This window comes from Methylosinus sp. H3A (genome assembly GCF_015709455.1).
GTDB lineage: Bacteria > Pseudomonadota > Alphaproteobacteria > Rhizobiales > Beijerinckiaceae > Methylosinus.
This window is the reverse complement of sequence record NZ_JADNQW010000005.1, coordinates 3,120,001-3,235,343: the sequence shown is the minus strand read 5'-3', so window position 1 is coordinate 3,235,343 and position 115,343 is coordinate 3,120,001. Positions and strand designations below refer to the sequence as shown.

Genomic DNA, 115,343 nt, shown 5'->3' with positions numbered 1-115,343 from the left:
TCAGCTTGCGGATATCGCGCGGCCGCTCGAACCCGAGCCGTTCCGCAATGTCGAGATCGCGGGCGCGCGCCTCGCCTTCCATTTCCATCATGGCGATATCGGCGATAGCCACCATCGAATGCTCAATCGGCTTCCATCTGGTTGAATGCGTCGATGTATTTCAGTTTCCAGCGGAGCGCCTTCTCGCTGGTGAAGCCCATGGTGGAACGGGGAGGTCGCGCCAGGGGCGGACGTTCTTGAATGGGTGGTCGAAGACTGAAATAGGCCGATGGCTGACATTCTCATCCGCTTTTCCCACCGTCGAGCAAGCGCTAAGAGCGGCAATTTGATTTTCGACCCAGACGCTATGCCAGTGTCATTCGTCCGTCACGTCACGCGTGGCTTCACGAACTTCGGGAAGTGGGTCGCGAGCGGCGAGTTCGCGCCACGCATGGACCGGCTCGGTTGTCACTCCTTTTCGTTCAAGCGCTCGTGCAAGTCGGACGCACTCGGCGCGGGCGAGAGGTAAGGAAACGGCCCTGTCGGACTGAATATGGCCGTCGCCATCGGGCGGACCGTAGTCTGTCGCCTCGCGGAGTTCATCGAGCATTTCGGTGATGCGATCGAGTTCAGCACTGCCGCAGCGGTCCGCCTCGATCAGGCGACGCGCGAGATAGATGAGACTACCCAGTCCGCCAATCCGCCCACGCTCAAAGGCCCGCAGCGCCCTGTCGCGCAGGACATCAGGCAGGGGGGGTGCTTGATCGATTTCGGATAGACGCAGCCAGCGGTCAAGTGCGTCGACAGCAGCGGGCGTGGCCCTGCGGTCGCCGATCGCTAGTGGCCGTACAAATGCCGCCTCGATCCGGCGATTAATGTTCGCGTCCACACCGTAGAACACAGGCAACGAGGAGAGCGCTTCCGGCAAGCCGGTCTCGTGCAGAAAGGTCAGTGCGGCCTCGGCCTGCTCAACTGAACGATCATGCTTGCCAAGCGCGGGCGCAGCAACGATGCCGAGGATGAAGGCCATCAGCCGGCTGTTTTCCTGTCGGGCCACATGAACGAGGGCGTTGCGTAAGACGTCGGAAACCGGCTTTTCTGGACGCCAACCAGCCACTTTGCGGAACAATCGGACCGCGTCCGATTCGGTTGGCTGCATGTAAGGCTTTCGGCCCGAGGCCGCGGCCACAAGGTGGATAGGGTCCGCTCCGTCGCCGGGTCCGTAAAAGTGCGAGTAGACGCGCGCGCGGGCGTCGATGGTCGGCGGCGCGGGCGCAATGAGGAACGCATGCGAGAGCAGATTTAAGCCCTTGGGCAGATCATTACTGCCCGGTGGGATGTCTTTCCAGAGGGCGTCGGCGAACGAGGAAACCTGATCACTCTTCAGCTGCTCTCTTTCGTGCAGGTAAAGCAGGCGCACGGCCGCCTCTGTCCGAGAGGGTCCGCCATCAACTAGATGGCGAAGGAACGCGGCCACGCGAGCGTCGAAGATGGCTTCATTCCCGCTTCGGCGAACGAAGCGGTAGGCGTCCTCACCGGGGTCGTACCACGAACCCGGCGGAATGCTGGTGTCTCGCTCCACAGCCAGAGGGAAGCGCAACAGTTCGGATGACAATTCACCCCGCTCATCGGTGGGCACGGCATCAACCGCGCGCTTTAGCAGGTGGCCAATTGGTTCGTTCATCCGCCAATGCTTCAGTCCGCCGTCTGTCGCCAATTCTACCGCAAGGCGTACGTGCGCTTTGGCGTTGTCGGCGTCGTCGCGCGCCGCCACTCGGGACAACGCCTCGACGTAGAGGCGTAGTACGTCAACGTCTTTGTAGTCGTTGCCTTTGCTGCGTAGGCGGGCGCACCAATAGGTGATCGCGTGTTCTAGCCGTTTCCGAAGCTCCGCGACCGCTTTCTCATCAAGACGGGCGACGGCTATGCGACCGAGATGAATATCGATCGGCCCCTTGGAGTAATCCGGCTGCGTCGAGAGAAACGCAGCATGCCACGCCGCAGTCGGCTCGAAAACGAGCCGCAACGCGTCCGCAAGGCGGGTACCGAGTACGTTCACATGCTGTGTGTGGATTGGCAGTCCTGCTCGCTCGGCTACATGGCGCAACTCGCCAAGCGTCGTGACCTCCGAGTCAGCGAAGGTGACGGAGTTGCCGTTATCCCTGTAAGTGCCCGCCTCGAAACCAGGCTCAATCTGTCTCGCTTCCATGCGCTTGCGGAGTTGCTCATCGCTCTCTGCGTCGAGGGCGTGCAATTGCTTCCACGGGTCGTATTCGCGCAGCGCCAACCGATCCAGACCGTCCAATTCGGCAAGTAGCCCCCCGTCGTCCTCCCAGCGCACCACGCTAACCAACATCACTGCCCAAGCTAAACGCGAACGGAGCGCGACGCTGTCGGGATCACGCAGAACTCGCGCTCGTAACTCCCGGGCCGCCGCACCGACAGTCCGTTGGGCCGCCTCCATCTCCCCGACCCAATAAAGCATTGCTGCACGCCGTAGACTCCAAAGGGGATCGTCGCCGTCAATCTTGCTCGTGTTTTCCGCCACGAAGGCGAAATCGAGCCGGTCGCGCGCGAAGAGGCACCGCTCGTGAGCGACGAGGGCGGGCAAATCGCTCGGCGCGGCAAGCGATTCGAAGCGCGCTGCGCGGGTCTCGAATACAGCCTCGTCATTGCTCGCACGCGCTGCGCCCAGCACAGCTCGGGCGAGTGCGCCCACGAGCTCCGGATCGGCGTCGGCCAGCGCCGCGGGCGTCGAAATCGCATCCATGCGCTCAGCCAACCACGGTGGGACTGGCTGCGCCCCGCGGTCGTAGCGCCAGGCCAATTCCAACACGGCATCCCGACGCTCGCTCTCGGGCAAGGTGTCTAGGGCGAGAACCGGATTATCGACGGTAATTGTGCTATTCCTGATAGATTGACGCACGTCGTTCAGGCAGACGAGCCACCTTGGGCACGTTTGCCGGTCCTCTCGCCAGATCGCGAGCACCCCGCGAAACGCTTCAACGACCTTTTCTGGATTTCGAAAGTCGCGGGACCACGCATCAGGATCGCCGATACGTAAACTCGGATAATTATGATACGACGTTGGCTTCCAATCGTCTGGTTCTGTGGGTCGAGCTGCCTTGAGGTGCGCGAGAAACAAACCGATCGCAGCGGCATGGCGCCGATCGGCCCGCTCGCCCGCAACCGCAGGGGCAAGATCGATCGGAGCGACTCCACGCGTCTCCAGCAAGCGCCGCTTGACCGGCGGCAGGTCGAGTGCGCCGACAAGATAAATCCGCCGAGCCCGGCCGCTCAATTGATCGCGCACCCACCCGGCCCATTGCAGGAAGTTAGGGTCGTCGCCCGAGAAGCCGAGCAGGCAGAGTTCGTTCTCGATGAATACCTGCCGGGCCGTGTTGACGAACGCCGCTCTGCGCTGCGGGTAAGTTCGGTAGTCCTCCTCTGAGATCACGACATCCGCGCCATCCCGCAGCGAGCCGTGCAACTTGACAATTCGCGGGCCTCCGGCGTGGGGAAGATCGTGCTCGGTAAGAACGAGATCGTAGCCGCGCCGAGCGTCCTGCGCCGCTCTTTCGAGCAGCGTGTCATAGTTCGTCGTCAACACGTCGGCCCAAGGCAGATCGAGTAAGTCGCGATGGATTGGTCCTGGTTCGAAGGTATCATCGCGGATGCGGCGACGCAGGAAATCCGTGAGTGCCGCGTCGCCGAGCCCAGCGCGGAACTCCTCTGCGAGCCGCAGTGGATCCCTTGGAGCATTGGCGCTTTTCGCTCCGTAGAGTTCTTGCGCCATCTCGCCCGCCAATTCGAACCATAACGGCGGAGGTGATGCGTCGTTGGAGAGAAGTCGTGCCCCTCCGCGGCTCACGCCAGCACCGACGAGAACCGCCGCCCCACGCAAACTTCCGCGCGACCATAGCGCCCGACTAAGCTGCTCCAACGCCGGGCGGTCGGGCAGATCGACCAAGGTTGCGGATGAAGGCATGTAAGCTTTCGAGGTGGGCAAGGAAACGTTCAGTTCGAAAAACGCTATTCTGTGAAGGCGCGTAGATGCGATCATTTACTAAGTAGCGATATCGCGACAAGCTAGCAAGAGACAGAGCGCCCGGTTCCGGTCAGGAGCAGCGTTGACCGTGGTGACGAGGATTGTCCACTTTCCACCCATATGAGCCATTGCGGTCGAGATGGAGGAAAGACCGCTTAGGGTCATGTCCGGCCAATTGGGCCGAGCCTATTCGGCGACGCGGGCCGATCTCCGACGATCTCCGCAGAGCGCCGCCGCCGAGCGCCAATCCCGCCAGATCGCCGCCTGCGCCTCGGCGAGCGTGACGAGCCCGGCGCAAACTGCCCTTCGGAGGCAATGCTCCGTCCGATCCTTCTCCCGCGCTTCCTCGGCCTCTTCGAGCTGGAAATTGCGGGCGTCGTCGAGGAAGCCGCCGAGTTCGAGCGGAATCACATGGTCGAGGATTGCGCTCTCGAATGCTTCATCAGGCAGGCCGTCGCCTCGGAACAGCGCCCGCTTTATCGGCCCCGTCGTCGACTGCGGCGGGCGCTGCGTCTTCGTCCAGCCGGAAACGCAAATGGTCTCGTCGATCGTCAATTGCGTCACGGCGGGGTTGAGCGGCGGCTCGTCTCCGGCGAGCGCCGAGGTCGAGGAGAGCGCCAGTGCAGCGCCGAGCGCCCGGCGAAGCGTCTTCACGCGAGGTTTCCTTTGCGCTGACGACGGCTGAGGCCCCGGACATTGCGCGAACGGAAAAGAGTTGCCCGTGTTCCGGCACTCTTTTCCGGGAGGAACATCCTGCACAGAATCGGGCGATCAGGCCGGATCGAACCGCCGCATAGGCAGGGCGTCGATAGACCGGGCGAGCGCCGCCGCCGTGCGGGAGAGGATCAGCCGCTCGCGCTCGTCGAAGGCTGTATTCACGCACGCCCCGAGAAATGCAGTTCTGACGTCAGACAGCGGGAGGTCGGGGAAGGCGCCGCACAGCGCGGCGAGCACGTCGGCCTCAGTCGCGCACGTCATCACCTCGGCGATGGCGGCGCGGGCGATGTGCTCCCGCTCGGGAGGGAGTGCTCGCCGGGAGAGTGACGGGGCCGCCATTTATCGCGCGCTTCCGTGCGGTTGCAGCTCGAATTTACTGCCTATTTTGTCGCGGCCAGAGATCATCGCGTCGATTTCGTCAGCCCACCATTGCATGAGGCGCGCTCGCTCGGAAAACATGTCGCCACGCTGATAGATACCGCGAACTGATGAGTCGACATGGGCGAGCGCCATTTCGATGGTCTCGGAACGCCATAACCCGCTCTCATTGGCGATCGTCGAGAATGACGATCGGAAGCCGTGCGCCGTCGCGACGTCGGCGCCGACGCCCATGGACCGGAGCGCGCAGTTGAAGGCGTTCTCAGAGATAGGCTGTCCAAGTCGTGGGGAGGGGCAGACGAAGCGCGTCCGGAGCGCGCGGCTGTGCGCCTGCATTCGTTTCAGAATGGCGACCGCCTGCTTGGAGAGCGGGACGCGGTGAGCCCTCCGCATCTTCGTCCGTGCCTGCGGGATGGTCCATACGCCGTCGTCCAGGTCGATTTCCCCGGTCCATTCCGCGAGCCGGAGCTCGCCCGACCGGGCCGCCGTGAGGGCCAAGAGCATGAGCGCATTGCCGACGCATGAGCGCGCCTCATAGGCGGCCATCGCCCGTAGCAGCTCGGCGAACCCCTTCCGATCGGTCACGGCCGAGCGCGGTCGAGCCGGCGGCGAGGCGATCATCCCGACAAGATGGGAGGCCGGATCGGTCGCGGCATGGTCGAGTGCGATCGCAAATCGAAAGACCCGCGAGATCATCGCCCGGAGCCGCTTTGCCGTCTCGAATGTGCCCCGAGCCTCGAGCCGTTGGAGGATGTCGAATATTTCGGAAGCCTTGATTTCGGCAATCGGCCGAGTGTCCAACTCTGCGCCGATTTTGGCAAGCCGGTCATAACGGGCGAGCGTGTCGGCCGAGCGAGCGTTGCGGCCCTCCTTCGCCTGCCACCTGGCGCGGATTTCGCTGTAGGTTGGCGTCGCCGAACCAGCACGGCCCGCTGGCGCATTTTTCCGGGGACCGGGGTCGGTCCCGCCTCTCACGGCGCGGCGCGCATCCTCGGCCGCGATTCGCGCCGCGCGCAGGCTCATTTCGGGATAGGGGCCGAGCGTCATGGATCGCTGGTTCCCGTGCCACTGATAGACGAGCCGCCACGATTTTGCCCCCGTCGGGTAGAGCCAGAATTGCAGGCCATGCCCGTCCGACAATTTCACCAGTTTGTCGCCGGCTTTCGCCGATCTGAGCCTTGCGTCCGTGAGCGCCATGTTGGTTCTTTTGGTTTTGGTTTCGCCTAAGCCGCTACAAACAAGGAAAAAACCGGGATGCGCAACCTATGGAAAGTGAGGGATTTCAATCCGTCAGAGGAAAAATCCGTTACTAAAAGGGGAAATCCGTTGCAGGATCGTCGAAGCCTCTAAGCGGAAGGCGCCGGATTAGTTGGGCTTTGATTTCCACAGGGAAAAAGCAGTTGGTGCCCCTGGCCGAAGCGACCCCTTCCTGCATTTCGTGAAGAGCTTCTTCAGTTGAGCGCGGGGGCGTCGAGCAGATGCTCGGCGGCGCTGGCGTGCGCCGCGATCTCGTCGGCCAGGGCGTCAAGCGCGCATCGGTCTCTTTCGTCGGAGAAATCAACGTCGGAGCGCGTAAGCAGAAACAGGGCGTGCGCCAGATGCGACGCGCGGCGGACATGCGTTTCCATATCGGCGATTTTCATTGCCGGAGCGTGGAGCTCGACGGCGGGGACTGTCAGCATCGCAGTTATCCTTTCACGTTCTCGCGGGCGCTTCACTCGCCGGCCCGCTTTCGGCGATCGGTCAGCCCGCCAGCGCGCGGGCGACAAATTGCGAAGTTCGGAACCGGGCGGGAGAGCGCGCGGCGTCCGCGAAGCAGCTGCGCAGGGGAAAACCCACGTTTTGCGAAAGGCGAGCCGCGGCGGCGGCCCGGAATTGCTTGGCGCGAGCCCATTCGAATTTGAGCGCAGCCGACAGGTGCTCCCGATAGGTGCCGCGAGCGCCGGAAGCGACGCGGACATGAGCCGTCCAATGCGCATTCTTCAGGATACTGCGGCGATCGAAGGGCTTGGCGGTCATTGTGGCAGCTCTTGTAGCGAAACCTGAGGTATGAAATTATCTACGCCCGGCCCGCCCACCTCGTCAATACCTAAGGTATGGAATAATGCGAATAACAAGCGAACAGATACGCGCGGCGCGAATGCTGTTGCGATGGGAACAGCGCCAATTGGCCGAGGCCTCGGGAGTTCCGTTACAGACGATCAAAGGTTTGGAGGTGAAGGCGGGGCCGATCTCGGCTCAAACGCGGACGCTCAATGCGCTTCAAGATGCCCTCGAGGCGGCTGGCGTCCAGTTCATCCCCGAGAACGGCGGCGGCGTCGGGGTGAGAATGCGCGAGCGCGCGGAGAGAGAGCCCCCAAAGCCGCGCAAGCCCCGCACGCCTCGCAAGGCCGCCGCCGGTGACGAGGGCGCGCCTGCCGCGCCAGAGCCGCCCGCCCCTGCCGCGCCAGCGGAGAAGCCTTTCCCGGTCGGCGGCGCGCGGAGCGGCAAGGGCAATGACAGAAAGGGTTGAGGCGATCGTGAGAAAAGTTCGCAATCTCCCGGCGACGCGCGCCAAGGCGGCCAGCGGTGACGTGGTGACGTTCAATTACGATCAGCTTGGCGAGCGGGCCAAGGCGACGAAACAGGTGATCGCCTATGTCAAGCGCCGCTCGTTAGACACCGTGAAGGCGATCGTCGACGTTGGGGAAGCCCTCGCGAAGATCAAGCGCACGCTGCGCCGTGGCGAATGGCTCCCGTTGCTTGAGGCCGAACTCGGGATGAGCGATCGGAACGCGCGACGGCTTATGCGAATTGCCGAACTCGCGAAGGGCAAAACAGGCGACACGCCTGTTTTATCGCAAAGCTTATTCATTGAGATATTTGGCGAAAGCACGCCGGAGGCCGCGAGAGAGCAAATCCTCGGCCGCGTGGTCGAGGGCGAGCGCGTGACGGTTCGCGACGCCCGAGCGGTGATCTCGGCGGAGAAGGCGAAGGCCGGCGCTCCGGCGGTGACGAAGGCGACGACGAGGGCGTTGTCCGCGCCGATCGCCGCGCCCGCCCTGCCGCCGCCGATCGCGCCCGAGTCCGTCCAGGCCGAGGAACGGCAACAGCCCGACGTCGAAACGCTTACCGCCGCGCTCTACCATGCGCTTGTCGCCAAGAGCCGGCGCCAGGACGAGGAAGATGAGGCGTCGCCGGAATTCATCGAGCGCGTCTACAGCCGCATACAGGAAAGGAACCTCGCGCCGATCCTGATAGCGCTGAAGAACGCCGTTGAGCGCGAGGTTATTGCCGCCATCGGCGAAGTGTCCGAACGGCGCGCCGATCCTGTGCCGCCGCCGATCGCACCTGCCGCGCCGCTGGAAAAAGCCGGCGAGAACGGCGATATGGAGCGAGAGACGCGCATCGCCGTCGACAAGGCGCGGCTCGCGCGTGCTGCCGCTGCTATGGCGAGCGCGGGAGGAAAGCCGATTGCGCCAGGCGTGATCGTCGGCTGGCCGGCGCCGAGCGACGAGGAAGAGCCCTTCGTGGAGACGGTTCGGCGCGTGCCGCTCGGTGGCGAGTTTGATTGACTGAACGAGGCAAGAGTCGATGAACAGACTTGTGATTTCCGTGACTTGTGCAGCCGTTATGTTGGCGTCCACGCCCGCGCTCGCGGATGAAACGGATAGCGCGCGCGCGGCCGCGACAGCTCTTGCCGGCGGCGAGTTGCCCGACAAGCTGACGGAAATGTTTGGCGTGACCTCGCGGCTCATAGCCCGCGGGACGATCGCGGAGACGAAGTGCGGACGGAAGAATCAGGTTCGTGTTTCCATGTGGGTGATGAAACGCATCGGGTCGCAAATCATGGAAGATGATCCTTGGCGTGCATCGCTCAAACTGGCGACGCTCTTCGCCGTGGACGACTTCAACACGCTCGGAAAAAGCGCGTGGTGCGCGGACTATGAGGCCAGAGCCATGGCCGCGAACGCACTCTTCAAACGATCTGGCGGAAAGTGAGCTGGTGAAACCGATGAAGGATGTTGAGATTTTCGCCCTCGTCGAGGGCCTTTGCATCGGCTGTAGCGCCAATGGGGAGCGCCGCTATCTCGACGCCGCCACCATGGCGCGGGAACTCGCGGCCGCGGCTCGTCGGCAGGATCGGGAGAAGGTCGCGCCGCGGGTGAAGCGCAGGAAGGCCGCTTGATCGGCCTCTACTCGGCGGCGCGAGGAAGGGGCGCGGGCTCTTCCCGCTCCGGTTCTATCAGCCCAAGATGACGCGCCAGCGCCTCGAGCCCTCGTCGCAGGGCGTGCATGGAAACGGCCCGCGCCGGGGCTGGCGCTGCATATCCGCTGATTTCGCGCCCGACGTCTTCCGGGGGCCGATCTTCAAGCACAATGGCCTCAACGGCCTTCTGGTGGTCGCGGTCGCCAATGGCGGCGCGCATCTTCGTGAATTTGAGCAGCGATTGCGCGGCGCTCTCGCTCCCGAATAGCCCCGGCGATCGGCCGCCCTGGACGCGCTCGTTCCACGAAGGGCCACGAATAGCGCCCCCCTGCGACGCCTGCCGCCATACCTCGCGATAGCGAATTCCTGCCGTGCAGAGCTGCAAATTGCGCCCCGGCTTCTTGTGGACGTGGCCGCCGTTGCAAAGCTTGGTGAATGGATCATCCGCCACGACTACGCGCACGGCCTCGATTTCGACCTCGGCCGCCCGGCTTCCGTTGACGACGACGGCCGTATCCGCGAACCGCTCCACCTTCGCCGCGCCGCCGGCGCGCATCAATCGTTCAGGTGTCGGCGCTTCCGATCGGCGAGAGCCGAGCGCCTCGAATTTCTTGATGGCCAATTCCGCGACGGCGCGTTGTCCGCCGACTGGCGCGAGAGAGACAGGACGCGGTTTGCGAGGCGACATTGGCGGCGATCTCCGGCGCGACGCGGATTGATAGCACATGCGCGCGAGCAAAAAAAAAAGCCGCGCCAGCCGTGAGGCCAGCGCGGCGGGAAGATCGATGATGTTTCAGGCGGCGGGGCAGCGGCTTCTCAACGGCGGCCTATCCACTCGCTCCATGCGCGAACGTCGCCGAACGCGAGGCGCGCCTCGAAAAGCACGGCGTCTTGATGCGTCATCCCCTGCCGCCGCTCGCGGGCTCGGTTCCATCGCTCGCGCTCCTCTTCGTCAAGGTCCGAGGGCTCAACGTCCGATACGGGGATGGCGCGCGGCAGTTCCGGGCCGCGCGGCTTGGGAGCGACGATCTTCGCGACCTCGAGGAGCTGGCGCTTGCCGCCGATGCTGACGTAGATCGGCGGCGGTTCCGGCTCGGTCGCGATCTTCGCGGGCTCGGGCGGCGGTTCGGCGGCGGCCTGCGGTTCCGCAGGCGGCGGAGCGGCGGCCTCGCACAAAGCCTCGACGATTTCGGCCTTGTGCGAGCGCACGAGCGAGAGAAGATCGGCCGAAGGCGCCAGTGCTCCCTCGTCGAAGTCCAAGAGAATATCTTCACCGGTGTCGTCAAGCGTGAGGCGCGCGCCTTCATCGGCGAGAGCGGTGACGAGCATTTTGAGCGCGTCAGACATGGGCGGAACTCCGGTTTAGATTCTGATGATGCGTCGCTTTGGCGCGGGCGCAATGATTTCGCCGTCGATCGGTTTGGGGCTTGCCGGTTCCGGCGCCGGCGTCGATGCGGACGGCGTGCCGGCGTTCTTGCGGCGATGCGCGGCAAGCGAGGCCTCGACGATTTGATTGAGGGGCGGAGAGCCGCCCCTCTCGGCTATAAAGGCGAGCGCCCGCATGATGGAGGTATCGCCGACGGTCGGCGGCTCGGGCTCGGGAGCGATCGGCGAGAGGACAACATCGTGGAGCATCTCGTCGGTAATCTCGCTATCGTCGACCGAGAGGCGAAGAGTAAGGGCTCGCTGGACGATTCCAATTTCCTCTTCGGTCGCCTCTGGATCGGGCGTCACGTCCTTGATGGTGTCTTCGTCGTGAAGCTCCCCGAGCGCCGGCGATCGTGGCGCGAGCCATTCCTCGCCGGCGCGTGTCCGCAGCGCGAAGAGCGTCGCGATTGCCTGTCCAGGGCGAGCGCCATATCGGGCGATGTTCGCGAGGTTGCGTTCATAGAACGTGACTTGTGCCGCTCGGGCGAGGGCGAGGGCCTGTGCGAAGCTCGGGAAGTGCCGAGCCCAATTGCGGAGCGTGTCCCTGTGGACGCCGATCGCGCCGGCAATCCCCGTCGACGAGAGACCCGCGGCTCCAAGTTCGATCGCAAGGGCGTCGAATTCGGGGCGATATTCGAAGGGCCGGCCTCCCCAATTCCGGCGGATATTATCGCAGGCGCCGAATAACCGAGCCTCGGGGCTCTTGGGCGCGTTTTTCCTCCCTGCCGCCGCCCCTGTAGCGGAGTGGTTTGGTTTTCTCGCCTGTGGGGCGTTTCCCGGGGAACTTCGGGCGGCCTTTTTGGTCGAGGTCGCTTTCGGCGTCTTCGGCATTGTGGATCCTATTTGGTCCCGGGGCTCTCCGACATGGCGTCGGCAGGGCGAGATAGGGAGGGCGCGAATTCGCCGAACAGGCGGCGCTCTGCCTCGACGCGGGCGGCCTTGGCCTCGTCGAGCGTGGCGAAGCCGCCGAGGCTATGCGTTTTCCCGTCGACATGAATGCTGGCGGCATAACGGCCGGTTCGCTTGACGAAGAAAACGCCTCTCGCGCCGGTGGCGTTATCCTTGCGCAGCTTGGCGTTGCGGATGTTCTCCGCATGGCTCGCCGGGCGAAGATTCGAATAGGCGTCGTCGGCGCTATCGCCGTTGCGATGATCGATGCGAGCCTCGCCCGGGTCGCGGCCGCTGCATAGGGCGAAAATCACGCGATAGGCCCAGAAGCGGCAGCCGTCGACGTTGACGCGCCGCCGCCCGCTATCTGAGCGCCCCGCGATCTTGCCGGCGTGGCGCGTCGCGAAGGCCTTGGCGGCGGCGACAGCGGAGAGACGCGGGACGGGTTTGAAATCGGCCGGCGTGCGAGGGCGGAATGTGAGCGTCCCGCGCGCGCAATCGCAATCGAACAGCGTGCGCAAGCGGGAGAGCGGCAGGAGGGATTGTGCTTTCGGCATGGGGGAGGCCTCAAAACGGAAAAGCCCCCGGCGCGCGAGGCGTCGAGAGCCAGAACGACGAAGCCCGGCGCTGTGGCCGGGTTTCATAATGGGGATACGAGGGATGCGCTTACGTGCTGGGGCGGCTTTTTCCGCGAGGCGTCTCTATCTTGATCTCGGTGAAATATTGCCGACGCTTCACCGCCCGCGAAGCGTATCGTCCGTATAGGCGTAGACGCCCGGCGCATTAAGCAGCTCGATCTTCACGGACTGAGATAGGAACCCGCTACGTTGTGTGATCCGAACTTTCCGGCCGGGCTTGATGAAAAAGCATTTCGCCTCCGCGACGAGAGCGTCTACGTCACGGTATTTGTGCTGCCCAAGAAGCCCAACGGCGACGTTGAAATCATCGACCGAGAAGCACGCAATATTCGTCTGCGAAGCCTCGCAAATATCGCCAGTCGTGCAAAAATGATCCGCTGGCCCGGCCACGGCCGGAGGAACTTCGTGACGACGGAAGTTGAATATTCCGTGAATAACGAAGACGTTGCGACGTTCAAAACGAAGCTGACCCTCAAGCCCGCCGTGAAGTCTTCAAGCGGCGGGCGTGGTGACAGCGAGGCCAAGGGCGCAGCAAAGGCGCAGGCCTTGGGGATTGCTTTCTCGCCGTCGACGTATCCAAGCCCTTGGGCGCTGTTGAAGCTGATTTTCGGCGACTGACGCGCGTTTCTCTCAATCGAACAGAAACATCCCCGATCCGGTTTTTCCGGTTGACGAGCGGCTCGATTTCCAGAAACTTCCATTGCTGTCGGCGTCAAACGCTAAAAGCTTTTTACGGAGAGTTGAAGTGAAACGAATTTTTGCCGCTATCGTCACCGCCTGCATTCTCGCGCCGACCGTCTCGGAAGCGCGCGCTTCGCTCTGGTCGCAGCATAGCGCGCACCATCGCGCCGCTTTCTGGCGGCAGAGCTACAAGAACCATTTCCATCATCGCCCGTTTTTCCGGCGGCACCACTGAGGCGGCCATGAAGAGCGCATCCGATATAGCAACCATCGCTGTTCTCGCCGCAATGGGGGCGTTTCTTTTGGTGGCCGGCATTGGCGCGCGCCAAGCTGTCGTTGAAGATTCCCTCGGACGGAATTTCGACGTAGTGCTTTACGCCGATATCCCACGGCGCGCCGCCGCTTTGCGTCACGCCGAAAACATCGACCGTGATCTCTTTCGACGCTTCCTGCCGCTCTCGAAACTCTGCCTGCGCGCGGGCTTTCAGGCGCTCGTCGGTCGCGTCGCCGGTCAATTGCAGGACGTAGGGCCGAAAGACGGCCGGCGTCGAACCCTCGAGCGTCGCGGTGATGCTGCGCTTTATCGCATCCGTCCCATGCTGCGCCGCGCCCGTGCGCTGGCCCTTCACGGTGACGGAGCTGTTCGACGTGTCTTCGCTCTGCGACGCCTCGAAACTCAAAATGTTTCGGCCTAAGACGAGATCGGCGCCGCGCGGTTCCGAGCCGGGCTTGATGATCTGCAAAGAGCCGTCGCGCGTCTCATGACAGAGCAGATTATGCTCACGCGTGAAGCGAGTGATTTCGGAGAGGATCGAAGCGCCGTCGCGGAAGCGCGCCTTCTCGAGTTTGATCGTGTCCAAGGCGTTGTCGATCAATTTGAGGCCATGCGGCGCGATGAGCTTGCGAACGATGTCCGCCGACGTCACCTGTTTCATCGTGCCGGTCGGGTGCGAATGGCTCGAGTCGATAAGGCTCTTCGCCTTCCCTCTCGCCGTGATTTCGATCGAATAGGAATCCTTCCCGATCGAAGTCGAGACGTTCAACTCGCCGCCCTCGCTCTTCTTCGCCCGGCCCTTCGCCTTCCTCGCGTCGACGCTTCCCGTGAAGGCGACGGCGCCGGCGACTTTCACGACGATCTCGGCCCCGGCCTTGACGGCGCGTAGGGTCGGCGCGCTCGGCGTTGAAGGGTAGAAGAGCGAAAAATTGAGCGAGCCGGTCAGGGCCTCCCTCTTTCGACTGAGTTTCGCCTCGGTCCAGCCAGTCACCTTTTGCCCGGCGACGAGGATTTCGAAGGGGTCAGCCACGGCGCGGCCTCCTATGCGGGAATTGAAGGGAGACGCGCGACGCTGCGTTGCGCCGCGCACGTTCATCATTGTCGAACGGGGCCGACGTTGCCGATATTCGGACCGGCCGATTGCTGGACGTTCACGGTGACTGGGGTTTGCAAAGCGGAGCGGATTTGCGTCGCGATCGAAGCGCCGCCGGCCGTGAGATCGGATTTCCAGCCGCCCGAAAGGTCGCCCGCCTTGGCCTTGAGATCGTCGGCGCCCGAAGAGATATCGGCATGGACGGCTCGCCCGGCGGCTTCGAATTCCGCCGTTGACGTATGCAAGCCGGATATGGTCGATTGAAACGCCGTCGAGAATTGCTTCAGCGTCTCCTCGAATGTCCCGGCCGAGAATGCGTGCTGCGGAATGGTGGAGTTCCACCCCGCAGTTCCCACCGGCGCGCCAGCACCGGCCGCTCCATAGGGGAGCTGTCCATTCGCCGCGCGCGCCGGAGCGCCGAAGTTCCGAATAGCGGCCCGGTTGGCGGCCGACATTGCAGAGATAATTCGATCTATGCGCCCGATAATGTTGCCGGTCTCGTCATTCGAGAGGGAGCCGCGGAAATCGTGCAAACGCTTCTTCAGGTTCTCAACCTCGTCTGCCGCCTTTTTCGTCTGCTCCGTCTCGCGTCGCTTGCCTCGAAACCACTCGTCATTTGGTCTATCCTGCCGGCCGCTTCCGCCAGGATGTGCCTTCGTCCATGCCGCTGTTCCCTGCTTTTTGGTCGCGTCGATCACGCCGGCCCGCACAAGGCCATATGTGACGCCGCCGACTGCGGCGGCGCCGAGCGCGCTGGCGACTGCGGCTGCGGTGACGGGGACGGCCGCTGCGGCGACTGTGGCCGCAACGGTTTTTGTTCCCGCGGTCGCCGCAGCGCCGGCCGCGCCCGCGCCAGTCCCGACGACGCCAACGCCAGCGGCGCGCATGAGAGCGGCCGCCGATGCGTCCAGCGCCGTCGCCGAGCTGGTGAGCGCAGTTGCCGCGCCGGTGAGCGGGTTGAAGAGCCCGAGCAGCTTTGCGCCGCCCCAGGCGGCCAGCGCGCCGCCGGCCGCCGTGCCAACGCCCGCCTTGACGAGGCCGCGTCTGTCTGCGTCGGTCGCGTCAGGCGAAAGAGCCTTAGTGATGTCGGTAAATAAACTCCGCGTCGTCGTGAGGCCGGGGATGACGAGGCCTTTGATTTTGTCGCCGATCTCGCCGAAGGCCGACTCCGCTTGCTTCGTCATCGCGACGAAGGCGGCATTGTAATCTCGGTTTACGACGCCCCTTGCCGTCTCTTCATCTTGTCGCACATTCTCCGCAGCCGCCGACTTATTGGCGTTTTCCATCGCCTGCGTGAACCACTTCATGAGGATGTCTTGTTGCGTCGTGCGGCCCGTAATCGTGCGGAGGAACTTCGCCAACTCGACCGGGCTTTGTTTCGCATCAATCCCCTTTTGCTCGAGGATCGGGCCTATCATTTTCGAGAGCCACCCTCCGAAGTCACTGCGGAGAAGTTGCTCGTCTTTAAGCTCATAGTTTGAGACTTTCCCCTTAGCGTCGATGTTGCCCGTCGCCAATCCATTACGGATCAAATTGGCGAGCACTTCCTTCGGGGATCGCCCGGTGAAACCATTTATGACGCTCGTCAAGCTGTTGCCGGCGGTAGAACCGCTCATTTCTGCGCCGAGGAAGAGGACGTTCCGAAGGTTGTCGACCGATTGCGTGAGCGCGTTTTCCTTCAGATACTTCGTCGCCATTTGGATTTGGTTGGCGTTGATGTTGCGGCCTTCGATCGACTCGACGCCTTGGATCATTTCCATCATGGCCGATGTCTTCGCAGCGTTGAACTGGCCGTGTGAATCGACGAGCGCGCCGGCCATTTCGAGCGTCTTGACGAGGCGCGCATTCGAGTCGCGGACCTGCTTGGCGTCCTGGCCCTGGCCGACGGCGAGCTGTTGGCGCTTGGCGAGCAGTTCCATGAGCTGCGATTGCCCACCGCGATCGTGAACTGCGGCGCCGATATCGTTCAATGTCTCAAGGTTGTCGGCGATCGACGTCGTCGTGTATTTCGCCGAGACCCGCGCAGCCTCGCTCTGCGCCCACCTGATATCGCCCGGCGACATGCCGCGCTGGAATAGCCGCTCGCCGGCGGTCGACCGTTCCTTCGCGCCCTCGAGCGCAACATGGCTCGCATGGACGATGACGCTCCCGAGGGCGGAGATCGTCAGGGCTTGGGCCAGCGTGAGGTCATGGCCGAACGCGCCACTGAGCGCCGCGTTGCCGATCGAATGCGCGGGGTTGGTGTAGAGGTGCGCGCTGTAGCCGCCATTTCGTCCGCCATGGCCGCCGCGCGAGCCGCCACGGCCGCCGCCCGGGCCGCCAAGCGCGAGCGTGTTTTGGAGGTGCCCGGCATGGCGCGCACTCGCGCTGAGACGGCGAACCTGCGAATTGGCGCGCGCCGCTGCGGAGCCGAGTCGATCGGCTTGGGCCGCTGCCGAGCCGAAGGAAGCAGCGAGCGTGCCCATGCTCTTCGCCGTCGCGCGCGCCTCGGTCGACTGCCTCCGGAGCATGGCGTCCATGCTGCTCGAGCCCCGCGCTTTCATCGCCGGCATGGCGAGCTTGTCGAGATCGCCCTGAACCTTTCGCGCCGTCGCGCCCAGCCGGCGCAGTTCGCTATTGATCCTCTTCAGCGGTCCCGTGCTGCGGTCGAGCACAACCAATTCCGCGCTCTCAACGAAGCGAGCCATGGCGGTTTCCTTCTGGGTGTGAGGCGATCAAGCGGCGCCAGCGGCGGGCGTGGCGCTGAGCTGCGCAAGAACGTCCATCTGACGATTGAAGGCGGCCACGACAACGCTTTCGAGTTCGTCGCCGTCTATGCCGGATGACGGATCGAAGGTGGCGCGCAATGCGCCGACGAGCCGGCCCACGGCTCGCCCACGAAGGAAGCCCGCGGCGACGCGCTTATCGACGCCCGGCAAGGCCTCGGCGCGCTCGACGAGTTGCAACTCGTCGAAACATTCCTGCGCGCGGTCCTTGATCGCGAGTTCCAGACTGCGATGCGCTTCCTGATTTGCGTCCATCGCGCGCGCGATCTCCGTCGGGTCGGAGTCGAATTCACGCTCGGCCTCGCCATAGGCCGCGGTCCAAATGTCTTCGATAATCCTGCGCACGATTGCGGCGGCCGGATTGTCTCGAAACTGTTCGCGCAGGCGCTCGGTCTCGGCGCCGATGTGCTCGCCGAACTGGCGCGCCCGCACAAGGTCGCGACTCTCGGGAGGGATTTTCAGGAGAAGCGCGAAGGTCTCGGCCGCACTGGCTCGCGTGCGCTCTGCGATCTCGCCGCGCTCCACAAGATCGGCGAGGGCGGCGCGCTGCTCTGCGGCGCGGTCGGGGCAAGCGTTCTCGTTCGCGCCTTGGGGCGCGTGGTGAAGTTCGGACATGATGTGGAGCTCTCGTGATGCGCGGCCGAGGCGGCGCGAGAATCAGGCGATTAGAAGGTCTCCACCAATCAGGTGGCCCGCGCCGCGCCTCGTTTCGTCGTCGCGCTTTTTGAAAGCGCTTGGCGGCATGCTTTCAACAGTGAGTTACTACACCATTTGCGACGGAGAACGATCCGCTCGGCGGCCCTGAGCACGAGACGCCGACAGCCGCCGACATATTACCGTAGGGGTCTGTCGTGAGAACGCCGGGGCCATAGGCGGAAAATTGCATTGGCCCCATAAACGTAACCGCGCGGTCGGAACCGACACGTTGATATTCGGTCAGCGACGCGGGCTCGCCGCCCGTTCCGGCGTTAGAGCCGACATAGCGGGAGAAATACGGCACCGTCGTGAAGTAGTTCGTCATTTCAGCCATGCCGTGACCGAGATACTTCGAATTTGAAGCATCGATGTTTGCCCCGATCAACCCGCCAGCGTTCGCCATAAATGAATACGAGTTCAGCCACCCAAAGAAGGAGACCGCTCCGCTCTCATACACTCGCTGATATTCCGTCAGGGCCGCAGTCTCGCCGCCGGTGCCCGCGTTGAACCCGACATAGCGGGAGAAATACGGCACGATCGAAAAGTAGACCGCCTCTTCGGCTATTCCATGTCCGAGGTATTTTGTATAATTCGCGTCCAGGTTTGCCCCAATGACGCCGCCGGAATTCGTGATGAAGGAATACGAATTCAACCATCCGCGCAGCGAATTGATCCGCCCGTCGCCCATCCACACGCCTGGAACACCAAATATCGGCTCGCTTCCGTTGGCATTGGAAACATGAGAGACGAGGTTGTGTTGGTTCACCGATGCGGGCGAACCCGTGGATATGACCGGCGCATCTGCCCAGGGTGAAAAATCTGAGCTTTCAATTGAACGTGCGCAATTTGCTCGACGAGACCTATTATACGGGCGCGACCAGTCGCAACGCCATCATACCCGGCGCGCCTCGGACGTTCATTTCCTCGATGCGGGCGGAGTTCTAGAAATACGAGAGGAAGAGATGCGGCAAATCACGACCGGGCTACAGCCCCTTTCTTCCGGCGCGGTCGACGCGCCGGCCACTTCGGCGCGAAGCGCCGCCGACACACGGACGCGCGCCGACGCGCGTCGCCGCTTCGTTTGGCTCCACCGCTGGGTCGGCCTCGTCACGGCGGCTTCCTGATCCTGGTCGGGCTGACCGGGGCGCTGCTCGCCTTCTATGGGGAACTGAGCCATTGGATCGCCCCGGAGGCCTATCCGGGGCCGCATGGCGAGACGCTCCCGCCCGCCGCCCTCGCGCGCCACGCCGAGAGCCTCGTTCCGCAGGGGCGCGCGGTCGCCGTCTATCTCGGCGGCGAATCCGGCGCGGCCCGCGTCACGATGCAGGCCGCGACAGGCGCCGAGCCGCTCGGCTTCGGCGCTGTGACGCTCGACGCCGTGACAGGCGAGGATCTCGGCCGCCGCGGCAGTCCCGGCGCGCTGCCCAGCCGCGCCGCCGACATCATGCCTTTCGTCTACAGCCTGCACTACCAATTGGCGACGGGCTCCACCGGCGCCTGGATTCTCGGAATCGTCGCGCTCTTATGGACGATCGATTGCTTCGTCGCCTTCTATCTGACGCTGCCGCGCGCGAGCCCCGGCAATTCGCGCAGCTATCTCACGCGCTGGAAGCCGGCTTTTCTCGTCAAGCTCTCCGGCTCCTTCTATCGCATCAATTTCGATCTGCATCGCGCCGGCGGATTGTGGCTGTGGGCGATGCTGCTCGTGTTCGCCTGGTCCAGCGTCTTCTTCAATCTGAACAGCGTCTATGCCGGTGTGACCAAGCTCGTCTTCGACTACTCGCCCCCGCCCTGGGAATGGCCCGCGCAGCCGCCGCGCACGGACGCGCGCAAAATGCTGGAATGGGAGGAGGCGCAGGCCGTCGGCCAGCGGCTGATGGCCGATGAGGCGCGCGAGCGCGGCTTTTCCATCGAGCGCGCCGATGCGCTCTACTACAAGCCGGCCAAGGGCCTCATCCAATATCGCGTACGGTCGAGCCGGGATATCGGCGAGCGTACTGCGACGACTTCCGTTCTCTTCGACGCCTATACGGGCGAGCTGGTGACGCTGAGCCTGCCGTCGGGGCTGCGCAGCGGCGACACCGTCACCAATTGGCTCACCGCCCTGCATATGGCGCGCGTCTTCGGCCTACCCTATCGCATCTTCGTCTGCATCCTGGGGCTGGTCATCGCCATGCTCTCCGTGACGGGAGTGTATATCTGGTGGAAGAAGAGAGCGGCCAAATCGGCGCCTTCCGGCCGGCGCAAGCCCTGCCCGGGCAAGCCGTAGCGGCGGGCGCTCGACCTCCGATCGCGCGCCCCCGACGCCGCTGCGCGCTAACCAGTATCGCCTTGAAAGCGTCGAAGAATAATCGCAACGCCGCCTGCACCTGAACGTCGGGATCGAGCCGAGCTGCCGAGCACGATCGTTATAAGCCCACGCCGAATGTTCAAGACCAAGGCGCCGGCCGGACTTAGTCTTTCAAGCAGGCGACCAGGAAAGCATCGCCAGAACGGCTCGTGCATTTCTCTGAATGAGACGCACGATGAGCCGCAATGCGCCTCCGATCACGGCAGCCGAGGAGCCGAGAGCATGAGCTACTTCACCGCATCCGACGGCGTGGAAATATTTTACAAGAGCTTCGGCGAAGGCCAGCCGATCGTGTTCTCGCATGGCTGGCCGCTGACGGCCGACGCATGGGAAGGGCAAATGCTGTTCTTCGGCATGCGCGGCTATCGCGTCGTTGCGCATGACCGCCGCAGCCATGGCCGATCTCAGCAGGTCTGGGACGGCAATACGATGGACCGCTACGCGGACGATCTCGCCGAGCTGCTCGAGCTCCTCGATCTGCGCGATACCGTTCTCGTCGGGCATTCGACCGGCGGCGGCGAGGTCGCACGCTACGTCGGACGCCATGGCGTCGGTCGCGTCGCAAAAGCCGTGCTCGTCGGCGCCGTGCCGCCGATCATGCTCGCCTCGTCCTCCAATCCAGAAGGTCTGCCGATGGACGTGTTCGACAGCACGCGCGCCGGTGTCGCGAGCAATCGATCGCAATTTTTCAAGGATCTCGCCGTTCCTTTCTATGGCCATAACCGAGATGACGCGAAGCGAAGCGCGGGGCTAGAGGACGCCTTCTGGCTGCAAGGAATGGAGGGCGGGCTGAAGGGGCTTTACGATTGCATCCGCGAGTTTTCTGAACTCGACTATTCGCCCGATCTCGCGAAGATGACGATCCCCACATTGTTCATCCACGGCGATGATGATCAGATCGTTCCCCTCGCGGCCTCGGCACGGAAGGCCGTTCGGCTGACGCCGCAGGGCGAGCTTCTGGTCTATCCCGGCGGATCGCACGGTCTCGCCCAAACCGACCCCGAGAAATTCAATCACGACGTGCTCGCGTTCATCAAGCGCTGACGCGCGAGACGCCGCCCAAATCCGCAATCCACAATTGGAGAACGACATGACCGCTAAGCTCGAATTGCTGACGCCGCAGAACAGCCAGCTGATCTTCATCGACCACCAGCCGCAAATGGCCTTTGGGGTTCAGTCGATCGATCGGCAGGCGCTCAAGAACAATGCGGTAGCCCTCGCCAAATCGGCGAAGGTGTTCGCGATTCCGACGACGATCACCACCGTCGAGACGGAAAGCTTCTCCGGCCACACCTACCCAGAGCTGCTCGCCGTATTCCCTGAGGCGCCGCTCCTCGAGCGCACCTCGATGAACTCCTGGGACGATAAGAAGGTCCGCGACGCGCTGGCCGCGAATGGACGCAAGAAAGTCGTTGTCTCGGGCCTGTGGACCGAGGTCTGCAACAATTCTTTCGCCCTCTGCGCCATGCTGGAAGGCGGCTATGAAATCTACATGGTCGCCGACGCCTCCGGAGGCACATCGAAGGAAGCGCATGACTATGCCATGCAGCGCATGATTCAGGCGGGCGTCGTACCCGTGACCTGGCAGCAGGTCCTGCTCGAATGGCAGCGCGACTGGGCGCGGCGCGAAACCTATGACGCCGTTATGTCGATCGTGAAGGAGCATTCCGGCGCGTATGGCATGGGCGTCGATTACGCCTATACGATGGTGCACAAGGCGCCGGAGCGTGTCTCGCACGGCCTCACTCTCGCGCCCGTCCCGGAGATCTAGCGCATCGTCCAACTTTCGGGCGCGGAAAGCTCGTGCGTCGCCGACGCCGATTCTCCGTGCCCGAATCCGGGAAGAGAATTGATCATGAGCTCCTATCTCCTATCCCTCGGCGCCGGACTTTTGATCGGCGTCGTCTACAGTCTTCTCGGCGTACGTTCTCCTGCGCCGCCGGTCGTCGCGCTCGTCGGGCTCGCCGGAATATTGCTCGGCGAGCAGATCGTTCCGATCGCCAAACGGATCGCCGATCGAGCCGAGCTCGTCCGCTTCATTCGCCATGATTGCTCGCAACATGTTCTGGGGCCGCTCCCCGCGAATAAGGACCGCGACGGCTGACGCGGACGCGTCGATATCCATCAATGACAGGCTCGCGCCACCGGAGGCTCGAAATGAAAGTCAAGGACCTGATTATCGTCAACGCCGAGGTGACGACGCTCGATCGCGCCAATCCCATCGCCCGCGCCGTCGCGATCCGTGACGACAAGTTTCTCGCCGTCGGCTCCGAGGCGGAGATACGCGCGGCGGCGCCCGATGCGGATGTGATCGACGCTGGCGGCAGGCGGCTCGTGCCCGGCCTCATCGACAGCCATATTCACGTGATCCGCGGCGGGCTCAATTATAATATGGAGCTGCGCTGGGACGGCGTGCCGACTCTCGCCGATGCGATGGCGATGCTGAAGAAGCAGGCGGAAAACACGCCGCCGCCGCAATGGGTGCGCGTCGTCGGCGGATTCACCGAACATCAGTTCGCCGAGAAGCGCCTGCCGACTCTGGACGAGATCAACGCCGCGGCGCCCGAGACGCCAGTGTTCATTCTGCATCTCTATGACCGAGCCCTGCTGAACGCGGCGGCGCTACGCGTCGTCGGCTACGGCAAGGACACGCCCGATCCGCCGGGCGGCGAGATCGTTCGCGACGCCGCCGGCAATCCGACCGGCCTGCTGCTCGCCCAGCCCAACGCAACGATCCTCTATTCGACGCTGGCCAAGGGTCCGAAGCTGCCGCAAGAATTTCAGCTGAATTCCACTCGGCATTTCATGCGCGAGCTGAATTCGCTCGGCGTCACCAGCGTCATCGACGCCGGCGGCGGATTCCAGAATTATCCCGACGACTATCAGATCATCGAGAAGCTGCATCAGGACGGCGAGCTGACGCTGCGCATCGCCTATAATCTCTTCACGCAAAAGCCGACGGAAGAACTCGCCGACTTTGCGAATTGGGCGACGAAGGTGAAGCCGGGCGACGGCGACGATCTCTATCGCCACAATGGCGCCGGCGAGATGCTGGTCTATTCCGCCGCCGATTTCGAGGATTTCCGCGTCGAACGTCCCGACATGCCGGCAAGCATGGAAGGCGATCTCGAGCCGGTCGTGCGCTTGCTCGCCGAACGCAAATGGCCTTGGCGGCTCCATGCGACCTATGACGAGACGATCGGCCGCGCGCTCGATGTATTCGAGAAGGTCGACAAAGATATTCCGCTCACGGGCTTGAATTGGTTTTTCGACCATGCCGAGACCATCAGCGAGCGCAACATCGATCGCATAGCGACGTTGGGCGGCGGCGTCGCCGTGCAGCATCGCATGGCGTTTCAGGGCGAATATTTCGTCGAGCGCTATGGCGCCAAAGCCGCGGAGGCGACGCCGCCGATTGCACGCATGATGGCGGCCGGCCTGAAGGTCGGCGCGGGCACCGATGCGACGCGCGTCGCCAGCTATAATCCATGGGTCTCGCTCTCCTGGCTCGTCACCGGCAGGACGCTCGGCGGCCTCACGCTCTATCCCGCGCGCAACCGTCTCGATCGCGAGACGGCGCTGCGCCTCTGGACCGAAGCCAATACTTGGTTCTCGAACGAAGAAGGCAAGAAGGGCGAAATCAAAGTGGGGCAGCTCGCCGATCTCGCGCTGCTGTCCGATGATTATTTCAAAGTCGCTGAAAGCGAGATCGTCCACATACGTTCCGTGCTGACGCTGCTCGGCGGCAAGATCGTTCACGGCGAAGGCGACTACGCCACGCTCGCGCCGGCGCTGCCGAAAGCCATGCCCGATTGGTCGCCCGTCGCCTCCTTCGGCGGCTATCGCCGCGCGCCCGACTCCACGCGGAGGCTGGCCTCCGCCTGCGGCTGCGTTTCCGCCTGCGCCGTGCATGGGCACGACCATGCGGCCGCGCTCGCCGCGCAAGTTCCGACAGCCGATGCTCGGAGCTTTTGGGGCGCTTTCGGCTGCGGCTGCTGGGCGGTTTGAATGTCGATCTGAAATTGGAGACGAATATGCGCCGAACCAAATTCCTCGTCGCGGCCGCCGCATTCGGCCTCGGCGCCGCCATCACCACAGCGGCTCCCGCCGCCTCCAAGCCGCGCGCCGCGACCGACTTCTCCGTGGGGCCGCAATATGACACAACCCACGTCTATGTCGCGGCGGCGGACTTCGACAAATTCGTCGCGAGCTTCGTCGCGACATTCGGCGGCGAGACCAGCAAGCAGGGCCAATTCCAGGTCACGCCGACATCCAGCCTCACCAAATCGCAGCTCGTGCTGACGCCTGCGGGGACGATCTCCGTATTTGGCTTTCTCACGCCCGTTCCCTATCCTTTCGGGGCCGAGCGCACCGGCTATCTCGTCACCGACATCGACGCCGCGGTGAAGGCGGCGCGACGCAATGGGGCGATACGGCTGATCGAAACCTTCCCCGACCCCATCGGCCGCGATGTCGTCGTGCAATGGCCAGGCGGCGTGAACATGCAGCTCTATTGGCATACAGCCAAGCCGAATTATGCGCCGCTGACGAGCGTCCCCGAAAACCGCGTCTATCTCACCGCCGACGCCGCCGATGAGTTCATCCGTCACTGGACCGGCTTCGCGCATGGACGCATCCTCTCCGATGAGAAGTCGGCGCCCGGAAGCGAAGCGGGCCAGCCGGACAAGACCATCCGCCGCGTCCGCATCACCTCCGGTTATGGCAAGCTCACGCTTCTGGTCTCGAACGGACAATTGCCCTGGCCCTGGGGCCGCGACCTCACCGGCTATGAGGTGAACGACCTTCGAGCGACGCTCGCCAAGGCGGAGGCCGCCGGGGCGAAAGTCGTCGTGCAACCTTATGACGCCGGCGATCGACACGCGGCGCTCATCGAATTTCCAGGCGGCTATATCGCCGAAATCCATCAGGCGCGCGCGCGATGAGCGCGACCGCCAGGCCCATCGCGGCGATTCTCTCGTCGCGATGGACGAGCTTCCTCATTCGCCTGCTGCTCGTCGCGGCCTATCTGCTCGGTGGCGTGAGCAAGCTTTTGGATTGGCAAGGCGCCGTGGCGGAACAGGCGCATTTCGGACTGCATCCGCCCACCCTCTTCGCCGCGCTGACGATAGCGGTCGAGCTCATCGGTCCGGCGCTCATTCTTCTCGATCGATTGGCGTGGCTCGGAGCTGCGGCTCTCGGGATTTTCACCTTGCTTGCCGCTTTCATCGCGAACCCCTTCTGGACGATGCCGGGGCCGGAGCGCATAGCTGCGGCGAACGCCTTTTTCGAGCATCTCGGGCTCGTCGCGGGTTTCGCTCTCATCGCCATGCTCGACCTCGGCAAGCGCGACCGAAAGCCGCTCATGGGCGATCCCTCGCAGTCTCCGCTGCCATGGCTGCTCTTGTTGCTCTCGGTCACGACCGGCCTCGTCGATGCGATCAGCGTGCTCGGCCTCGGCAAGGTCTTCACCGCGAATATGACCGGCAATATCGTCTTCCTCGGCCTAGCCGCGACAGGGGCGCCGGGCTTCGAGGTGACGCCTTATCTCGTCGCGCTCTCCGCCTTTCTGCTAGGCGCGCTCGGCGCCGGGCGCATCGGTCATGCGCATGTCGGCCTGCCGCTGCGTCGCTGGCTGACGGCGGCCGCGATCATCGAGGCGTTATTGATCTGGACGAGCGCGGTCATAGCCTTCGGCGTCGAAGCCACGAGCCCGCGCTCGGCGATGACGATCTACGCGATCATAGCCTTCACCGCCGTCGCCATGGGCTTTCGCAACGCGACCATTCGGCAGCTGAAGATTCCCGATCTGACCACGACCGTTCTGACCTTGACGCTGACCGGCCTCGCCGCGGATTCGCCGCTCGCCGGCGGCGCCAACGCCAATTGGCCGCGGCGCCTGGGCAGCGTCGCGGCAATCTTTCTCGGCGCGGGAATCGGCGCGTTTCTCGTCGTCCATAGCGGTCTCGCGGCGCCGCTGTTCCTGGCCGGAGCGCTGATCCTGCTTGGAACCATCCTCTGCGCGCTTCATCCCTCATCGAGCGAGCCGGCAAAGGGTTGACGAGGTTTTCTCGAGAATGAGATCCCGATCAAACGTCGCTCAGCCCTTCGACCGGCGAAGCGGCCGCGCCCAGCGCAACAAAGCGATCGACCAGCCAGGAGGCGGCCGGCCCCGGCGGAGCCTCGCGCCGCCAAATGCACGAGAAGCGATAAATTCCGCCCCGATGATCCGACATGGCCAGCCGCACGAGCGCGCCCGACGCCAGATCGTCCGCGACCATTTGCAGAGGCATGTTGCCCCAGCCGACGCCCTCGCGCAGCAGGGCGTGCTTCGCGCCGAGATCGGCGAGCCGCCAGCTGCGCGGGCTCACCACCGAGAAATCGCGCCCCTCGGTGAAGCGCGAGCGATCCGTGAGCACGAGCTGCGTATGCTCGCGCGCGGCGCCGGGCGGGATGCGCGCCATGCGCCCCAGAGGATGATCGGGAGCCGCCACCGGGATCAGCGCGACCGATCCGGCCGCTATGCTCTCTATCCCCTCGACTCCGAGCGAGAGCGGACCGGACACGCCGATCATCGCCGCCCCGCCCTGCACCATCGCCGTTACCGCGCCGAGCGCCTCCATATGCAGCCGCAGCTGCACGGTCGGGAATCGCCCCGCGAATTCCCGCAGCACGGCGCCCACCCGCTCCGTCGGCAGCATCACATCGACGGCGAGATCGACCTCCGCCTCCAGCCCCTCGAGCAGGCCCTTGACCTTGGCGCGCAAATCCTCGACGCCGCGCGAGATCGCCCGCGCCTCCGCCAGCAGCGCGCGCCCCGCCACAGTGAGCCGCGGCTTGCGCGTTCCCTCGCGCTCGAACAGCTCTATGCCGAGCTGCGCCTCGAGATTGGCGATCCCATAGCTGATCACCGACACGGCGCGATTCAGCCGCCGCGCCGCGCCGGCGAAGCTGCCGGCGTCGACGATGGCCAGGAAGATGGTCAGCTGGTCGAGGCTGGGCGCGCCCGGATTGCTCACTTTTCAACTTTCTCGAATAGTTCGACCAAAATTATCCGACTGAACAGAAGAGCCTACAACCCTTAAATCCGTCTCCATCGACAGCGACCGATCACGCGACAGGAGATTGCAGATGATCGAACTGAGACCTTTCGACAGCCTCGGCGGCGCCGATCACGGCTGGCTCGACGCCAAGCATCATTTCTCATTCGCCGACTATCACGATCCCGAGCGGATGCATTGGGGCAATCTGCGCGTCTGGAACGACGACACGATCGCGCCTCACACGGGCTTTCCCACGCATCCGCATCGCGACATGGAGATCGTCACCTATGTCCGCGAGGGCGCGATCACGCATCAGGACAGCCGCGGCAACAAGGGCCGCACCGAGGCAGGCGACGTGCAGGTGATGAGCGCAGGCTCCGGCATCGCGCATTCCGAATATAATCTCGAGAATGGCCCGACCCGGATCTTTCAGATCTGGATCCTGCCGACGACGCGCGGCGGCGCCCCCTCCTGGGGCTCCCGCCCCTTCCCCAAGGGAGATCGTTCGGGCCGCTTCGTCACCCTCGCGTCCGGCTTCGACAATGACGGCGACGCGCTGCCGATCCGCACAGCCGCGCGCGTCGTCGGCGCGACGCTGCGGGCCGGCGAGACGGCGGAATATGCGCTCGGCCGCGCGCGCAAAGCCTATCTCGTGCCGGCTGTCGGCGCCGTGCGGATCGACGATGTGCGCGTGAACGCCCGCGACGGCGCGGCGATCAGCGACGTCGACATCCTGCGCGTCACCGCGCTGGAGGACAGCGAGATCGTTCTCGTCGACGCAGCGTGACCATTGGCCGGCGCCGACGCGCCGGCCGCCTTCGCAAACATGACAAAAGGATCGAGACAATGACCAATGTTCGCAATGCGGATTACGCCGCTCTGCTGCTGCGTGTGAGCCTCGGCGCGCTGTTTCTCGCGCATGGGCTGCTCAAAGTTTTCGTATTCACCCTGCCTGGAACAGCGAAATTCTTCGAGCAGCTCGGCTATCCCTCGCTGCTCGCCTATGTGGTCGTGGCCGCGGAGATCGGCGGCGGCCTCGCATTGATCTTCGGCGCGCTCACGCGCATCGTGTCCGTCGCGCTCATTCCCGTGATGATCGGCGCGCTGCTCGTGCATCTTCCCAATGGCTGGCTGTTCTCCAACGCCAATGGCGGATGGGAGTTTCCGGCGCTGTGGACGGCGCTCTTGATCGTGCAGGCCCTGCTCGGCCCCGGCGCCTTCGCCGTCAGGCTCCCGCATTCAGAAGGACAGGCGCTCGGGACCGCAGCGCGAGGCTGAAGCAAGCAATCAGCGTCCCACGACAGTGATTGCGCAGGGTGAATAGAGCGCTCATCGAAGTTCGATTCACCCTGCGCGAACACGGACCTCCGCCAAACCGCTCTGAACGAATCTGCCGGGAAACGACCGATGATCGATCTCAAATCTCATGAGCCGAACGATCTATCCGCCAGCCAATCCTTTTGGTCCGCGTTCCGCCATCGTACTTTCGCAATCATATGGACCGCGACGGTCGTCTCGAACATCGGAACCTGGATGTACAACGCCGCATCCGGCTGGCTGATGACCGGCCTGGACGCTAGCCCGATGACAGTATCGCTGATCCAGGTCGCGTCGAGCCTGCCCATGTTTCTCTTCGCGCTGCCGGCTGGCGTGCTCGCCGACATCGTCGACAGACGCCGTTTCCTCATCTACGCGGAAATTTCTGTCACAATCGTCGCCGCAGCGAGCGCCGTGCTCGTCAGGCTCGATATCATCACTCCTTTCCTCTTGCTGCTCTGCACCTTCCTCCTGAGCATCGGAGCAGCCCTCACCGCACCCGCCTGGCAATCGATCGTTCCGCAGTTGGTCCCTCGCCGCGATCTCCCCGCAGCGGTCGCGGGCAATGGCGTCGGCATCAACATCAGCCGCGCCATCGGTCCAGCCCTCGCGGGCGTCGTCATCGGCGTATTCGGAAACGCGGCTCCATTCTGGCTCAACGCCGCGAGCAATTTCGCCGTAATCGGCGCGCTGCTCTGGTGGCGTCCGCCGGCGAAAACGGAGCATGCTTTGCCGGCCGAGCGGCTGATGAGCGCATTGATCATCGGATTTCGCCATGCCCGCTATAATCGGCCATTGCGGGCCGCTCTGATGAGAGCGGCTTTCTTCTTCTTTTTCGCGAGCGCCTATTGGGCTCTCCTTCCACTGATCGCCAAGCAGCCAGATCGACAGCGGCCCTGCCGTCTATGGACTTCTTCTCGGCGCCATCGGCCTCGGCGCCGTCGTCGGCGCCTTCGCGCTGCCGCGCCTGAGGCGCGTGCTCGACGCGGACCGGCTCGTCATTCTGGGCTCCTGCGGCACAGCGGCCACGTTGGCGACGCTCGGGCTCGCGCGCTCGCCGACGCCTGCCTTAGCCGCATGCGTTCTCGCCGGCTTCTCCTGGATCCTCGTGATCGCGACGCTCAATGTTTCGGCGCAGATTTCGTTGCCGGACTGGGTGCGGGGACGCGGACTCGCCATGTTCGTGACCGCTTTCTTCGGCGCGATGACCCTCGGCAGCGCCGTCTGGGGGCAAATGGCCACGATGCTCGATCTTTCGACGACGAATTACGTCGCAGCGGCAGGACTTCTGTTCGGCATTCTGCCGAGCCGCCGATGGAAGCTCTCCGCAGGCGCCGGCCCCGATCTCACTCCGTCCATGCATTGGCCGAACCCGGTGATCTCGATCGATGCGGAGGCGGATCGCGGCCCCGTCATGATCAGCGTCGAATATTCCGTCGACTCCCGGCATCGCGACGCGTTTCTACGAGCTGTCCGCCAGCTCGGCGAAGGACGACGCCGCGACGGAGCCTATGCCTGGGATATTTTCGAAGACGTCGCCCAAGAGGGACGCTTCGTCGAAATCTTCTACGTCGCTTCTTGGCTCGAGCATTTGCGGCAGCATCGTCGCGTGACGAACGCCGATCGCATCCTTCAGGAAATGGTTCGCCAATTCGGGGCCGACCAGGAGCCTAAAGTCACCCATCTCATTGCCGCATCCTCGAGCGCCTCCGGCGCCGAGCGCGTCGCCTCATAGGTTCGTTCACCACAGAAATTTGACTTCCGCGCCGAGATAATTGGCGTCATGTCCGCCGGCGCGACGAATTGTGTCACCCGCCGCGAAATGCACGCATTCGAGCGCGGCGGAAAGATTGGCCGTTACAGACCAATCCACGCGCAATTGCTCATAGGCGCCTGTCCAACGGCCGGGCGATCCTGCGGTGCCGGCGACGGCGATATTCGGAAACACATAGATCGCATCCGCTGTGGTTTCGCGCCATTGCAGGCCGATGCCCGCGAGCACAGTCACCTTGTCGCTCGCCGCGAGAGTGAGGGACGGTTTGAGGTGAATGAGATTCGCATAGCCGGTGAATCCCGCCAGCGTGAAGTAATAGCCATTGGGAAATAGCGGATCGAAGGTCTCGATCCGTCCATCTCCCCTGCGCCGGTCCCCTGAGGCTGCATCCGCTTGAATGCCTATGCGCGGCCTCAGCGGCAGCATCGAGAAGCGATAGCCTGCGCGCGCCCCCACAGCCCATGCGCGAATGCTCTTGGCGCCGACGTTTCCCGACTGCGCCATTCCCTCGACATCCCAATCAAATCCGTCTTTCTCTCCGGCGAAGCGAATATCGAAAATATGTCGCCGCTCGTTTCCCGAAGCATCCAGATAGGAAGCATTCCTATTGCCGAAAAAGGAATAATAAGCGGAGAGCTCGTTCTGGCCGAAGACATGCCGCTCCATGCGCAGGGTATGGAATTGAATATCTCTCGTCGATCTATCGTCGAAAGCCTGTTCCCGATAATATTGAACCGGGCGGCTTACGAAGCCGAGAATGCGCCAAGGCTCCGCCTCGAAATCGAGCCACGCCGCGTCGAAGGCTTGCCTGACGTTCGGACCGTCTCGATTCGAGACGAAGCGCTGGAGATCGAAAGCGAACTCCTGGCGACCGATGCGCGCCTTCAGCACGCCATCGGGGAACGCATGGCCATATTCCAAAAAGGCCAAACGAAGATCGGGAGGATTCTGATCGGCCTTTCCCAGATTTTTTTTGTCGAAGGCGCGCGCATCCTCGATCTGCGCAAAGAGTCGCCAATCCTCACTCAAATGCAAATCGGCGTGCAGCTGAATGCGCTGAAGCAGATAGCTGTCGTTCCGATTGGTTTTGCCGACGCCGAAGGACGGCGCATTGGCAAGCTCGAAGCGCTCACGCAGAGTCGCGCCGAAGGAGAGATAGAAATTCGGATCGCTCGGCGACAGCGGGATAAATTTGAGCTCGTCTCCGGGCTCTGTGCGGAGGCCGGGATCGGCGAGCGCGGACCAATTCTCCTGCCAACGATTGGACATGAGTCGCGGTCGGCTCGGCGCGACGCTCGCGGCTTCATCCGCATGCGCGCCGCAAGCCGAGACGATCACGATCAACGCCAATGCGTTTCCGCCGCCTCGCCACGACATGATGCTCACCCTCTACGCCGAACGCTCCCTGCGCGATCTCGAGCCATCGTCCGAGACGGCCGGAGAATGCTCTCGCGTCCGAGTTTCGCTCAGTCGCGCTTCAACGCCGCGCGCACTCCCGAACCATAGCCCGGATCGACGGCGTCGAAATGCGCCAATTGGCGCTCGACGATCTCCGCTGGAACGCCAGCCATCGCAGCCGCGATATTCGAAAAGAGCCGCGCTCTCTCGCCCTCGTCGAATAATGCGAAGAGCGCGCGTGGCTGGCTGTAATAATCATCGTCGCCGCGCTGGTCCCATTGTGCGCCGTCCCCCTCGATCGGCATCGGCGGCTCGCGAAACTCCGGGCTCTCGGCCGGGCCGCCGAAGCTGTTCGGCTCATAATAGGCGTCGACCACTCCGGTCTGCTGACCGACGAAGTTCATCGCACCGTCCTTATGGTAGACTCTCACAGGCGATCGAGGTCGATTCACCGGCAGCGACTCGTAATGCGTCCCGAGCCGATATCTATGCGCATCGGCGTAGCTGAAAATTCGCGCCTGGAGCATTTTGTCGGGGCTCGCGCCTATTCCCGGCACGAAATTGGATGGGCTGAACGCCGCCTGTTCGATCTCGGCGAAATAATTATCGGCGTTGCGGTTCAGCTCCATCTCGCCGACTTCGATCAGAGGGAAGTCGGCGTGCGGCCAGACTTTCGTCACATCGAAGGGGTTGAAAGCGCAGGCGCGCGCTTGCGCTTCGCTCATGATCTGGATGAACAGAGTCCAGCGTGGGAACGCCCCCGCCTCGATCGCGCCGAACAGAGCCTCCTGATAGGTCTCACGGCTCTGACCGACGATGTGTGACGCCTCATCATTGGTGAAATGCTTGTGTCCTTGCCGGGTCTTGAAATGGAACTTCACCCAGCAGCATTCGTTGGCGGCGTTCCAAAACCGATAGGTGTGGCTGCCATAACCATTCATATGCATAGGCGTCTGCGGCAAGCCGCGATCCGACATCAATATCGTGACCTGATGCAGGCTTTCCGGCGTCAGGCTCCAAAAGTCCCACATCGCCGTCGCGGAACGGAGATTGGTCCGCGGGTGCCGCTTCTGCGTTCGGATAAAATCAGGAAATTTGAGCGGGTCTCGCACGAAAAACACCGGCGTGTTATTGCCGACCAAATCCCAGTTTCCCTCATCCGTGTAGAATTTCAAGGCAAATCCGCGAACGTCGCGCTCGGCGTCGGCGGCGCCGAGCTCGCCGGCGACCGTCGAAAAGCGTGCGATCAGCGGCGTGGTCTTGCCAACGCCGGAGAACAGCGAAGCGCATGTATAGCCGCTGATGTCATGCGTTACTGTGAATTGACCATGCGCGCCCCAGCCTTTGGCGTGAACGACGCGCTCTGGAATGCGTTCGCGATTTTGATGCGCCAGCTTTTCGAGCAGACGCCAATCCTGCAACAGCAACGGCCCGCGCGGCCCGGCCGAGAGGCTATTCTGATTGTCGGCGACAGGCGCGCCGGCCGTGGTCGTCAATCTGGACCAAGTCATCATCGATCCTCACGATTTTTCATGACGATCGGATACGCCGGCTGCTGCGAAACGTCTTGCATGTTCGTATGCGCTATTTCACAATCGTCCCGTGACGGCTGCGCGTCCTACTATCGCACGCGCTGCCGCCAAACCTTCGGCGTCACTCCGACATCCCGGCTGAAAATTCGCGTGAAATGACTTTGGTCGGAAAAGCCGCAGTGAAGCGCGATTTCCGACAAGGGGAGGTTCGTCGTGCGCAACAAGCGCTGCGCATTGTCGATCCGCTGCTTCAGCAGCCATTGATAGGGGCTGATACCCGTCGACTCGCGAAAAGCCCTGAAAAAGTGACTGCGAGACATATTCAAGGCCTCAGCGATCGCGGCGATCGACGTCCCATCCTCCTCGTCGGTGGAGACGAGCATCTCCTTCGCCTTCCGAACCATCACGGAACCCAGTCCGCGATCGAAGCCCGTCGCTTCGCTTCGCCGATCGCCATGACGCTTCAACAGATGCGCGCCGATCGTAGTCGCCATCTGCTCGACCAGCATCGAATCGAGGAGCTCCGGATCCTCGAGGAGTGGGAGAACGGCGTTTGCGAGGTGATATAAGGTTATGTCTCGCTTCGCGAGCTGGCGGGCCAGTCCGACATCCGGTGAAACGCCTGCGACTTTTTCTGCATCCCGCCAAAACTCCGGCATCAACTCGATGAGAAAGAAATCGAAGCTTCCATCCAACTCGGCTTTGTAGTTCTCTTCGAAGTCTCGGAGATAGATGTCGCCATGATCGAATAGGCAATCATGCGCGGCTCGCCCTTCTCGAAGGCTGCGCCGGTGCCCGTCGGCCAGGGAAATCCCGATCAGAACGCCGCGATCCTGCGCCGGCGTGGCGACTTGCGCACGATGCCGCCCACTGGCGGCCTTGCGGCGAAAAACCATATGGCCCGCGTCCAATGCCTGGTCCTTGCTCAGCTCGGTCAGCGAGCAGCCGAGAGAGTCCTTTATGGCGCCCGCTTTCGGGCTCGCGCCTTTTGCCGCTGCATCCATTTTCATTTTCCTTCAGCATGTTACGAAAAGGATTCTGCGCCGTATCCGCCTCGGTAGGCCCGCGCGCTCGACGGTCGGGAGACAATTCGCCCGTCCCGGACAGAGACAATTATGTGTATTTAATTCACGTTACAAATCTGATTTTGTTAGTTTATGTTAGCCGGGAACGACGCGGCGCGGATCGTCGCAGAAGAGCCCGGCTCGGGGGATGTTATGGAGGGCGTCTACACCTTTGGGGATTTCCGGCTGGAAACGCGCTCCCGTCGCCTATCCCGCGGCGATCAGACCGTGCCGATCGGGGATCGAGCGCTCGACATCCTGCTTCTCTTGATCCGGACACCGGGCGAGACGGTCAAGCGAGCCGACATCGTCGCGGAGGTCTGGGGAGCATCGCAGATTTCGGATGGAGCTTTGAGATTTCAGATCAATGAATTGAGAAGCGCGCTGAAATCGGATGGGGCTCGGCTGATCGGGACCGTCGCTCGAACCGGCTATTATTTCAGCGGAACGGTGAGCTTTCGCTCAGAGCCTCGGTTTGTCGAAAGTGCGATCGAGAGACCAACGCAGAGCGCGGAACGCCGAAAGCGCTTCGAAACCGGCGCGATCGTCGGTCGGGACGACACGATACGCGAAGCCATCGATTCTCTCGGGCCGAATGTGTCCCTCACCATCACTGGACCGGGCGGCATCGGCAAGACCACCGTTGCAAAATGCGTCGCGCGCGCGCTCCTTGCGGAGGCGCCTCCTGATCCGATCTGGCTCGACCTGTCGAATGGATCGGAAGACGAAGATATTTGGCCCGCGCTCGCGCGCGAGCTCGACGTCGGCGCGGGCGCGCAAAACATCGCTCAGGCGGCGCTGTCCGCCCTGCCGAAGAACACGCCGCTGTTCGTTCTCGATTGCTGCGAGCATGTTCTCGACAGCGTCAGGCGCTTCATTCGCGACATCCGAAGCATGGGTCTTGCGACGCCGATCCTCGCGACCTCGCGCGAGACTTTGCGTGTTCGCGACGAGCGGATCATTCGGCTCGCGCCGCTCGGCTTGCCCAGCGCGAACGAGCATCTCGATTTTGCGAGCGCCGGCGCCTATGGCGCTCTCGAGCTGTTCATTCGACGCGCGCGAGACATGGCGGGCGAATATACGCTCGCCGAGACCGATGTGGATGCCATCCGAAATATCGTTCGGCGGCTCGACGGCATTCCTCTCGCCATCGAGCTCGCGGTCGCGCATCTTTCCAGCTTCAGCCCGCAAGATCTCGATCGGCTCCTGCAAAAGGATTTCGATCTCGTCGGTCTTCTGCCGCGCGACACGCCGGATCGGCATCAGACGCTCCGTAACATGATCGACTGGAGCTATGATCGGTTGGACGCACGCGATAAGACCGTGCTCGACCAATTGTCGATTTTCGTCGGCGGCGCAGACCTCGACGCCTGTCTGCATGTGATCTCCGGAGAGGGCGTTTCCCAAAATGGATTGATCGAGGCGCTGGCGCGATTGGTCGAGAAATCGCTCGTGATACGAGAATGCGCAAGCGGGCGCGCGCTCTATCGGTTGTTGGACACGACGCGAGCGCATTGTCTGGCGAAGCTCCGCTTGCGCGGCGAGGAGGATCGCGTTCTTTCGCGTCTGACGCGCTATCTGGCGGCGGTCATCCGCGATCAGACGAGCGTCGAAGGGCATAAGCAGACGGTCGACCGATGGTTCGGTCCCGCCTGTCCCAATCTGTCCAATCTGCGCCTCGCAAAGGCTTGGGCCTTCGGCGCCGGCGGCGATCCGGCGCTCGCCGTCGAATTGGCGCAATATGCGGCGCCGCTGCTGATGCAGCTCTCCTTGTTGTCCGAATGCGAGAGCATGGCGCGCGACGCTCTCACCGATCGCGAAAAGGTCGATGCTCCGTCCGAGGTTTGGCAAGCGCTGAGCGCGTTTTTGGGGGCTGCGACTCTGGCGACAAAGGGGCCGACCGACGACGCGAAAGCCGCGCTCGAAGCCGGCTCGAGCCGAGCGGCGACCCCATCGAGCGCCCGGATCGCAGCCTTGGCCGCGTCAGGTCTCTATTGGCTCTGGATGTATCGCGGCGAGCCGCTGCGCGCGCTCGCTTGCGCGGAGGCTTTACGGCCGCAGGGCGACGCCGACCTAGGCGAGGACGACGATCTCGTGGCGGATAATTACGCCGCCATGGCGCATCAGGCGATGGGCCGCACGGCCGCGGCTGAACGAGAGCTCAGAGACGTGGTCGATCGCCAAGCCCGCGTCAGCCTTGGCCGCTTCATGCGCATCGGGAGCGATCCCGGTCTCATGTCGCAGATTTTTTTGATGAAGACACTCTGGCTGCAAGGACGCTTTCGAAGCGCTATCGACCTCTACGAACACATCCGCCCCGGCTTGCGCGCGCCGGAGCATGGGCTCTATCGCGCCTGGGCGCTGAACGAGGCGCTCGTTCCTCTCTATTGCGCCATGGGGGATTATGACGCTGCGCGCGCTGTGATCGACGAGCTTGCCGTGTCGGCGCAAAGTCAGTCGATGCAGATCAGATGCGTCGCGGGGCTCGCGGCCGAAGCCGCTCTGGAAACCAAAGTCTCAGGCCGTGTGCGATCGGACTTGCCGCGCTTGCTGGGAACATTGCGCCGCAATCATTTCCATCTTCTTTTGCCGTGGCTCGAAGGCATTCACGCCGAGGCCCGTCTCGCGGAAGGCGACCACAATGCCTGTCGCGCCATTTTGATGGATGCGATCTCTTTCTGTGAAGCCAACCAGAATGGATGGTGGTTGCCGGAGCTCTTGTCGCTTATGGGGCAATTGGAGACACGCTCGGCGAACGATGCGATGGCGGCGGCTTGGTTCGAGAAGAGCCATTGCTTATCCACGTCGCAAGGCTCGCTCGCGCTCGCGATCAAAAACCTCCACCGCGTCAAGATTTGGAGCGATGCGCCGCTGTCTCTACGAAAGAAGGCAGATATTTGGGGCCACTGGCTGTCGGAGCATTATCGCGACGACGGCGATCCAATGTTTTGGGTTCCGAAAGACTGAACGCGAAAGGCCAGAGCCCAGAGGCGGCCGACACTCACCTTTTGGGTTTCGATCGTAGCTCTCACGAACCTCCGTCTTTCATTTACGGCGCAAGCAAGTCGCTCGAGACAAACGCAGACGATTATCGTCGGAAATCGTGGAACAGCCAAAAGGCGGAGTTCCCGCGCGCCCGCTACTTCGCGCCATCCGACGGAACGAAGAGCTTTTCCGAATTTACGAAGGGGCCAACAGGAATGATCTTCCATTCGCTGAGCGCGGCTTTCACCAGCGGAAAGTTGCGCGAAGACCTCCGGCACTTTTCCGCCGGATGCGCATTCTGCGAGCCTATCATCATCGCCGTCATGTCGGTCGCCGCCGGGCGCTCGAGGAAAGACACGCCTCCCAGCCTATCTCTCTAAAGAGGAGCCTTTCAAAAGGCTCTTAAGCGCTTCTGGATCGAATTTACGGGAATGCACAACTCTACCAAGGTCGCGTGGATGCGCCGTCGGAAGCTCAACGTGCGGCATTCGACGTTGACCGCGCGGCGGCCGAGCGTAATGTTGGGTTGCTGTCGTATCTAGCTTATGCCCCATGACCGCGGCGACCTCGTCGGGAGCGAATACCGCCTTTGCGGCCGCCGCGAACATGTGCCGCGTCGTATAGAGCGCGGGGTGCTTTTTTCTATTCCAGATTCGGCGGCTGACATAATAGAGCCGATCGCCGAGGGCATTGTAAAATTTTTCCCATATGGCGGCACGGTCACTGCCCACAGTTCCTGCAAGGCTGCTGTCGACAATCGCGAGCCATCGACGAATGGCCATTAGGGATGCGCCGCAGGTTTCATGCGCGAAGACCAGCCGCCGAAAGTCGCCATGGGCGCGAACCTCGTCTTCCTTGGCGTTCTTGACAACCAAAACCGATACGGCGGCCCCCGGAAACGTCACGAGACGAACCCGAGCCCATTCGCACGGCCGCAAACCGCTTGCTCGCCCGGCTTCCAAATAAGCGAGCAGCGGCGCGTCATAAGCCGAGTTTCCCGCAAGCCCACGCTTCAGGCTATCGAGCAATTTGTCCCAGTCCGAATCGAGAAGTCGCTTGAGGACGTGCGACGACGTCGCGGGCGGCAAGGCTTTACGGGCGGCAATAGTCTCGGGATCTGATTCATCATAGAGCGACTTCAATAGCTCTTTGCGCGTCCCTTCATCGAGTTCGAGAACGGTCTTACAATGATGATCGATAGCACAACGATACTGCCGCCATGAGGCGCTCCGCAGCATCGCACGGCGATCGGAGAGCCATCGAACAAGCGCGGCCAGGGAGATAGGCGAGTCGACGTCCTGCATCACCTCTCTGGCAGCCATGCGGCTGAGCAAGCGGAACCGTTCAGCATAGCGGACGCTGGTTTCGGGCTTCCTCATGCGCGGCGCCCTCCCGCCAATTTGGATACATTGCCGCTACAAGGGTCCGAAGACGCCGCATGAGAACGAAAAAGGGCCGGGACTTTCCGGAGCGCCGAGTCACTTCGAGACAAAAAGAGTTGAGTCGAGCCAACTCGGGCAACCCCTATTCCTTGGCAACTTTGATACGTAATTTCAAGCACATATGCGCGACAGAGGAGCCGATCGCGGGTCATAGCGCGACCTCCAGCTCCCAGTGCCCAGCTTCATCCTGTCCGGCGCGCCATTCGCAACACTGTCCGGTCTGAGGACATAGGTGACAGTCTGTTCCTAAGACATGGGTGACAACCTCGGGCCGAACGGGTTGTCGAGGGGTTGCAAAGTCTTCTGCTCCAGATCGATGAAGCCGAGATCGTAGCTCATGAAGCTGACGAGCCAAATGCCGTCGTCGACCTCCTTGATTCCCAAGCGCTGACCGGCGAGCACGGTCGAGATGTTGACGCGCTTTCGATACATGCAGATGCGCCCGCAGGCGGTGACCAGCACATCACGGTCGTGCAAGGGATAGGCGAGCTCGGGCAATTTCCCGTCATAGGGCTTGGCGGAAGGGCGATAGACATCGGCCGGGCGCTTCATGGCTAGCGCCTTATGCGGCCTTTCCTCGTTGAATTCTTTGACGAACTCGTCGAAGCGGGCCTGTTGCTGCAAGCTGTTCGTTCCGGGCGGACGGGTCGCCTCCTTCTTCAAGGTCAGATGCATGCGCTCATGGCGGCCGTTCTGCTAGGGATGGCCGGGCTTGATGCGCTCGATCTCGACGCCGACGGAAGGCGTCTATGAGGGGCGCGACCGCAAGAGCGGCGAACTCAAATGGACGGCGAGCGCCGTCGATCTGATCTTCGGCTCCAATTCCGAGCTGCGGGCGGTCGCGGAAGTCTACGCCTCGGACGACGCAAAGGAGAAATTCGTGCGAGACTTCATCGCCGCATGGGTCAAGGTGACGAATCTCGACCGCTTCGATTTGTAACGAGCGCGATCGTTAATTTACTCAAGGCCGTGGGTCGCACCCACGGCCTTTTTGTTGCTATATCTCGGCAGCTTCTGCAGAGTCTGCTCCGGGAGCTCGGCGAGTTGCTCGGAAAGTCGACGAGAGCGTGAGGTAGCCCGCGATCGTTCCGTAGGGCAGCACCAGAACGCGGTTCGATTCCCTCTCAACGCCGCGAGCGGGAATCGACGAAATCGCTCGCTCTCCTCGCGCTCGTAGCGCCCGAGCTTTTCATCTCGGAAAATGGGCGCGTCCGAAGGATCGTGAGGCCATTCGGTTCAATGTCGTCCATTCCCACGTAAGGCAGCGCCGTTTCCTGCGTGGGATCGACCTTTTCGCCTCGCAAGCGAGCCATATCCTTGATCTGCGCCTATTCCCAATTTGCTGGTATCGCCCACGGCCCATCCACGCGCGCCACATCGTCGCCCGCGCCCCTCGCCTCGACGAGCGTCATGCCGCCCAATCCGTCACCAGCAGCCCCGGCACGCGCTCGAACTCGCGGCGGTTGAGCGTCACCAGCGCAGCGCCGCGCCGCCGCGCCTGCGCCGCGACGAGATAGTCGAAAGGGTCGATCGGCGTCCCCTGCCGTTCGAGGAACGCCCTTATGTCCGCCGCTTCGCGCGCATCCTCGGCGTCGAACGCCGGCTGGCCGATCCCGGCCGATAAAAAGCCCTCGAGGAGGGCGCGCGCCTGTTCCGCTCGGTCGCTCTTGGCGATTCCATAATCGAGCTCGAACAGCACGATCGCGGGGACGATCAGCGCCGTTCCCGCCCTCAGCTCATTCTCGAGCCTCGTGGCGATCCAGGGCCTCCGCTTGTTCAAAGCGAAGATGACGATGTTCGTGTCGAGACAAAACATCGTCCGCGTCAATCGAATGAGATCGCGTCGTCGGGCTCGAGCGGCGGATCATCAGGCAGACCATCGGGCAAGAAGTCCCGCGCGCCCAAGGCGTCGAGTCGCGCGCGCCATGCCTCCACGTCGAACGGCTCCTTTTTCAAGGGCTCCAAGATCACCTTGTCACCCATCCGGCTGACGCGCACCTCTTTCCCCTCGAACCGGAACTCCTTTGGCAGGCGCACGGCCTGGCTGCGGCCGTGCATGAACAGCTTGGCGGTCGCTTTTCGTTCGGTGGGTTTGCCGGCGCTCGCGGTCATCTCGCGTCTCGGTAGAGTGACGTCTATCTTTGATAGATATCATGCGGCCAGCGCATCGGTCAATTTGTCGAGAAGCGCAGGTCGCAAAGGCGTCGCCGTCCCGCCGGCCGGCGGCGATCTCATCGACATGCTTGTCGAAAGAGAGAAGCGTCTCGTTGACGGATTTCCCCTTGCGTCGAGCTCGAGCGCGCCAGGAGCCGGATTTGAGCCTCGTGCAGGTCGTCCATCGCCGCCCGGGCGCGTCCAAGCGGCCGCCACGATTTTAGTCGCCCGAAGCGCATCCTTGTTACGCGCTGCGCATCAGCAGCCTCTGGCCCACTGCCGAAATAGAGTTCCGCTGCTGCGAGCCGACACCGTCTTGCCCATCAGATCGCCTATTTTCATTTTTCAATGATGCTCATGCTGATCATGGCCGGACGGTTGCGCTTTCGGGCTCTTCGTTTTCGTCACTCCATCATGCCGCGGCGCGTCTTTAGGGCGACCCTCGACCTCATGAGCGACGGTCCCCTCCGGGAACTCATATGGACCCGGGTCTTTATAGTCGTCGCGCGCCAGGCCCTCTCGGATCTTCATGAGCGTGAACATGCCGCCCATTTCGATAGGTCCAAATTGGCCTGTTCCCGTCATCATGGGAAGCGCATTGTTCGGCCCAGGCATGTGCATCGACGCCATTTCGCCCATCCCGGACGAACCCATGGGCATGTAATCCGGAACCAATTTGGTGATGGCTTCGACAATGCGGGGGCTCTGCTTCACTCCGATGAAAGTTCTCAAATCATGGCCCATCGCGTTCATCGTGTGATGCGACTTGTGGCAGTGTAAAGCCCAATCACCCGGGTTGTTCGCGACGAGCTCGAAGGCGCGAATCGTTCCGACAGGGACGTCTACGGTCGATTCGGGCATTTGAGCAGATCGAGGAATCCAGCCCCCATCCGTGCCCGTGACTACAAAATGGTGGCCATGCAGGTGAATCGGATGATTTGTCATGCTGAGATTCGCTATCCGCACGCGCACGCGATCGTTCAAGCGTACAACGAGCGGGGCGATGCCGGGAAAGACCCGGTTGTTGAATGTCCACATATTGAAGTTCGTCATCTCCACGACCTTGGGCACATAGGTTCCGGGATCGACGTCATAGGTGGCCAACATGAACGCGAAATCGCGATCGACCCTATGCTGCTCGGGATCGCGCGGATGAACGACGATCATTCCCATCAAGCCCATCGCCATCTGCACCATTTCGTCCGAATGCGTGTGGTACATGAACGTCCCGCTCGTCTTCAGCTCGAATTCGTAGACGAAGGTCTTGCCCGGCGGAATATGAGGCTGCGTGACGCCGGCCACGCCATCCATGCCATTCGGCAACAAGATTCCATGCCAGTGGATCGAGGTGGGTTCCGGCAGCTTATTCGTCGCGAAAATGCGGATCTTATCGCCTTCGACCGCCTCTATGGTCGGACCCGGCGATTGGCCGTTGTAGCCCCAAAGATGCACTTTCATCCCGGGCGCGAACTCACGCTCGACGGCTTCCGCGACGAGATGAAACTCTTTGACGCCCTCGTTCATGCGCCAGGGCAAGCTCCACCCGTTCAACGTCACGACGGGTCGGTATTCGGGACCATTCGAGGGGGACAACGGAGGCTGTGTCGCCGCGCTCGTCGCATAATGAGCTTCCGGTATGCTCGCCGCTTGCACGCGGCCGCTGAGAGCGGCGACGCTTACAAGTCCAGCCGCGGCGCCGATGAAGCCCCTTCGAGACATCATTGTTTGTCCCCCTCATTCGTCACTGTCCGATCGCATCCGTCCGTGATCCGGGACGTCTCCTCGACTCGCGCTTCGGCTCCGCCGATGACCGCAGCTCGAAAGTCTGTGCTAGCGAGCCAGAAATCGCGCTTGGCTTCGATCGCCGCAATTCTCGCCAATATCCTCTGGCGCACCTCGGCGAGCAGTGGGAAGACGTCGATCAGCATCGCATTGTAGCGCCGTAGGCTTTCATCCACGATGATCTTGCGCAGCGGCAAGATCTCGCGCCGATAATGATTTGCTATGTCCCACGTCGAGCGATAGGTGCGATACGCCAATCGTGCTTCTGAACGAACGTCGACCGCTTTTGCCGCCAAGCGGTTGAACGCCTGCATGTAGTTCTGCTCCGCTTCGCGCGTGCGCGCCTCGCCGAGATCGAAAATCGGAATCTCAATCGTGGCGCCTGGGCCAACAACCTTGAATCGAACATTCTCGGTGTCGATCGTCCCGTCGCTCGAAACACTGGTGACGGTTTCTCGCGTGTCCTTGTAGATGCCGGACAACTGGAAGACATTGACGAAGCGGGTCGCTCCGACGAGCCCATACGACTTTGCGAGCTCGTCGAGTTCTATGCCTGCGATGAAAAGATCGGGGCGGCGCGCCACCGCTTCCTGCTCGACCATGGGCATGTTTTGTGGACGAGAGGGCGGCACCGGCAAGGCCGCGGGAAGCTTGAAAACGAGATCATCGCCCCACAGGCCCAGAGAGCGGATCAGCTGCTCGCGCTCGGCGATCGCGCGCTGGCGAGCCTTCGCGAGCTGAGCAGTGAGATCGGCGTAGAACACTTGCTCGCGCGCCTGATCGAGCTTGTTCATCGCGCCGGTTTCGCCCAATGCTCTGGCAAGCTGCGCCGCCGCTTCGGCCGTCGAATTCGCCTTGGCGAGAAAATCGACGAGCTCCCGCGCAGCGACAGCGCGATAGTAGACCCTCCGCGCGCGGGCTGCGAGCCGGAGTGTCTCCTCGGCCGCGCGCAGCTGCGCCTGATGGAACCGGTCCGAGGCGATCTCCGTCCGCGCCGGCAAAGTCGCCAATGCGAGAATATCGGCGGCGATGATCGCCTCGAGCTCTAATTTCAGCGGTCCGGCAATCCGCGAAATGGAAAAGCTCGGGTTTGGCGGAAGGATTGCTCTCACCATCGCCGCTTCCGCGGAGCCCAAGGCGTTATATGCCGCTTGGAGTCTGCGATTGCCGAGCAGAGCGATTTGCACCGCGGAGTCGGCGGTCAGCGCTCGCGAGAGCAGAAGCTCGACGCGAGCTCGAGCCGACGCAGCGTCCTCCGGGGTGCGGATCGCCAGCACGTCCTTTTCGAGCGGGTTGCCGGCGAAGCTCGCGACAATGCTCATGCCGCCGTCGTCCGAAAAACCGACGCAAGCGGAGAGCGTAATGGCAGAGAGCAATGCTGCGCCAGCTCGAATCCTCGAGCCGAGCCGACGTCGTCGCGACGTCGACGGAAAGCATCGGAGCCGACTCAATGCGCATGCTCCGAGCCGCTGTCACGCCCGTGATCCGATGATCGGATCACCCGAGCATTTTGCTCTCTCCAGGAACCTGGTCGGACCGGCCGTTGGCTGACGTAAGAGCCGATCGTAGATTGATAACGTGTAGCGGGCGCGGGTGCGCCGGCGTCAAATGGCTCAGGGGCGACAAAGGGCAGCGGAGTTGGCGCGCAGCCATGAACTGTTCCGACGATCAATGAAACAGTGCCGAGCTTCTCGAGGATATAGATAAAAGATAAAAATAGTGGCCGCAGCTCAGCGACGGACGTATGTGGTCGCCACGACATAGCGAAGCCTCGGTCGCAGGGGATTCATACGCTGGCCACCGAATCACTTCGTGATCGACGTTAGCTCGCTCATTCCGGGAAGGCTATTGGATAGGCGCCATAGGCCCGGCCACCAGCTCCGCTCGAGGAAGCGACCAGCGTCGGGATGCGACCTCGGGAATGGTGGTCGAACGCGGCGATTTCCGCCTCTATATTCCCATCTCTGGTTTTCCGATCGATGACCGGCCGTTCCGAATGAGGCGATCCGCGCCCCATTGTCTCTGAAGGGTTCTCCCATGGCCCATGAGCACGCCCATCACCACTCGCGAGAGGAGCGTGCGCCTGCTCCGGTGGGGACCACGCTCGAAGAAAGCGCTCGGCGAAGCTCTCGCCCGGGCGCGATCTACACATGTCCGATGCATCCGCAGATCCGCCGGCCACAGCCTGGCAATTGTCCAATCTGCGGAATGGCGCTCGAGCCTGTCCTCGCGAGCGCGGAGAGCGGACCGAGCCCGGAGCTCGTCGATATGACACAGCGGTTCTGGATCGGCCTCGCTCTCGCCGTTCCGGGCGTCGTTCTGGAAATGGGCGGGCATTTCTTCGGCCTTCATCATCTCATTCCGCCGCAGACCTCCAACTGGATTCAATTCGCTCTAGCGACTCCGGTGGTGCTGTGGGCCGGCGCGCCCTTCTTCGTGCGGGCGGCGCGGTCGCTCGTCACGCGCAATCTCAACATGTTCACGCTCATCGCCATGGGCACGGGAGTGGCCTTCGCCTATAGCGCGCTCGCGACTCTCGCGCCGTCGCTGATTCCCGCGGCCTTCCACAATGCGGATGGCTCGGTCGCGATCTATTTCGAGGCCGCCGCCGTCATCACCGTTCTCGTGCTGCTCGGCCAGGTGCTGGAGCTGCGCGCGCGAGAGCAGACCGGCGGCGCGATTCGCGCCTTGCTCGATCTCGCGCCGAAATCCGCGCGCCGCGTCGCTGCCGATGGCTCGGACGAGGATATTCCGCTCGAGGATGTCGCGGTCGGCGATCGGCTTCGCGTGCGCCCCGGGGAAAAGGTGCCCGTCGACGGCGAGTTGCTCGACGGCCGCAGCTCGGTCGACGAATCTCTGGTCACGGGCGAGTCTCTGCCGGTGACCAAGGCGGCCGGCGACAAGGTCATCGGCGGCGCGCTCAACCAGAGCGGCGGCTTCGTCATGCGCGCCGATAAGGTCGGCCGCGACACGATGCTCGCGCGCATCGTCGACATGGTCGCCGCAGCGCAGCGCAGCCGAGCGCCGATCCAGCGCCTCGCCGATCAGGTCTCCGGCTGGTTCGTGCCGGCCGTCATCGGCGTCGCCATTCTCGCCTTCATCGCCTGGACCCTCTGGGGACCGGAGCCGCGCATGGCCTATGGCCTCGTCGCCGCGGTCTCCGTCCTCATCATCGCCTGCCCCTGCGCGCTCGGCCTCGCGACGCCCATGTCGATCATGGTCGGCGTCGGACGCGGCGCGCAGAGCGGCGTGCTCATCAAGAACGCCGAGGCGCTCGAGCGCTTCGAGAAGGTCGACACGCTGGTCGTCGACAAGACCGGCACCCTCACCGAGGGCAAGCCGCAGGTCATCGCCATCCGCCCGACAGCGGGGCTCGCCGAGAATGATCTCCTGCGCCTGGCCGCGAGCCTCGAACGCGCGAGCGAGCACCCGCTGGCGCAGGCGATCGTTCAATCGGCGCTGGCGCGCGGGCTCGAGCTCGCCGAGGCGAAGGATTTCGATTCGCCGGCCGGCAAGGGCGTGACGGGCGTGGTCGAAGACCTATTGCTCGCCATCGGCAATCGCCGTTTCCTGGACGAGATCGGAATTGACGCCGGCGCTGCTGACGCCGAGGCGGAGGGGCTCAGGGCAGACGGCGCCACGGCGATTTTCGTCGCCATCGATAGCGCTATGGCCGGCGTGATCGGCATCGCCGATCCGGTCAAGGAATCGACGCCGGCCGCCCTGCAGGCGCTGCGGAAAGACGGCGTCCGCGTCGTCATGCTGACGGGCGACAATTGGACGACCGCTCGGGCGGTGGCGAAGCGGCTCGGCATAGACGAGGTCGAAGCCGAGATACTCCCGGAGGACAAGAGCAAGGTGGTGAGCCGGCTGAGAGAGTCCGGCCGCGTCGTCGCCATGGCGGGCGACGGCGTCAACGACGCGCCGGCCCTCGCCGCCGCCGATGTGGGAATCGCCATGGGGACGGGAACCGATGTCGCGATCGAGAGCGCAGGCGTCACCTTGTTGAAAGGCGATTTGCGGGGCATCGTCCGCGGCCGGCGCCTTTCGGCCGCGACGATGCGCAACATCCGCGAGAATCTTTTCTTCGCCTTTTTCTACAACGCCGCCGGCGTGCCCATCGCCGCCGGCGCGCTCTATCCTGCTTTCGGCCTGCTGCTGTCGCCGACGATCGCCGCCGCGGCCATGGCGCTCTCGTCGGTGAGCGTGATCGCCAATTCGCTGCGGCTGCGCCGATCGCAAATCGAAGAGCCGGCAGCGGCCGCCGGCGCCCTGCGTCGCCCGGAAAGATCGAGACGTCTGGCGTTGGCGGGGGCGACGGCCGCCGCGCTGGCGCTCGCGGCGGGGCTGACGTGGCTCGACTGGCGGCCGCGCTTCCCTATCGCCGAGACGCCGCCATCTCCGCCAGCACGACGCGAGCCGGCGCCCTCGGTCACGGAGCGATCGGCCGAAGCGCCCAAGACGGATGCGCGATCCAGCGTCGCTGCGAGCGAAGGAGTGGAGTCGAAGCTGCGCGCCTACTTAGAGCGCGAAACGCCGCCAGCGCGAAAGCTCGCCTGGTTCGAGCTCGACGGCGTGGCGTTCGAGCCGCGCGGAGCCGGCCTGCAACCCACTGCGCAGAGGCAACTGCAGGCGATCGCCTATATTCTGGCGACCCATCCCCGCGCCAGAGCGATCGTCGCCGTCCATGGCGACGCCAAGAAGCTGTCGAAGCAGCGGGCGGAGGCGGTCGTCCTGGCGCTGACGCGGCTCGGCGTCGACGCCTCTCGCCTGCGCGCGCGGACGCTCGCGTCGAAGCCCTCCGCCGTCACGGGATCGAGCGTCAATTCCGAGCCGGACGGCCACGTGCTGCTCGGCCTGCGTTCGAAGTGACTCCGGCGCGGGGTAAGCGGAAGCCCTTCACCAGCGCATAGATCGCCGGAATGACGACGAGCGTCAGCACGGTCGAGGAGACCATTCCGCCGATCATCGGCGCCGCGATGCGCTGCATGACCTCCGAGCCTGCGCCATGGCTCCAGAGGATCGGCAGCAGGCCGGCGATGATGGCCGTGACCGTCATCATCTTCGGACGCACGCGCTCGACGGCGCCGAGCATGATCGCCTCTTGCAGATCGGCGCGCGTGAAGGTGCGCCCCTGCGTGGCGCGCTCGGCGGCGATCTCCTTCAGCGCCTGATCCAGATAGATCAGCATGACGACGCCGGTCTCTGCGGCGACGCCGGCGAGCGCGATGAAGCCGACCGCCGCCGCGACCGAGAGGTCGAAGCCCATGAGCCACATCGCCCACACGCCGCCGACCAGCGCGAAGGGCAAGGACGCCATCACGATCAGCGTCTCAGTCAAGCGACGGAAATTGAGATAGAGCAGCAGGAAGATGATCGCGAGCGTCAGCGGAACGACGATTTTCAATCGCGCCTCGGCGCGCTGCATATATTCGAACTGCCCGCTCCAGGTCACATAGGTACCGGCAGGAAAAGCGATCGATTGCGCCACCGCCTTTTGCGCCTCGGCGACATAGGAGCCAAGATCGCGGTCGCGCACATCGACGAAGACATAGACCGCGAGCTGGCCGTTCTCCGTGCGGATCGACGTCGGCCCGCGCATGAGCTCGATCCTCGCGACCTCGCCCAGCGGAACCGCGCCGCCACGCGGCAGCGGCACGAGCACTTCTTTCGCGATCGTCTGCGGATCGGAGCGGAACTCGCGCGGATAGCGGATGTTGACGCCATAGCGCTCGCGCCCTTCGACCGTCGTCGTGATCGTCTCTCCGCCGAGCGCGGTGGCGATCACCTCCTGCACATCGCCGATCATCAGATTATAGCGCGCGAGCGCGGGATGTTCGGGGACGATGTCGAGGAAATAGCCGCCGTTGACGCGCTCGGCATAGGCGCTCGCCGTGCCGGGAACGCGCTTCAGCACGACCTCGACCTGCCGCGCGACGCCTTCCATCTGCGCGAGATCGCGGCCGAAGATTTTCACGCCGATCGGCGTACGAATGCCCGTCGCGAGCATGTCGACCCGCGCCTTGATCGGCATGGTCCAGGCGTTGGAGACGCCGGGAAACTGCAAGGCGGCGTCGAGCTCGGCGACGAGCTTGCTCGTCGTCATTCCCGGCCGCCATTGATCTTTCGGCTTCAGGCTGACGACCGTCTCGAACATTTCGAGCGGCGCCGGATCGGTCGCGGTCGCAGCGCGCCCGGCCTTGCCATAGGCGGACGCGACCTCGGGAAAAGATTTGATGATGCGGTCCTGCGTCTGCAGCAGCTCGGCCGCCTTGGTGACCGAGAGGCCGGGCAGCGTCGTCGGCATATAGAGCAGAGCGCCTTCGTCCAGCGTCGGCATGAACTCGCCGCCGAGCTCGCGCGCCGGAACGATCGTCGCGACGATCGCGAGAAATGCGAGAAGGATCGTCGCCGTCTTCGCCTTCAGGACGCGCGCGATGATCGGGCGATAGAGAAAGATGAGCGCTCGGTTGATCGGATTTTTCGCCTCCGGCGCGATGCTTCCGCGCACGAAGACGACCATCAGCGCCGGAACCAGCGTCACCGACAGAAGCGCCGCCGCGGCCATGGCGAAAGTCTTCGTATAGGCGAGCGGCGCGAACAGCCTTCCCTCCTGCGCCTCCAGCGTGAAGATCGGCAGGAAGGACACGGTGATAACGAGCAGGCTGAAGAACAGCGCCGGCCCGACCTCGCTCGCCGCCTCGATCACTATGTCGATGCGGGGCTTTTCCGGCGGCGCTCGCTCCAGATGCTTGTGGGCGTTCTCGATCATGACGATCGCGGCATCGACCATCGCGCCGATGGCGACGGCGACGCCCCCGAGGCTCATGATGTTGGAGCCGAGGCCGAGCGCTCTCATCGCCGCGAAGGCGAGGAGCACGCCGACCGGCAGCATGATCACCGCGACGAGCGCGCTGCGCAGATGCAGCAGGAACACTGCGCAGACGAGGGCGACGATGACACTCTCCTCGAAGAGCGTTCCACGCAGCGTCTCGATCGCCGCGTGAATGAGCTGCGAGCGATCATAGACGGTCGCGATCTCCACGCCCTGCGGCAGGGCGGGCGCGAGCCGGGCCAGCGCCGCCTTCACATTGTCGATCACGCTCAGCGCATTGACGCCGTAGCGCTGCAAGGCGATTCCGCTCGCGACCTCGCCCTCGCCGTCGAGCTCGGCGACGCCGCGCCGCTCGTCCGGCCCGAGCTCCACGCGCGCGACGTCGCGCAGCAGCAGCGGTGTGCCGTTCTCCGCGCGCAGGCCGATATGCTCGATATCGGCGGCGCTCTTCAAATAGCCGCGGCCGCGCACGATGAACTCGAATTCGGAGAGCTCGACCGTGCGGCCGCCGACATCCGCGTTGCTCGCGCGGATCGCCTCGCGCAGCTGCTTCAAGGAGACGCCGAGCGCTCGCAGCCGATTCGGATCGGCGACGACATTATATTGCTTGACGAAGCCGCCGACGCTCGCAACTTCCGCCACGCCTTCGGCCTTGGAGAGGCCGTAGCGCAATGTCCAATCCTGGAGCGAGCGCAGCTCGGCGAGCGTCATCTCCTTGGCGACGAGCGCATATTGATAGACCCAGCCGACCCCCGTCGCGTCCGGACCGAGCGCCGGCGTCACGCCTTGCGGCAGCTTCTTGGCCGCGGCGCTCAAATATTCGAGCACGCGCGAGCGCGCCCAATAGAGATCGACGCCGTCCTCGAAGATCACATAGACGAAAGAAACGCCGAAGAAGGAGAAGCCGCGCACCACTTTGGAGCGCGGCACTGTGAGCATGGCGCTCGTCAGCGGATAGGTGACCTGGTCCTCGACCACCTGCGGCGCCTGTCCCGGATATTCCGTGTAGACGATCGCCTGTACGTCGGAGAGATCGGGAAGCGCGTCGAGCGGCAGCGTGCGCAGCGCATAGGCTCCCGCCCCGACCGCAAAACCTGCGCCGAGGAAGACGAGGACGAGATTGCGCGCCGACCAGGCGATGAGCCGTCCGATCATCGCGTCGCCTCCGCTCCCGCGAGCGTCTGCAGCGCCGCCCGCAGATTGCTTTCCGAATCGATGAGGAAATTGGCCGCCGTCACCACGCGGTCCGTCTCGTCGAGCCCGCTCCTCACCTCGACGAATCCCTCGCCGCGCCGGCCGAGCGTCACCTCGCGCGGCTCGAAGCGGCCCTCGCCCTTGTCGAGCAGCACGAGCGCGCGCTTGCCGGTCTCGATCACCGCGCTCTCGGGCGCGGTCACGATCTGTTCGGCGTCGCCGGCCAGAATCTCCGCCTCGACATACATGTCCGGCCGCAAGATCAGATCGGCGTTGGGCAGTTCGATGCGCACGCGCGCGGTGCGCGTCTCGCGATTGATCTGCGGATAGACGACCGTCACATGGCCGGCGAAGACGCGATCGGGAAGGCCGCGCGCCCTGATCTCGACAGCTTGGCCGACGCGCAGCCGCGCATAATCCTGCTCGGCGACGTCGACGAGAGCCCAGACGACCGAGAGATCGGCTATGCGGAACAGCACTTGACCGGCCTCGGCCTTCATTCCGTCGACGGCGTTGCGCTCGAGGATGACGCCCTCGCGCGGCGCCGGCCAGGAGACGCTCGCCGGCACACGCCGGCTGCGGGCGATCTCGGCGATGAATTCCGGCGGCGCGTTCAGGGTCTCGAGCTTCCTCCGCAAGCCGTCGATCAAGCCTGCGTCGCCGCCGCTGCGAGAGTTTGCGAAGACCAGATAATCCGCCGCCGCGGCGGCGATGGCCGGCGAATAGAGACGCACAAGAGGCTGGCCTTTCGAGACGCGCGCGCCGGTCGTGGCCTCGGCGACCTTTTCGACGAAAGCCTCGGAGCGCGTCGCGACCACGGCGACGCGGCGCTCGTCGACCTGCACCGCGCCGGGCACGCGAATCTTGGCGATGAGCGGCCGACGCCTCACGAGTTCCGAGCGTACGCCCGTCCGCTGAATTTTTCCGGGCGCTATGCGCACCGCGCCATCGGCCTCCACGTCCTCGCCCTCGTAGACGGGCGTGTAATCCATGCCCATCGCATCCTTCTTCGGCGCCGGCGAAACATCCGGCAGCCCCATGGGATTGCGGTAATAGAGGATTCGCTTCGCACGCGGCTTCGCGGAGAGTTCGGGGAGGACGGCGCGCAGATCGACCGGCCGAACCGGCAGATAGTCCATCCCCATGCCGTCCTTTCGCGGGCCTGCGGAAATATCGTCGCCGCCCATCGGATCACGGTAGAAGAGCGGCTCCTCGCGCGAGGCCGCGGGCGGATCTGGAAGCTTTCCGACGAACGGCGCGATCCGCGATCGGCGCACCGGCAGAAAGTCCATTCCCATCCCGTCCTTGCGCGGATGGCGCGAGACCTCCGCGCCCCCCATCGGATCGCGATAGAAGAGAATGGGATCGTCGAGCGCGGCGACTGCCGTCGGGTGATCCGATCGGGCCGCGTCGGAATGGGAAGCGTGAAGCACGGACGCGGTCACGCTCGCAGCGAGTGCGAGCGCGCCGAACAGAGGCGCGAAAGGAGGCATGATTTCGATCTCCAGCCGCAGCGGCGGCGGATTGCGTTGAAGCTCACGAAGCCGTTCCCCGCGTGAGCGGCGGAGCCGGCGAATATGGCTTCAGGCGATCGGAGGTCGAAGATCCGGAGAACCGGCCAGGGAGGTGGGATCGACGTCGCTCGCGGCGACGATCGCGACCACCACGGGGATGACCGGCAGGCGGAAGAATGCTTCGATCGAGCCGGCGACCGGTGAGGCCTGGCCGCAAGACACTGCCGTGCAATCGTCGGCGCTTTGGGCGCCGTGATCTCCGACAGCTTTATGGCAATCGTCCATAGCCGCGGCGCTCATGCCATCGCATCCGCGATCGGCGCGCGGAGCCGCTCCCCCGCCGGCCAGCAGCGAAGCCAGCACGAGGATGGGAAGAAGCGCGCGGAGCAGACGAACCATGATCTTTTTTACCAGCGGGATGCGAAAGCGTAAACCCGACTCCACATACGGCGAGATAGCGAGTGTTGGATTCAACTGCTGCTTGCTCTATGCCGCGTGCATGGCATAATCTGAGGAAGAAAAGAAACGCCCCGCCGCGTAGTCTACGGTCGGGGCGTCTCGCTTGCTATAGCTCAGGGGAACCACAGCCTTCCAAAGATAAGGTGCAGATTTGGGGGGTCAAGGGATCCGTCCCTCGCCTTCGCTTGCATCCATGGCAAGCGGGACGCCCTCGTCCCGACAGAATTCCCAACCTTGCCAAGGTTGGGGTCGAGGGTTCGGATCCCTTCGCCCGCTCCAAATTTCCTCATCGAAATCAGAGTATTGTGAGAAGGCCGTCGCGAGGCGGCCTTTCGCTTTTCCGGCGTGGTGTCCACATGGTGTCCACCAAGATCGGCGAACTGACGCTGACCAATGATTTTTTGTCCGGCGCGCTCACCAAAGCGGGATTGCTGAGCGTAAAACGATGATCGACCGCAGCCCCGAGCTCCCCATCGCCCGTCAGGCGCGAGCGCTCGGCGTCGCCCGCAGCTCGGTCTACTACAAGCCGCGACCGGTCTCGGCCGAGGATTTGAAGCTCATGCGGCGGATCGACGAATTGCATCTCGACCATCCCTTTGCGGGGGCGCGGATGCTGCGCGATCTTTTGCGGCGCGAGGGCGTCGTCGTCGGTCGCCGCCATGTGGCGACGCTGATGAAGCGGATGGGCATTGCCGCGATCTATCGGCGTCCCAACACGGGCAAGCCCGCGCCAGGGCACAAGATCTACCCTTATCTCCTGCGCGGCGTGAAGATCGAGCGGCCCGATCATGTCTGGGCGACGGACATCTCCTATATCCCGATGCGGCGCGGCTTCGTCTATCTCGCGGCGGTCGTCGACGTGGCGAGCCGGCGCGTGCTGGCGCATCGCGTATCGATCACGATGGAGGCGGAGTTTTGCGTCGAGGCGTTGAAAGAGGCGCTGGCAAAGCATGGCGGACCGGAGATTTTCAACACGGACCAGGGCAGCCAGTTCACCGGCAATGAGTTCACGAGCGTGCTGCTCGATGCGAAAATCGCCATCAGCATGGACGGCAAGGGGGCCTGGCGTGACAATGTGTTCGTCGAGAGGCTGTGGCGCAGCGTCAAATATGAAGAGGTCTATCTGCGCGCCTATGACAGCGTGTCCGAGGCGCGCGCGTCGATCGCCGAATATCTGGCCTTTTACAATGAGCGGCGCCCGCATTCGAGCCTCGACGCCCGCACGCCAGACGAGGCTTATTTTGGTTGTGGAGAGGCCGTGATGGCGGCATGATCGTCGCCGCGATTTTGTCGCGCCTCTGGTCGGGCTACGCCCTCCCGACGCCGCGACAAAATCGCGAAAGCCCCGCGTTCGGCAAACCCCGGCAGGAATCCACCTTATTTTCGTGGGGCGCTGTCCAAATAGGCGAGGCCGGCTCTCTCGCAGCAGAGAAGGCGCGCATCTGTCATTTTCCCGCCTCGCTCAGCGGAACGACCGCTGTTCCATCGCTCGAATGTCTTCCACGCCGAACCAACCGATCGAGATACAGATAGATCACCGGAGTCGTGTAGAGCGTCAGCACTTGGCTGACGACGAGCCCTCCGATGACGGCGATCCCGAGAGGCTGCCGAAACTCGGCGCCGTCGCCCCCGCCGAGGGCGAGCGGCGCGGCTCCGAAAATCGTCGCGACCGTCGTCATCGTGATCGGCCTAAAACGCAGTAGACATGCTTGGTGTATGGCGTCCCGCGCCGGCAAGCCGTGTCGGCGTTGCGCCCGGATCGCCACGTCGATCATCATGATCGCGTTCTTTTTGACGATTCCTGTCAGTAAGATCACGCCGATGAAGGCGACCACCGTAAATTCGATGTTCAACGCCGTCAGCGTCAGGATCGCGCCCAAGCCGGCCGACGGCAAAGTCGACAGAACCGTCACCGGATGGACGAAACTCTCATAGAGGATGCCGAGAATTATGTAGATCACGGCGATCGCCACAATGGCCAGAATCCCCTCCTGGACGATCACCTTCTGGAATGCTGCGGCGGCTCCGGAGAAGCCGGACTGGATCGAGGCCGGCATATGAAGCTCGGCCGCCGTTCGCTCCATCGCCGCGACGGCGTCGCCGAGCGCGACATTCGGCGACAGATTGAACGAAACGGACACGGCGGCGGAGCCGCCGACATGAGTGACGACGAGCGGCGCCGTTTTCTGCTCGAAACGCGCGATCGAGGAAAGCGGAATCATGCTGGCGACCTGCGTGCTGACCGCGGCGCCCGTCGACACCGCGCCGCCCGCTCGATGGGCGATGGCGTTGGCGCGCTGATTGCGCGCGACGTCGGCTGCCGCGGAAGAGCGTCCCGAATCCGCGGCCCCATTCGTCTCGGCCGCGACGGTTCCGATCGGCGCATTGGTGAATTGCACGCCGCCGACGAGCCCCCGCGCGGGGCTGACATAGATTCTATTCAGAACGTCCGGACTTTCCCGAAAGCGCGGCGCCGCCTCCATCACGATGTGATATTGGTTCAGCGGCCCGTAGATGGTGGAGACTTGCCGCTGGCCGAAAGCGTCGTAGAGCACATTGTCGATCTGCCTCATGTCGATCCCCAGACGTTCGGCTTTGTCCCGGTCGACCGTCACAATGGTCTCGAGCGCGTGCGGTCGGGGATCGACATCGGCGTCGCGGATTTCCGGCGCGCGGGTGAGGGCCGCTGTCAGACGAAGCGCCCAAGCCTGAACCTCTGCGAGGTCGTCGCCGCGCAAATCGTAATGATATTGTCCGCTTCTGTTGGCCGGCGCGGAAAAGGCGGCGATATCCTGCGGAGCGACGAGACGCAATGTCGCGCCGGCTACCTTGCTGATTGCCTCGGTCAGTCTGACGTTGACGTCCTGCCAGCTCTCCACGCGCCCCGGCCGCGGCTTCAGCTCGACATAGAGCTCGGCGCTGTTGCGTCTTACGCCGTCCTCGATCACGGCGGCGAAACTCGCCACGGACGGATCGGCGGAAATCAGTTCCGCGGCGCGTTCCAACATTCGTCGCATCGCGGCAGCGGAAACATTCTGGTCCGCCAGCAAGGCGCCGTAGAGCCGGCCCGGGTCCTGCTGTGGCAGCAGCCCTTTGGGGACGACGGCGTAGAGATAGACACTCAGGCCGAGTGCAGCGAAAAACGCCGCGAGCGTCCACCGCGAATGACGAAGGGCGAAATCCAGCGTCCGATCGTAGTGCGCCAACATGCGCTGAAAGATCGCTTCGAGCGCCACGCCGGCCTGCCGGGGCTGGTTTCGCGAGAGCAGGATCGAGCAGAGCATCGGCGTCGTCGTGAGAGAGACGACGAGCGAAATCATGACTGCCGTCGAGAGCGTAACGGCGAATTCTGCGAGCACCCGCCCCATGAGGTCGCCCATGAGCAGAAACGGAATAAAGATCGCGACGAGAGAGAGGCTGATTGCGATGACGGTGAATCCGACCTCGTCGACGCCTCGTAGAACAGCGCGCAGCAGCGGCGTTCCCCGCTCGACATGCCGCGATATGTTTTCGAGGACGATCACGGAATCGTCGATGACCAGTCCGACGGCGATGATGAGCGCCATGAGCGAGACGCTGTCCAGACTGTAGCGCATGACATGCATGACGGCGCCGGTCCCGAGCAGCGAGACGATCGCCGCGATCGCAGGCGGAAATGTCGCGCGAAGGCTGCGAAGAAAGGCGAGCACCACGAGAATGACGAGAACGGCGCCGATGACGAGGCTGTGCCCGAGATCGCGCAGTGAGGCGCGAATGGTGGCGGTGCGATCCGACGCCAACTCGACGGCGATCGCCGGCGGCAACGCAGAGCGGATCTGCTCGAGCCTCGCCTTGATGCGATCGACCGTCTCCACCACATTGGCGCCCGATGTCCGATAGACGCGAACCAGGATGGAAGCTTGTCGGCCCGTGATCGCGAACGGACGGAAATCCTCGACCGAATCGATCACTTCGGCGACATCGGACAATCTGACCGCCTGATCTTCGCGATAGGCGACGATGAGATCGCGCAGCTCGACGGAGTTGCTCACGTGGTCGTTCGCGTAGATCTGAAATCTTCGGCCGTCGCTCTCGATGACGCCCTTCGGACTATTGGCGTTGGCGGCGGCCAGCGCGGCGCGAACGCTCTCCAATTCGACGCCGTATTTCGACAAGGCGTCGGGGTCGATTTCAACGCGCACGGCGAGAGGCGAGGAGCCGAGAATGACGACCTCCCCTACTCCCTGGATCGAAGCAAGCAGCGGCTGCAGCACTGTCGACGCGACGTCATAGACCCGATCGAGTCTCATCGTCGTCGAGCTCAAAGACAGATATGTGATCGGCCAGAAGGCCGAATTCGATTTGAAAATGAGCGGATTCGATCGCAGCGAGCTCGGCAGATCGGCCCGTGCGGCGGCGACCGCCGCCTGCACGTCGCGCGCTGCGCCGTCGATATTGCGGCCGAAGCCGAATGTGAGAGCGACGACAGTCGAGCCGGAGCTGTTGAACGAACGTATTTCCGAGACATCGGCGATCATGCCGAGTCGACGCTCGAGCGGCGCGGCCACCGTCGTCGCCATGACTTCCGGGCTGGCGCCCGGCATTTGCGCCCTCACGCTGATCGCAGGGTAATCGAATTCCGGCATGGGCGCCGCCGGCAGATGGAGAACGGCCAATGCGCCCGCGAGCGCGATGGCGATGGTGAGCAGCGTCGTGGCGACCGGTCGCTCGACAAAGGGGGTCGAGATATTCATTCGCCCACCTCATAGGCGGCCAATTTCATCCGGGGGGAGGCGCCGCCTCCCCAACGGCTCGCCAATCGCTCGAAGGTCAGATAGACGACCGGGGTGGTGAATAGCGTGAGAATCTGGCTCACGGCGAGCCCGCCGATAATGGCGACCCCGAGCGGTTGTCGCAGCTCCGCCCCGGCCCCGGAGGCGAACATCAAAGGCAGAGCGCCGAACATCGCCACGAGCGTCGTCATCAGGATCGGCCGCAAGCGCAGAAGGCAGGCTTGGCGGATCGCTGCGTGCGGATCGAGGCCCTGGTCGCGCTGGGCGACGAGCGCGAAATCGATCATCATGATCGCGTTTTTCTTGACGATGCCGATCAGCAGCACGATGCCGATGACGCCGACGACGTCGAGATCGTGACCTGTGAGCATCAAGGCGAGCAGCGCGCCGACGCCGGCCGAGGGCAAGGTCGAAATGATCGTGATCGGATGGATGAAGCTCTCGTAGAGAACCCCGAGCACGATGTAGACGCATACCAGCGCCGCGAGGATGAGCAAGGGCTCATTGTCGAGCGAGGCCTCGAAAGCCAGCGCCGCGCCTTGAAAATGCGTGCGGACGTCAAAGGTCGACGCGATCTCCTTTTCGGCTCGGTGGACGGCTCGCACCGCTTCGCCGAGCGCTGCGCCCGGACGCAGATCGAAGGAAATCGAAGCCGCCGGAAACGGTCCGAAATGCTCGATCTGCAAAGGCGCCGGTCCGATCTCGACATGTGCGATCGCGGACAGGGGCACCTGACCGCCACGCGCGATGGACGAAGGAAGATAAAGCCGAGCGAGCGCATCCGGCGCGCGCGCGAACGAAGGGGCGGCCGTCAAAATGACGCGCCGCTGATTGGACTGGGTGAAGATGGTCGAAACGATCCGCTGCCCGAACGCGTCGTAGAGCGCATTGTCGATCGTCGCCGATGTGACGCCGAAACGCGCAGCGGTGTCGCGGTCGATGTCGAGATAGGCGCCGATTCCTGCGACCTGCGACGCGCTGCTCACATTTTCGAGCTCGGGCTGGCGCTGCAAACGCTCGATCAGCGCTGGCACGTAGCGATCCAACGAGCGAGAATCGGCGGACTCCGAGACGAAGCGGTATTGCGCGCGACCCATGGCGGCGTCGATGGAGAGGTCCTGAACCGGCCGCAGGTAGAGCGCCGCTCCGGCGACGGCCTCGCATCGGGCGGCAATCCGCCGCGCGATCTCGGCTGCGCTCGCCGCGCGGCGCTCATGCGGCTTCAAATTGATGAGAAACCGTCCAGAGCTCAATGTCATATTCACGCCGTCGGCCCCGACGAAGGACGACAGGCCGGCGACGTCAGGATCCTCGAGAATGAGCCGCGCGAGCGCCTGCTGGCGCTCGGCCATCACCGCGAAGGAGACGTCTCCCGGCGCGACCGAGACGCCGTAAACGACTCCCGTGTCTTGGACCGGGAAGAAGCCTTTCGGAATGGCGACATAGAGAAGAACGGCGACGACGAGCGTCGCCCCCGTCGCCAGGAGCGCCGTGCCCTGACGCTCGAGCACGCGATCGAGGAGCATGGCGTAAAGTCGAACGACGACGTCGAACTTTCGATCGCTCCTGCGTTCGAACGAATTGGCCTCGTCGCCGGCGTTCCGCCGCAAGAGACGCGCGCAGAGCATCGGCGCGAGGCTGAGCGACACTCCGGCCGAGACGATAATCGCCAGACCGAGGGTGACGGCGAACTCTCGGAACAATCGACCGATCACGTCGCCCATGAAGAGGAGCGGTATCAGCACCGCGATCAATGAAATGGTCAATGAGAGAATGGTGAAGCCGATCTGTCGCGAGCCGATGAGGGCCGCATCGAACGGCGATCGCCCCTCTTCGACATGGCGGGCGATATTCTCGATCATGACGATCGAATCATCGACCACGAAGCCGGTCGCGACGGTCAAGGCGAGCAGCGTCAGATTATTGACGCTGAAGCCGAGCAGATACATGCCGGCGAAAGCGCCGACCAAGGAGAGCGGCGCCGAGAGGCTCGGGATCAAGGTGGCGTGGCCGTCCCGGAGGAAGACGAAGATCACGAGAACGACCAGCGCCATCGCCAAAAGGAGATCGTACTCGACGCCATGGACCGACGCACGGATCGATGTGGTTCGATCGGTCAGCACGGCGACCTCGACTCCGGGCGGCAGGCTCGCCTTCAAGCTCGACAATTGGGACTGTATGGCGTCCACCACGGAGATGACATTGGCGCCCGGTTGGCGACGGACGTCGAGAATGATGGCGGGCGTCGTATCCGACCAAGCGGCGACATATTCGTTTTCCGCGCCCTCGACGATCGTCGCGACATCCGAGAGGCGCACGGGCGCTCCATTGCGAAATGCGACGATGATGCGCTTGTAGTCCTCCGCGCGCTTCAGCTGATCATTGGCGTTGATCGCATAGGCGCGCTTTTGTCCCTCGAAGCCTCCTTTCGGCATGTCGACATTGGCGCCGCCGATCGTCGCGCGCAGGTCGTCGATGTCGACGCCGTAAGCAGAAGCGGCGTCGGGATTGACCTCGATCCTGATGGCTGGGCGCTTGCCGCCGCCGATCTCGACGAATCCGACGCCGGGCACTTGCGAGATCTTCCGAGCGAGACGCGCGTCGGCGAGTTCCTGGACGCGCTCGAGAGGCAAAGTTCTCGAGGTTACGGCGAGAGTCAGAATCGGCGCATCGCCCGGGTTGATCTTCGCATACGCCGGCGGCGCCGGCAGATCGCTCGGCAGCAGGCTCTGAGCGGCGTTGATCGCCGCTTGCGCCTCCTGCTCGGCGATGTCCAGCGCGATGTCGAGCGAAAAGCGAAGAGTGATGACCGACGCGCCGCCAGAGCTCGTCGAGTTCATCTGCTCGAGACCGGGCATCTGACCGAGCTGCCGCTCGAGCGGAGCGGTGACTGCGCTCGCCATCACCTCGGGACTGGCTCCCGGGTAGAAGGTTCTGATTTCGATGACCGGATGGTCGAACGCAGGCAGCGCCGAGACGGAAAGAAATGCGAAGCCGATCGCCCCGCACAGCAATAGGGCGACCATCGTCAATGTGGTCGCGACCGGCCGCCGGATGAACAGCGCCGAGGGATTCACTTTTCGATCACCTTCACCTTGGCGCCGTCGCGCAGGCGATCGGAGCCGGCGATCACGAGCCGCTCGCCGGGCTCGAGGCCGGAAAGAACTGCGGTCGTCCCCTTTTCCGCCGGCCCGAGTTCGATCGGTCGCGCGATCGCCCTATCCTCCTCGGAGAGGACGAAGGCAAAGGCGCCATTCGGGCCATATTGGACGCCTTCGCTCGGAATGATCGTGACTTCACGAAGCGTATCGACGAGCAGACGGACATTGACGAATTGATTTGGAAAGAGCGACGAGTCGCGGTTGTCGAGCTGCGCCTTGAGCTTTACCGTGCCCGTCGCAGGATCGACTTGGGAATCGACGCTCGCGAGCGTCCCTTCTGCGATCAGCTTCCTGCCGGATCGATCATAAACAGCGACCGCGAGCTTGCTACCCACCTCGACCTGCTTCAAAACCTCGGGCAGATGATCTTCGGCCAAGGGGAAAACCACGGTGATCGGCTGCAGCTTCGTGAGGATGACGATGCCCTCGCCGCCCGCCTGCACATAATTTCCCAAGTCGACTTGGCGCAGCCCTACTCGGCCCGACACCGGAGCCGTGATGCGGCAATAATCTAGATTGAGCACGGCGTTCGCGACATTTCCTTCGTCGATCTCCACCACGCCCTCATATTGACGCACGAGCGATTCTTGCGTGTCGAGCTGTTGACGAGAGATCGAGCTCTGCTTGACCAGACGCTGATAGCGCTCGCGGTCGAGGCGTGCGTTTTCGAGCAGCGCGCGATCTCGCATGAGCTGCCCTTGCGCCTGACGCAGCGCATGTCGATAGGGCCGAGGATCGATTTCCGCGAGGAAGTCGCCCTCCTTCACCATCTGCCCTTCTTCGAAGCCGATTTGTGTCAGCCGACCGGAAATTTGCGTCTTCACCGAGACCGTCGCGAGGGATTTGACCGTTCCGAGCGCTGCGAGAGTGACCTGGAAGTCGCCTTCCGTCGCGGTCGCCACTCCGACCGGAATGGGCGGCGGCGCCATGTCGTGAGCGGGTTGGGCGCCGCTTGACCACCTCGAAACGGCCCAAGCGAACCCGACAAACAGCAGCGCGATCGCCGCTTTCCGAGCAAAGCGACGGCGTTCGGAGGATTCGCCTGCAGCGCCCGCGGCGGGGGCCTCGTGTTCGGCGCGAAACGACGAGTCGGCGGCCGGATCCGCGCTCACTTTCCGTCCCGACAACCGCACGAAAATCGCGGTGCGTGCGTTGACGTCGGCGTGTCGCCATTCCATCCGATGTGATGTCGCAGTTCGCGCATGTCGCTTTCCTCATCGAGAGCCTTATTTCGAACGGCGGCTCTCAGAGTCGCCGCTCCGACGTCGCTCGTGCATCGGCACGACTCGAAAATGCGCCGCCGCGATCGGCGGTGTGAAACCCTGCAATCGATTTCAATAGACTTTTAAGACGGCTCCCTCGCTTCGTGGGCGCCATGTCGTGAGCTCGGCGTTTTTGGAGCCAGCGAAGAACTCCGGTCGCGAACAGGAGTGGCCAGCTCAGACCGAACAGACAAACCACGATACGGCCGGGCCAGCCAAAGACATAACCGGAATGCAACGGCCACTGCCACTGGATGAAGCCGTCGCCGTCGCCGGCGAGCGGATCTTTCACGTGCAGCACGTCGCCGCCATATCGGGCTATATAAATCGTCCGACGGCCCTCCAGCCCCCAGCCGATCGGAAACATCTGTTTGAATACATACGGCCCGTCTGGCCGCAAAAGACTGAAGGACTCTGTTCTCCCGTCCGGATATCTCGAGGCGGCGGCGGCAAAAGCCTCGTCGAGCGTCGTCGGCCCTTCGGTTCCATGCGCGGAACGCAAGCGTTCGATTTTGGTGATCGGCGAGAACGCCTCCACAATAGCGTTGAATTGCTCAGGTAAATTGAACGAGACGCCCGAAACGATGACGGCCAGAGCGACAGGAAGGAAAAACATTCCGACGAGCCGATGAATGTCATAGTTCAATCTCTTCGCCCTCGCCGGCCATTTCAGCGTAAAAGCGTTCCGCCACTTACCATTGCGCGGCCACCACAAAACAATGCCGGTCACTGTCGATATCAGGGCGATGATGGCCAGAACGCCGACGATCGCCATGCCGTGATCGCGCATGAGCAGCGCGTAATGCAGCTTGAACAGGAAGCCGGTCAGGCTGTTCTCGAAGGGATTGCGGCCGGAATAATGCAGCCGCGCGCCAGTCACTGTCGCCGTATTAGGATCGACGAAGACGTTCACGACATCGGGCGGCGCGCCCTCCATCGCGCGCAGCGGAAAAAAGAACCAGAAGGCCTTGCGCGGATGGTTTGGATAATAGACGAAGAAATCGGTCGGCTCGCCGGGAACGGCCTTTTTCGCAGCCGCCGTGATGTCCTCGAGCGTACGCCAGGCGGCGTGGCCCTGCGGCGGCGCATCGGCGATCGATAGCGCTGGCGTCAGCCACCCGTCGATCTCGTGAAAGAACACCAGGGCCGAGCCGGTGACGCCGATCAGAGATAGAAACAGCCCCACCGCGAGGCCGATCCAGAGATGGATCGTCAGCCAGACCTTGCGCGAACCGGAGAGGCCGACCGGCCTCTTCGCGAAGAGGGAAAGCCGGGGCAGTTCGACTTCCGTCATGACGCCCTCTCAAAATTTCACCTTCAACGATCCGATGAATGTTCTGGGCTGGCCGTAATAAGCGTTGAGCCCGCCATCGGTAGCTTCGAAATATTTCGCGTCGCCGATGTTCTTGACGTTGAGTTGCGCCTCGACGGGAAAGTTTTCGACGACCGTCCGATAGCCGATCATCGTGTCGAAGGTGACATAGCCGGGCAGTTGATAGGAATTGGTGTTGTTGCCCTGACGGAGGCCATTGGCGTAGAAGCCGGCGCCGAACGCCCACCCCTCCTTCTGGCCGGGCGCCGAGTCGTATTTCGCCCATAGATTGCCCGCATGGCGCGGCACGCCCGCCCAACGCTTGCCAAGAAGCGCGCCGGTCCCCGTGGTGCTGTTTTCAATGATGATGGCGTCGTCGTAAGTGTAGCTGCCGATCAGGCTGATATTGTCGGTCACCTGGCCCGCGATGTCGAGTTCGACGCCGCGACTGCGTACCTTGCCCGTCGCGACCTGATAGATCGTATTGGGGCGCGAAGGATCGGGCGCCAGGACGTTCTTGAGATAGAGATCGAAGGCCGCGACCGAAGCCGTCACCTTTCCCCCGAGGAGGTTGGCTTTCGCCCCCAATTCATATTGTTGCCCTTCCTGCGGCTTGAACGGCGTGCCGTCGGCGCTCACCGCGGCGGCGTTGGATGTGCCGAACGACTCCGAATAGCTGGCGTAGATCGAATATTCCGGCGTCAACTTGAACAACAACCCGCCGTTTGGCGAAATCTTGCGTTCGGTCGGATTCCCCTTCCACGATGGATTGTAGTGGCCGTCGCACGCTGGAAAGCACGTCGAGCCTGCTTGCGTTCCGAAAATCTCCGACTGCGCGTCGAACGCGACGTCGTAACGGCCGCCGATCAGAAAGTGGATGAAGTCGTCATAGGAGATATCGTCCTGGACGTAATAGCCGAAGTTCTGCTGCTTGACGCGCTGCAAGATGTTGCCCGACGCCTGAGCGATCTGCCCCTGGATAGCCGAATAGCCGATATCGCCATAATAGGGAGCCCAAATGTTGAAGGGAGGAATCGGCTGAGCGGCGCTTGCGTTTGGATTGTCTCCCTTGAGCACTTGCCTGTGATCATAGAAGTCGAAACCAAACAGCAAATTATGTTCGAAAGGACCGGTTTCCAATTTCCCGCTCAGATCGAGATTGAGCGACCAGGTGTCGCGATAGAACCGGTTCCATGTCACCTTGCGGTTCATGAGTCCCGTCGCGAGATCGAGGCCGCGCGAAATGACGATATGCTGCATTTCATCGACATGTTGATAATGCGCCCTGTTCGTCACCTTCCATTGATCGTTGAAATGGTAGGTCCAGTCCGCCGAAACGAGGACGCGCTCCATCACATCCGGGAGATTGTCGTACATGCCGGGAACGTTCTGCGTCCAATTGCGCGGCAGACTGGCCGGCCGACCGGTCAGCCACGGCACTCTGTAGGAAAGAGCCAGCGCTGGGATTTGTTGACCGTAGATGCCGCGATTGGTTGTCGCGAGATTATTGTATTCGATCCCGACATTGGCCTCGAACTGCGTCGTCGGCTTCCAGGTGAGCGCGGTCAAGACCGAGCCATTGTCGCGATGCTTGAAGTTGACAAAACTATCGGCGTGGTCATAGACGCCGATCAAGCGATAGAGCAGCGACTTGTCTTGCGTCACCGGACCGGTGACATCGACCGTGGTGCGCGCGAGGCCCCAGCTGCCGAATTGCTCCTCGATGCTGCGGGCCGCCTCCTCCTGCGGCTTCTTGGTCGCGAAATTGACTAGGCCGCCGGGCTGGATGCGGCCATAGAGCATGGCGGCGGGGCCTTTCATGATCTCGACGCGATCGATAAAGGCCGGGTCTTCCGCGCCGGAGACCGTAACCAACTTGAGCCCGTTACGATAAACATTGCCGCTCGTGCCGAATCCACGAATGAGAAAATTGTCGTAATAGGCGCCGGGCGCGGTCTGCACGCCGCTGACGAATTTGACCGCCTCCTGGCTATTCAAGACCTGATTGTCTTCCAACACCTGCTTGGGAATGACCTGGACGGACCGCGGCGTATCGAGGATCGGAGCGTCGGTCTTCAACGCCGACGTCGCCTTCGCCGCCGCATAGCTGGTCCCGTTTCCCTCGCCATTGGCGCCGCGACCCGATGGTCCGGCGCCGGCGGGCGCGGCGCCGCCCCGCTCGGCGGCGATGTCGATCGCGGGCAAAGCCTCTTGCGCAGCCGAAATCACCGGGAAAAACGCGAAAGCCAACGCGCCAGCGGAGACGCCGCGCAACAAGATCGAACGGAACATACTAGTTCTCCTGAGACGGCGCTCTGGCCACCCATGCAGATTGAGACGAACATGGCGCGGCCCTGCGGCCGCCTGCAGTCGGTCAGGAGAAAGACGGTGGCGCGCGCGACGACCAGGAACTGGCCCAGCCAGACACCGGCGGCGGAGGAGGCGCTCCGACAAAATTTGTCGCTATCAAACCTGGCGCCGCCGGCGGCGCCGTCGGCGAGGGGGCGGGCGTCAGGACGACGACCGAGGCGCCGTCATAGTCGCGTGCTCCGCAAAGAACGCAGCATTGAGAATGTATGGACTGCTGCGACGGCGCCTTGTCATGAGCCGAACCCGCCGCGCAGAACGCGACCGCGGAGAAGAAGGCATTCGTCGGCCCATCGCCGTGGCGGACGAAGGAAGACCCAACGGACGCAAGGCCTTGCAAAATGACGAACAGCACCACCAAGCACGCGACAGCCGGACGCGCCGAAGGCAGCCCTCCGCGCCCCTTGTCACTCTGCTCGCGCTCGCCCTGGACCATCACGCTCGTTCCAAACCGGGAGCTTTCTCGAGTTCTGCCCTCAAATCCGAGACCTCGAGCTGTCGTCTACACACAACACTAGACGCGAAAGGTCATGTGAACCTCATGGTCGGCAGGGCGATCGAGAAAACGGGAAACTGTGTCTTGGGCGCCACAGTCTTCTCCGATTCGTGATCGTCTCCATTTTTCCGATCCCGCAGAGCGCTATTGCCAACAGGGCGACCCTGGTTATGAATAGCGACGCGACGGTATAGTTTGGTCTGGATGGGCCGAACGCCGAACGCAGGACAAGCTGGGAGCGGCGCCCATGCGAATTCTGTTGGTCGAGGACTATACGGAACTCGCGAGCGAAATCGCCCGCCGGATCGAACGGGCGGGCTTTGCCGTCGATCGTTCCGATACGATCGCAGGGGCGTCAATCGCGCTCGACAGCAACTCCTATTCCTTGACTTTGCTGGACCGCAGGTTGCCGGACGGCGACGGCCTGTCTCTGATTTCGCATATCCGCCGGCTGCACCCGGCCAGCCGCATCCTGATGCTGACCGCGCTCGACTCCATCGACGACAGGATCGAAGGTCTGGACGCCGGGGCCGACGACTATCTGACGAAGCCGTTCAACCTCGACGAGATGATGGCGCGCATTCGCGCCAGCCTGCGAAGGCCCGGAGGCGGTCGAACTCCGCCGATCATCATCGGGGCGCTGTCCTTCGACCTCGACATGCGGACGGTGTCGGTTGCGAACCGTCCCGTATTGTTCTTGCGCCGAGAACTGGCGCTGCTCGAGGCTTTGGTCCGACGCGCCGACTGCGTCGTGCCGCGAGAGAGGCTCCTGTCGGGGATTTACGGGCTCGACGCGGAGGTCCATGAGCATGCGTTGACCGCGCTCGTCTCGCGCGTTCGTTCGCGCCTGTCGGAACTCGGCGCGGGCGTCGAAATTCATTCGGCGCGCGGGCTCGGATACATGATCGCCAAGGCGAAGCCCCGGCCGACGACATAAATATGGCGCCCTCGCTCGCCACTCGCGTTGTCGCCTATCTGGTCGTTCCACAGTTCGTCGCCTTCGCGACAGGATGGATCGTCACGATCATCCTGGGGTTTGCCGGCGTCGCCGCCTTCGAAGCTTTCGGTAGGACGGCGGACGAGCTAGCCTCCGCGCGAATGATCCAGCTCGTCGTCGCGTCGTGACGGCGCTCATCTCGGCCGGGGCCGCCCTATTCGCCGTCCGGCGCGGGTTAACGCCGCTGCGCGCAATCACCGACGAAGCGGCGCGCATAGACATGAACATGTTGCATCAGCGACTGTCGGTCGGCGATGTCCCGTCCGAGATCGCTCCGCTCGTCAACGGCATGAACGTCGTTCTGGAGAGGCTCGCCGCCGGCGCCGCGCGGACGCGCCGCTATACGGCCAACGCCGCGCATGAATTGCGCACGCCAATCGCGATCTTGCGGGCGAGACTGGAAAATCTGGAAGGGTTGCCCATCAAAGGGGCCCTGTTGACCGGCTGCAGGCCGTCGTCGAGCAGCTGCTCGTCGCGGCGCGCTTGACGGAACGGCAGATCGCGCTCGCTCAGGAAGTCGACTTGGTGACGTCGGTCCGAGAGGTCGTCTTTCTCTACTTGCGGCTCGCCATCGAATGCGACCGAATGATCGAATTCGAAACCTGCGCGCCTCGCGTCGTCGCACACGGCAATCGCAGGGCGATCGACGCCGTCGCCAATCTCATCGACAATGCGCTACGCGCGGAGCCGTCGGGCGGCGCCGTCGTCGTTCTCGTCGGTCCAGGAGCCACAGTCGCCGTGATCGATCACGGTGAGGGGGTCGCACAGGCCGAATGCGAGATGATTTTCGAGCCCTTCTGGCGCAAGAGTGAAGCGACGCCCGGCACGGGGCTGGGCTTGGCCATCGCCAAGGAATTGATGGACAATATGCACGGAAAAATCGGCGTGGAGGAAACGCCGGGCGGCGGCGCGACGTTCAAATTGATTTTCTCATAGATTGCCAAGACGTCTCGCATTCCCTAGCGGAATCCGATCAAGCTGCATCATAGCCGGATACTGCAAAGTAATTCGCGCATTCGCTCGGCGTGACGCTTCGCAGGGCCTGGGCGACCGCGGCGTCGAGCGCATCGACAGTGCGCGCCGCGATGCGCTGGAGAACCGCCTTGATCTTCGAGAAGGATTTTTCGATCGGGTTGAAGTCCGGCGCGCTTGGCCCAGCGCACGGCTGTCGCCGGACCGATATCGAACCGTGCGGCCCCTGTCGGCGCGACATCCCGCCCCGGATCGCCTTCATTACCTTCTCGCGAAGATCCATCGACAGCGCCATGATCCCCTCCCAGCCGATCGCGCTGTTCAATGCCGATCAGCGCTCCGCTTCAGATATGGGAATCCGCCACGCTTTATCGAATCGCCATGCTCGGACGACGCTCTAGCGTCGCGCCATCTGACCACGGATAGAAAAACGCTTCTCTTACGTCGCGCTGCTGATCGACCGGAGCCCACGTCAATATCGGAGCGTCTGGCGCTCGAAGGAAGGATCCGCCTCGATCTCTCGCTCAGAAAAGGGGAGATGCACCCACTCCTTCTTGGAAAAGAGCTCGGTCTGATCGGCGAAATGCGGCGACTCTGGATTCAGAGATTCCGAAAACGTGAGCAAACTCTCGACTCGCGGGCCCCTCTGATCGAAGGAAACGATCTGGATGTAACTCGAGCCGTAAACCACTTCGCGCCTGCCATTGCCGGAAGGCGTGCTCCGAACGACATTGTACACGCCCATCGCGCTACTGCCCCCGTGAATTGGAATGGCTCGATCGCCTTTCGACGCCACCTGAATCTCCCCCCACTTCGCGTCGGGTCTGAAGCCTGCTCTAGTGGCCTCCCGCTCCGACGATATCAAAGCAGCTCTCAGTTGCGCCGCGACCTTGGGGTCGCCGATATTCAGTCCATAGGGTGTATCGACAGGACGCGAGGGATCGAAAGACACCCGCCACGCGTTCCGGATCTCGCGCGCACGTTCCATGAACCCTTCGAAGTAGACATAGCCCATATTGGCGTCGAGATCGGCAGTCCGATTCCAAGCGCTCAACTTCTCGCACGAAGTCGCCAGAACGAGAGCCTCTCGATTTTCGCTCCTTCCCACTGTCTCATCCGCACACAATTTCAATAGATCATCCATGACCAATGAAGCGAGATACACGTCGTCCCGCATGACGAGCGTCCGCAAATCTTCGACGTCGAGACCATTTTCACTTCGCGTGGATTCTTCCCGACGACGCCGAAGCCATTCGAGCGTGTATCGCGCCCTTCCTCCGAGCTCGATTTTTTCTCGACTTACGATGGGCGAAAAGCCAGTCAAAGGTTGATCTGGATTAGCGAGCCACGCGCTATCGTTCGAATTCTGAACGAAATCCTCGCGTCTCAAAATCGGCAAGCCCTCGCCGGGAAACAGGCCTTCGTGCGCCTCGCGCGGATTTCTGTCCCATTCGCAGGCGACTCTCGTCCCGTCGAGCACAGGAAATTTGACACGCAATGTCGTAACGAGATTCTGCGGATTACAGGCAATGAGCTTGGCGGCGTTGATGTTCGGGATTGCCGAGACATTCATGAACAGCGCCGTTCCTTCCGCGTCCACAGCTATCGTGTTGACCCAGGGAATGCCCAGCATCTGGGTAACGTCGGACTGAAACTCGTCGAGAGAGCTCGCGCGATTCATAGCGTACCACTGCTGCAACGCCCTGCCATTTCCCGCGTTTGCGTCATGAATGGCGAACGCCTGGCCATTCTTCCACGCGAGTTGATCGGAGACGCCGAGCACGGGACCAAATCTCGACTGATAGAAGTCATGCGATCGCTGCTCGAGAGAGCCGGTTTCGCCGAGAACGTCGACGACTACCGAGATTTTCTGCATCGACTCGTATTCACCGTCGACCAAATATCTAGTCGCATCGGCAGGATCGAGCTGCAGACGATAAGCCACGAAATGACTCGACGCATCGACCGTATGCGTCCATGCGAGGTTCCGTGTGAAGCCGATATTGACGATCGGCAGTCCCGGCAGAGAGGCGCCCATGACGTCGAGCTTCCCGGGAATAGTCAAATGCATCTGGTAGAAACGTAGAGGCCCCGACCAGGGATAATGCGGGTTTGCAAGCAGCAGCCCCCTGCGGTTTCGAGAGAACGCCTTTCCGATAGCGAGGGCGTTACTCCCAGGGATATCCTCCTGAACGTCCCGCTGTGCCGTAAGCGATACGGGCTCACGCGTGAGTTCGCCATTTCGTTTCCCGCCCATGTCGGCCCCGGCTGGCGGCGAGGCCGCCACGAGCGCTTTCAGGAAACGTCCGAGCCCGTTCTGTACGAGCAATCGACGCATGTTCTTCAAGAGATCGATCTCGGAGATCGGTCGCACCCAACGCTTGTCGCGGCATGCCGGAGGCAACCCCTCGGCTCCCGCGTCGATCAAATAGCGATTGTGCCCGGCGGCGTATCCAGAGAGCAAGTCCCGAACCGCCTTCGTCTGCGCGCGCGCCATCGCGTCGATCTCTTTGTCATTGTTCAGCCAACGAAAAAAGAAATCGCTTTCGAGATTGCCAATATCGGTAGCGGCCATCGCGTCCGGCCCCCAAAACTTCGAACGCTCGCCGTTGACGGTGACGAGTTCTTCGGCCAGAAGGCAGATATTGTCCCGCGCATAGGCATAACCGACCCCATAGCCGAGTCCCTTCTCGTCGGCAGCTCTGATGTGCGGAATGCCATATGAAGTCCGACGTATTTCGACGATCGCATTCGGAACATTTTGTCGCGCTTGAAGGAAGCATGCCGCCCCGCCGAAAAGCGCCAACACGCCGGCGACGCAAACGCGGACTCGCGCGGAGGATCGAGCTTCAGACATCGTCGTCATCATGCGTTTTCCTTCATGCCTTCGACGGACTTGGCAAATGCCGGGTTCAACTCCTGCAGTCGCCCCGCCGTGAGCCTCAGCAGGCGATCGGGTAAATGAAAATAGCGATGGTCGTGGGTAATCACGATGACCGTTTTGCCACGCGCCTTCAGCGCCGGCAGCAATTCTCGGTAGAAGGTGTCTCTGAACTCCGGATCTTGTTCGGCCGTCCATTCGTCGAAAAAATAGAACGGTCGATCTGCGAGACAGGCGGAGAGCAGCGCAAGTCTCTTACGTTGGCCCCGCGAGAGGTCGATGGTCGAGAAACGCCCGTTTTCGATCAAAAGCTTGTCCTCGAGCTGCAGAAAGGCGAGCAATTCCTCTAGACGGCCTTGCCGACCTTCTTTCGAGGCGCCAAAAAGAGAGTCGAAGATATAGGCGTCGGCGAAAACCACCGAGAAATTCTGACGGTAGAAATCTCGCATTTCCCGCGTGATCGTTCGGCCATCGAGTCTGATCTCACCGGAAACCGGCGCTAGAAGCCCGAGGATGACAAGACCCAGCGTCGTCTTCCCGCTTCCATTGGCGCCTGTCAGAAAGACGAGCTCGCCTGGTTCGATGCGGAGGTTCACGGGTCCAAGCAGATGGCCGCCTTTTCCTTCGTCTCCGGAAGGATATCGATAGGAAACATCGACCAACTCCAGCGTCGATGGCGCAGTTGCGCGAGCGACCGCTTCCTCGCTCGCATCGGCCTCAGTCTCCGTCCAGCGACCGGAGTTCAATTCGTCCACGACTCTCGAGGCTGCTATCCCCTTCCCGAGGGCCGGTATCGCGTTCACGATGGCCGAAAGGGGGCCGCCGATAAATAAGATCGTCAGCACGAAGCCAGTGAGGCTCTCTTTGCGAGCTGCCTCCGCGAACGTCGGCGCAAACAAGATCAAGCCGATCAAAAGAAAGTAGATGGATTGGGTCCAGCGTCCTCCGATGGCATAAATGGTCGACGCCATATTTCGTCGATTTCTGACCGCATTCGCGGTCTCGTCGAACTCCCCTTCGAAGAATGCGCGGCGTCGACGCACATCCATTTTTAATTCCTTATACCCTTCCGTTATCACACGATAATGCCCGAACAACGCATTGTCGGCCTCCCTCGCCGATTGCAGCCATTTGCAGGCCCATTGCTGCGCGAATTGCCAGCTCAAAAGGCCAATGGCTAGAAACGTCAACGCGATAAGCAAAAGAATTGGCGAGAGGAATCCGAGGTAGACGAAAGCCGCGACGAGCTTAGAACCTTCTACGAATATTACAGGTATGACATCCTGCGCTTGAACGATGCTGCCGATATCGTCCGTCAGAATAGCCATGAGCCGATGCGGACCATAGGAATGCAACATGCTGGCCGGCGCCGAAAGAATGCTGCGGCCGAGTCGGATACGTAGCTTGTAATGATTGTATTGCGCCAATCTCGACAAGGAGATCGATGACAGAGTGCTTGCCAAGAACACGACCAGGCAAACGCCGAAAAACGTTGGAGCCTGTCCTGGCCGCTCTGCGTCTGCCGCCAATGAACCATTAATGAAAGAGATAAGATAGGCCTGACCGACACCGGCGACAATTCCAGCCGCCGCGGACAAGGCCACTCCGAGTTTTGAGCCGCTCGATAAGAACGAGAAGCGTCCTGGCGAAAAGCTGGCCGTGAGCATTACCCATTCCTCTATTTTTTCAGGAGAGAATCAGGTCAGAAACAGACTTGAGCCATTCAATGTAGCCCCACCGAAAATCGAGCCGTCCCACCGAGGAGTTCCAATGTTCGCTTTATTTCGTCATGAACCCGTCGGTTACGAACAATCCCCTCATGGTCTCCATCGACTACGCTCGTGATGACGGATCCGCTCGTAAACTGATCCCACAGCACGGGAGGGCCCACGTTTTCCTCGAGCGTTTTGCGCGCCCACCAAACATGCGCCGGGGCGCCGATCCGACGCGGGCGCAGATTGCGCACCAGCCTTATGGAATTTTCGGCGTCGGAATAGAGAAAATCCATCAGCTCGGTCGAGATGTCCCGCCAGAACCCGCGCTCCTGCCCCCACATGGCGGCATAGATGAATCGTTCTCTATCCGTCAGCTCCGCTGAAATCTCGATGAGATGGTCTCGATCATTCTGACCGATCGAATCGGCGCCCCCGCCTTCCATGTTCGAGAACAAATCGAAGTAATCCAGAGCGGTTCGCGGCGACCGACGCTCCACCGCCAATTGCGAGTCAAGAAGTCCGAGAAATGCGACCTCCTCTCCCATATCCTCGATCATCGCCGCCATGACGAACGCTATCGCGCCTCCCATGCTCCAGCCGAGCAGGTGATACGGTCCCACCGGTCGCGCTCGACGAATTTCAGCGACATAAATGGTAGCCATTTCTTCGATCGAATTGTCGATAATGGTCGGATCGAACATGGCTCTGGATTGAACGCCATAGACCGGAAGCATGCCCGCCAGAGAGTCGGCCAGGGCCTGATAGCGAACGACGGAGCCGCCTCCGGGGTGGATACAATAGAGCGGCGCGACATTCGGACCACGACGCATCAAGACCAGTGGACAATATGCTTGATCCTGATGACGTGAAATCCAACGCGCCAGCGCCTCGATCGTCGGCGCTTGAAAAATCGCCGTGACCGGCAGCGTGCTGCATAATGTGTTTCTGATACGCTCGACCAGTTTCACTCCGGACAATGAATTGCCTCCGAGATGAAAAAAATTATCGCCGACGCCGATCCGTTCGATCTGCAGGACGTGTTCGAACTCTCGAGCCAGCGCCCTTTCCAAAATTGAACGAGGGGCGACATAGACGCTATGTTCTTGCGTATGGGCGTCGAGAGCCGGCAAAGCCTTGCGGTCCACCTTTCCGTTCGCGGTCAATGGCAGAACATCCAAAAACACAAAGGCTGACGGAATCATGTAGTCAGGCAATTCGCGCGCCAAGGCCATTCGCATTTCTGTGGCATTCGAAGCCTTTGCTTCTCTCACTGTCACATAGGCGACGAGACGCTTCTCTCCCGGAGCGTCCTCGCGCGCCAATACGACAGCTTCGCGGACGTCCTCGACCCGCGCCAGCGCCGCCTCGATCTCGCCGAGTTCGATCCGAAAGCCGCGGATCTTCACCTGATGATCGATCCTCCCCATGAACTCGATGCTTCCATCCATTCGATAGCGCGCGAGATCACCCGTTCGATACAACCTTTCTCCCGCCTCCCCGAATGGATCGGGCACGAACCGCTCCGCGGTCAGATCCGGCCGCCCCACATAGCCCCGCGCCAAGCCGTCTCCGCCCGCAAAGATCTCGCCTACGACGCCGATGGGAGTCGGTTCGAAATCGTCGCCCAGGATGTAGGCTCTAGAGTTCGCGATCGGCTTGCCTATCGGGATGGCCTGTTCATCATCCGACGCCGAGAAAACATGAAAGGTCGAAAACGTCGTGTTTTCCGTCGGCCCATATCCATTGATCAATATGGACGACGGGAAAGCCCGACAAAAGGCGCGCGCATGCTCGGGTGAAACCACATCGCCCCCCGTGAGCATTTGCTCGACGCCGGCGAACGCGCCGAGCCGGACGTCGACAATGTGGTGAAAGAGAGACGCCGTCAGCCACAGCGTCGTGACGCCTTGATCGCGCACGGCGCATTCGAGATCGTCGAGTGAAAGCGGCGCTCCGAGCGGAGCCGCGACGAGACGACCGCCATTAAGAAGCGGTCCCCAGATCTCGAAGGTCGACGCATCGAACGCCAAAGGCGCGCAATGAAGAACCGTCTCGCCCGAATCCAAGCAAGCGTAATTAGTGTTTTTCAACAGCCGCACAACGCCCTGCTGCGTCACGGCGACTCCCTTCGGCTGTCCCGTCGAGCCAGAAGTGTAGATGATGTATGCGAGATTTTGTGGAGTGGCGCGAGATGCGAGATCGCCACAGCTGTCGCGCTCGATCGGCGGCCGATCTACATCGAATTCGAGCGTTCGTATGGCGTCAGGCAAACGTTCGCGCAGGCGCTCCGGCGTCAGGACGAGGAGAGGCCGCGCATCCTCGATCATATAGGCGAGCCTCTCGCGCGGATGATCTGGATCGAGCGGCAGATAGGCTCCGCCTGCTTTGGCAATCGCGATCAGGCCGACGACGCTCTCCAGCGACCGCTCCGCGCAAATGCCCACGACGATCTCGGGACCGACCCCGTAGTCGACGAGACGACGCGCCAATCGACTGGCGCGCGCATTCAGTTCCGCATAGGTCAGGCGATCGTCTTCGAAAACCATTGCGATAGCGTGCGGCGAGCGCGCGGCCTGCTCCTCGAACAACTCGCAAATGCAACGATCCTTCGGATAGTCGGACGCGGTATTGTTCCATTCGACGAGCAAGCGACGACGTTCGGCCTCGGGTAAGATATCGATCGAACGAAGTGAGGCGCTCGGTTTCTTCTCCAGCGAATCGGCCAGTCGTTCGAGTGCGCTGCACATTAAGGCGCACACCTGCTCCGCTCGGAAGGACGCTACATGCGCCGTCAACCGAAATCCATCGCCGAGATCGTCCACCGACAGGGTGAATGGATAATTGCTGCGCTCCTCCGAGTAAAGCAGCTCCATTCCATCCCATACCTCCGACGCCGCATTCGAAGCCCATGGTTCCGCCGAACTGTGGCGATAATTCAGCAGCGCCGAAAACAACGCCGTCGATGCCGGTACAGCGCTGCAGCGTTGCGCCAACGCGAGTGAGGCATGCTCGTATCGTAGCAATTCAATCAGCCGCGCATGCATGCGCCGCACGCAGTCTGGAATACTCTCTTCATTCAACTGAAAGCGCAATGGCAAGGTATTGATCAACATCCCGACGACCCGATCGATACCCTCCCCCCCACGCATGCGTCCGAATAGGACTGTGCCGAATACCACGTCCGACCGACCGGAAACACGCGCCAGCACTAGCGCGAACGCCAGATGAAAGAGGCTCGCTACGCTGACGCCGAGCACGAGCGACCTCTCCCGCAGCCGACGAGCCAGGTCCGCGCCGAGATCGAGCTTCGCCTCGTCGACATCCGACCCATCGCCTTGCACGCTCAGCAATCCGAACGGCGCCGTCGGCTCGGTCACATCGGCGAGCATCTCCTTGAAAAACACTTCCTGCTCGAACCGGCTCGCCGACAGTCGAGCTTCGTACACGAAATTGCGGAATGGCAACGGCGCAGAGAAATCGGAGGCTCGGCCGAGAAGATGCGCGAGGATCTCCTCCAGAAGAATTTCCAGCGTCGTGTGGTCCAATATAAGATGATGCGTCAACAGCGTGAGCAGCCAACGATTCTCTGCGCCGTCGTATGCGACGAACCCGCGTAGCAACGGAGGATGGCGCACGTCGAGTCGGCATCGGCGTGGATGAAAGCGCGCCCGCATCTGCTCGCCGACATCGCCGTCGGCCAGATCAAGGACGATTTCCTCGATACTCAGAGTCGCCTCCCGCCACACGACCTGAACCGCTTCCGACAATCCCTCCCACTCCATTGCCGTACGCAGAACGTCATGGCGCGCGATCATTGCGCGCAATGCTTCCAAGAACCCCTCGAGTCGCTCACGGCGAGGGAACGAAAGCACGTTCTGCAGGAGATAAGCGTCACCGTCTTCGCTCAACAAATGATGGAACAATATGCCTTCCTGCAGCGGCGCCAGAGGATAGATGTCCTGAATGTTGGCCGCGCCGCCCGGGACCTCTCGAACGATCCGATCGATCTCAGGCTGCGTCAGCTCGACCAGCGGCAACATTTCGGGAGTGATGTGATCGCAGTCCGACGCAATGAGATTGGGCGGAACCTCGACCCGGATCAATGCTTCCGAGAGCGCGGCCAGACGCGCCACCGTCGGATTGATGAACAGCGTGCGCACGTCGACTCGCAGACATTCTCGCCGCATGCGCTCCACCAGCGTCACCGCTAGTAGAGAATGGCCTCCCAATTCGAAGAAATTGTCGTCTACGCCGATACGTTGGAGGCCGAGGACGTCGGCCCATATTCGGCACAGCCTTTCCTCGAGCAGCGTGCTCGGCGCCACATAGCGACACTTTGCCTGCGCCTCGACGTCGAGCGCGGGCAGCGCCTTGCGATCCACTTTGCCGCTGGTCGTCAACGGCAGCGCGTCGAGCGGCACGAAAATGGCCGGAATCATATAGTCGGGAAGATCACGTTCTAGCGCCGTGCGCAGGACGGACGACGTCAGTTTCAAGCCGTGCGCGCTCACCACATAGGCGACGAGCCGCTTCTCGCCCGACGGCTCTTCACGCGCTACGACCACGGCTTCGTGAATCCCCGCGAGTCGTGACAGCGCAGCCTCGATCTCCCCGAGCTCGATGCGAAAGCCCCGGATCTTGACCTGGTGGTCGAGCCGCCCTAAAAACACGACACTCCCATCTGCTCGATAGCGGGCAAGGTCTCCTGTTCGATACAGCCTTTCTCCCGCCGTCCCGAATAAGTTCGGAACGAAGCGCTCGGCGGTCAGATCGGTCCGCCCCAGATAGCCCCGGGCCAATCCTGCGCCGCCGATATAGAGTTCGCCTGCGACGCCGATGGGAGCTGGGTTTAACCGGCCGTCCAGAATGTAGAGCTGCGTGTTCCAGATCGGCCGTCCGATCGGAACCGTAACATCCTCGCTGCCGCGTAGACATGCGTGAGCGGTCACGTCGATCGATGCTTCCGTCGGACCGTAGAGATTGTGCAGATCGGCAGAGATCGATGCATGAAACCGATCGCGAAGATCGGCGGAAAGCTCCTCTCCGCTGCTCAGCACACACCGCAGGCTCTTCAGAGCCGACACGTCCGCCGAGGCGAGGAACGTCCGCAACATCGAGGGCACGAAATGCACGGTCGTCACCTGTTCGCGCGCGATGATCTCCGCCAGACGCGTGGGCTCGCGATGATCGCCAGGTCCTGCCATCACGAGCCGCGCTCCTGCCCGAAGCGGCCAGAAGAACTCCCAAACCGATACATCGAACCCGAACGGGGTCTTCTGCAGCACGACGTCGTCGACAGTCAGCTCGTATTCGGCCTGCATCCATTCGATGCGGTTGACCGCGCCGCTATGCGCCAGGACGACGCCCTTGGGTCGTCCCGTCGAGCCTGATGTGTAGATGACATAGGCGGGATTTTGCGGCGTGGCGCGCGGCCCGAGATCACTTTTGCTCTGCGTCGCGATCAACGCCCAGTCGGCGTCGAGACGCAGCGTCGAGACATCATCGGGCAGACGCTCGCGCAGACGATCCTGCGTCAGAATCAGCAAAGGCCGCGCATCGGAGATCATGTAGGCCAAGCGCTCGTGAGGATAATCCGGGTCGAGCGGCAGATAGGCGCCGCCAGCCTTCAAGATCGCCAGCAGGCCGACGACCATCTCGATCGAACGTTCGGCGCAAACGCCGACCAACGTCTCCGGCGTCACTCCCTCGTCGACGAGCCGACGCGCCACCTGATTCGCCTTTGCATTCAGCTCGCCGTATCCGAGCTGCTCGCCGTCGAATACGACCGCTGTCGCGCCAGGCGAACGCGCAGCCTGCTCTTCGAATAGCTCGTGGAGACACAGGTGTCGAGGATATACCGCCGCTGCGTCGTTCCACTCTACGAGCATGCGGTGACGCTCAGCGTCGTCCACCATCGGCAGATCGCCGATGCGTGCCTCCGACCTCGCCACGATTCCTTCCAGAAGACCGAGATAATGCCTCGCCAGCCGCTCGATCGTCGGCGCCAAAAATAATGCCGTCGAATATTCGATCGAGCCTCTCAACCCTTCGTCATTCTCGGCGAGCGTCAAAGTGAGATCGAATTTGGTCGTCCCGCTTTCCAGCGCCAAAGGCTCCACACGCAATCCAGGAAGCGTGAGTTCCCGCGTCGGCGCGTTCTGAAGGACGAACATGACTTGGAACAATGGCGAACGTCCCATTTCGCGCGCCGGCTGCAATTCCTCCACCAGTCGTTCGAACGGAAGGTCTTGATGCGCCTGCGCCCCGAGCGCCGCCTCGCGCACCCGTCGCAGAAACGCCGTGAAGCTCGGGTTCCCGGAAAGATCGGCACGCAAAACGAGAGTATTGACCAAAAACCCGATTAATCCCTCGAGTTCGACCCGGCGGCGATTTGCGATAGGAGTTCCGACGCAAATATCTTCCTGTCCGCTGTAACGCAACAGCAGGATTTGGAACGCCGCCAGCAGCACCATGAACAGCGTCGCTCCCTCGTCGCCTCCGACCCGACGCAAACGGTCCGCGACCTCCTTCGGAACGTTGAACTCGTGCGTCGCTCCGCCATGACTCTGCACGGCTGGGCGTGGACGATCTGTCGGCAGCTCGAGTCCGCCCGGCGCCCCAGCCAACGCCTTCCGCCAATAGGCGAGCTGCTGCGCCAGCACCTCTCCTCGAAGCCAGTCACGTTGCCAAGCCGCGTAGTCTGCGTATTGGATGGCCAATTCGGGCAGGGGCGATGGTCGCCCGGCGACAAAGGCCTCGTATAACGTAACGAACTCACGAATCAGGACGCCCCTCGACCAGCCATCGGAGACGATGTGATGGAGCGTGAACGCCACAATATACTCACGCTCTCCCATCTGCGCTTTCGTTCCGAGATTCAATATCGAGACTCGCAATAATGGACCTTTCGCCAGATCGAATGGGCGGCGCGCCTCGTCGTCCAACAATCGCCGCGCTTCGAGCTCTCGCTCGCGAAGCGGAAGCCTGCTCAAATCGATCTCGGGCGATGCAATTTCGTAGGTCGGCGCAATCTCCTGGCTAGCTTCGCCATTCCAGTTCGAGAACGTCGTGCGAAGCGACTCGTGCCGGCGTACGATCTCATTGACCGCGAGACTGAAGGCCCGGACGTCGAAATCGCCGATGATGCGCAAAGCGCCGGGAATATTGTAAGATGGATCTCCAGGGTCGAGCCGATGCAGGAACCACATCCGTTTCTGCGCAAAGGACAGAGGCGGATTATGAATGCGCTGGGCGCGCGGAATGGAGTTGGAAAGCTGATGGTCTTGCTGAGACAATGCAGCGATGATGCTGACCTTATGCAAAGCCAGCGCATGCTTGATATCCTCAGTGATCGCGCCCGGAGGCCCTGCGCAAAGCAGCTTGTCGTCGCGCAAACGAATCTGGATGCCACGATCCTGCATCTCTCTGATCAAATCCGCCGCCCTCATACTTCGACCTCCTCGAGCCCATCCGCGGTCATCGAGACGATCGAGCCTTCGCGCGGCCTCAGCTCCGTCAATATGTCCACGGACTCGGCAACGGCCGAGAGAGAGCTCGCTTCGTAGAACACGCGTAACGGCAGCGAAATTAACATTGCATGCGAAATTCGGGCGGTCGCCTGCACCGCCAACAGGGAGTGCCCGCCGAGCTGGAAGAAGTTATCTTCGACGCCGACGCGCTCCACGCCGAGCACTTCCGCCCAGATCCGGCACAACGATTCTTCGGTGACTGTTCGTGGCGGAACATACCGGCGTGTCGACCGCGCCTCGAAATCGGCGGCCGGAAGCGCCGTTCGATCGATTTTTCCGTTCCGCGTCAGCGGCAAAGCGTCCACCATGACGAATGCCGAAGGCGTCATATACTCTGGAAGGCTCCGCCGAAGCGCCGCGCGCAAGCCCTCACTCGTCACTCGAGCTCCCTCTTTCGCCTTGATATAAGCGACGAGACGCGCGCCGCCTGCCCGGCCCTCATCCGCCACGACCGCGCTCATCCGAACTTCGGCGATTTGTGAAAGCGCAGTCTCGATTTCTCCGAGCTCGACCCGGAATCCTCGAATCTTGACCTGGTGGTCGATGCGGCCCAGAAATTCAATGACGCCGTCTGTCCTATAGCGAGCGAGATCGCCGGTTCGGTACAGCCTATCTCCTGGCGGTCCGAAAGGGCTTGGAATGAATCGCTCCGCCGTCAGCTCCGGTCGCCCCACATAACCCCGCGCCAATCCCCCGCCGGCTATGAGAAGCTCGCCGGCTACCCCGACGGGAACCGGCTCGAACGTCGGGTCGACAACAAAAACTCGTGTATTGAAAATCGGGCGCCCGAGCGGCATCGTCGTTGTATCGGATCCAATATCTTCTAAAGGAAGCATCAATACGCCGACCGTCGCTTCCGTCGGCCCATAGTGATTGAATATCCGGCACTGCGGATTGGCGGACGCCGCCCGCCGGGCGAGCTCACTCGGCAACGACTCGCCCCCGAAAACAAGCGCCTCGCGCGGACATATGCCCGCGGCCTCGGCTGGATGCGCGATCGCGTCGAAATGCGACGGTGTAATTTTGAGCACATCGATGCGATGCTCCCGTATATAGGCCCCGATGAGCGCCGGATCCGCCACCGTGTCACGCCCGAGGACGTGCAGTCGGCCTCCGCCGACCAAAGATGCGTATAACGCCGTGTTTCCGAGATCGGCGCCGAACGTCGAAACGAACGCAAAATCGAGGTTCGGCCTCCCTTCCGGAAACTTCGAGAGAATGGCCTGCGTGTAGTTCACGACGCCGCCGTGAGTTATCGCGACGCCCTTCGGTCGTCCCGTCGAACCCGATGTGTAGATGACGTAAGCGAGATTCTGCGAAGCAGCGCGCCGTCCGAGATTGTCTTTGCTCTCGCCTTCGACCGATGGCCAATCCATGTCGAGACAAAATGTTCGCACGCCTCTGGGCAACCGCTCTTGCAACTCTCGATGCGTCAAAACCATAAGAGGCTTCGCGTCCGCGATCATAAAATCGAGACGTTCGTCCGGACAATCCAGATCGAGCGGCACATAAGCGCCCCCCGCCTTCAACACCGCCAGCAGACAGACGATCATATCCAACGAGCGTTCGACGCAAATTCCGATGATCGTCTCAGGGCCGACGCCGCACCGAACAAGATAACGCGCCAACTGATTGGCGCGTGCATTCAACTCGCGATAGGTGAGCCTCTGGTTACCGAACACCGTCGCGACCGCGTCAAACGAGCGCATCGCCTGTTCCTCGAACAACTCGTGAACAGCATAGTCCTCGAAATAATCGCGAGCCGTATCGTTCCAATCCACGAGCACGCGGTCGCGTTCAGCATCACTCAGCATAGGCAGGGCGCCGATGCGAATCCTGGGATTCGAGGCGACGCTTTCGAGCAAATGCTCGAAATGATCGGCCATCCTTTCGATGAGGTCGTCGTCGAAAGCGTTGTCGTCGTATTCGAACCGTCCCAGCAGTCCTCCTTCTTCCTCTGTCAAATGCAGAACGAGCTCGAATGCGGCACGCTTTTTGATTCCTTCCAGAGAACGAACTTTCACTCCCGGAAAGGCGACCTGCTCAAAGCCCATCTTGTGAAAGACGATCGCCGCCCGAAACAACTGCGCGCCGCCGATCTCGGTCGAGGGACGCAAGGCTTGCACCAGCCGTTCGAAAGGAAGATCTTGGTGGGATTGCGCTTCCAGCGTGGTTGCACGCACCTGATCGAGAAACTCTAAGAAAAATGGATCTTCAGAGAGATCGGCGCGCAGCACCAGCGTATTGGTGAAAAACCCCAATAGTCCTTCGGTGTCGATCCAATTGCGATTGGCGATCACGGTGCCGACGCAAATGTCGCGCTGCCCGGTATATCGATACAGCAGCACATCGAACGTCGCGAGCAGGATCATGAACTGCGTGGCGCCGAAATCACGTCCGAGACGCCGCAATCCGTCACAAATCGACGTCGCGATGACGAATCGGAATTCGGCGCCGCCTTTTTCGTTTCCTTTTCGCTTTCTTCGTTTCGGCAAATCCAGCGTCGCCGTGGCTCCATCGAGCTTGCCCCGCCAATAGGACAAATGATCGTCCAGCACCGGCCCCTGCAACCAGTTCCGCTGCGCGACCGCGAAATCGCCATATTGAATATTCATAGGGGCCAGCTGAAAGTGGCCCCCGCGAGCGAACGCGCTATAGAGCAATCCGAGCTCTTTGAAAAAGACGACTGACGACCAGTCGTCGGTCACAATGTGATGAAAGACGATCACCAGCACATAAGCGGCGTAATCCGCGCGATCGGAGCGCATGAGGAGTAAGCGCACACGCAACATCGGCCCACTGCCCAAGTCGAACGGTGCGCGCGCGTCGGCGCGCGCCAGCTCGAGCGCTTCCCCGAGCCGTCTCGTTTCCGGAAGATGCCGAAGATCTTGCACTGGCAACGAAATCGTCGATGCGGGTCCGATACGCTGAACCGGCTGGCGATCCCGCATTTCGTATGTGGTCCGCAATATCTCATGACGCCGAATGAGTTCGTTGAAACTACGCTCTAGGGCCGAGACGTTCAATTCGCCTTCGATCTCGATCGCCAAGGGAATGTTGTAGGCCGCGCTGCCGGGGTCGAGCCGATCGAGGAACCAAAGTCGTTCCTGGCCGAAGGAGAGCGGGAGAACGTCGTCTCTCGCCGCAGGCTCTATCCGCGGAGCTTTTCGTTGCGAACAAAGAAACGCACGGAACTCATTTTTGTGAGCGGCGATCGCCGTGCGCATCTCGCTATCCAGGGCGCCGCTCGGCGCTCGGCAACGTAGCTGTCCATTCTCGAAATAGAGATGAATATCGCGACGGCGCAGTTCTTCCATCACTTCGACCAATGTCATAGCTCGACGTCCTCGTAGTGCGGAGGGGTGGCTCGGTCCGCGGCGGCTTTGTCGCGCACCAGCGTCCACGCAGCGACAACCTCGGCCATCTCCGCCACAGTGTGCGCCTCGAACAGCGCTCGCAGCGGCGGATCGATCGCGAACGCCGAGCGAATTCGCGAGGCGATGCGAGTGACGAGCAATGAATGTCCGCCGAGCTCGAAAAAATTATCGTCGACGCCGATCTGTTCGACGCCGAGAACATCGACCCATATCTCGGCGACCACTTCTTCGACGGAGTTTCGCGGCGCAATATGATGTGTCAACTGGGCGACGAGACCAGACTTCGGCAGAGCATTGCGATCGACCTTGCCATTGGGTGTAAGAGGAAGTGACTCGAGCTGCAGGAAGGCTGCAGGAATCATATAGTCAGGAAGCAGAGCGCCGAGACGCCGGCGCAACCGATCGGGTTCAATGCCGCCCGAGGCGCTCACCACATAGGCCACAAGGCGATAGACGCCCTTAGAAACTTCTTCCGCGACGACACAAGCCTCCCTGACTTCGTGTTGGCATAGAAGGCAGGCCTCGATCTCGCCGGGCTCGATACGATTGCCCCTTATTTTCACCTGGTGGTCGACCCGCCCGAGAAACTCGATGACGCCATCTGGGCGATAACGACCGAGATCGCCGGTACGATAAAGCCGTTCGCCCGCAGGACCGAATGGATCGGGAAGGAACGCCGCGGCGGTGAGGTCGGGACGGTTCAGATAGCCGCGCCCGACCTGGATGCCCGCAACGCATATTTCCCCGGCCGCGCCGATCGGCGCAGGCTCGAGCCAGCGATCGAGGATATAGAGACGCGTGTTGTCCACCGGCCGGCCGATCGGGACGCTCAGATCATTCCCCTCGGGAGGCGTCTCGATCGGATAATAGGAAACATCGTCGGAACATTCGGCCGGGCCATAGGCGTTGAGCAGTCGCACATGCGGAAAGCGTTCCATGAAGCGTCGGCAAAGCTCCGGCGTAAAGGCCTCGCCGCAGGGCAAGAGCCATCGCAATGTCACGAGTTCGCGCCCCGTTTCGGATGCGTCGAGCAATGCGCGTATCATCGACGGCACCGTTTCGAGAATGGTGACGCCCGTCGCTTCGATCTCCTTCAGCAAACGCTGCGGGTCGCGAGAGATATCGTCGCGGAAAATTTCCACGCGCGCTCCGAGCGCCAAGGCCGTCAAAAACTGCCACACGGAAATGTCGAAGCATTGCGACGCCGTCTGCGCGATGACGTCGGCGGCGGTGAGCTCGAGGGCTCTCTCCTTGGTGATGAGATTATTGAACATCCCCCGATGCTCCACCACGGCGCCCTTCGGCTTGCCGGTGGAGCCGGAGGTGTAGATTACGAAAGCGAGATTGTTCGGACCATAACGGCGCGCCGGAGCGACGCATTCGCCGCCGCGCGCCTCCAGCGCAGCGAGGCTCAGAAGGCGAGGCCTCACCGCTTCGAGAACGGCGAGCACGGCGCCGGCGCGCTCATGATGAGCCCGCCCGGCGAGCAGCCAGCCGACGCTCGCCTCGTCGAGGATTTGAGCGATGCGGCCGTCCGGATAGGCCGGATCGAGTGGAAGATAGCCGGCGCCGGCCTTGAAGACGCCCAGCATCGTCACGAGAAAATCGAGGCCGCGCTCATCCAGCAGAGCGACGATGTCGTCCGGCTTCACCCCTTCGCCGATCAAGGCGGAAGCGACGCGATCGGCGCGTTGGCCGAGTTCACGATAGGTCAGCGTCTCTCCGTCGCAACGAGCCGCGACAGCGTCGGGCCTTCGCCGCGCCTGCGCCTCGAATCGTCCGATAATGTCCTGCGGCTCGGCATAGTGGTGAGCCGTCTCGTTCCAGCCCTCGAGAAGCAGGCGCCGCTCCTCCTCTCTCAACATGCCGAGTTCGCCGAGCCGGGCCTCGGGACGCCGGATCATTTCCTCGAGAAGTCCCCGATAATGGGAGAGAAGTCGCTGCGCCGCGGCGGCGTCGACGCGCTCACGAGCATAGGTGAGCTGCAAATGAAGGCGTTGTCCCGGAATCACCACGAAGGTGATCGGATAGTTCGTATGCGTGCGATGCCAGCAGTCCGTGAAACGCCACTGTCCTCGCGATTCCAGCAGGGCGGGGTCCACCGGCGCATTTTCGAATGTCAGAAGATATTGGAACAGTTCGACGCCGCGCGGAATCTCGCTCCAATCCTGGACCTGCGTGAGCGAGACATATTCATAGTCGCGGATCGCATAATTATGTTCGAGCACCATTTCGAGGAACGAGGCCAAGGAGCGACTCGGGTCGATGGCGACGCGCAGCGGCAGACCGTTGATGAACAGGCCGAGGATAGATTCGACCTGCGGAAGATCGGCGGGACGTCCCGAAACCGTCACTCCGAATACGACCTCCCGACGACTCGTATAATGCGCCAGCAGCAGCGCCAAGGCCGCCTGCGCGAAAGTATTGGGCGTGACCCGAAAACGCTGGGAAAGCTGTTTCAGGCGCGCCGTGTCGTCTTCTGAAAGATGCAGGACGATGTCCTCGATCGCCTCGGCGCCGGAGCCCGCGTCACTGTTCGCGCGGCTCGCGAAAAATGGCGTCGGCTCGTCGAAGCCTCGCAGATAATCGCGCCAGAACGGCTCCGCGACGCGGGCGTCCTGGCGTTGCAGCCAGGCTATATAATCGCAAAATCCGCGGCCGGCGCTCGCGGGCGCCGCGCGCCGCGTCGACAACGCCTCGTAGTTGGACTGAAGCTCCCGAAGGATCAGCGATGTGCACCAGGCATCGAAGAGGATGTGATGGTGGCTGCGAATCAGCAGATAGCGGCGATCCTCCAAACGGAACAGTCGAATTCGTACGAGTGGAGCGCGTCCGAGATCGAACCCCGTCGACCTCTCATCCGCCAGCAGGACGTCCAAGCGGCTTTCCCGCTCGGCGTCGTTCAGCTCCCGCCAGTCCGAATAGTCGAACGGCAGTTCGACCCGCCGATGGACGATCTGTTGGGAATTCGACAAATTCTCCCAGACGAATGACGTTCTGAAGATCGGATGGGCGTCGGCGACGGCCTGCCATGCGAGCCGGAAGACATCGACATCGATGTCTCCCTCGATCCAATACCGATGCTGCATCACATAGACGCCGGAATTAGGTTGCGACAACGTATGAAACAGCAAGCCTTCCTGCAGCGGCGTCAGCGGATAGACGTCTTCGATCTCGGACAGGGCGACGCTTAATCCGTCGAGCTCGCGCCGGCCGAGGGTCGACAGCGGAAAGACCTTGCCGGCGGCGCCGGCATCGGAAGGCCTCTCGCCGTCGGAGCGACCGTCACGCGGCGTGATCGCCTGCGCCAGCTCCGCGATGCTCTGATGGCGGAAGATTTGTCTCGGGCTGACGGCGAGACCTGCCGCATAGGCGCGGCTCGCGGCCTGAATGCTCAATATCGAGTCGCCGCCCAGCGAGAAGAAATTGTCATCGATCCCGAGTCGATCCACTCCGAGGAGATCGGCATAGATGCCGGCGAGACGCTCTTCGATGTCGCTTCGCGGCGCCCGATAGGCGCGCTCGGACGCCGGTTCCTCCTCGTGCGCGGGGAGACGCTTGCGATCCACTTTACCATTCGAGGTCACGGGAAGCGCATCGAGCGACACGAAGACGGTAGGGATCATATAGGCGGGCAAGTGCCGATCGAGATGAGCGCGCATCGCATCGCCCGACGATTCGGCGCCTTTTCGACCGACCACATAGGCGACGAGCCGGACCGAGCCCGGCGCGTCTTCGAGAGCCGCGACGACGGCTTGTTCCACGTCAGGGTGCTCGCACAGCCGCGCTTCGATCTCGCCGAGCTCGACGCGGTAGCCGCGGATTTTTATCTGCCGGTCGATGCGGCCGAGGAAGGTCACGACGCCGTCGTCGTCGACGCGGCCGAGATCGCCGGTTCGATACAGCCGCTCGCCGCTCGCGCCGAATGGATCGGGGACGAAGCGCTCCGCCGTCAAATCCGGCCGCCCGATATAGCCGCGCGCCAGCCCTGCCCCGCTCAGACAAATCTCGCCACTCGCCGCTTGCGGCGTCGGCGTCAAATCCGGACCCAGAATATAGGCCCGCATATTTTTGATCGGCCGGCCGATCGGCGCGGTCGCGCCACGATGCTCCTTTTCGCTCATCGGAAGCATGAGCGCGCCGACCGTCGTTTCGGTCGGTCCGTAATGGTTGAACAGACGGCAGCCCGGCCCGGCCGCGACGAGCCGTCTCGCCAATCGCGTCGGAAGCGCCTCGCCTCCGAAGATCAACGCCCTGCGAGGCAATGGCTCCTTCCCTCCGACCGGCGGCAGCAGGGCGCTATAATGCGACGGCACGATCTTGAGCACGTCGATTGGATGATTCGCCAGATAGGTCGCGAAGGAGCGCGGGTCGGTCGCCTCGTCATAACTCAGCACGTGCAGACAACCGCCGCTCGCGAGAGCCGGAAAGAGGACCGTATGGCCGAGATCGGCCGCGAGCGTCGAGACGAGCGCGAAATGCAGACCGTTCTCGTTTTCAAGCCGTTCGAGAATGGCCCGAGTGTAATTGACTAGGCTCCCATGAGCGACCGCCACGCCCTTAGGCAAGCCGGAAGACCCAGAGGTGAAGATGACATAGGCGAGGTCCAGCGGCTCGTCGGCGACGGCCGGGGCGACGCTCGGCTGCGCCGCGATCTCCGCTTCGGCGCCGTCGAGAAAGACCGGCGCGTCGAAATCGATGTTCGATCGTTCGAACCACTCCCGCCGGCAGAGCAGCGCGCCCGCGCCTGCATCCTCGAGCATGGCGGCGATCCGCGTCGGCGGCAAATCCGGATCGATCGGTATATATGCGCCACCGGCCCTTAAAATTCCGAGGAGCGCGACGATCGTCCCCGCCGAACGGGTGACGCAGAGGCCGACAGGGACATTGCGATCCACGCCCCTGCCGCGCAGAAAATGCGCCAGTCGATTGGCCTTGGCCTCCAACTCCGCATAGGTGAGGAGCGTGTCCGCGCCGACGACCGCGACGGCGTCGGGCGTCTTCTCCGCCCATGACGAGACGAGCCGATGTATGAGCGAGGGCTCCGGCCACACGATCGGTTCGGCCGCAGGAGACTGCTCGACCTGCCGCCGCATGTCCGTCGGCGTGAGCAATGGCAACGCCGCGATTCTCGTATGCGGAGCCGCCACGATCGCGTCGAGCAGCGCCCGGAAGCGTCCGGCGAGATTCGCGATCGTCGCGTCTTCGAACAGGTCGCGCCGATATTGAAACGACAGAACCAGGCCGTCGCGAGTCTTCGCGGCCATCAGCTTGAGATCGAAGCGCTCGATCCGCGCCTCGAGCGCCAGGCCCGCGATCGTCAGCTCGCCCCACGGCAACGGATCGCTCTCTTCGCCGAGCGCCAGTTGCGCATAGCCGCTTTCGACATCCGACTGCGCCTGTTGTAGCGCGAACCAGGTCTGGAAGATCGGCCACTGCCCGGCGACACGCTCGGGCTGCAAGCGCTCGACCAGCTCCGAGAATGGAAAGTCCTGATGCGCCAGCGCTTCGACCACGCTTGCGTGAACATCGCGCAGATATTCCGAAAACGGCTTTTGCGGCGCGAGCCGCGTTCGCAAAGCGAGCGGATTGACGAAATTGCCGACGACCCTCTTGAAGCGCCCCTGGCTGCGTCCGCTGCTCGCCGTGCCGACGATGATGTCGGACTGGTGCGTGTGGCGATAGAGAAGAACCTTATAGGCCGCGAGCAATAGGGAAAATAATGTGACGCCGTTCATCTGCGCCAGCCTGTCGAGAGCCGTCGCCGACGTCGCGTCGAGCCGCATGTTGAAACTCGATCCGAGGTGGCGAGGCTCGGATGAGCGGGGATGGTCGGCGGGAAACGCCAATACGGGAAGCTCGCCGCTCAGCCGATCGCGCCAATAGGCCCAGGCGCGCTCACTCGCATCGCTCCGCATATAGCGCCGCTGCCAGGACGCGAAATCCCCGTAGCCGGCGACAAGAGCCGGCAGATCGGGTTTTCGTCCTGCGTGGCGGGCCGTATAGATCATCTCGAGTTCGTTCAGAACGATCAGCAGCGACCAGAGGTCCAACGCAATGTGATGCGCGCAAAGCAGCAATGTCGCGCCATCGTCGCCGTGGCGATACAAAATCGACCTCAGGATCGGACCCGATCCGAGATCGAAAGGTTTCGCCGCCTGCAGACCCATGTCCGTCTGCAATTCGTCGCTCGTCCAGCGCGATGCGTCGACAACCGAAAAATAGCCTTGGGTCGCTTCGAGCGGCGGCGTCGACTGGCGGACGTCGTCACCCTCCAGCTCATAGACGCTTCGCAGGACCGGATGCCGTTCGAGCAGATCGGCCAAGGACGCTTCCAGCGCCTCGCTGTCCGCCGCCCCCTCGATCCGCAGAGCGAGGTGCAAATTATAGGCGACGCTCGACGGCTCCAATTGATGGACGGCCCACATCGCCCGTTGCGTATGAGACAGACCATCGTCGCCGACGGAGTCGCCGGTCTGAGGCGACTCTGCTCCCTTTCGAGACTGCAAGTCGCAAAGCGCTTCGGCCGCTTGCCCGAACGTCATGTCCGACAACAAGAGCGACAGAGGAACATCTATGCGCAGCAGAGAGTCGAGCGCGTGCTTGAGCTCGACGGCCCGCAAGGAATCGAGACCGCTGCGCATGACCTGCGCATCCGTGCTCAAATCGCTCTCTGGAACGCGCAAGAGCCGGGCGGCGGTGGAGATCAAAAAGCGCGTGACCAGCGCGATCCTCTGCAAAGGCGCGAGCAGCGAAAGCGCGTCACGCAACAGCGCGTCATTTCCTTCGGCGCCTGGCGCGGCCGCATTTTCGCGCCGCGCGCCGAGACCGGCCTGCTCCTCGCGCGTCCGCGCCAAAATCAGGAGCTCGCCATCGAGATAGTTCCGCCGGCATTCGGCGCGGCGGATCTTGCCGCTCGACGTCTTCGGGACCGAACCCGGCTGAACCAGAACGATCTCCGCGGCCGCGATATCGCATCCGGTCGCCAGACATTCGCGAATTTTCCGGAACAGCGGCTGCGCTCCATTTTCGCGCAACGCCGCCAATTGCGAGCGCTGCGGCTCCACGACGACGACGAGCGCTTCTTGCTCCTCCATCGTCACGGAGAAGGCGGCGCTGCACCCGGGGCGCGCCTCCTCCACTTCGTCGTCGATCACGTTCTCGAAATCTTGCGGATAATAGTTTCGTCCGCCGACGATGATGAGATCCTTCAGCCGCCCCGTGATGAACAGCTCACCCTTATCCAGGAAGCCGAGATCGCCGGTGCGCATGAAGCGTCGCGTCTGCTCGCCTGAGAGTTGGGCGCGAAACGTGCTTTCGGTCGCCGAGGGACGATTCCAATAGCCTTGCGCCACGCTCGGCCCCGCCACCCAGATCTCGCCGACTGTCCCATCGGCGCAAGGGGTTTCCGCGTGCGGGTCGACGATCAGGACATCGTGTCCCGGCCAAACGCGCCCGCAGCCGACCACGGAGACGGCGTTCTCGGCGGTCGCCTCCTTTATCCGGTTCGCCTCGAGCTCTGTGCGATCCACGCGGCGTAGAGCAGCGGCCGTCCGGCGCGTCGGCGCCGTCACCACCAACGTCGCTTCCGCCAGGCCGTAACAAGGAAAAAAGCTGTCGCGTCGGAAGCCGCATTCGGCGAAGGCGGAGGCGAAACGATCGAGCGTCGCGGCCCGGACCGGCTCGGCGCCGCTGAAGGCGATCGTCCAGCAGCTCAGATCGAGATCGCGCTTCTCTTCCGCCGTGATCTTGCGGGCGCAGAGATCATAAGCGAAATTCGGCCCCCCGCTCGTCCGAGCGCGATAGGTGGAGATTGAACGCAGCCATCGTATCGGCTTTTCGAGAAACGCCATCGGCGACATCAAGACCGCCGTCGCGCCGACATAGAGCGGCTGCAAGATGTTTCCGATCAAGCCCATATCGTGATAGAGCGGCAACCATCCGACGAGCGTCGAGCGCTCGCTGTGCCGAAAGCTCTCCTTGATCAGCGCTTGATTGGCGAGCAGATTGCCGTGGCTGACCATCACGCCGCGCGGATCGCCCGTCGAGCCGGACGTATATTGCAGGAATGCGACACGATCGGGATCGATCGCGATCGGGCGCCAGTCCGCCCCGTCCGACTCGATGCGATCGGTCAGGCTCCAACGATATTTGCCGGCTCCCAATTTTTCTTCGGCCTCGGCGCCGAACCGCTCGTGGAGCGCTAAGGTCGTCATGATCGCCGCCGGCGCCGCATCGGCAAATATCGCTTGCAGCCGCTGGAGATGGCGTCCCGACGGCGGATAGGCGGGAACGGCGGCGACGCCGGCATAGAGACATCCGAAGAACGCCTCGATATAGTCCAGTCCCGGCGGGTACAGGAGCAGCGCCCGCTGGCCTTGCGCGCCGATGTCCTGAAGATTTTCCGCGATGGACCTGGCGCGGCGATCGAGTTCGGAGAAGCTCAGGCGAGCGCTTTCTTTCTCTCCGTCGTCGAGAAAAATATAAGCCGTGTCGTCAGGCTGCAAGCCCGCGCGCATACGCAGCAGCGCAACCAGATTGGTTACGTTTTCCAGCGACCACTCGTCCGCATGAACGTGCTCGAATATCGAGGTCATGATCTTCGCATCTCCATGCCCTTTTCGCCAAAGCGCTTATGAACAGCTTCGTTCAAGAGACGTAATTCAGATAGGATCGATAGTACGGGAGCAGTCGCTTCGTGGAGACGCCGCTCCACAGTCCGAATGCGACGATCATGTTGTAGTAGATGTTCTTTGCGGGCATGCCGCGCAGGAACGAGAGCGCCCCGCGCAGAGCGCTGTCCTTCGTATGCCAGTCCACATTGAACGAGAGAGCGCAATCGAGGCTGCGCACGTGATGGAGCGCGCCCGGCGGCATGTACAGGATGTCGCCGGGTTCGACGACGACTTCCGTCGGCTTCGCCAGTCGATAGAGCGGATGCCGATCGTAATCGGGCTTTTCGACGTCGACCTCGCACCATCGCCAATTATAGGGATAGCAATATTCGATCTGCTCGTGAGGAAGCAGCGTGAACTTCTTTCTGCCCATCACTTGGAAGAATAAATTATGTGTCAGCAGGCAGTCGAAATGCAGCGGCGTCACGCTTCCCGAGGGTCCAAGAAAGAGCTGGGCGAATGTCGGCCACTCCGCGCCGTACCATGACGGAAAGAAATTTGCGGGAAACCCTTCGAGGTCAACGCCCGCGTCCGGCAATATGCTCGTCAGCGGCACGTCGTGCAGATAGGCCGGCTTTTGCGCCGTCGCCGTGTCCCCTCGCGATTCATAGAGCTCCAGAGCGTCGACATAATCGCCCAGCAGCGCGCGGTCGAGGCGGATGCCCGAAGCCCCCCAATCCTTGAGGACAATGTTCCGGTCGCCTGCACATCGTCGAAGATGCTCCAGGTTCCAGAGCGAAGGCGCCGCGCATCTTCTCAACCCGTCGGAGACGACCACCGGACGCCGCAAACGAACATAGTTCTCGACGAATTCGTCGGGAGACAAGCGATCCAAACGATCAACCTCAAATGCGACCGACATGGCGTTTCCAACTCGTAATCGAGGCGCGTCTATGCGATCGGCCCGATCATGGGCCGTTCGAGGTCAAGAGGAGTCTGCTTGCGGCAAAGCCGCATTCGCAGGCGAGAGGCATGCGACGCATTCGATCCGCGGCGCATCCGCATCAGCTCGCGAAAGCGACCGGGTCAGGCTCTTCCGGTTTCGGCTTCCGCCATCTGCTTACGCAGGCTGAGAGGACGCATGTCGGTCCAGACCTCCTTTATGTAAGCGAGACATTCGGCTTTGCGCCCCGTCTTGCCGACGGCGCGCCAGCCTTTTGGAATGTCCTTGTAGTCCGGCCAGATCGAATATTGTTCTTCGTGGTTCACGACGACCGTGTAGATGGCGTTTTCGTCTTCTTCCCAAGCCATGATGAAAGGCCTCCCTAGCGTATCGTTTCCGCGGCCCGGACAGCTTCTCGAAAGCGATCGACGATCGCGTCGACATCCGCCCCGGTCGCGATCAGAGGCGGCAGAAACCGCACGACCGCGCCCTGCCTTCCGCCCAGTTCCACGATCAATCCGCGACGCAGACATTCGTGCTGAATCTGACGCGCGAGCTTCGGAGATGCCGGTGGTGCGCCGTCGAAAGCGCCGACCGCGTCCCTATCGACGATTTCCACGCCGATCATGAGGCCACGCCCTCGGACATCGCCGATACAGCGCGCCTCCGTTGCGACGCATCGGAGCGCCGCCAGCATATTCCGGCCCATTTCCGCCGCATGGCGATCCAAGGCGTGTTCGCGAATATGGCGGATCGTCGCCGCGCCGGCGGCAAAGGCGAGCTGATTGCCGCGAAACGTCCCGGCGTGCGCGCCCGGCTTCCAATCGTCGAGATCGCGATGATACACGATGACGGACAAGGGAAGGCCGCCGCCGATGGCCTTGGACAATACGAGCACGTCGGGCGTTATGCCCGCATGCTCGAACGCATAGAGGCGCCCCGTCCGTCCGAGCCCCGTCTGCACCTCGTCCATGATGAGCGGAATGCCGCGACGCTTGGTCATGCCGCGTATTTTACGCAGCCACTCGTCCGGAGCCGGATTGACGCCGCCCTCTCCCTGCACCGCCTCGATGATCATCCCGGCCGGAAGCAGGACGCCGCTGTTGGGGTCGTCGAGCATCGTCTCGATATATCGCGCGCCCATATCTGCGCCGGCGTCCCCGCCCAATCCAAAAGGGCAGCGGTAGTCCAAAGGATACGGAAGAAACTGAACCTCCGCCGACAATCCGCTGAGCGCGTTTTTTGGAACGCTTTCGCCGCTGACGCTCAAAGCGCCATGGGTCATGCCATGATAGGCGCCATGGAACGCGACGATACCTCTGCGGCCCGTCGCCGTCTTGACGAGTTTCAACGCCGCCTCGATGGCGTCGGCTCCCGACGGTCCGCAAAATTGTATCTTGAAATTCTTTGCGAATTCCGGCGGCAGACTCTCGAAGAGATCGCCGATGAAGCGATCCTTGAGAGGCGTCGGCAGATCGAGCGTCTGAAACGGGATATCTTCGCTCAATGCGTTCTGAATCGCGTCGACGACGACCGCGTGATTATGACCGAGAGCGAGAGCGCCGGCCCCCGCCAGACAGTCGATATACTCCCTTCCCTCGACATCTCGAACCCTCACGCCGCGACCCGATTTGAGCGCCAAGGGAAGTCGGCGCGGATAGGTCCGCGCATTCGATTCGATCGCCTCCTGGCGATCGAGATAGGAGTTGCCGAACGTCGGATAGAATGGACGCCATGCCGAATCGGCGCTCGAACCGACGCCACTCGCGTTCAGCGGCTCCAGCGATTGCAGGACATCGATCTTGCTCCGCGCCCCGATCGCGCCAGCGTCTGTAAAATTGCTCTCGGAATGCAATGATTCTTGCGACATCAGGCAAACTCCTCCTACAGCGGGGTCGATGGCGACCTCGCTTCGTCCGACGCAATCGCATTCAAATCTGTTCTTGGCCTTAGACGTATGAGATCGGCGAAACACGCCAAAAAATCCGCGCCGCCCGAAAAAATCGAATCCGTCTCCCATGACGAGAACCAGCCAGCTTGAAGAGATCGCGGTAGGGACGCTCATTGCGGTCGTCCTACGCGGCGACTTGGCTGCGATGCTTCGGTTTGCGGCGGACAAGAAAAAGCCCGACGTCCTTTCGGAAGTCGGGCTGGTTGGCGATTTGTTATCGCCGACATCGATGGTTGCGGGGACTCGCTGCGACCGCTGGCATGAATTTCGTTCCCGGTTGGTTTTCACCGGGTTTGACGAAGTCGAGTATGCCGAACAACTCGCCGCGTAGCTCGGCGTGAACCTCGCCGCGCTTCTGTCCGGGCGTCAGCACGATTGCGCCGATGAGCGAGCGCAGCGCTTCCGCTGCCTGCCTACCGCCGTCCATATCGTCGAGCGCTTCCGTGAAGCGGTCGATGCGAAGCCGATAGACATTGGCGATGTTGGGATGCACGTCTGGAATATCGGTCGGAGCCTGCGACAAGCGCGCGACGATGTCCGCCTTCTGCCGTTCGAGGTCTTCCATCCGCGCCTTCATGGATGGCTGGTACATGCCGTCCTCGATCGCCGTCATGATGCCGGCTATCCCCTTTTCGATCTTCTGAAGCGTCCGGCGGTCGACCTCGGCCTGCGCCCGCCGTTCATGGTTCAGCCGGTTCATCTCTTCGGCGTAGGCGCGCACCGCTTCCGCAACCGCGTCAGAGGAAACAAGGCGGTCCTTCAGCCCCGCCAGCACCCGCCCCTCGATCTTCTCGCGAGGGATGGTGCGGTTGTTGTCGCACGTCCCACGACGATGATGGTTGAGGCAGCCGTAGCGGCCGGGAGTCAGGATGCCGATCTTGCCGCCACAACATCCGCAGGTGAGAAGGCCGGAAAGAAGGGAGACGGGTCGGTTGGCTAGATGTAGCCGCTGCGCCCTCCCTTCCCGCGTGGTCGCCGGATTGGGGCCGAAGATCGCCGAGATTTGCTGCTGTCGATTCCGCGCCGCCTGCCACAGATCGTCGTCCACGACCCTGAGATGCGGCACTTCGGTCCTGATCCACTGGTTTTCCGGATTCGGCCGTGAGACGCGCTTGCCGGTCGCCGGGTCTTTGACGAAACGCTGCCGGTTCCATACCAGCACGCCGGCATAGAGTTCATTGTTGAGGATGCCAGAGCCGCGCGAGACGTGACCCCGAATGCTCGTATCGCCCCAGGCGCGGCCCAACGGGCCTGGAATGCCTTCCTTATTCAGTTCGACCGCGATGGCCTTCGGGCTCTTGCCGGCCGCGAACGCACGAAAGATGCGCCGGACGACCTCCGCCTCCTCCGCGATGATCTCACGATCGCCCCGAATCGGCTCGCCGTTGGCGTCGAGTTTCTTGGCCACGCGATAGCCGTAACAAAGGCCGCCGCCCGCCTTGCCCTTCTCCACTCGGCCGCGCAGACCACGATGGGTCTTCATCGCGAGGTCTTTCAGGAACAGGGCGTTCATCGTGCCCTTGAGGCCGACGTGAAGCTCGCTGATCTCGCCTTCGGCGAGGGTGACGATGGAGACGCCCGCGAAGCGCAGATGCTTGAACAGCGTGGCGACATCCGCCTGATCGCGGGAAATCCGATCCAGCGCCTCGCCCAGCACGACGTCGAACTGGCCGCGCTGCGCGTCCTGCAAAAGCGACTGGATGCCGGGCCGCAGGGTCATGCTCGAACCCGAGATGGCGGCGTCGTGATAGGCGCCCGCGATCTTCCATCGCTCGCGCCCCGCATGTTCTCGGCAAAGGCGAAACTGGTCCTCGATCGAGCTTTCGCTCTGGTTGTCCGACGAATAGCGGGCATAGAGCGCGACGCGAGTCATGGGCGGTCTCCGTTCCTTCTATTCCTCGTCCTCGGCGTTCCGTGCGTTTTTGGGCCTGTTGTCGTTCGCGGCGCCGAGCGCCGCGAACTGATCTCGCGCCATCCGTCGTCCGATCAGCCGCGCGATGGTCAGCGCCACCTGATTCAACTGCCGCCGCGTTTCCCGGTCCGGTTCATCCCGTTTACCGTCCGGGCCTCGATTGTCGTTGGCCGGTATGAGGTCGTCCGGCTCGGATTCCGTGTCATCCGCCATGCCGTCGCTCGCTTTCTTTCCGAAATCAAACGGGCATGAAGCAGCGGCAAGTCGAGGATGAGAAGACCGAAAATCCCTTCGTCGTACGACGGCGCAAAAATACTCGCGAACGGCGATTCTGGCGTAGTCGTCCAAAACACTCTACACGCATCACACGGCCCGCAAAGCCTTCTGGACTGCCTTGGGCGCGCGCTCGATCACCAGAAGATAGGCTCTGGTCGGTCCTTCCGGCTGTCGCGAGCCTTGTTCCCAATGACGCAGCGTGTTGACGCTGAACCCGAACCGGCCCGCGAACTCTTCTTGCGTCATGTCCAGGCGTGTGCGGATCGCCTTTACGTCGATCTTCTCCGGCACATGGACGCGATAGGCGCTATCGTCCGCCCTGCCCTCGGCATAGGTCACCGCTTCCTCGAGCCCGCGCCGGATGCTGTCGGCAACCTTGCTCATGGCGTTCTCCTCTTGAATGCCTCGACCAGCAGCGTCGTAAGCTGCCGGAAGTCATTGCGGTCCTGCTGGCTCAAATCGGCCCGCTCATTCTTGGCGAAGGCCGTCAGCGCGAAGAGCGGCATGCCGGCGTCGTGGTGGAAATAGATCACCCGCGCCCCGCCTCGCTTGCCGCGGCCTTCCAATCCCCAGCGCAGCTTCCGCACGCCGCCCGTTCCGGGGATCAGATCGCCGGCCGTCGGATTGTAGGCGAGATAATCCACCAGAAGCGCCCGTTCCTCGTCGCTCATGAGCTTGCCGGTCGCCGACAGAAACTCCGTCGTTTCGACGACGCTGATCGGAGCCGTTCGAGCCATGAGAGATACTACTCCAATGAGTCAGTCTAGACAACAGGAAACATGATCCAATGAGTCAGATGTGCCCTCCCCGCGTTTTGTGAGCAAAGAAGCGCCTCACCACAATTTCGGGCCGAGGAAGCGCAGCTCGAAATTGTGCGATAACATCTTCGGCGCCAGCCACTTCAAAACTCGGGAAACGAGTCGAGGCGACCGATTCGGATCAAGTCGATCAGCGCCGAGCGGACTTGCGGCCAGGGAAATTCGGGGCAGTTCTCGCACCATTCACCCTCGCGGAGCACGGCGTGGAGCTTGGCGGCCACGCCTTCGACGGAAGACGCGTGGCCGCCAGCGCACCGGCGAGTTCTTTCGCTATATCCACGGCTCGCTCCTCCTCTTTTTTCGCTTCGGAGCAGCCGACAGCCAAATCGGCGGCCGCCCAGCGGGCGCGCTCATCCTCTTCCTGAGCGGCGCGGTCCGCCTCGGCGCAATCAGTATTGTCGATTGAGCAGGACTCGCGAATCAACTGCATCAATTGGGTTTCCAAGCTTTGCTGCTTCTGGCAGAGCACGTCGGCGGTGCCCTGGGCAGCCCTCCATTGTGTCCACAGGGACATTGCCGCGTCGGCCGCTTCTATACGCGACGTGTCGAGAGCCGCGATTCCTCTGAAAGACGCCGGCGCGGTAGCGCCGACGCCCGCGACCAACAGGGTCCTTCGGGTGAAAGAAAGCGCACGCGTGGTAATCTCGGGTTCAGCCATGATCCGAGTTCCTCATTAGCCAAGGGGATCTGCATGAGCGAGGGCCTCTCATCGTCCAGCAAGACGGCAGTTTTGCTGAGCTTTGGTCAAAGGCAAGCCTCGGCGTACGCCGGAAATAGATTTTCCGGCGTCGGATGGCGTGGTAATGGTTTTGTCACGACGCTCTCTTTTTAGCGCCGAATTCCCATAACGTCAACCTAAAAACAGAACGAAGTTCTAAAATGTTAGCTGTTCAATGCAAGATGGCGCGCGTCGCCCTGGGAATTGGCGTGCGGGAGCTGGCAGAACTGGCGCAGGTCGCGCCGGCGACGGTTTCTCGTCTCGAGGCGGGAGAGGAACTAAAGCCCCGCACAGTCGCTGCGATCCGCGCTGCCCTCGAAGCGGCGGGCGTGATCTTCGTCGACGAGAATGGCGAGGGGCCGGGTGTGAGGCTACGGAAAAAACAGCCATGAGCCGGTAGCGGCGGCTGGTCGACCAACCTCGGCTCACGGCAAGGCTGACGATTCCTTTCAAATGGCCGTCGCTGCGCCTGTACCGCTTTGCAAGAACTCGCTTGCGGCTCCAAAATGGAAAGGAGCAACTCCATCACAGCCCCAGCCCGCGCTTCCGGCCGAGGTCCCACTCGATTCCGCCACCATCGCGGTGGACACCGCTGAGATATTGGCCGATGCGCTTTTCGAGAACGGGTTGCCAGGGCACGAGCTGGAAGCCGAGGCCATCCTCGATCATCGCGAAGCGCCCGCTGGCGAGATTGGCGACGCCAGCCAACCGCCCCGACACATGTTCCCCTGGCCTGCTCGGCGAATACGACAGCCCGCGCTCGGCTGCCATCTGACGGCCGACACGTTCTACCTCCCGCCGCTCCAACGTAGCGATGGCGCCGCGAGGGATGGAGATGGATTTTCCATTGTCCGTGGCGAGACCCATTTCCACCAACCGCTCTCCGCGCCGGTGGAGCGCGTTCTTCACGTCGCGACCGAAGCCTGCTTCTACTATCGGACTCTGCTTGTCGGCGACGAGTTCGCGGTCGAGCCACCTCGCTCCGTCGCTCGCGATCTGCCGTTCGAGGTCGAAGGTCGAGAGCGTGCGCACACGGAGTCCGTCGCCACCATGGGCCAGATCATAACTTTGGCCGCGCTCGACGATATCCGTCGGCACGCGCCAGTGATCCGCGTCGACGCGTTCGACATGCCCGGCCCGGCGCAGCGCTTCCAGCCGGCGGACATGGAAACGGACGAACGCGTCCGGGTCCTTGCCCTGCCGCTCGAAGCTCTCGCGGATGCGTTCGAGATGAGCGCTCGGCCGGTAGACGCCGTCGTCCTCCGCGACGATGGCGATGTTACGATCGGCGGGCCTCGAACCGGAAGCGGCGGGCGCGGCTTCGATGATCATGCCTCGGCCGACCTCCTCGATGCGGGTCGGATCGGCGAACTCCATATGATGGACTCGGCCGACGATCTGTTCCTTTCCGGTCTCCTCGTGGCAAACATATTGCGCGACGCCGCGCTCGTCCGCCAGACCGTGACCGGCCAGCGCCTGACGGATGGTCTCGATCGCTTCGTTTCGCGCTCCCAATTCTTTGAGCATCGGCTCGGCGCGGTCGGAAATGGCCCACCGTTCCGTCTCGAGTTCGGCAGCGAGCCCGTAGCGTTCCAGACGCCGCACGCGGCCGAGCAGCAGCGCCCGGTTCTCTCGGACCGAGATAGGAGGCGCCTTCCCCGAGCCTGAGATCAATGACGCCTTGTTCGCGCTGCTCGGCGAGCAACATCTTGTCGAGCCGCGTCAGCCGCTCCGCCGTAACTTCGTTCGTGAGCTTCGTCTGAAGCTCGATCTCGCTCTGATGGCCGAGCTCCAGCGTGACGAGCTCGCTCGCCCGGTGACGAACGCCATGCGCGATATAGTCGCCGGCGATATTGAGGATGCGGCCGTCGTCGAGCACGCCCCGGACGATGATGTGGGTGTGAGGATGGCCGGTGTTGTGATGGTCGACGGCGATCCAGTCGAGACCTGTGTCGAGGTCCTTCTCCACTTGCCGCATGAGGTCTCGCGTGAAGCCGCGTAGATCAGCCATGTCGACGGAATCCTCCGGCGCGACGATGAAGCGGAACTGATGACGGTCCTCGCGCCCGCGCTCGACGAAGGCGCGGCCGTCCGCCTCATTCTCGATCGCCGAATAGGCGTGGCCCTTCTCGCCGTCGCGGGTGACGCCATCGCGTTCGAGATAGCGGAGATGGGCGTCGACGGCCTTGCTCGCGGCGCCGCGCATCTTCGGACCATGCGAGCCGCGTTGCGGATTGAGCTTCACGACGCGCGCCTTCCCCGTCGCTCCTCGTCTGCGCCAGTTCCCATCGTCTCGCGCGGATTCTGCGTTCAGTTCGCGGTCGGGCCCGCGAAACGTCGCTCCTCCCGCTTCTCCTACCGGCTCAACGATATGCGTGCAACAGACGCACTTCCTCGCGGCGCCGGCGCGCGTCGGCCGTCGCCACGTCGGCGAATGAAGCGCCCTCGTAGAACGAGCCTCGGCGCCAGATCGGCGTGCATGATCACCGCCATCCTGTACGCCACGGCGACCGCCGCCTTGCGACGACAACCGCGTTCGGCCAGCGCCTCACACCACGTTTTGAGCTTGTCCTTGCCCTTGAATCACGTCATCAGCGCCGATGCCGCCTCGTATACGAACGTCGTACATCCGGGTCGCCGGCCTTTGAGATGCGTCCCCGAACATCGATCGAAGCGCCGGATTGCCAGCACCGCGATGCCGATCCGAAATAGGCCGCGATATCGCGTGAACGGCAAAAGCGCGATGGGTCGTCGATCGCCGAAATGAAGTTGAGCGCCGTCACCGGCCCGACTCCCGGAATGTCCTCGAAGCGTCGCGCCAGCTCGCGCGGAGCGACGACCCGAAAGTGGCGCCAAGGATTCGTCGACACCGAAACATTCGGACCGAAAAGATATTTTCGACCGCAGGCAGGCCGAGTTTTCGTCCAGATCCCCTATTACCGTGACATGACATGAACCATTAATTCTCGCCTTTCGCTCCCTTCGACTTCCGTCCGCGTTTGCCGGGCGTGACGGCGCGACCGAGCGGCCGCTCCACCGAGGAGATGAAATCCGCGGCTCCCATCGGCCGTCCGTTGACGCTCTTGGTTTCGAAACCTTCGAGCGCCATCTGCTCTTGGAGCGTCAACTCCGACAGGTCGGCGAAGCGCGCCACCCGCTTTAACGCCGGCGCGACATCGACGAGCGGGTCGTCACGGCCGACGAGATGCGCCGCGACGCCGCCGTGCGGCCAATCCTCGGGCCGCGCCGCGAGGCGAGCGGGCGCCGGATTGAAGGCGAGATAGCGCAGCGCGGCGACGAGATGCGCCTCGTCCATCGCGACGGAGGCGAATCGGCCCTGAAACAGATCCGGTGACGCGCGCGCGGGCGTTGAAAAACGCGGTATAGCGGCGATGCGCTTCCCCCACGGCGCAAGACAGCCCCTCCGTCGTCGCGGGTGTGAGGATGAGATGAACATGATTGGGCATTAGAGTCTGTCCGTTAACTTCATGCGTGCTTACAAATCCTTCTGAGCATGAGGCGGATGGAGGCGAGGTGAAGAAACGCCAGCGCCTTGCGATTGAGGTTTTCGAAGTCCTTGGCCAGCCTTCGGCAGCGACCGAGCCAAGAAAAGGTTCTTTCGACGCCCCATCGACGAGGCAGCACCTCGAAACCTTTGGCCGCATCGGAGCGCTTGACGATCTCGATGTCGACAAACGGCAAGGCCTTCTTCTGGGCGTCACGGAACTGCGGGCCCTGATAGCCGCCGTCGGCAAACAGCTTTTGCAGAAACGGGAATTTTCCAAACATCGTGCGCAAGACCAGAACGCCGCCATCGTGATCCTGAATGTCGGCCGGATGAACGAGCGCGTGAAGCAGCAAGCCTATCGTATCGACGAGAATGTGCCGCTTCTTGCCCTTGATCTTTTTTCCTGCATCGTAGCCATGCAGATCGATGCGACGCCCCTTTTTCTGCGCTCTTCACGCTCTGGCTGTCGATGACCGCGGCTGTTGGGCTGGCCTCGCGCCCTGCTGCTTCGCGACACTTCACGTAGAGAGCGTGATGGATGCGATCGAGCGTTCCGTCGTATGTCCAAAGATCGAAATAGCCATGGACCGTGCTCTTGGGCGGCAAATCCTTGGGGATCGCGCGCCATTGGCAGCCGGTCGAGAGCACATACATCAAGCCGTTCACGATCGAGCGCATCTCGACCGTGCGCTTCCCGCCGCCCCGTTTCGCCGGTGGGATCAGCGGTCCGACGAGCACCCATTCCGCGTCCGTCACGTCGCTCGGGTAGCGCAATTTGCTACGATCGTAGCGCGCGCGATGTTCATTCGTCCACATCGGCGGTCTCCGCGAGAATCAGACTGCCTCTATTGAATCACAAGCGATTCATCCGATTCAACTTGTCTTCGGACCGACACTTAGACAATAAGCCCGGCAGGAGACGCAATTCGCCGCGTGGCGTTCGGCGAGGAAATTGTGATAGAGTGAGTAGTCCCTGTTTCGCTGGCCCGTTTGCGCCGGGAGTTCAAATCGAATCGCCGAAAAAGCTGTTTTGATTGCGGCTGCCGAAAATTCCCCTTGACCGCTTCGACGCGCATTGCCTACCCTGCAGTCGAAGAGATTTGAATTCTGTGGGGCAAGCGGCATGGTCCACGCAAACTATTTGGCGAGAACGTTGTTCTCGCGTCGATTGATTTGTTCGATGCCTGAAGCCGGCCACGGCTTCAAAATCTGATCGAACATCGAACCATGACAGATTCCAGCGGAAGCGCAGAAGAGGGCATCGCGCTCGCGATCGTGATGACGACCGGCCCGACGCCAGAGGGGTTCGCATTGGCGAACGCCATCCGATCGCGAACTCCCGGCGTCGAAACCTTTCCAGATGCGGCAAATGGCTCTTTACTGTTACAGGCGGAAGGGCTGCTTCTGACCGTGTTGCCGGTGGACGCGCCTTGTCCGATCGACGAAGAGGATCCTAGCGTGAAAAACGCTTGGTATTGGCCGGGCGCGTCGACCGCGGTGAAGAGGCATAAGGCGCATTTGGTCGTGTCCGCTGCCGGCGGCGCGAATCCGAAGCTTCGCGCGGCGCTCCATGGACAATTGGTGGTCGCCGTGGTCGAAGCGATCCCGCAGCCCGTCGCTGTTCATTGGGCGGGCTCGGATTCGCTCTGGCCGGCGGACGTCGTCACCAAGACGATCAAGCTCGGCGATCCTGCGCCGCCGATCATGTCGCGAAAATTCGGTCGTCACGACGAGGGCCGACGGACTGACGATCACGACGCAAGCAGATCTCGATGGAAATGGCGCCTATGATTTGACGACGACGGATGCACGCAGCGTCGCGGCCGACAATAGCCATGCCGAGACCGTCAGCCGAAACAACGGCAATGGTTCCTTGCGCGACCAGACGATTACGTCAGTGAGCGCGGATCGACGCAGCACGACGATCAACCACGATATCGACGGCAATGGCGCAAACGATCAGACCGAGACCGTTCAGATTCAGTCGAATGGCTCCACGATCGATACGATCGCCAATTTCAAAGCAGACGGTTCGGTCAAAAACCAACGCGCGTCTACAGTGAGCGCCGACGGCTTGTCAAAAGAGACTGACTTCAGTGAGCTGGTGACCCACTGGATATGGATCGGGGGCAGTTCGTTCTGGCCGGTCGAGTCCCTCGACGTCGTGAAGGCCGTGACAGATGTCACAGTCCTGAACGGCGACGGCAGCAGGGTTGGAACCTATACCCAGTATAATGGCTCGACGTCCGGTAGCATTCGCGAGCAGATCGTCACGACCGTCAGCGCCAATGGCCTCTCCATCTCCAAACAATGGACGGGCTCCAACGGCGGCGCGTGCATCAACCTGGCGTCGAGCGACGTCACGACTTATAATTCGGACGGTTCGACGACACGGGTCGTGATCGATCAGTCGACCGATCCTGGGACGATGTTTTTGTACGGATCGAACGCGCCCATCCTGATCGACAGGGCCGTAACCACGGTCGACGACTCGAATTTGGCGACGACCTATCAGCTCGACGTCAATGGCGACGGGACCTACGATACGACTGACGTTTCGACAGTCACGGTCGACGGGGCTGCCGCGGACACGCGAACGGTCAAGAATCTCGACGGCTCGCTGCGTCGAAAGGAGACGACGACTGTCAGCTGGGACGGGCTGAGACAAAATCTGGCGCGCGACGCCAATGGCGACGGCGCTTATGAGCATTTCGAGAATAGTCGTCAGGAGGCGAGCGGCGCATCGGGCAGCGTCGTGTGGGAAACCAATTCCAGCGGCGCGCTGAAGGACAGAATCGTCACGCTCGAGAGCGCTAACGGCCTGACGGCGCTGGAGGCGATCGACACGAACGGCGATCGCTCCGTCGATTGGTCCCGATCGAGCGTCGAGCGTCTCAATGCGGACGGGAGCCATACCGTCACAACGTCGGATTTCAACTCGAATGGCACACTACGAGCCCGCATCGTCACGACGGTCAGCGCAAACGTCTTGTCGAAGACATCGCAGATCGATCTGAACGGTCTCGGTTCCGCCATCGAGACAGAGACCGACCTGACGACGTTGAATGCGGACGGCAGCGTGACGCGCGAGGTCGCTGATTTCTATGCAGGGGGAGCCCTGAAAGGAAAGTCGGTCCTCACCACGAGCGCCAACGGCAAGTCCGCGACCACGACGATCGATATCGACGGGGACAATGTCACAGATAAGACCGTCTCGGTGACAGAGGGCGCCGACGGCGTCAAGGTCTCCACGGTCACGTTCAAGGATGGGTCGACAGCGACGACGACGACGAGCTTCGACGGCCTGACCGCGACCATGAACACGTCGGCCGGCATTTCTCAGACCAGGTCGGAGCTCGGCGACGGAACCGGGAGCTACAATTGGAGCTCGAAAGACTCCCGTGGCAACACCATCGGCTCCTCGTCGCACACGGTCGATGAGAACAAGATCGACACCTATGTCTACTCGAGCTCGAACGCTTCTGGAACGATTCGCATCGAGTCCGGCGCTCTGGGACAATATCTCGATTTGGCGGAGCGCTTGTACGACTCCGCATTCGATCGCGACATGCTGGTCGACGAAAAGGAGCTGATCGGCAAATACATCAATTCGTCGACGAATGCGTTGAATTCGACGCAGATCGCGAATGATCTCATGAACGCGACCGAGTTTTCCGCGCGCTATGGTAGTCTGTCGAATCTGCAGTTCATCGAACGCGTGTTCGAAAATGCGCTCGGCCGCGCTCCTTCTGTCGCCGAGCTCACCGGCTATCTCGGGCAATTGAACGCGGGAGCGCTCAGCCGCGCCGACGTGATGGCTCAGATCTCCGAGAGCGCGGAGCATGTGCTTGTCGGAAACGTCCATGCGACGACGAACAATTCCGTTCAGTCGATGGCGTCCTTGGCGTCGGACCATATCGTCGATCAGCAGCTCGCCAAGGACCTAGTCACGCACGTATATCAAACGGCTCTCGGACGCGACCCGACCGCCACCGAACTTTCGGACGGCTATCAGGCGATCGTCGGCGGAGGCGCCAATGAGGCGGGACTGGCGAACAATATCGTCTCGGTTCAATGGGTGTGGTGGCCGTACACCTCGAATCCGAGCACTTTCGACCAGACCTATGGGGCCTTGTCGAACGCCGATTTCGTTACTCGGATCTATCTGAATTCCTTGGGACGAAACCCGACCGCGACGGAAAGCTCCGATTGGGTGTCGATGCTCGACAATAATAGCGTGAGCCGCGGCGACATGATCTATGCGCTCGCCGAAAGCGCCGAGCATCTGGCCTACATAGTATCCCAGGCAGGCCAAGCGATCGCCGCATCCTATCAGACGCTGAACTTCGCGGAGAACGCGATCGTTCATGTTACGGGAGGCGGAAATACCATCAACGCTGGGAGCGGCGATGTCCTGACGATCGGCGGCAATGGCGCATGGGCCGCCGGCAATGTCGTCAATGTATCGAATGGCTCTGCGAGCTTGCTCGCCGACTCCCGAATGGAGGTCTTTGGTTCACGCAACGTCATTACCGCGGAGGCGCGGGCAGCAATATGGGAATAGGCGGCGACGACAACGTGGTCTCCGCGAACTCCGACGGCGTCTGGGTGGGAGGATCTGGAACGATCGTCAACGGATCGAACAATACGGTCACCGTGTTTGCGGGAGTGGACGCGAACATTGTCGGCGACGCCAATACGATCTATGCTGAGACGGGAGCGAAAATCACGCTCTCGACGAACGGGCAGAACGGTTCCGGCGACGTCGTGAAAATGTCCAACGGCTCCCTCGTCATGAGCGGCGGCGCAAAGGCCACGCTCAACGGCTCGAACAATTCGGTCGCTTTCGAATTTGGCGACGCTCTAACGCTCTCCGGAAGTAGTAACAAAATTGTGTTCGGAGCCGGCAACGACTCCGTCGACGATACGGGCTCTTCGGAGATATTCGTTTTCGAAGCGAATTTCGGCCAGGATCAGATTTCTGGTTTCGACGGCAGCGATCGAATGCAGATCGACAGCTCGATCTTCGCCGACTGAGCGCATCTCATCGGAGCGGCGCAGCAGGTCGGGTCGGATACGGTGATCACGGCAAGCGCGGCGGATGCGATCACGTTGAAAAACGTCGCGGTTTCGAATCTCAATCAGAACCAGTTCCAATTTGCCTGATGGTTCTCGACCTCCTGGGCGCGCCGACGACGCGCCCAGGAGAAATGCCGTCGACATCGAATTTCGACGTGATTTGGGACTTCGTAACGAAAGCGGCGAACACGCTCTGCGCTATTTTTCTCCCGGACCGTCCAGCCCGAACCATTTGCCACGACTCTCTTCGAGATGCGGGGCCGGGTCATAGATCGTCGTCTCCAGCCGCAGCCGTTCGGCTGATAGGCGGCCGAGCGCGGCCAGGGCGGCGTAGGCGGCGACGATGCGATCGCGTTGCGCCGTCACCAAATCGACGCGCGCATTGAGCAGCGCCTGCTGAGCGTTGAGCACGTCGAGCGTCGTGCGCTGGCCCAATTGCGCCTCGTCGCGTACGCCTTTCAGCGCCACCTCCGCCGCCTTCGCCGCGACACGCCCCGCGGCGATCGAGCCGATCGCCGTCTTCAGCTGGCTGAAGCTCGATACGACCGCGGCGCGCGCCGCATCGCGCTGCAGGTCGGCGTTGAAGCGCGCCTGGCGCAATTGCGCCTTCGCCTGGCGGATCGACGCATATTCGACCCCGCCTTGATAGATCGGCACGTTCAGCGCGCCGCTCACCTGCGCTGTGAACTGGCGCGTGCCCGGGATGCCGAAGAAGGATTCATATTGCTGATTGACCTGCAAATTCGCCGAGACGGTCGGGAGGAGGGCTCCTTCGCCGACTTTCACCGCCGACTCGGCGGCGTCGACCTGATGCTGCGCCGCGGAGACGCTCGGATGCTCGGCGAGCGCGAGGGCGATCGCCTCGCTCGAGGATTTCGGCAACAAATGCTCGATCGTAGGCGCAGGCTCCAAATGCTGCGGCTCCACTCCGATCACTTGACGGAAATTGGCGGTGCTGGCCTCGAGCGCCGCCTGAGCGGAATTCAGCTCCATCTCCGCATGGGCGAGCGCGGCCTGCGCCTGCGCCACATCGGTCGGGCTCAGCTCGCCGAGCTCCTGCCGATGCCGCGTCACCCGCAATTGCTCTTTCAAAACGGCGATATTGTTCTTGCGCAGGCCGAGAACGGCCGTGTCGCGCAACACGTTCATATAGGCGGTCGCGGCGTTCTGGAGCGTCGTCTGTTCTGTGAGGCGCAGGGTCGCTCGCGCGGCGAAAACGCCCGACTCGGCCTGACGTATGGAATTATCCGTGCGCCATCCATCGAAAAGCGGCTGCGACAGCGCGAAGGCGGCGGCGCGCGGCTCGCCGATCGTCTGCTCTATGCTGTAGAGCCGTTCATTGGAACTGTTCCGGCCGGCCGGCTGACGCAGCCGATTGAATTGCGGGCCTCCATTGACGGAGGCGTTGATCTTCGGCCGCATGCCTCCCGCCGCTTTGGCGACATCCTCGTCGCGCACCCACACATTGGCCCGCTGCTGGTTGAGATCGGGATTGCCGACATAGGCCTTGGCCAGCGCCGATTCCATAGTCTCCGCCCGCGTCTCACGGCCTTCGAGCGAGGCGATCAGAGCCGCTCCGAGCAAGAGGGCTCGCCCGGACGGAACTCCACGAGCACAGGCGGCCGTCGCACATCGGATCGATTTTCGAAACGCCATCACGCAACGCTCTCGACTCTGGCCGCACTCGACGAGGCCCCATCGGGGTCCGCGCCGTCTTCTCATCTCTCACGCAATGCCCGCGACGCGGTCTCGACCAGCGGCGAGAACAAATATTCCAGAATCCGCCGCTTGCCGGTCCTGATCTCGACCGACACGGACATCCCCGGCGAGAGGGGAACGTCCACGCCATCCACGCTCATGAGCCGCCTCTCGGGTGCCACCGTCACCGGAAACACCAGATTCTGCACGCGCTGCGCGCCGCCGAAATAGCTCGTCTTCTGCGACTTGGCCGGATTGGCTTCGGCCGCCTGCGCGTCCGGCTCAGGAATGGCGTCACGCGCCACGCGGGTGACGGCGCCGTCGAGAGATCCATAGCGAGTGAAAGGAAAAGACTCGATCTTGATCACCGCCTTTTGACCCGCCTGGATAAAGCCGACGTCCTTGTTCTCCGCATAGCATTCGATCTCGAGGCCGGCGTCGTCCGGGACGATGCGCTTGAGCTCCTCCCCCGGCGAGACGACCTGATGCTGCGACGTAATCGAGAGTCCGAGGACAGTGCCTGCGATCGGGCTGACGAGCGTCATATGGCCGGTCCTCGCATGGGCCTTCGACGCCTTCTGCTCGAGATCGTCGATCTGACGCCCAGCCTCGGCGAATTTCTGCGCATTATCGGCGATGAAGCTCTCGAAGGCCTTCTCGCGCTCCTTCGTCAGAACCTCGACATTGGCGCGCGCCTCGAGGAGCTGGCCCTTTTGCGTCGCCAGCGCCGTCTGCTGATTCTGGAGCGTCTCCTGCGCGTCGAGCAGGCTCGCCGGCGCGATCGCCTTGCGCGCGACCAGTGCGGCGCGCATGTCCACGCGCTTCTTCAGCGTCTCGACGAGGAGCCCCTGCGCGGCGATCGTATTCCCGAGGCGCTGTTCTTCGGCATGCTTCTCGATGATCTGAGCCTCGAAGGTTTGCGCCGAGGATCGCAATTGCGACAAATCTCCGTCGAGGACTCTCTGCTCGCGTCCGCGTGTGTCGATCGGAATATCGTCCGGCCAGTCGATCTTCTGCGCCTGCGCGACCTCGCGCCGCTCCGCCGCGGCGATGGCGATTTTCCGCCGCAGCCATTCGGCCCGGAAGGCGGTGAGCGCCGCCTTGGACGAAGCCTCATCCGCCACGGCCTCGGTCGGATCGAGCTCGACCAGAATGTCCCCGACCGCGACATGCCGCCCGTTCTCCACGTGAACGGCGGCGACCTTGCCGATCTCCAGAGGCTGCACGGTCTTCACGCGGCCGGACGGCTGGATTTTTCCCTGGGCCGTCGCCAATATGTCGATCTCGCCGAAATAGCTCCAGACGATCGCGAAAACCGCCAGCAGGCAGATGCTCCACAACAGACCGATCTGGATCGGCGAAGGCGGCGTCTCCAGAATGGCGAGCGCCGCCGGCAGGAACTCCTGGTCGGAGCGCGCCATGCGCCGTCGAACCATGTCTCTCTGCTTGTCGGCGAAGCGGCTCCAGATCGTCATCACGCCCTCGTCAGATCGTTCTGCAGCGCCCAGAGATGCGCATAGACGCCATTTTTCGCGAGCAGCTCTTCATGGGTTCCGACCTCGACGATACGCCCCTCGTGCATGCCTATGATCTTGTTGCAGGGACGCACCGCCTGAAGCCGATGAGCAATGATGATGACGGTGCGGCCTTTGACGATCTCGAACATGTTCTTCTGGATCACGCGCTCGCTCTCGTAGTCGAGCGCGCTGGTCGCCTCGTCGAAGATGAGGATCGGCGGATTCATGGCGAGCGCGCGGGCTATGGCGATGCGCTGCCGCTGGCCGCCCGAGAGATTGGCTCCGCGCTCCTCTATGACCGTGTCATAGCCGCGCGGCAGCTTGCCAACGAACTCGTCGGCGCCGGCGAGCCGCGCAACGACCATCACCTGCGCGCGGGACATGGAGGGGTTGGAGAGGGCGATATTGTCGTGGATCGAACGGTTGAACAGAAGATTTTCCTGCAGCACGACGCCGATCTGCGCGCGCAGCCAGGCCGGGCTCACCTGCGAGAGATCGACGCCATCGACCAGCACTTGCCCCTCCTCGGGCAGGTGGAAGCGCTGAATGAGCTTGGTGAGCGTCGATTTTCCCGATCCCGAGCGTCCGACGACGCCGACGACCTCGCCCGGCCGGATCGACAGAGAGACGTTCTTCAGGACCTCGGGCGCGCCCGAGCGGTAGCGAAAGGCGACATTGCGCAGCTCGATCGCGCCCTTGGCCCGCGGCAGATGGCCATGCGCGACGTTCAGCGGCTCGGTCGGCATGTTGAGAATGTCGCCGAGCCGGTCGATGGAGATCTGGACCTGCTGGAAGTCCTGCCAGATTTGCGACAGCCGCAGGATCGGCTGGGCGACCTGCCCCGAGATCATGTTGAAGGCGACCAGCTCTCCGACCGACAGCTCGCCGTCTATCACGGCCTTGGCGCCAAACAGCAGCAGCGCCGCACTGGTCAGCTTGCTCACATATTGAATCGCGCTCTGCCCGCCCGCGCCGACGAGCCCGGCATCGAAGGAGCAGGAGACATAGGCGGCGAGCTTCTCCTCCCATTGCGCCTGCATGGTCGGCTCGACGGCCGCGGCTTTGATGGTCTGCACGCCGACGATCGCCTCGACCAGCATCTGCTGGCTTTCGGCCCCGCGATTGAACTTCTCCTTGATCAGCTCGCGAAGCGCCGGGCGAACCAATTGCGCGATGAGCAGATAGAGCGGAATCGAGATCAGAACGATCATCGTCAGCTTCCAGGAATAGGCGAAGAGGACGATGATGAAGACGATGGTGAAGAAGATATCGAGCGCCGAGAACAGGCCTTGTCCGGTGAGGAAGGAGCGGATGGTCTCGAGCTCGCGAACGCGCGCCACCGTCTGTCCGGCCGAGCGGGTCTCGAAATAGCTCATCGGCAGGCGGAAGAGATGAAAGAACAGCCGTCGCCCGAGCTCGACGTCGATCCTGTTGGTCGTATGCGACAGCGCATAGCTGCGCAGATATTGCAGGACGACGTCGAACAGGCCGATGACGGCGAGGCCGCCGACGAGGACGAAGAGCGTGTCGTAGCCTTTATGGCTGAGCACCTTGTCGATCACCACCTGGAAGAACAGCGGCGTCACGAGCGCGAAGATCTGCACGACGAAGGAGGCGGCGATCACATGCGCGAGCGGGCGCCGGTAGCGCCAGATCGACGGCAGGAACCATTTGAAGCCGAATGTCTGCGGATCGACGCCGGCGCCGCCGAGCTTGCGGGAGACGAGGATCGCCTCACCGCCCATCTCCTCGACGAGGCGCTCGAGCGGCAGCTCGCGATCGATCCGCGTGATGGGATCGACGAGCCGATAGTTGCCGGAGGGGAGCCGTCCGCCGAGCACATGGAAGGAACCGTCGCGCATTCGGACGATCGACGGAACCGGCAATGCGCCGATGCGGTTCCCGTCGGGATTGGCGATGATGCGCGCCTTCAGGCCGATCAGAAGGGCCGCGCGCACGATATCCTGAGAACTCACCGGCCCGTCGCGCAAAGCCAGTTCTCGGCGAATATGCGCCGGATCCGCGACGATCCGGTAATAGGCGGCGAGGCCGCACAGCGCCGAAAGACCGCCGTCGACACTGATGGCGGCGGCCTCGGGTCGAGGGTGTTCGTTCATGGGCGCCGCAGGTGAAATGAAGAGACGTTACGCTCCCCGAACACGAAGTGCGAGATCAGAGCCGCGGCTGGATAGGCTCCGGTGGCGAAACAGGAGGGCGCTGCCGAAGTCATCGGAACGTAAGCGCTGGGCAGCACCGACGACGATGGAACGTCGCGGCGTCTAGGGATGAGCTGGAGGCGTCGGGGGAGAAAGTCATCATTGCTGAAGCAATCGTTTGCCACCGAAACTATTTGATCAAACTCACGAATCGGGCGCGTGTAGCTCTCGGCAAAAGGTCACTCTGGCCGACCCTAGAAGGCGACGATGGGCGCCGGGATTATCCTGCACTACCTAAGTGCCTGTTTCAATCTATTGTTCGTAGACCGACTATGAAAATAAAAACCGCCCCGACGATCAGATCGGGGCGGTGATTGATTTATGAATGAAGTGGTTGCGGGGACAGGATTTGAACCTGTGACCTTCAGGTTATGAGCCTGACGAGCTACCGGGCTGCTCCACCCCGCGCCAAAGACGAGAATAGGGAGCGGCGAATGGCGAATAGATATTTTCTACTCGCTATTCGCTGCTCCCCATTCGCACATCGCAAAAAGGAAACGGCTTGTCCTTTGCAGGCCTGGCGACGACCTACTCTCCCAGGTCTTGAGACATAGTACCATTGGCGCTGAAGCGTTTGACGGCCGAGTTCGGGATGGGATCGGGTCTGATCGCTCCGCCGAGGCCACCAGGCCGGCAAAGGGCAAGTTGAAGCAAACTGTTTTGTCTTTCGATCGCGTCCATCTTTTGGGATGGGCATGGATTAATGAGAACGATCAAGCCGATCGAGCTATTAGTACCGGTAAGCTCCGCGCGTCGCCGCGCTTCCACATCCGGCCTATCAACGTGGTCGTCTTCCACGGCTCTCGAGGGAGAACTCGTTTCGAGGTGGGTTTCCCGCTTAGATGCATTCAGCGGTTATCCCGTCCATACATAGCTACCCTGCACTGCGACTGGCGTCACAACAGGTCCACCAGAGGTATGTTCATCCCGGTCCTCTCGTACTAGGGACAAATCCTCTCAATTCTCCGACACCCACGGCAGATAGGGACCGAACTGTCTCACGACGTTCTGAACCCAGCTCACGTACCACTTTAATCGGCGAACAGCCGAACCCTTGGGACCTTCTCCAGCCCCAGGATGTGATGAGCCGACATCGAGGTGCCAAACAACCCCGTCGATATGGACTCTTGGGGGTTATCAGCCTGTTATCCCCGGCGTACCTTTTATCCGTTGAGCGATGGCCCTTCCACGAGGAACCACCGGATCACTATGACCGACTTTCGTCTCTGCTCGACTTGTCTGTCTCGCAGTCAGGCAGGCTTATGCCATTGCACTCGACGAGCGATTTCCGACCGCTCTGAGCCCACCATCGCGCGCCTCCGTTACTCTTTGGGAGGCGACCGCCCCAGTCAAACTGCCTACCATGCACTGTCCCGGCCCCGGATGACGGAGCGCGGTTAGACATCCATGACGATAAGGGTGGTATTTCAAGGGTGGCTCCACGCGAGCTGGCGCCCGCGATTCAACGCCTACCACCTATCCTACACATGCCGACACGAATGCCAGTGCAAAGTTACAGTAAAGGTGCACGGGGTCTTTCCGTCTGACCGCAGGAACCCCGCATCTTCACGGGGAATTCAATTTCACTGAGCTGACGCTGGAGACAGCGGGGAAGTCATTACGCCATTCGTGCAGGTCGGAACTTACCCGACAAGGAATTTCGCTACCTTAGGACCGTTATATTTACGGCCGCCGTTTACCGGGGCTTCAATTCAGAGCTTGCACTCCTCCTCTTAACCTTCCGGCACCGGGCAGGCGTCAGACCCTATACGTCATCTTGCGATTTCGCAGAGCCCTGTGTTTTTGGTAAACAGTTGCCACCCCCTGGTCTGTGCCCCTCCCGCCCGCTTGCGCGAACGGAAGGCCTCCTTATTCCGAAGTTACGGAGGTAAATTGCCGAGTTCCTTCAGCGTCATTCTCTCAAGCGCCTTGGTATACTCTACCTGTCCACCTGTGTCGGTTTCGGGTACGGTCTGATGCAGGGGCTATTTCCTGGCGCAGGTTCGCCGCCCAGACAATCCAGTAAGTCCGAACGACTTTTCCCACGCGTCACCACCTGCTGGCCCACGATTATTAACGTGGTTCCCATCGACTACGCCTTTCGGCCTCGCCTTAGGGGCCGGCTAACCCTGCGAAGATTAACTTTACGCAGGAACCCTTGGACTTTCGGCGACACTGTCTTTCACAGTGTTTCTCGTTACTCATGTCAGCATTCGCACTTCCGATACCTCCAGGATGCCTCACGGCTGTCCCTTCACGGGCTTACGGAACGCTCCGCTACCGCTCACCCTTGCGGATGAACCCAAAGCTTCGGCTCGTGGCTTGAGCCCCGGTACATCTTCGGCGCGGAAACCCTTATTTAGACCAGTGAGCTGTTACGCTTTCTTTAAAGGATGGCTGCTTCTAAGCCAACCTCCTGGTTGTTTTGGGATTTCTACATCCTTTCCCACTTAGCCACGAATTGGGGGCCTTAGCTGTTGGTCTGGGTTGTTTCCCTCTCCACAATGGACGTTAGCACCCACTGTGTGTCTCCCGCATAGTACTTCCAGGTATTCGGAGTTTGGTTAGGTTTGGTAAGTCTGTGGGACCCCCTAGCCCATCCAGTGCTCTACCCCCTGGAGTATTCGTGCGAGGCGC

General features: G+C 62.3%; 78 protein-coding genes, 1 tRNA gene, 2 rRNA genes and 9 pseudogenes (2 of these 90 only partly in view). 31 read left to right on the top strand and 59 right to left on the bottom strand.

What is annotated here, in order from left to right:
• From IY145_RS17855 to IY145_RS17825, 7 genes are all read right to left on the bottom strand, one after another.
• A protein-coding gene (locus tag IY145_RS17855) for a hypothetical protein (RefSeq protein ID WP_196409438.1) crosses the window boundary here: on the bottom strand, window positions 1-115 show its start. 284 nt of this gene lie to the left of the window's left edge; only the first 115 of its 399 coding nucleotides appear in the window; the start codon lies at window positions 113-115; its stop codon lies beyond the left edge, outside the window.
• Between the two features lie 240 nt (window positions 116-355).
• Window positions 356-3,775 (bottom strand): SIR2 family protein, encoded by a 3,420-nt coding sequence (locus IY145_RS17850; protein ID WP_196409437.1) that lies wholly within the window; start codon window positions 3,773-3,775, stop codon window positions 356-358.
• 438 nt (window positions 3,776-4,213) lie between these two features.
• A complete protein-coding gene (locus IY145_RS17845) occupies window positions 4,214-4,681 on the bottom strand; it encodes a hypothetical protein (protein ID WP_196409436.1) in 468 nt (155 codons plus the stop codon).
• Between the two features lie 117 nt (window positions 4,682-4,798).
• Entirely contained in the window at window positions 4,799-5,083 is a 285-nt protein-coding gene (locus tag IY145_RS17840; protein ID WP_196409435.1) for a hypothetical protein, read from the bottom strand.
• Window positions 5,084-6,319, bottom strand: a complete 1,236-nt coding sequence (locus tag IY145_RS17835) for a site-specific integrase (RefSeq protein WP_196409434.1) — start codon at window positions 6,317-6,319, stop codon at window positions 5,084-5,086.
• Between the two features lie 254 nt (window positions 6,320-6,573).
• The gene (locus IY145_RS17830) at window positions 6,574-6,765 is read right to left on the bottom strand and encodes a hypothetical protein (protein ID WP_196409433.1); all 192 of its coding nucleotides are present in this window, start codon (window positions 6,763-6,765) and stop codon (window positions 6,574-6,576) included.
• A 100-nt stretch (window positions 6,766-6,865) separates the two neighbouring features.
• On the bottom strand, window positions 6,866-7,141 hold the full coding sequence (locus IY145_RS17825) for a hypothetical protein (protein ID WP_196409432.1): 276 nt from the start codon (window positions 7,139-7,141) through the stop codon (window positions 6,866-6,868).
• 121 nt (window positions 7,142-7,262) lie between these two features.
• Here IY145_RS17825 and IY145_RS25835 point away from each other — a divergent pair, with 121 nt between their 5' ends.
• The 4 genes from IY145_RS25835 to IY145_RS17805 are packed head-to-tail and all read left to right on the top strand — an operon-like array spanning window position 7,263 to window position 9,290.
• Window positions 7,263-7,634, top strand: coding sequence for a hypothetical protein (locus IY145_RS25835; protein WP_246722091.1), 372 nt, complete (start codon window positions 7,263-7,265; stop codon window positions 7,632-7,634).
• Complete coding sequence (locus IY145_RS17815; protein WP_196409431.1) at window positions 7,618-8,676, top strand: DUF3102 domain-containing protein; 1,059 nt, start codon at window positions 7,618-7,620, stop codon at window positions 8,674-8,676. The genes IY145_RS25835 and IY145_RS17815 overlap by 17 nt, the downstream gene beginning before the upstream one ends.
• A gap of 19 nt (window positions 8,677-8,695) precedes the next feature.
• A complete protein-coding gene (locus tag IY145_RS17810; RefSeq protein WP_196409430.1) occupies window positions 8,696-9,103 on the top strand; it encodes a hypothetical protein in 408 nt (135 codons plus the stop codon).
• A 4-nt stretch (window positions 9,104-9,107) separates the two neighbouring features.
• On the top strand, window positions 9,108-9,290 hold the full coding sequence (locus IY145_RS17805; protein ID WP_196409429.1) for a hypothetical protein: 183 nt from the start codon (window positions 9,108-9,110) through the stop codon (window positions 9,288-9,290).
• A 7-nt stretch (window positions 9,291-9,297) separates the two neighbouring features.
• Here IY145_RS17805 and IY145_RS17800 read toward each other — a convergent pair whose 3' ends face one another.
• The 4 genes from IY145_RS17800 to IY145_RS17785 form a co-directional block, all read right to left on the bottom strand.
• On the bottom strand, window positions 9,298-9,933 hold the full coding sequence (locus tag IY145_RS17800) for a hypothetical protein (RefSeq protein ID WP_196409428.1): 636 nt from the start codon (window positions 9,931-9,933) through the stop codon (window positions 9,298-9,300).
• Window positions 9,934-10,127: 194 nt separating this feature from the next.
• Complete coding sequence (locus IY145_RS17795; protein ID WP_196409427.1) at window positions 10,128-10,658, bottom strand: hypothetical protein; 531 nt, start codon at window positions 10,656-10,658, stop codon at window positions 10,128-10,130.
• Between the two features lie 15 nt (window positions 10,659-10,673).
• Entirely contained in the window at window positions 10,674-11,570 is an 897-nt protein-coding gene (locus IY145_RS17790; RefSeq protein ID WP_196409426.1) for a hypothetical protein, read from the bottom strand.
• 8 nt (window positions 11,571-11,578) lie between these two features.
• Window positions 11,579-12,184: an HNH endonuclease gene (locus IY145_RS17785; protein ID WP_196409425.1), complete on the bottom strand. Its 606-nt coding sequence runs from the start codon at window positions 12,182-12,184 to the stop codon at window positions 11,579-11,581.
• A gap of 270 nt (window positions 12,185-12,454) precedes the next feature.
• On the opposite strand from IY145_RS17785, the gene IY145_RS17780 reads away from it, so the two are divergent.
• On the top strand, window positions 12,455-12,883 hold the full coding sequence (locus IY145_RS17780) for a hypothetical protein (RefSeq protein ID WP_196409424.1): 429 nt from the start codon (window positions 12,455-12,457) through the stop codon (window positions 12,881-12,883).
• Between the two features lie 152 nt (window positions 12,884-13,035).
• On the opposite strand, the gene IY145_RS17775 is transcribed toward IY145_RS17780, so the two are convergent.
• Together IY145_RS17775 and IY145_RS17770 are read right to left on the bottom strand one after the other, a co-directional pair.
• Entirely contained in the window at window positions 13,036-14,250 is a 1,215-nt protein-coding gene (locus IY145_RS17775; protein WP_196409423.1) for a phage baseplate assembly protein, read from the bottom strand.
• Window positions 14,251-14,315: 65 nt separating this feature from the next.
• Window positions 14,316-16,376 (bottom strand): hypothetical protein, encoded by a 2,061-nt coding sequence (locus tag IY145_RS17770; RefSeq protein WP_210332688.1) that lies wholly within the window; start codon window positions 16,374-16,376, stop codon window positions 14,316-14,318.
• A gap of 60 nt (window positions 16,377-16,436) precedes the next feature.
• On the opposite strand from IY145_RS17770, the gene IY145_RS17765 reads away from it, so the two are divergent.
• Window positions 16,437-17,138, top strand: coding sequence for a hypothetical protein (locus IY145_RS17765; protein WP_196409421.1), 702 nt, complete (start codon window positions 16,437-16,439; stop codon window positions 17,136-17,138).
• Here the strand turns inward: IY145_RS17765 and IY145_RS17760 are convergent.
• Both IY145_RS17760 and IY145_RS17755 read right to left on the bottom strand, forming a co-directional pair.
• Window positions 17,028-17,693 carry a hypothetical protein gene (locus tag IY145_RS17760; RefSeq protein ID WP_196409420.1) on the bottom strand — a complete coding sequence of 222 codons (666 nt, stop codon included), beginning with the start codon at window positions 17,691-17,693 and terminating at the stop codon, window positions 17,028-17,030. The genes IY145_RS17765 and IY145_RS17760 overlap by 111 nt on opposite strands.
• 133 nt (window positions 17,694-17,826) lie before the next feature.
• Window positions 17,827-18,540, bottom strand: a complete 714-nt coding sequence (locus IY145_RS17755) for a hypothetical protein (RefSeq protein ID WP_196409419.1) — start codon at window positions 18,538-18,540, stop codon at window positions 17,827-17,829.
• Here IY145_RS17755 and IY145_RS25830 point away from each other — a divergent pair.
• The 8 genes from IY145_RS25830 to IY145_RS25335 all read left to right on the top strand — a co-directional run bounded on the left by IY145_RS25830 (window position 18,527) and on the right by IY145_RS25335 (window position 26,182).
• Complete coding sequence (locus tag IY145_RS25830; RefSeq protein WP_246722090.1) at window positions 18,527-18,898, top strand: hypothetical protein; 372 nt, start codon at window positions 18,527-18,529, stop codon at window positions 18,896-18,898. The two genes, IY145_RS17755 and IY145_RS25830, sit on opposite strands and share 14 nt — an antisense overlap.
• A complete protein-coding gene (locus tag IY145_RS17745) occupies window positions 18,856-20,043 on the top strand; it encodes a PepSY domain-containing protein (RefSeq protein WP_246722089.1) in 1,188 nt (395 codons plus the stop codon). Before IY145_RS25830 ends, IY145_RS17745 begins: the two co-directional genes overlap by 43 nt.
• A 303-nt stretch (window positions 20,044-20,346) precedes the next feature.
• Window positions 20,347-21,168 carry an alpha/beta fold hydrolase gene (locus IY145_RS17740; protein ID WP_196409418.1) on the top strand — a complete coding sequence of 274 codons (822 nt, stop codon included), beginning with the start codon at window positions 20,347-20,349 and terminating at the stop codon, window positions 21,166-21,168.
• Between the two features lie 46 nt (window positions 21,169-21,214).
• Entirely contained in the window at window positions 21,215-21,895 is a 681-nt protein-coding gene (locus tag IY145_RS17735; RefSeq protein ID WP_196409417.1) for a hydrolase, read from the top strand.
• An 84-nt stretch (window positions 21,896-21,979) separates the two neighbouring features.
• On the top strand, window positions 21,980-22,228 hold the full coding sequence (locus IY145_RS17730; protein WP_196409416.1) for a XapX domain-containing protein: 249 nt from the start codon (window positions 21,980-21,982) through the stop codon (window positions 22,226-22,228).
• Between the two features lie 53 nt (window positions 22,229-22,281).
• Window positions 22,282-24,132, top strand: coding sequence for an amidohydrolase (locus IY145_RS17725; protein WP_246722088.1), 1,851 nt, complete (start codon window positions 22,282-22,284; stop codon window positions 24,130-24,132).
• A gap of 26 nt (window positions 24,133-24,158) precedes the next feature.
• Complete coding sequence (locus IY145_RS17720) at window positions 24,159-25,067, top strand: VOC family protein (RefSeq protein WP_196409414.1); 909 nt, start codon at window positions 24,159-24,161, stop codon at window positions 25,065-25,067.
• Window positions 25,064-26,182, top strand: coding sequence for a DUF1275 family protein (locus IY145_RS25335; RefSeq protein ID WP_210332687.1), 1,119 nt, complete (start codon window positions 25,064-25,066; stop codon window positions 26,180-26,182). The genes IY145_RS17720 and IY145_RS25335 overlap by 4 nt, the downstream gene beginning before the upstream one ends.
• Window positions 26,183-26,210: 28 nt before the next feature.
• Here IY145_RS25335 and IY145_RS17705 read toward each other — a convergent pair whose 3' ends face one another.
• Entirely contained in the window at window positions 26,211-27,140 is a 930-nt protein-coding gene (locus IY145_RS17705; RefSeq protein ID WP_196409413.1) for a LysR family transcriptional regulator, read from the bottom strand.
• Between the two features lie 112 nt (window positions 27,141-27,252).
• On the opposite strand from IY145_RS17705, the gene IY145_RS17700 reads away from it, so the two are divergent.
• The 4 genes and pseudogenes from IY145_RS17700 to IY145_RS26185 all read left to right on the top strand — a co-directional run bounded on the left by IY145_RS17700 (window position 27,253) and on the right by IY145_RS26185 (window position 30,216).
• Window positions 27,253-27,951, top strand: a complete 699-nt coding sequence (locus IY145_RS17700) for a pirin family protein (protein ID WP_196409412.1) — start codon at window positions 27,253-27,255, stop codon at window positions 27,949-27,951.
• A gap of 59 nt (window positions 27,952-28,010) precedes the next feature.
• A complete protein-coding gene (locus IY145_RS17695) occupies window positions 28,011-28,442 on the top strand; it encodes a DoxX family protein (protein ID WP_196409411.1) in 432 nt (143 codons plus the stop codon).
• A 129-nt stretch (window positions 28,443-28,571) separates the two neighbouring features.
• Window positions 28,572-29,300 (top strand): annotated as a pseudogene (locus IY145_RS26190) (MFS transporter); the annotation flags it as partial.
• A gap of 64 nt (window positions 29,301-29,364) precedes the next feature.
• Window positions 29,365-30,216, top strand: a complete 852-nt coding sequence (locus IY145_RS26185) for an MFS transporter (protein WP_312030641.1) — start codon at window positions 29,365-29,367, stop codon at window positions 30,214-30,216.
• Between the two features lie 6 nt (window positions 30,217-30,222).
• On the opposite strand, the gene IY145_RS17685 is transcribed toward IY145_RS26185, so the two are convergent.
• The 3 genes from IY145_RS17685 to IY145_RS17675 form a co-directional block, all read right to left on the bottom strand.
• On the bottom strand, window positions 30,223-31,632 hold the full coding sequence (locus tag IY145_RS17685) for an alginate export family protein (protein ID WP_196410598.1): 1,410 nt from the start codon (window positions 31,630-31,632) through the stop codon (window positions 30,223-30,225).
• A gap of 89 nt (window positions 31,633-31,721) precedes the next feature.
• Window positions 31,722-33,164, bottom strand: coding sequence for a catalase (locus IY145_RS17680; RefSeq protein ID WP_196409410.1), 1,443 nt, complete (start codon window positions 33,162-33,164; stop codon window positions 31,722-31,724).
• A gap of 110 nt (window positions 33,165-33,274) precedes the next feature.
• Window positions 33,275-34,189, bottom strand: coding sequence for a helix-turn-helix transcriptional regulator (locus tag IY145_RS17675; RefSeq protein ID WP_196409409.1), 915 nt, complete (start codon window positions 34,187-34,189; stop codon window positions 33,275-33,277).
• 153 nt (window positions 34,190-34,342) lie between these two features.
• On the opposite strand from IY145_RS17675, the pseudogene IY145_RS26610 reads away from it, so the two are divergent.
• Window positions 34,343-34,678: pseudogene (locus IY145_RS26610) on the top strand (transcriptional regulator); the annotation flags it as partial.
• Window positions 34,679-34,846: 168 nt separating this feature from the next.
• Window positions 34,847-37,216 carry an ATP-binding protein gene (locus tag IY145_RS17670; RefSeq protein ID WP_246722086.1) on the top strand — a complete coding sequence of 790 codons (2,370 nt, stop codon included), beginning with the start codon at window positions 34,847-34,849 and terminating at the stop codon, window positions 37,214-37,216.
• A 172-nt stretch (window positions 37,217-37,388) separates the two neighbouring features.
• Here IY145_RS17670 and IY145_RS17665 read toward each other — a convergent pair whose 3' ends face one another.
• From IY145_RS17665 to IY145_RS17655, 3 genes and pseudogenes are all read right to left on the bottom strand, one after another.
• Entirely contained in the window at window positions 37,389-37,592 is a 204-nt protein-coding gene (locus IY145_RS17665) for a hypothetical protein (RefSeq protein WP_196409407.1), read from the bottom strand.
• A 10-nt stretch (window positions 37,593-37,602) separates the two neighbouring features.
• Window positions 37,603-38,613 carry a hypothetical protein gene (locus tag IY145_RS17660; RefSeq protein ID WP_196409406.1) on the bottom strand — a complete coding sequence of 337 codons (1,011 nt, stop codon included), beginning with the start codon at window positions 38,611-38,613 and terminating at the stop codon, window positions 37,603-37,605.
• 309 nt (window positions 38,614-38,922) lie between these two features.
• Window positions 38,923-39,414: pseudogene (locus tag IY145_RS17655) on the bottom strand (integrase core domain-containing protein); the annotation flags it as partial.
• Here IY145_RS17655 and IY145_RS17650 point away from each other — a divergent pair.
• A pseudogene (locus tag IY145_RS17650) lies at window positions 39,413-39,616 on the top strand (catalase (peroxidase I)-like protein); the annotation flags it as partial. The pseudogenes IY145_RS17655 and IY145_RS17650 sit on opposite strands and share 2 nt — an antisense overlap.
• A gap of 468 nt (window positions 39,617-40,084) precedes the next feature.
• Here the strand turns inward: IY145_RS17650 and IY145_RS17645 are convergent.
• From IY145_RS17645 to IY145_RS17630, 4 genes are all read right to left on the bottom strand, one after another.
• Window positions 40,085-40,492: a PIN domain-containing protein gene (locus IY145_RS17645; protein WP_196409405.1), complete on the bottom strand. Its 408-nt coding sequence runs from the start codon at window positions 40,490-40,492 to the stop codon at window positions 40,085-40,087.
• A gap of 8 nt (window positions 40,493-40,500) precedes the next feature.
• Window positions 40,501-40,788, bottom strand: a complete 288-nt coding sequence (locus IY145_RS17640) for an antitoxin (RefSeq protein ID WP_196409404.1) — start codon at window positions 40,786-40,788, stop codon at window positions 40,501-40,503.
• A gap of 387 nt (window positions 40,789-41,175) precedes the next feature.
• Window positions 41,176-42,552: a multicopper oxidase family protein gene (locus tag IY145_RS17635; protein WP_196409403.1), complete on the bottom strand. Its 1,377-nt coding sequence runs from the start codon at window positions 42,550-42,552 to the stop codon at window positions 41,176-41,178.
• Window positions 42,549-43,934 carry a TolC family protein gene (locus IY145_RS17630; protein ID WP_196409402.1) on the bottom strand — a complete coding sequence of 462 codons (1,386 nt, stop codon included), beginning with the start codon at window positions 43,932-43,934 and terminating at the stop codon, window positions 42,549-42,551. The genes IY145_RS17635 and IY145_RS17630 overlap by 4 nt, the downstream gene beginning before the upstream one ends.
• A gap of 715 nt (window positions 43,935-44,649) precedes the next feature.
• On the opposite strand from IY145_RS17630, the pseudogene IY145_RS17625 reads away from it, so the two are divergent.
• A pseudogene (locus IY145_RS17625) lies at window positions 44,650-46,857 on the top strand (copper-transporting P-type ATPase); the annotation flags it as partial.
• 577 nt (window positions 46,858-47,434) lie between these two features.
• Here the strand turns inward: IY145_RS17625 and IY145_RS17620 are convergent.
• The 3 genes from IY145_RS17620 to IY145_RS17610 all read right to left on the bottom strand — a co-directional run bounded on the left by IY145_RS17620 (window position 47,435) and on the right by IY145_RS17610 (window position 52,629).
• Window positions 47,435-50,602: an efflux RND transporter permease subunit gene (locus IY145_RS17620; RefSeq protein ID WP_196409400.1), complete on the bottom strand. Its 3,168-nt coding sequence runs from the start codon at window positions 50,600-50,602 to the stop codon at window positions 47,435-47,437.
• Window positions 50,599-52,134, bottom strand: coding sequence for an efflux RND transporter periplasmic adaptor subunit (locus tag IY145_RS17615; RefSeq protein WP_196409399.1), 1,536 nt, complete (start codon window positions 52,132-52,134; stop codon window positions 50,599-50,601). The genes IY145_RS17620 and IY145_RS17615 overlap by 4 nt, the downstream gene beginning before the upstream one ends.
• A 90-nt stretch (window positions 52,135-52,224) precedes the next feature.
• The gene (locus IY145_RS17610) at window positions 52,225-52,629 is read right to left on the bottom strand and encodes a hypothetical protein (RefSeq protein ID WP_246722085.1); all 405 of its coding nucleotides are present in this window, start codon (window positions 52,627-52,629) and stop codon (window positions 52,225-52,227) included.
• A gap of 350 nt (window positions 52,630-52,979) precedes the next feature.
• Between IY145_RS17610 and IY145_RS17605 the strand changes: the two are divergent.
• Window positions 52,980-53,887 (top strand): annotated as a pseudogene (locus IY145_RS17605) (IS3 family transposase); the annotation flags it as partial.
• A gap of 172 nt (window positions 53,888-54,059) precedes the next feature.
• Here IY145_RS17605 and IY145_RS17600 read toward each other — a convergent pair.
• The 5 genes from IY145_RS17600 to IY145_RS17580 all read right to left on the bottom strand — a co-directional run bounded on the left by IY145_RS17600 (window position 54,060) and on the right by IY145_RS17580 (window position 65,413).
• Window positions 54,060-57,347: an efflux RND transporter permease subunit gene (locus IY145_RS17600; RefSeq protein WP_196409398.1), complete on the bottom strand. Its 3,288-nt coding sequence runs from the start codon at window positions 57,345-57,347 to the stop codon at window positions 54,060-54,062.
• Complete coding sequence (locus IY145_RS17595; protein ID WP_196409397.1) at window positions 57,344-60,463, bottom strand: efflux RND transporter permease subunit; 3,120 nt, start codon at window positions 60,461-60,463, stop codon at window positions 57,344-57,346. Before IY145_RS17595 ends, IY145_RS17600 begins: the two co-directional genes overlap by 4 nt.
• Window positions 60,460-61,476 carry an MdtA/MuxA family multidrug efflux RND transporter periplasmic adaptor subunit gene (locus IY145_RS17590; RefSeq protein WP_196409396.1) on the bottom strand — a complete coding sequence of 339 codons (1,017 nt, stop codon included), beginning with the start codon at window positions 61,474-61,476 and terminating at the stop codon, window positions 60,460-60,462. Before IY145_RS17590 ends, IY145_RS17595 begins: the two co-directional genes overlap by 4 nt.
• Before the next feature lie 316 nt (window positions 61,477-61,792).
• On the bottom strand, window positions 61,793-63,103 hold the full coding sequence (locus IY145_RS17585; protein WP_196409395.1) for a PepSY domain-containing protein: 1,311 nt from the start codon (window positions 63,101-63,103) through the stop codon (window positions 61,793-61,795).
• Window positions 63,104-63,112: 9 nt separating this feature from the next.
• Window positions 63,113-65,413, bottom strand: a complete 2,301-nt coding sequence (locus IY145_RS17580; protein ID WP_196409394.1) for a TonB-dependent siderophore receptor — start codon at window positions 65,411-65,413, stop codon at window positions 63,113-63,115.
• An 818-nt stretch (window positions 65,414-66,231) separates the two neighbouring features.
• On the opposite strand from IY145_RS17580, the gene IY145_RS17575 reads away from it, so the two are divergent.
• The 4 genes from IY145_RS17575 to IY145_RS25815 all read left to right on the top strand — a co-directional run bounded on the left by IY145_RS17575 (window position 66,232) and on the right by IY145_RS25815 (window position 67,917).
• The gene (locus IY145_RS17575; RefSeq protein ID WP_196409393.1) at window positions 66,232-66,921 is read left to right on the top strand and encodes a response regulator transcription factor; all 690 of its coding nucleotides are present in this window, start codon (window positions 66,232-66,234) and stop codon (window positions 66,919-66,921) included.
• A 2-nt stretch (window positions 66,922-66,923) separates the two neighbouring features.
• Entirely contained in the window at window positions 66,924-67,109 is a 186-nt protein-coding gene (locus IY145_RS25825; RefSeq protein WP_246722084.1) for a hypothetical protein, read from the top strand.
• Between the two features lie 92 nt (window positions 67,110-67,201).
• Window positions 67,202-67,468, top strand: coding sequence for a hypothetical protein (locus IY145_RS25820; RefSeq protein ID WP_409455312.1), 267 nt, complete (start codon window positions 67,202-67,204; stop codon window positions 67,466-67,468).
• A complete protein-coding gene (locus IY145_RS25815) occupies window positions 67,465-67,917 on the top strand; it encodes a sensor histidine kinase (RefSeq protein WP_246722083.1) in 453 nt (150 codons plus the stop codon). The genes IY145_RS25820 and IY145_RS25815 overlap by 4 nt, the downstream gene beginning before the upstream one ends.
• 37 nt (window positions 67,918-67,954) lie before the next feature.
• Here the strand turns inward: IY145_RS25815 and IY145_RS17565 are convergent.
• The 14 genes and pseudogenes from IY145_RS17565 to IY145_RS17500 form a co-directional block, all read right to left on the bottom strand.
• Window positions 67,955-68,134 (bottom strand): annotated as a pseudogene (locus tag IY145_RS17565) (IS630 family transposase); the annotation flags it as partial.
• Window positions 68,135-68,425: 291 nt separating this feature from the next.
• Window positions 68,426-70,822 (bottom strand): acylase, encoded by a 2,397-nt coding sequence (locus IY145_RS17560; protein ID WP_210332685.1) that lies wholly within the window; start codon window positions 70,820-70,822, stop codon window positions 68,426-68,428.
• Window positions 70,819-72,501 (bottom strand): cyclic peptide export ABC transporter, encoded by a 1,683-nt coding sequence (locus tag IY145_RS17555; RefSeq protein ID WP_196409392.1) that lies wholly within the window; start codon window positions 72,499-72,501, stop codon window positions 70,819-70,821. The genes IY145_RS17560 and IY145_RS17555 overlap by 4 nt, the downstream gene beginning before the upstream one ends.
• Before the next feature lie 56 nt (window positions 72,502-72,557).
• The gene (locus IY145_RS25810; protein WP_196409391.1) at window positions 72,558-79,997 is read right to left on the bottom strand and encodes a non-ribosomal peptide synthetase; all 7,440 of its coding nucleotides are present in this window, start codon (window positions 79,995-79,997) and stop codon (window positions 72,558-72,560) included.
• On the bottom strand, window positions 79,994-83,398 hold the full coding sequence (locus tag IY145_RS17545) for an amino acid adenylation domain-containing protein (RefSeq protein ID WP_312030640.1): 3,405 nt from the start codon (window positions 83,396-83,398) through the stop codon (window positions 79,994-79,996). The genes IY145_RS25810 and IY145_RS17545 overlap by 4 nt, the downstream gene beginning before the upstream one ends.
• 11 nt (window positions 83,399-83,409) lie before the next feature.
• Window positions 83,410-92,052, bottom strand: a complete 8,643-nt coding sequence (locus IY145_RS17540) for a non-ribosomal peptide synthetase (RefSeq protein WP_196409389.1) — start codon at window positions 92,050-92,052, stop codon at window positions 83,410-83,412.
• A 52-nt stretch (window positions 92,053-92,104) separates the two neighbouring features.
• The gene (locus IY145_RS17535) at window positions 92,105-92,992 is read right to left on the bottom strand and encodes a cupin-like domain-containing protein (RefSeq protein ID WP_196409388.1); all 888 of its coding nucleotides are present in this window, start codon (window positions 92,990-92,992) and stop codon (window positions 92,105-92,107) included.
• Between the two features lie 164 nt (window positions 92,993-93,156).
• On the bottom strand, window positions 93,157-93,381 hold the full coding sequence (locus IY145_RS17530; protein WP_196409387.1) for an MbtH family protein: 225 nt from the start codon (window positions 93,379-93,381) through the stop codon (window positions 93,157-93,159).
• Between the two features lie 14 nt (window positions 93,382-93,395).
• Window positions 93,396-94,883 carry a diaminobutyrate--2-oxoglutarate transaminase gene (locus tag IY145_RS17525; RefSeq protein WP_196409386.1) on the bottom strand — a complete coding sequence of 496 codons (1,488 nt, stop codon included), beginning with the start codon at window positions 94,881-94,883 and terminating at the stop codon, window positions 93,396-93,398.
• 295 nt (window positions 94,884-95,178) lie between these two features.
• Window positions 95,179-96,837: a recombinase family protein gene (locus tag IY145_RS17520; RefSeq protein WP_196409385.1), complete on the bottom strand. Its 1,659-nt coding sequence runs from the start codon at window positions 96,835-96,837 to the stop codon at window positions 95,179-95,181.
• Between the two features lie 18 nt (window positions 96,838-96,855).
• Window positions 96,856-97,089, bottom strand: a complete 234-nt coding sequence (locus IY145_RS17515; protein ID WP_196409384.1) for a hypothetical protein — start codon at window positions 97,087-97,089, stop codon at window positions 96,856-96,858.
• A gap of 150 nt (window positions 97,090-97,239) precedes the next feature.
• A complete protein-coding gene (locus IY145_RS17510; protein ID WP_196409383.1) occupies window positions 97,240-97,536 on the bottom strand; it encodes a DNA-binding transcriptional regulator in 297 nt (98 codons plus the stop codon).
• On the bottom strand, window positions 97,533-97,889 hold the full coding sequence (locus tag IY145_RS17505; RefSeq protein WP_246722082.1) for a type II toxin-antitoxin system RelE/ParE family toxin: 357 nt from the start codon (window positions 97,887-97,889) through the stop codon (window positions 97,533-97,535). Before IY145_RS17505 ends, IY145_RS17510 begins: the two co-directional genes overlap by 4 nt.
• A gap of 211 nt (window positions 97,890-98,100) precedes the next feature.
• On the bottom strand, window positions 98,101-98,628 hold the full coding sequence (locus tag IY145_RS17500; RefSeq protein ID WP_196409382.1) for a hypothetical protein: 528 nt from the start codon (window positions 98,626-98,628) through the stop codon (window positions 98,101-98,103).
• 221 nt (window positions 98,629-98,849) lie between these two features.
• Between IY145_RS17500 and IY145_RS17495 the strand changes: the two genes are divergently transcribed.
• On the top strand, window positions 98,850-99,080 hold the full coding sequence (locus IY145_RS17495) for a helix-turn-helix transcriptional regulator (protein WP_174800285.1): 231 nt from the start codon (window positions 98,850-98,852) through the stop codon (window positions 99,078-99,080).
• Window positions 99,081-99,213: 133 nt separating this feature from the next.
• On the opposite strand, the gene IY145_RS17490 is transcribed toward IY145_RS17495, so the two are convergent.
• The 5 genes and pseudogenes from IY145_RS17490 to IY145_RS17475 all read right to left on the bottom strand — a co-directional run bounded on the left by IY145_RS17490 (window position 99,214) and on the right by IY145_RS17475 (window position 103,012).
• Window positions 99,214-100,293, bottom strand: coding sequence for a DUF3363 domain-containing protein (locus IY145_RS17490; protein WP_312030639.1), 1,080 nt, complete (start codon window positions 100,291-100,293; stop codon window positions 99,214-99,216).
• 298 nt (window positions 100,294-100,591) lie between these two features.
• Window positions 100,592-100,699, bottom strand: a pseudogene (locus IY145_RS26605) (hypothetical protein); the annotation flags it as partial.
• Between the two features lie 352 nt (window positions 100,700-101,051).
• Window positions 101,052-101,531, bottom strand: a pseudogene (locus IY145_RS17485) (transposase); the annotation flags it as partial.
• A 116-nt stretch (window positions 101,532-101,647) separates the two neighbouring features.
• Entirely contained in the window at window positions 101,648-102,004 is a 357-nt protein-coding gene (locus IY145_RS17480; RefSeq protein ID WP_196409381.1) for a hypothetical protein, read from the bottom strand.
• A 170-nt stretch (window positions 102,005-102,174) separates the two neighbouring features.
• Window positions 102,175-103,012 (bottom strand): IS5 family transposase gene (locus IY145_RS17475; protein WP_196409380.1). Its coding sequence is split into 2 segments (ribosomal slippage): window positions 102,175-102,625 and window positions 102,624-103,012, totalling 840 coding nucleotides; the frame shifts between segments, so codons are not numbered across the junction.
• A gap of 411 nt (window positions 103,013-103,423) precedes the next feature.
• On the opposite strand from IY145_RS17475, the gene IY145_RS17470 reads away from it, so the two are divergent.
• From IY145_RS17470 to IY145_RS26335, 3 genes are read left to right on the top strand one after another with little or no spacing between them, the layout of a single operon-like run.
• Window positions 103,424-103,987 (top strand): hypothetical protein, encoded by a 564-nt coding sequence (locus tag IY145_RS17470; RefSeq protein WP_196409379.1) that lies wholly within the window; start codon window positions 103,424-103,426, stop codon window positions 103,985-103,987.
• Window position 103,988: 1 nt separating this feature from the next.
• Window positions 103,989-106,760, top strand: coding sequence for a DUF4214 domain-containing protein (locus IY145_RS17465; RefSeq protein ID WP_196409378.1), 2,772 nt, complete (start codon window positions 103,989-103,991; stop codon window positions 106,758-106,760).
• Between the two features lie 14 nt (window positions 106,761-106,774).
• On the top strand, window positions 106,775-107,233 hold the full coding sequence (locus IY145_RS26335; protein ID WP_196409377.1) for a DUF3060 domain-containing protein: 459 nt from the start codon (window positions 106,775-106,777) through the stop codon (window positions 107,231-107,233).
• Between the two features lie 240 nt (window positions 107,234-107,473).
• Here IY145_RS26335 and IY145_RS17455 read toward each other — a convergent pair whose 3' ends face one another.
• The 6 genes from IY145_RS17455 to IY145_RS17430 form a co-directional block, all read right to left on the bottom strand.
• Window positions 107,474-108,859, bottom strand: a complete 1,386-nt coding sequence (locus IY145_RS17455; protein ID WP_246722079.1) for a TolC family outer membrane protein — start codon at window positions 108,857-108,859, stop codon at window positions 107,474-107,476.
• 134 nt (window positions 108,860-108,993) lie between these two features.
• A complete protein-coding gene (locus IY145_RS17450) occupies window positions 108,994-110,448 on the bottom strand; it encodes an HlyD family type I secretion periplasmic adaptor subunit (protein ID WP_196409375.1) in 1,455 nt (484 codons plus the stop codon).
• Window positions 110,448-112,607, bottom strand: coding sequence for a peptidase domain-containing ABC transporter (locus IY145_RS17445; RefSeq protein WP_196409374.1), 2,160 nt, complete (start codon window positions 112,605-112,607; stop codon window positions 110,448-110,450). The genes IY145_RS17450 and IY145_RS17445 overlap by 1 nt, the downstream gene beginning before the upstream one ends.
• 430 nt (window positions 112,608-113,037) lie before the next feature.
• Window positions 113,038-113,114: transfer RNA gene (locus IY145_RS17440), tRNA-Met, on the bottom strand.
• Window positions 113,115-113,221: 107 nt separating this feature from the next.
• A 5S ribosomal RNA gene (gene rrf / locus IY145_RS17435) occupies window positions 113,222-113,336 on the bottom strand.
• A gap of 79 nt (window positions 113,337-113,415) precedes the next feature.
• Window positions 113,416-115,343: ribosomal RNA gene (locus IY145_RS17430) — 23S ribosomal RNA — on the bottom strand; it runs 929 nt beyond the window's last position.

What these genes read in the sequence shown, in the direction of transcription:
- IY145_RS17725 (WP_246722088.1), top strand. Translation starts at nt 22,282, where the DNA reads ATGAAAGTCAAGGACCTGATTATCGTCAACGCCGAGGTGACGACGCTC.
- IY145_RS17445 (WP_196409374.1), bottom strand. Translation starts at nt 112,607, where the DNA reads ATGAACGAACACCCTCGACCCGAGGCCGCCGCCATCAGTGTCGACGGC.
- IY145_RS17685 (WP_196410598.1), bottom strand. Translation starts at nt 31,632, where the DNA reads ATGTCGTGGCGAGGCGGCGGAAACGCATTGGCGTTGATCGTGATCGTC.
- IY145_RS17515 (WP_196409384.1), bottom strand. Translation starts at nt 97,089, where the DNA reads ATGGCGGATGACACGGAATCCGAGCCGGACGACCTCATACCGGCCAAC.
- IY145_RS17675 (WP_196409409.1), bottom strand. Translation starts at nt 34,189, where the DNA reads ATGGATGCAGCGGCAAAAGGCGCGAGCCCGAAAGCGGGCGCCATAAAG.
- IY145_RS17630 (WP_196409402.1), bottom strand. Translation starts at nt 43,934, where the DNA reads ATGAGCATTGTCGCGAGCTTCGCCGGCAACCCGCTCGAAAAGGACGTG.
- IY145_RS17615 (WP_196409399.1), bottom strand. Translation starts at nt 52,134, where the DNA reads ATGCCTCCTTTCGCGCCTCTGTTCGGCGCGCTCGCACTCGCTGCGAGC.
- IY145_RS17500 (WP_196409382.1), bottom strand. Translation starts at nt 98,628, where the DNA reads ATGGCTGAACCCGAGATTACCACGCGTGCGCTTTCTTTCACCCGAAGG.
- IY145_RS17520 (WP_196409385.1), bottom strand. Translation starts at nt 96,837, where the DNA reads ATGACTCGCGTCGCGCTCTATGCCCGCTATTCGTCGGACAACCAGAGC.
- IY145_RS17505 (WP_246722082.1), bottom strand. Translation starts at nt 97,889, where the DNA reads ATGGCTCGAACGGCTCCGATCAGCGTCGTCGAAACGACGGAGTTTCTG.
- IY145_RS17835 (WP_196409434.1), bottom strand. Translation starts at nt 6,319, where the DNA reads ATGGCGCTCACGGACGCAAGGCTCAGATCGGCGAAAGCCGGCGACAAA.
- IY145_RS25825 (WP_246722084.1), top strand. Translation starts at nt 66,924, where the DNA reads ATGGCGCCCTCGCTCGCCACTCGCGTTGTCGCCTATCTGGTCGTTCCA.
- IY145_RS17720 (WP_196409414.1), top strand. Translation starts at nt 24,159, where the DNA reads ATGCGCCGAACCAAATTCCTCGTCGCGGCCGCCGCATTCGGCCTCGGC.
- IY145_RS17815 (WP_196409431.1), top strand. Translation starts at nt 7,618, where the DNA reads ATGACAGAAAGGGTTGAGGCGATCGTGAGAAAAGTTCGCAATCTCCCG.
- IY145_RS17730 (WP_196409416.1), top strand. Translation starts at nt 21,980, where the DNA reads ATGAGCTCCTATCTCCTATCCCTCGGCGCCGGACTTTTGATCGGCGTC.
- IY145_RS17810 (WP_196409430.1), top strand. Translation starts at nt 8,696, where the DNA reads ATGAACAGACTTGTGATTTCCGTGACTTGTGCAGCCGTTATGTTGGCG.
- IY145_RS17530 (WP_196409387.1), bottom strand. Translation starts at nt 93,381, where the DNA reads ATGGCTTGGGAAGAAGACGAAAACGCCATCTACACGGTCGTCGTGAAC.
- IY145_RS17635 (WP_196409403.1), bottom strand. Translation starts at nt 42,552, where the DNA reads ATGATGTCTCGAAGGGGCTTCATCGGCGCCGCGGCTGGACTTGTAAGC.
- IY145_RS17765 (WP_196409421.1), top strand. Translation starts at nt 16,437, where the DNA reads ATGGCTCGCATGGACGATGACGCTCCCGAGGGCGGAGATCGTCAGGGC.
- IY145_RS17645 (WP_196409405.1), bottom strand. Translation starts at nt 40,492, where the DNA reads ATGTTTTGTCTCGACACGAACATCGTCATCTTCGCTTTGAACAAGCGG.
- IY145_RS17575 (WP_196409393.1), top strand. Translation starts at nt 66,232, where the DNA reads ATGCGAATTCTGTTGGTCGAGGACTATACGGAACTCGCGAGCGAAATC.
- IY145_RS17590 (WP_196409396.1), bottom strand. Translation starts at nt 61,476, where the DNA reads ATGGCGCCGCCGCCCATTCCGGTCGGAGTGGCGACCGCGACGGAAGGC.
- IY145_RS17785 (WP_196409425.1), bottom strand. Translation starts at nt 12,184, where the DNA reads ATGCCGAAAGCACAATCCCTCCTGCCGCTCTCCCGCTTGCGCACGCTG.
- IY145_RS17760 (WP_196409420.1), bottom strand. Translation starts at nt 17,693, where the DNA reads ATGTCCGAACTTCACCACGCGCCCCAAGGCGCGAACGAGAACGCTTGC.
- IY145_RS17640 (WP_196409404.1), bottom strand. Translation starts at nt 40,788, where the DNA reads ATGACCGCGAGCGCCGGCAAACCCACCGAACGAAAAGCGACCGCCAAG.
- IY145_RS17585 (WP_196409395.1), bottom strand. Translation starts at nt 63,103, where the DNA reads ATGACGGAAGTCGAACTGCCCCGGCTTTCCCTCTTCGCGAAGAGGCCG.
- IY145_RS17850 (WP_196409437.1), bottom strand. Translation starts at nt 3,775, where the DNA reads ATGGCGCAAGAACTCTACGGAGCGAAAAGCGCCAATGCTCCAAGGGAT.
- IY145_RS17620 (WP_196409400.1), bottom strand. Translation starts at nt 50,602, where the DNA reads ATGATCGGACGGCTCATCGCCTGGTCGGCGCGCAATCTCGTCCTCGTC.
- IY145_RS17470 (WP_196409379.1), top strand. Translation starts at nt 103,424, where the DNA reads ATGACAGATTCCAGCGGAAGCGCAGAAGAGGGCATCGCGCTCGCGATC.
- IY145_RS17770 (WP_210332688.1), bottom strand. Translation starts at nt 16,376, where the DNA reads ATGTCGCCGGGCGATATCAGGTGGGCGCAGAGCGAGGCTGCGCGGGTC.
- IY145_RS17580 (WP_196409394.1), bottom strand. Translation starts at nt 65,413, where the DNA reads ATGTTCCGTTCGATCTTGTTGCGCGGCGTCTCCGCTGGCGCGTTGGCT.
- IY145_RS17735 (WP_196409417.1), top strand. Translation starts at nt 21,215, where the DNA reads ATGACCGCTAAGCTCGAATTGCTGACGCCGCAGAACAGCCAGCTGATC.
- IY145_RS17830 (WP_196409433.1), bottom strand. Translation starts at nt 6,765, where the DNA reads ATGAAAATCGCCGATATGGAAACGCATGTCCGCCGCGCGTCGCATCTG.
- IY145_RS17540 (WP_196409389.1), bottom strand. Translation starts at nt 92,052, where the DNA reads ATGACCTCGATATTCGAGCACGTTCATGCGGACGAGTGGTCGCTGGAA.
- IY145_RS25835 (WP_246722091.1), top strand. Translation starts at nt 7,263, where the DNA reads ATGCTGTTGCGATGGGAACAGCGCCAATTGGCCGAGGCCTCGGGAGTT.
- IY145_RS25335 (WP_210332687.1), top strand. Translation starts at nt 25,064, where the DNA reads ATGAGCGCGACCGCCAGGCCCATCGCGGCGATTCTCTCGTCGCGATGG.
- IY145_RS17680 (WP_196409410.1), bottom strand. Translation starts at nt 33,164, where the DNA reads ATGACTTGGTCCAGATTGACGACCACGGCCGGCGCGCCTGTCGCCGAC.
- IY145_RS17480 (WP_196409381.1), bottom strand. Translation starts at nt 102,004, where the DNA reads ATGGACGAGGCGCATCTCGTCGCCGCGCTGCGCTATCTCGCCTTCAAT.
- IY145_RS17495 (WP_174800285.1), top strand. Translation starts at nt 98,850, where the DNA reads ATGTTAGCTGTTCAATGCAAGATGGCGCGCGTCGCCCTGGGAATTGGC.
- IY145_RS25810 (WP_196409391.1), bottom strand. Translation starts at nt 79,997, where the DNA reads ATGAGGGCGGCGGATTTGATCAGAGAGATGCAGGATCGTGGCATCCAG.
- IY145_RS17825 (WP_196409432.1), bottom strand. Translation starts at nt 7,141, where the DNA reads ATGACCGCCAAGCCCTTCGATCGCCGCAGTATCCTGAAGAATGCGCAT.
- IY145_RS17700 (WP_196409412.1), top strand. Translation starts at nt 27,253, where the DNA reads ATGATCGAACTGAGACCTTTCGACAGCCTCGGCGGCGCCGATCACGGC.
- IY145_RS17525 (WP_196409386.1), bottom strand. Translation starts at nt 94,883, where the DNA reads ATGTCGCAAGAATCATTGCATTCCGAGAGCAATTTTACAGACGCTGGC.
- IY145_RS25820 (WP_409455312.1), top strand. Translation starts at nt 67,202, where the DNA reads ATGAACATGTTGCATCAGCGACTGTCGGTCGGCGATGTCCCGTCCGAG.
- IY145_RS17740 (WP_196409418.1), top strand. Translation starts at nt 20,347, where the DNA reads ATGAGCTACTTCACCGCATCCGACGGCGTGGAAATATTTTACAAGAGC.
- IY145_RS17510 (WP_196409383.1), bottom strand. Translation starts at nt 97,536, where the DNA reads ATGAGCAAGGTTGCCGACAGCATCCGGCGCGGGCTCGAGGAAGCGGTG.
- IY145_RS17555 (WP_196409392.1), bottom strand. Translation starts at nt 72,501, where the DNA reads ATGCTCACGGCCAGCTTTTCGCCAGGACGCTTCTCGTTCTTATCGAGC.
- IY145_RS17560 (WP_210332685.1), bottom strand. Translation starts at nt 70,822, where the DNA reads ATGATGACGACGATGTCTGAAGCTCGATCCTCCGCGCGAGTCCGCGTT.
- IY145_RS17695 (WP_196409411.1), top strand. Translation starts at nt 28,011, where the DNA reads ATGACCAATGTTCGCAATGCGGATTACGCCGCTCTGCTGCTGCGTGTG.
- IY145_RS17840 (WP_196409435.1), bottom strand. Translation starts at nt 5,083, where the DNA reads ATGGCGGCCCCGTCACTCTCCCGGCGAGCACTCCCTCCCGAGCGGGAG.
- IY145_RS17450 (WP_196409375.1), bottom strand. Translation starts at nt 110,448, where the DNA reads ATGACGATCTGGAGCCGCTTCGCCGACAAGCAGAGAGACATGGTTCGA.
- IY145_RS17660 (WP_196409406.1), bottom strand. Translation starts at nt 38,613, where the DNA reads ATGAGGAAGCCCGAAACCAGCGTCCGCTATGCTGAACGGTTCCGCTTG.
- IY145_RS17535 (WP_196409388.1), bottom strand. Translation starts at nt 92,992, where the DNA reads ATGTCGGTCGCATTTGAGGTTGATCGTTTGGATCGCTTGTCTCCCGAC.
- IY145_RS17600 (WP_196409398.1), bottom strand. Translation starts at nt 57,347, where the DNA reads ATGAATATCTCGACCCCCTTTGTCGAGCGACCGGTCGCCACGACGCTG.
- IY145_RS17795 (WP_196409427.1), bottom strand. Translation starts at nt 10,658, where the DNA reads ATGTCTGACGCGCTCAAAATGCTCGTCACCGCTCTCGCCGATGAAGGC.
- IY145_RS17790 (WP_196409426.1), bottom strand. Translation starts at nt 11,570, where the DNA reads ATGCCGAAGACGCCGAAAGCGACCTCGACCAAAAAGGCCGCCCGAAGT.